The organism is Nostoc sp. UHCC 0870 (assembly GCF_022063185.1).
In the GTDB taxonomy this organism is placed as follows: domain Bacteria; phylum Cyanobacteriota; class Cyanobacteriia; order Cyanobacteriales; family Nostocaceae; genus Trichormus.
On sequence record NZ_CP091913.1, the window covers coordinates 115,343 to 200,000 of the forward strand.

The 84,658-nt window shown below is 42.0% G+C and carries 73 protein-coding genes, 3 tRNA genes, 2 rRNA genes and 4 pseudogenes (2 of these 82 cut by a window edge); 44 read left to right on the forward strand and 38 right to left on the reverse strand.

Translation table 11 applies throughout. The features are described from left to right. Positions 1-81 carry the end of a mannose-1-phosphate guanyltransferase gene (locus tag L6494_RS00475; RefSeq protein ID WP_237990942.1) on the forward strand. 2,448 nt of this gene lie to the left of the window's left edge, so 81 of the gene's 2,529 nt are visible here — the last part of the coding sequence; the start codon falls outside the window, past its left edge; its stop codon occupies positions 79-81. Between the two features lie 343 nt (positions 82-424). On the opposite strand, the gene L6494_RS00480 is transcribed toward L6494_RS00475, so the two are convergent. The 6 genes from L6494_RS00480 to L6494_RS00505 form a co-directional block, all read right to left on the reverse strand. After that, complete coding sequence (locus tag L6494_RS00480) at positions 425-1,510, reverse strand: aromatic ring-hydroxylating dioxygenase subunit alpha (protein ID WP_237990943.1); 1,086 nt, start codon at positions 1,508-1,510, stop codon at positions 425-427. Between the two features lie 339 nt (positions 1,511-1,849). Further along, positions 1,850-2,044 carry a heavy-metal-associated domain-containing protein gene (locus L6494_RS00485; RefSeq protein WP_237990944.1) on the reverse strand — a complete coding sequence of 65 codons (195 nt, stop codon included), beginning with the start codon at positions 2,042-2,044 and terminating at the stop codon, positions 1,850-1,852. A gap of 158 nt (positions 2,045-2,202) precedes the next feature. Continuing rightward, positions 2,203-2,331: a potassium-transporting ATPase subunit C gene (locus tag L6494_RS00490; protein WP_237990945.1), complete on the reverse strand. Its 129-nt coding sequence runs from the start codon at positions 2,329-2,331 to the stop codon at positions 2,203-2,205. Between the two features lie 90 nt (positions 2,332-2,421). Further along, positions 2,422-3,276 carry a hypothetical protein gene (locus L6494_RS00495; protein ID WP_237990946.1) on the reverse strand — a complete coding sequence of 285 codons (855 nt, stop codon included), beginning with the start codon at positions 3,274-3,276 and terminating at the stop codon, positions 2,422-2,424. A gap of 92 nt (positions 3,277-3,368) precedes the next feature. Then, positions 3,369-3,956, reverse strand: coding sequence for a DUF1517 domain-containing protein (locus L6494_RS00500; protein ID WP_237990947.1), 588 nt, complete (start codon positions 3,954-3,956; stop codon positions 3,369-3,371). Positions 3,957-4,043: 87 nt separating this feature from the next. Continuing rightward, positions 4,044-5,603 carry a pentapeptide repeat-containing protein gene (locus tag L6494_RS00505; protein WP_237990948.1) on the reverse strand — a complete coding sequence of 520 codons (1,560 nt, stop codon included), beginning with the start codon at positions 5,601-5,603 and terminating at the stop codon, positions 4,044-4,046. A gap of 147 nt (positions 5,604-5,750) precedes the next feature. Between L6494_RS00505 and L6494_RS00510 the strand changes: the two genes are divergently transcribed. Further along, positions 5,751-6,590 carry a prephenate/arogenate dehydrogenase gene (locus tag L6494_RS00510; RefSeq protein ID WP_237990949.1) on the forward strand — a complete coding sequence of 280 codons (840 nt, stop codon included), beginning with the start codon at positions 5,751-5,753 and terminating at the stop codon, positions 6,588-6,590. A 102-nt stretch (positions 6,591-6,692) separates the two neighbouring features. Here L6494_RS00510 and menD read toward each other — a convergent pair whose 3' ends face one another. Continuing rightward, positions 6,693-8,429 (reverse strand): 2-succinyl-5-enolpyruvyl-6-hydroxy-3-cyclohexene-1-carboxylic-acid synthase, encoded by a 1,737-nt coding sequence (menD, locus tag L6494_RS00515; RefSeq protein ID WP_442946999.1) that lies wholly within the window; start codon positions 8,427-8,429, stop codon positions 6,693-6,695. A gap of 56 nt (positions 8,430-8,485) precedes the next feature. On the opposite strand from menD, the gene folB reads away from it, so the two are divergent. Continuing rightward, positions 8,486-8,845 (forward strand): dihydroneopterin aldolase, encoded by a 360-nt coding sequence (folB, locus tag L6494_RS00520; protein ID WP_237990951.1) that lies wholly within the window; start codon positions 8,486-8,488, stop codon positions 8,843-8,845. A 765-nt stretch (positions 8,846-9,610) separates the two neighbouring features. Continuing rightward, positions 9,611-10,909, forward strand: a complete 1,299-nt coding sequence (locus L6494_RS00525) for a diguanylate cyclase domain-containing protein (protein ID WP_237990952.1) — start codon at positions 9,611-9,613, stop codon at positions 10,907-10,909. Positions 10,910-10,936: 27 nt separating this feature from the next. Here the strand turns inward: L6494_RS00525 and L6494_RS00530 are convergent, their stop codons facing one another. Next, entirely contained in the window at positions 10,937-11,956 is a 1,020-nt protein-coding gene (locus tag L6494_RS00530) for a tRNA-dihydrouridine synthase family protein (protein WP_237990953.1), read from the reverse strand. Positions 11,957-12,057: 101 nt separating this feature from the next. On the opposite strand from L6494_RS00530, the gene L6494_RS00535 reads away from it, so the two are divergent. Beyond that, positions 12,058-12,618 (forward strand): sugar O-acetyltransferase, encoded by a 561-nt coding sequence (locus tag L6494_RS00535; RefSeq protein ID WP_269139287.1) that lies wholly within the window; start codon positions 12,058-12,060, stop codon positions 12,616-12,618. Positions 12,619-12,620: 2 nt separating this feature from the next. Here the strand turns inward: L6494_RS00535 and L6494_RS00540 are convergent, their stop codons facing one another. Next, on the reverse strand, positions 12,621-13,001 hold the full coding sequence (locus L6494_RS00540; RefSeq protein ID WP_237990955.1) for a calcium-binding protein: 381 nt from the start codon (positions 12,999-13,001) through the stop codon (positions 12,621-12,623). A gap of 84 nt (positions 13,002-13,085) precedes the next feature. Next, entirely contained in the window at positions 13,086-13,724 is a 639-nt protein-coding gene (locus L6494_RS00545) for a Uma2 family endonuclease (RefSeq protein ID WP_237990956.1), read from the reverse strand. Between the two features lie 108 nt (positions 13,725-13,832). Here L6494_RS00545 and L6494_RS00550 point away from each other — a divergent pair, with 108 nt between their 5' ends. Both L6494_RS00550 and rbsK read left to right on the forward strand, forming a co-directional pair. Beyond that, positions 13,833-14,021, forward strand: a complete 189-nt coding sequence (locus tag L6494_RS00550) for a ribbon-helix-helix domain-containing protein (RefSeq protein WP_237990957.1) — start codon at positions 13,833-13,835, stop codon at positions 14,019-14,021. Between the two features lie 91 nt (positions 14,022-14,112). Continuing rightward, entirely contained in the window at positions 14,113-15,045 is a 933-nt protein-coding gene (gene rbsK, locus L6494_RS00555) for a ribokinase (protein ID WP_237990958.1), read from the forward strand. Positions 15,046-15,058: 13 nt separating this feature from the next. Here the strand turns inward: rbsK and L6494_RS00560 are convergent, their stop codons facing one another. After that, the gene (locus tag L6494_RS00560; protein WP_237990959.1) at positions 15,059-15,490 is read right to left on the reverse strand and encodes a nucleoside deaminase; all 432 of its coding nucleotides are present in this window, start codon (positions 15,488-15,490) and stop codon (positions 15,059-15,061) included. An 18-nt stretch (positions 15,491-15,508) separates the two neighbouring features. Here L6494_RS00560 and L6494_RS00565 point away from each other — a divergent pair, with 18 nt between their 5' ends. The 4 genes from L6494_RS00565 to L6494_RS00580 all read left to right on the forward strand — a co-directional run bounded on the left by L6494_RS00565 (position 15,509) and on the right by L6494_RS00580 (position 20,331). Beyond that, entirely contained in the window at positions 15,509-16,432 is a 924-nt protein-coding gene (locus L6494_RS00565) for a nucleoside hydrolase (RefSeq protein WP_237990960.1), read from the forward strand. A 128-nt stretch (positions 16,433-16,560) separates the two neighbouring features. Continuing rightward, complete coding sequence (locus L6494_RS00570; protein ID WP_237990961.1) at positions 16,561-18,531, forward strand: right-handed parallel beta-helix repeat-containing protein; 1,971 nt, start codon at positions 16,561-16,563, stop codon at positions 18,529-18,531. A gap of 161 nt (positions 18,532-18,692) precedes the next feature. After that, positions 18,693-19,172, forward strand: a complete 480-nt coding sequence (bcp, locus tag L6494_RS00575) for a thioredoxin-dependent thiol peroxidase (protein ID WP_237990962.1) — start codon at positions 18,693-18,695, stop codon at positions 19,170-19,172. Positions 19,173-19,179: 7 nt separating this feature from the next. Further along, the gene (locus tag L6494_RS00580; RefSeq protein WP_237990963.1) at positions 19,180-20,331 is read left to right on the forward strand and encodes a cysteine desulfurase family protein; all 1,152 of its coding nucleotides are present in this window, start codon (positions 19,180-19,182) and stop codon (positions 20,329-20,331) included. 1 nt (position 20,332) lies between these two features. Here the strand turns inward: L6494_RS00580 and L6494_RS00585 are convergent, their stop codons facing one another. The 3 genes from L6494_RS00585 to lepA form a co-directional block, all read right to left on the reverse strand. After that, positions 20,333-21,337 (reverse strand): cyanophycinase, encoded by a 1,005-nt coding sequence (locus tag L6494_RS00585; protein ID WP_237990964.1) that lies wholly within the window; start codon positions 21,335-21,337, stop codon positions 20,333-20,335. Between the two features lie 143 nt (positions 21,338-21,480). Beyond that, positions 21,481-22,668 carry a glycosyltransferase family 4 protein gene (locus tag L6494_RS00590; protein ID WP_237990965.1) on the reverse strand — a complete coding sequence of 396 codons (1,188 nt, stop codon included), beginning with the start codon at positions 22,666-22,668 and terminating at the stop codon, positions 21,481-21,483. Between the two features lie 311 nt (positions 22,669-22,979). Then, positions 22,980-24,791, reverse strand: a complete 1,812-nt coding sequence (lepA, locus tag L6494_RS00595) for a translation elongation factor 4 (protein WP_237990966.1) — start codon at positions 24,789-24,791, stop codon at positions 22,980-22,982. Between the two features lie 644 nt (positions 24,792-25,435). Here lepA and L6494_RS00600 point away from each other — a divergent pair. Both L6494_RS00600 and L6494_RS00605 read left to right on the forward strand, forming a co-directional pair. Beyond that, positions 25,436-25,672 (forward strand): hypothetical protein, encoded by a 237-nt coding sequence (locus L6494_RS00600; RefSeq protein ID WP_190704826.1) that lies wholly within the window; start codon positions 25,436-25,438, stop codon positions 25,670-25,672. 179 nt (positions 25,673-25,851) lie between these two features. After that, positions 25,852-27,606: an ATP-binding protein gene (locus L6494_RS00605; protein WP_237995729.1), complete on the forward strand. Its 1,755-nt coding sequence runs from the start codon at positions 25,852-25,854 to the stop codon at positions 27,604-27,606. Here the strand turns inward: L6494_RS00605 and L6494_RS00610 are convergent, their stop codons facing one another. After that, a complete protein-coding gene (locus tag L6494_RS00610) occupies positions 27,607-28,887 on the reverse strand; it encodes a DUF389 domain-containing protein (RefSeq protein ID WP_237990967.1) in 1,281 nt (426 codons plus the stop codon). Between the two features lie 218 nt (positions 28,888-29,105). On the opposite strand from L6494_RS00610, the gene L6494_RS00615 reads away from it, so the two are divergent. Together L6494_RS00615 and L6494_RS00620 are read left to right on the forward strand one after the other, a co-directional pair. Further along, positions 29,106-30,137: an AI-2E family transporter gene (locus tag L6494_RS00615; RefSeq protein WP_237990968.1), complete on the forward strand. Its 1,032-nt coding sequence runs from the start codon at positions 29,106-29,108 to the stop codon at positions 30,135-30,137. Between the two features lie 215 nt (positions 30,138-30,352). Beyond that, positions 30,353-30,832: pseudogene (locus tag L6494_RS00620) on the forward strand (sulfurtransferase); the annotation flags it as partial. A gap of 75 nt (positions 30,833-30,907) precedes the next feature. Here L6494_RS00620 and tnpA read toward each other — a convergent pair. Further along, the gene (gene tnpA / locus L6494_RS00625; protein WP_237990638.1) at positions 30,908-31,321 is read right to left on the reverse strand and encodes an IS200/IS605 family transposase; all 414 of its coding nucleotides are present in this window, start codon (positions 31,319-31,321) and stop codon (positions 30,908-30,910) included. Between the two features lie 66 nt (positions 31,322-31,387). Between tnpA and L6494_RS00630 the strand changes: the two genes are divergently transcribed. Then, positions 31,388-32,776, forward strand: coding sequence for an RNA-guided endonuclease InsQ/TnpB family protein (locus L6494_RS00630; protein WP_237990637.1), 1,389 nt, complete (start codon positions 31,388-31,390; stop codon positions 32,774-32,776). Positions 32,777-32,810: 34 nt separating this feature from the next. Continuing rightward, positions 32,811-33,197: pseudogene (locus tag L6494_RS00635) on the forward strand (sulfurtransferase); the annotation flags it as partial. A gap of 91 nt (positions 33,198-33,288) precedes the next feature. Here the strand turns inward: L6494_RS00635 and L6494_RS00640 are convergent. Beyond that, positions 33,289-33,361: transfer RNA gene (locus tag L6494_RS00640), tRNA-His, on the reverse strand. Positions 33,362-33,487: 126 nt separating this feature from the next. Between L6494_RS00640 and L6494_RS00645 the strand changes: the two genes are divergently transcribed. The 5 genes from L6494_RS00645 (at position 33,488) to L6494_RS00665 (ending at position 38,442) form a co-directional block, all read left to right on the forward strand. Beyond that, positions 33,488-33,871, forward strand: a complete 384-nt coding sequence (locus L6494_RS00645) for a DUF4359 domain-containing protein (RefSeq protein ID WP_237990969.1) — start codon at positions 33,488-33,490, stop codon at positions 33,869-33,871. A gap of 221 nt (positions 33,872-34,092) precedes the next feature. Beyond that, positions 34,093-35,439: a serine/threonine-protein kinase gene (locus L6494_RS00650; RefSeq protein WP_237990970.1), complete on the forward strand. Its 1,347-nt coding sequence runs from the start codon at positions 34,093-34,095 to the stop codon at positions 35,437-35,439. 262 nt (positions 35,440-35,701) lie between these two features. Continuing rightward, on the forward strand, positions 35,702-36,487 hold the full coding sequence (locus L6494_RS00655) for a sirohydrochlorin chelatase (protein ID WP_237990971.1): 786 nt from the start codon (positions 35,702-35,704) through the stop codon (positions 36,485-36,487). Between the two features lie 290 nt (positions 36,488-36,777). Continuing rightward, a complete protein-coding gene (gene cobA / locus L6494_RS00660) occupies positions 36,778-37,557 on the forward strand; it encodes a uroporphyrinogen-III C-methyltransferase (RefSeq protein WP_237990972.1) in 780 nt (259 codons plus the stop codon). Between the two features lie 171 nt (positions 37,558-37,728). Continuing rightward, positions 37,729-38,442 carry a hypothetical protein gene (locus L6494_RS00665; RefSeq protein ID WP_237990973.1) on the forward strand — a complete coding sequence of 238 codons (714 nt, stop codon included), beginning with the start codon at positions 37,729-37,731 and terminating at the stop codon, positions 38,440-38,442. A 72-nt stretch (positions 38,443-38,514) separates the two neighbouring features. Here the strand turns inward: L6494_RS00665 and L6494_RS00670 are convergent. Then, positions 38,515-38,788: pseudogene (locus L6494_RS00670) on the reverse strand (helix-turn-helix domain-containing protein); the annotation flags it as partial. A 164-nt stretch (positions 38,789-38,952) separates the two neighbouring features. Beyond that, the gene (locus L6494_RS00675; RefSeq protein ID WP_237990974.1) at positions 38,953-40,059 is read right to left on the reverse strand and encodes a response regulator; all 1,107 of its coding nucleotides are present in this window, start codon (positions 40,057-40,059) and stop codon (positions 38,953-38,955) included. Between the two features lie 953 nt (positions 40,060-41,012). Here L6494_RS00675 and L6494_RS00680 point away from each other — a divergent pair. Beyond that, the gene (locus L6494_RS00680) at positions 41,013-41,951 is read left to right on the forward strand and encodes an RluA family pseudouridine synthase (protein WP_237990975.1); all 939 of its coding nucleotides are present in this window, start codon (positions 41,013-41,015) and stop codon (positions 41,949-41,951) included. A gap of 137 nt (positions 41,952-42,088) precedes the next feature. Continuing rightward, complete coding sequence (locus tag L6494_RS00685) at positions 42,089-42,508, forward strand: helix-turn-helix domain-containing protein (protein ID WP_237990976.1); 420 nt, start codon at positions 42,089-42,091, stop codon at positions 42,506-42,508. A 214-nt stretch (positions 42,509-42,722) separates the two neighbouring features. Here the strand turns inward: L6494_RS00685 and L6494_RS00690 are convergent, their stop codons facing one another. After that, on the reverse strand, positions 42,723-43,475 hold the full coding sequence (locus L6494_RS00690) for a phycobilisome rod-core linker polypeptide (protein ID WP_237990977.1): 753 nt from the start codon (positions 43,473-43,475) through the stop codon (positions 42,723-42,725). Between the two features lie 476 nt (positions 43,476-43,951). Between L6494_RS00690 and L6494_RS00695 the strand changes: the two genes are divergently transcribed. Continuing rightward, the gene (locus L6494_RS00695) at positions 43,952-45,175 is read left to right on the forward strand and encodes a flavin monoamine oxidase family protein (RefSeq protein ID WP_237990978.1); all 1,224 of its coding nucleotides are present in this window, start codon (positions 43,952-43,954) and stop codon (positions 45,173-45,175) included. A 15-nt stretch (positions 45,176-45,190) separates the two neighbouring features. Next, a pseudogene (locus L6494_RS00700) lies at positions 45,191-45,337 on the forward strand (RNA-guided endonuclease TnpB family protein); the annotation flags it as partial. Between the two features lie 45 nt (positions 45,338-45,382). Here the strand turns inward: L6494_RS00700 and L6494_RS00705 are convergent. From L6494_RS00705 to L6494_RS00740, 9 genes are all read right to left on the reverse strand, one after another. Further along, positions 45,383-46,138: a phycobilisome rod-core linker polypeptide gene (locus tag L6494_RS00705; protein ID WP_237990979.1), complete on the reverse strand. Its 756-nt coding sequence runs from the start codon at positions 46,136-46,138 to the stop codon at positions 45,383-45,385. A gap of 602 nt (positions 46,139-46,740) precedes the next feature. After that, positions 46,741-47,106 (reverse strand): CpeR family transcriptional regulator, encoded by a 366-nt coding sequence (locus L6494_RS00710; protein WP_442946975.1) that lies wholly within the window; start codon positions 47,104-47,106, stop codon positions 46,741-46,743. After that, entirely contained in the window at positions 47,084-47,608 is a 525-nt protein-coding gene (locus L6494_RS00715; protein ID WP_237990980.1) for a chromophore lyase CpcT/CpeT, read from the reverse strand. Before L6494_RS00715 ends, L6494_RS00710 begins: the two co-directional genes overlap by 23 nt. After that, the gene (locus tag L6494_RS31065) at positions 47,550-47,708 is read right to left on the reverse strand and encodes a CpcT/CpeT family chromophore lyase (protein WP_442946976.1); all 159 of its coding nucleotides are present in this window, start codon (positions 47,706-47,708) and stop codon (positions 47,550-47,552) included. The genes L6494_RS00715 and L6494_RS31065 overlap by 59 nt, the downstream gene beginning before the upstream one ends. Before the next feature lie 162 nt (positions 47,709-47,870). Further along, entirely contained in the window at positions 47,871-48,401 is a 531-nt protein-coding gene (locus tag L6494_RS00720) for a phycobiliprotein lyase (RefSeq protein ID WP_237990981.1), read from the reverse strand. Between the two features lie 158 nt (positions 48,402-48,559). Further along, positions 48,560-49,318, reverse strand: coding sequence for a phycobilisome rod-core linker polypeptide (locus tag L6494_RS00725; protein WP_237990982.1), 759 nt, complete (start codon positions 49,316-49,318; stop codon positions 48,560-48,562). Positions 49,319-49,483: 165 nt separating this feature from the next. Then, on the reverse strand, positions 49,484-50,233 hold the full coding sequence (locus L6494_RS00730; protein WP_237990983.1) for a phycobilisome rod-core linker polypeptide: 750 nt from the start codon (positions 50,231-50,233) through the stop codon (positions 49,484-49,486). Between the two features lie 40 nt (positions 50,234-50,273). After that, positions 50,274-51,134 (reverse strand): phycobilisome linker polypeptide, encoded by an 861-nt coding sequence (locus L6494_RS00735; RefSeq protein ID WP_237990984.1) that lies wholly within the window; start codon positions 51,132-51,134, stop codon positions 50,274-50,276. Positions 51,135-51,614: 480 nt separating this feature from the next. Further along, a complete protein-coding gene (locus L6494_RS00740; protein WP_237990985.1) occupies positions 51,615-52,118 on the reverse strand; it encodes a DUF2656 domain-containing protein in 504 nt (167 codons plus the stop codon). A 274-nt stretch (positions 52,119-52,392) separates the two neighbouring features. Between L6494_RS00740 and L6494_RS00745 the strand changes: the two genes are divergently transcribed. The 4 genes from L6494_RS00745 (at position 52,393) to L6494_RS00760 (ending at position 58,042) form a co-directional block, all read left to right on the forward strand. Next, complete coding sequence (locus tag L6494_RS00745; protein WP_237990986.1) at positions 52,393-54,567, forward strand: ATP-binding protein; 2,175 nt, start codon at positions 52,393-52,395, stop codon at positions 54,565-54,567. Positions 54,568-54,718: 151 nt separating this feature from the next. Continuing rightward, complete coding sequence (locus tag L6494_RS00750; protein WP_237990987.1) at positions 54,719-55,093, forward strand: response regulator; 375 nt, start codon at positions 54,719-54,721, stop codon at positions 55,091-55,093. Between the two features lie 8 nt (positions 55,094-55,101). Continuing rightward, positions 55,102-57,042, forward strand: a complete 1,941-nt coding sequence (locus L6494_RS00755) for a response regulator (RefSeq protein ID WP_237990988.1) — start codon at positions 55,102-55,104, stop codon at positions 57,040-57,042. 268 nt (positions 57,043-57,310) lie between these two features. Beyond that, on the forward strand, positions 57,311-58,042 hold the full coding sequence (locus tag L6494_RS00760; RefSeq protein ID WP_237990989.1) for a phycocyanobilin:ferredoxin oxidoreductase: 732 nt from the start codon (positions 57,311-57,313) through the stop codon (positions 58,040-58,042). A 97-nt stretch (positions 58,043-58,139) separates the two neighbouring features. On the opposite strand, the gene L6494_RS00765 is transcribed toward L6494_RS00760, so the two are convergent. Continuing rightward, the gene (locus L6494_RS00765) at positions 58,140-58,277 is read right to left on the reverse strand and encodes a hypothetical protein (RefSeq protein WP_237990990.1); all 138 of its coding nucleotides are present in this window, start codon (positions 58,275-58,277) and stop codon (positions 58,140-58,142) included. A 668-nt stretch (positions 58,278-58,945) separates the two neighbouring features. On the opposite strand from L6494_RS00765, the gene L6494_RS00770 reads away from it, so the two are divergent. The 6 genes from L6494_RS00770 (at position 58,946) to L6494_RS00795 (ending at position 64,103) form a co-directional block, all read left to right on the forward strand. Further along, positions 58,946-59,464 carry a phycocyanin subunit beta gene (locus L6494_RS00770; RefSeq protein ID WP_237990991.1) on the forward strand — a complete coding sequence of 173 codons (519 nt, stop codon included), beginning with the start codon at positions 58,946-58,948 and terminating at the stop codon, positions 59,462-59,464. Between the two features lie 73 nt (positions 59,465-59,537). Continuing rightward, positions 59,538-60,026, forward strand: coding sequence for a phycocyanin subunit alpha (gene cpcA, locus L6494_RS00775; protein WP_237990992.1), 489 nt, complete (start codon positions 59,538-59,540; stop codon positions 60,024-60,026). 114 nt (positions 60,027-60,140) lie between these two features. Next, a complete protein-coding gene (locus L6494_RS00780) occupies positions 60,141-60,950 on the forward strand; it encodes a phycobilisome linker polypeptide (protein WP_237990993.1) in 810 nt (269 codons plus the stop codon). A gap of 45 nt (positions 60,951-60,995) precedes the next feature. Further along, the gene (locus L6494_RS00785; protein ID WP_237990994.1) at positions 60,996-61,868 is read left to right on the forward strand and encodes a phycobilisome linker polypeptide; all 873 of its coding nucleotides are present in this window, start codon (positions 60,996-60,998) and stop codon (positions 61,866-61,868) included. Positions 61,869-61,882: 14 nt separating this feature from the next. Next, on the forward strand, positions 61,883-62,140 hold the full coding sequence (locus tag L6494_RS00790) for a phycobilisome linker polypeptide (RefSeq protein ID WP_237990995.1): 258 nt from the start codon (positions 61,883-61,885) through the stop codon (positions 62,138-62,140). 985 nt (positions 62,141-63,125) lie between these two features. Further along, on the forward strand, positions 63,126-64,103 hold the full coding sequence (locus tag L6494_RS00795) for a sucrase ferredoxin (protein WP_237990996.1): 978 nt from the start codon (positions 63,126-63,128) through the stop codon (positions 64,101-64,103). Between the two features lie 138 nt (positions 64,104-64,241). Here the strand turns inward: L6494_RS00795 and trpE are convergent, their stop codons facing one another. From trpE to L6494_RS00810, 3 genes are all read right to left on the reverse strand, one after another. Then, positions 64,242-65,756 carry an anthranilate synthase component I gene (gene trpE / locus L6494_RS00800; RefSeq protein ID WP_237990997.1) on the reverse strand — a complete coding sequence of 505 codons (1,515 nt, stop codon included), beginning with the start codon at positions 65,754-65,756 and terminating at the stop codon, positions 64,242-64,244. A gap of 144 nt (positions 65,757-65,900) precedes the next feature. Beyond that, complete coding sequence (locus L6494_RS00805; RefSeq protein WP_237990998.1) at positions 65,901-66,320, reverse strand: photosystem I reaction center subunit II PsaD; 420 nt, start codon at positions 66,318-66,320, stop codon at positions 65,901-65,903. A gap of 192 nt (positions 66,321-66,512) precedes the next feature. Further along, the gene (locus L6494_RS00810; protein WP_237990999.1) at positions 66,513-68,534 is read right to left on the reverse strand and encodes a DICT sensory domain-containing protein; all 2,022 of its coding nucleotides are present in this window, start codon (positions 68,532-68,534) and stop codon (positions 66,513-66,515) included. Between the two features lie 943 nt (positions 68,535-69,477). Here L6494_RS00810 and L6494_RS00815 point away from each other — a divergent pair. After that, a complete protein-coding gene (locus L6494_RS00815; protein WP_237991000.1) occupies positions 69,478-71,766 on the forward strand; it encodes an amylo-alpha-1,6-glucosidase in 2,289 nt (762 codons plus the stop codon). Positions 71,767-71,928: 162 nt separating this feature from the next. Here L6494_RS00815 and L6494_RS00820 read toward each other — a convergent pair whose 3' ends face one another. Further along, positions 71,929-72,264: a DUF2973 domain-containing protein gene (locus L6494_RS00820; RefSeq protein WP_237991001.1), complete on the reverse strand. Its 336-nt coding sequence runs from the start codon at positions 72,262-72,264 to the stop codon at positions 71,929-71,931. A 250-nt stretch (positions 72,265-72,514) separates the two neighbouring features. Then, complete coding sequence (locus L6494_RS00825) at positions 72,515-72,832, reverse strand: DUF2605 domain-containing protein (protein ID WP_237991002.1); 318 nt, start codon at positions 72,830-72,832, stop codon at positions 72,515-72,517. Positions 72,833-73,303: 471 nt separating this feature from the next. Between L6494_RS00825 and thrS the strand changes: the two genes are divergently transcribed. The 3 genes from thrS to L6494_RS00840 are packed head-to-tail and all read left to right on the forward strand — an operon-like array spanning position 73,304 to position 77,802. Beyond that, positions 73,304-75,148, forward strand: a complete 1,845-nt coding sequence (thrS, locus tag L6494_RS00830) for a threonine--tRNA ligase (RefSeq protein WP_237991003.1) — start codon at positions 73,304-73,306, stop codon at positions 75,146-75,148. 33 nt (positions 75,149-75,181) lie between these two features. After that, positions 75,182-76,813, forward strand: coding sequence for a cation:proton antiporter (locus L6494_RS00835; RefSeq protein ID WP_237991004.1), 1,632 nt, complete (start codon positions 75,182-75,184; stop codon positions 76,811-76,813). A gap of 17 nt (positions 76,814-76,830) precedes the next feature. After that, a complete protein-coding gene (locus L6494_RS00840) occupies positions 76,831-77,802 on the forward strand; it encodes an ROK family protein (RefSeq protein WP_237991005.1) in 972 nt (323 codons plus the stop codon). 5 nt (positions 77,803-77,807) lie between these two features. Here L6494_RS00840 and L6494_RS00845 read toward each other — a convergent pair whose 3' ends face one another. From L6494_RS00845 to glyQ, 3 genes are all read right to left on the reverse strand, one after another. Further along, positions 77,808-80,174 (reverse strand): ComEC/Rec2 family competence protein, encoded by a 2,367-nt coding sequence (locus L6494_RS00845; RefSeq protein ID WP_237991006.1) that lies wholly within the window; start codon positions 80,172-80,174, stop codon positions 77,808-77,810. A 199-nt stretch (positions 80,175-80,373) separates the two neighbouring features. Next, complete coding sequence (locus tag L6494_RS00850) at positions 80,374-80,859, reverse strand: DUF4079 domain-containing protein (protein WP_237991007.1); 486 nt, start codon at positions 80,857-80,859, stop codon at positions 80,374-80,376. 182 nt (positions 80,860-81,041) lie between these two features. Beyond that, entirely contained in the window at positions 81,042-81,929 is an 888-nt protein-coding gene (gene glyQ / locus L6494_RS00855; protein ID WP_237991008.1) for a glycine--tRNA ligase subunit alpha, read from the reverse strand. 316 nt (positions 81,930-82,245) lie between these two features. On the opposite strand from glyQ, the gene L6494_RS00860 reads away from it, so the two are divergent. The 4 genes from L6494_RS00860 to L6494_RS00875 all read left to right on the forward strand — a co-directional run. Next, positions 82,246-83,736: ribosomal RNA gene (locus L6494_RS00860) — 16S ribosomal RNA — on the forward strand. 124 nt (positions 83,737-83,860) lie between these two features. After that, positions 83,861-83,934, forward strand: a tRNA-Ile gene (locus L6494_RS00865). An 80-nt stretch (positions 83,935-84,014) separates the two neighbouring features. After that, positions 84,015-84,087 (forward strand) — tRNA-Ala (locus tag L6494_RS00870). Positions 84,088-84,343: 256 nt separating this feature from the next. Beyond that, positions 84,344-84,658 (forward strand): 23S ribosomal RNA (locus L6494_RS00875); it runs 2,517 nt beyond the window's last position. The 16S and 23S rRNA genes sit together here with 2 tRNA genes alongside, the layout of an rRNA operon.

Sequence of the window (84,658 nt, forward strand, 5' to 3'; positions counted from 1 at the left end):
GATGAAATCGTCAGAGATTACCGTTCCCGCGTGCAAACCTTTGTAGAAAGACAGCAGGAATATCACCCGGCGGAAGTTTGAATATTTCCTAGTCGGGTAATTGCGATCGCCTCTAGCTTGATACGCTGGAAGCGATCGCCTGATCGTCGAAACTAGCACATCCAAAAGCTAAAGAACAATTCCCCACAGAATTAGTGTCAATTTATACTATTTTAATTTTCTTTAGTCGATATACTCATGATTAGGTTCTACCTGGGAAATGTGAAGTGGCTTTGCCACTTCTTTTTATGTGTGCAGTTACTTGAGAAAAAGTGAAAAGTGCTGACTCCAAAAAAACCACTCAGCACTCACTACTCATTACTCACTACTCATTACTCACTACTCAGCACTCAGCACTCAGCACTCAGCACTCACTACTCACCACTCAGTCATTAGTCGTAGCATCCCGCCATTTTTCTTGATTTTCTTTCATCTCCGCTTCAGGCGATCGCGCTAATAACCAAGTTTTCCATCGCAAGGGTTTTTGTCTTTCTACGTGACTAATTAACTGCATAATAGACAAATCAGCTTTGATGGGATTCTTCAAATCAAAGTTAATCGCTTGTAAAATTGCAGCATCATCTTCGATAAAGTGGTGAATAAATATATTAGTCAGCCACAGAATAAAGCGATTTAATAACCAACCCCCAAATCCCTGACGTTTCTTAGTTAAAAATATACTCTGAATCTGAGATTTACCATTATCAAGCATCCGTATTGTAAACATGATATATAAATGCAGTAAATCTGGACCTACAGTTATTGTGAATGTACTGCCATACCAATAGGAAATACTATAAATATTATTTTGATGTAAAGGACGCAGCAATTTAAACAACTTTTTATCTTTATTATTGCGGCTATGCTTAGTAAAAATAATAGCATTTTGACTAATTTCTTGTCTTTCAAAACCAACATCTAACGGTAATTTATGAATAGTAAGAAAGTGTTGAACGTCAATGAAATTAATCATGACTACATGAGGATGACAGTTCATTACTAACCGAGAACCAAGAACACTTTCACACTCATTAAACTCTAATTCTGGCACAAAAGGTATAGGTTGTCTGGGACTTTCGCCAGTCCAAATCCAAATTAATCCATATTTTTCAACGGTAGGCCAAGTTTTTAACTTTAAGGGGAGAGGTTCTTCTAAACAGGGAATTTCTACACATATTCCCTGATTGTTAAACTTCCAGTGGTGAAAAGCACAACGGATATCATTACCTTCTACTTTACCTTCTGCAAGGTCAGCACCCATATGTGGACAGTAGGCATCAACAATCACTGGTTGTCTGTCTTCACCACGATAAATTACTATTTTTCTCCCTAAAATTGTCATAGGTTTTACTTCACCTATAAGCAAGTTTTTAGAAGGTATTACCCAATACCATCCTTCAATGAAGCGTTCGGGATTATTGAAAGTTTTAGGGTTGCGAATTGGTTGAAGAGACTGAGAGTTATCATCCATTTTTAATGTTTCACTGATGAGTGAAGCGGTTGCTCTACCAATAACATGAGGATTTTTTAAAAACAGTTATTTTGAGTACGTTCACAACCCCGCTTTCTTAAAGAAAGTGGGGTTATTGATGATAAATAATTATGGAAATGGTATAAATATTTTCTAATCAAAAAGAATCCTGATTCCTTACAGAAATCGGGATTCTAAAATTTGGCGGAATATCATTTCTGCTTGATTGCTTATGAAACGCGAAGAACCCCACCCCGCCAAAGCTACACTTTGTCTCCCCTCCCCGTTTACGGGGAGGGGTTGGGAGTGGGGTTGACTGTGCGAACAGTGTCGAAAAAATTAGCTGGCGGGGTAGCCAGCAGCCGCTAAAGCATCCTTAATAGCCGTTTCTGATGCTTGTGACTCTACATTAACCAGCTTAGTCTGAGGATCTGCCTGAACGATCGCCTCAGCATCAACGGTTTTAACTGCATTAGTAATCTTGCCTGCACAAACAGAACAAGCCATGTTGGGAACTGTGAGTTGGATTGTCATAGATTTACGGAAATTCATTCAGTAGTTTGAGGTTTAATCAAATCCATGCCCTAGATAGGATTAAAGCTCAAATGGCAACATAGACAGATAGTTGATGCAACAATGATGCAAAAATTTAGTTTAACTCAATTTGCTTTTGCCTTGATTAAGGCTAAGAGTTAACTTGAAATGCCCGTGGTAGCGACTTGTGGCGGGCTGCTGTAGTCAACTATGCTAGGACGACTCCAGAAATAGCGATCGCGCCTAAATACTTGACTAATTAAACCATAACCTACAACTCTAAACATAGAGAAAGTAGGGACGAGAAATAATCCTCATCCCTACTTCCCAGTCTCAGTTACTCGCTTTGACTGCAACTTGATAAAATTTTGAATTGATTAGCGTCTTCTGCCAAAACCAGTTGAACGACGGGCTGGAGAACGACCACTACCAAAACTACTACTGCTAGGACTGCGTTTGGTGGTGCTAGATTGACCAGAGGGTCTTAAGGTGCTGCTACCAAAACCAGAACCAGAGGGGCGGTTTGTGCGTGTTGTAGAACGCACATTGGAATCACCAGATGACCGTCTAATTGTCCCTGTAGTCCTAAAGGCGGTGCGATTTCTCACTGCTGCTGGTGCTGAATTATAGCGAGTGCGGTAACTGTCAACAGCTTGGTCATAAGTTCTACCATAGCCGCCGTAGCCAGTGATTAATCCTCCTGGCTGATATACGGGAGGTACATAATATTGGGGTCTAAATAACAGGCTACCCAGTGCTTGTCCAGCCAACGCACCAGTAAATGGGGCCCAAAAGCCACTTTCTCGACGAACTACAACTGTTTCTTGCTGTCCAGTATTAGGATTGGTTTTTTTCTCGGTGACGTTGTGGACATACTCAATTTTAAAGTCTTCTGTCAAGTATAAAACTGGCTGTCCGTTGTCTACCTTCAGATAGGTTTTCTTTCCTTCTTTAATTTCATCATCAGTTAGCCTGGCCATTTGCAAATTTTCAGTTGCAAAAGTTGGGGGTGTGCTGTTGAGTAAAAATAAAGTGTACTCCCCAGAACCATCATCATAAGTGGCTTGTTGGACTGAGTATTGACCATCACTCAATTTGGTAGGTGCAGAAGTTTGGCTGACATTCCTATTTGTAGAGGTAGTTTGGTTTCCTCCTCCACAAGCGACGGTTGTCAAGCACAAACTCACGGCTAAAAAGAAAACGGTAAATTTGCGTAGTATGGACATGATCATGACATTGTTATCTTATCTTTGAGCTTAACAAGTTATTAGTGGAGTTAGAAGGTGACAGGGGATAGGTGACAGGTGACAGGAGATAGGGATGGTTACAAAGGTATCAACTCTGGATAATATTGCAAGAGCTGATCATTAGTTAGTTCATCGCCTAACCGTGCTGGGGAGAAATGTACTTGGATAGCTTTGAGTTTGCGGTTGTAATGTAAATTGATTAAGGCTTTCAACCCTTCCTTCAATGCTTGAATATTAGCTAAGTCTGTTTCTAAATCCGGTACTTCTCCTTCAAAAGCCACTGTGATCATCACTACAATGTTGCGTGTGGCGGGGATGTATACAGGCTGGTCTGAAGGAGAATTCAACTCTAAATCAGCACCGTATCTTTCCGCAGAATCGCTAAATAAATCATTGACGAAATCACCTGCTTCGCCTTCATTCCAGAAGACATCACCTTCGTTAGACGCAGAAAGCCAGTATTCATCATATCTCACTAGAGTTTCGCACAGGTCTACTAAGCCCTCTCCCATAACTTGCATATCGCCCTCGCTTGCGATCGCATCTCTAGCTATCCTGTTTAATTCTCCCAAAATTGGCGCAACATCCGACCCCGCTAAATGCAGAAATAAGCGACAGACCACATAGCGAGTCCGACCCATCATTTTGTTGAAGATATTCGACATCTATTCTTTCTCCCATAGGAATTGCAAAAAATAAGGGTATAGGGGTAAAGAGATTTCCCTCCCCTGTCCCCTGTCCCCTGTCCCCTCTTATTCGATATAGTGAAAAGTGTTGACAAAATCAATCACTATATTTAAGGCAGGTAGTGTAGGTTTAGCTGAGTTATCTAATGAATCACCTAAAAAGTTAACATGATCACCAGCACTAACAAAGCGTTTACCGAAATTCGGGTTGTGATGTACTATCACAGTCTGACCACGGGAATTAGTTAATATTGTTTGGGTGGCGACTTTAAAGAAATTAATTTTAGCTGCTAACGCCAGATTTTTTTTTCCTTGTCTAATTTTCTGTGCTTGAGCTACAGTTTGTTCTATCAGCGTGATTAATTCCTGCACCCGTTGGAGTGTTTTTAGCTCTAGGGGAGATATATCTTCTTTTACTATTGTTTCTAGCATAGTGTAAATGTTGTGTTGGGTATGGACAGCATCCCTGAAGGGAAGAATCGCCATACAAGCTGTAGGTAATAAAGCTGTGTCGCTATCAACTCGGAAGGTTAGCACTGTACGACGGCGGCTAACTTCGATACTGGGGGGGTGTTGACACAGTTTATATTCTTGAGCGATGTGATAGTAAGCACCAGCTAAAGCAAAGTGGGCTTCTGATTCTAAGGGTGCGTCAATAACAATACAAATAGTTGGGGGTGTTTCGTTGAAAAAATCTCTTGCATCTTCGGTATCGAACCTTTGAATAATGGAGCGATCGCCATCAGGACTTAGATCCACCCATTCACATATTAAACCATCAGTTTTCAAGCCAAACCGGGATGTAGAATAAAGTTTTGCCCCAGTGAGAATGGCACTGCTTAAATCCGCACCGATCCATTCTGCTTTAATTAATTTGGCTTGAGTTAAGTTGGCATGGACTAAACTGGCATTGGTGAAATTAGCATTACTTAAGTCTGCTCCTACTAAACTAGCACCGCTCAATTTTGCACCGCTTAAGTCTGCCCAACTTAGATTAGCACCATTCAAATCTGCCCAACGTAGGTTAGCACCATTCAAATCTGCACCACTGAGATTAGCATGAGCTAAATTTACCTGTTTGAGTTCAGCATCTCGCAAGTTGGCACTACTTAAGTCAGCTCGACTTAAATCAGCACCGTTCAGGTTAGCCATTTCTAAGTTAGCTCCACCTAAGGAACTACCTTTTAACATCGCTCCTGTAAGGTTGGCGTGGCGCAGGTCAGCATGGCGGAGTGTGGCTTCGCGTAAGTCAGCACCGTTGAGGTTAGCTTGAAATAAATCAGCACGGCTCAGTTCAGCGCGAATCAATTCAGCACGTACTAATGAAGCTCCTCGCAATTGAGCGCGGCTGAGATCAGCACGAATTAAATTAGCGACATTTAGACAGGAATGATTGAGGATAGCACTTGTGAGATTTACACCACTAAGTCTAGCTACATTTAATTTGGCATGGCTCAAGTTAGCTTCGCTGAGATTTGCACCACTCAAATTAGTCACACTCAAATTCGCTTGACTAAAATTTGCTCCACTGAGTTTAACTCCACTCAGGTTAGCTTCCGAAAGGTCAACACCACTAAAGTTGATTACTCCGTCCGCGTATTGTTGCAGTAATTCCTCTACATTCATCGATGCTACCCTTAAGTCAATAGTCAATGGTCATTAGTCTAAAAACACAACCACCACACCGTATTTAACTTTGCTTATGGCATCAGTCCTATATATTGTTATCCAGGTGGGCGGAAAATAATAAAAAATTAACTTGCACGATTGAAAATGAAAATTGGGATTTTAGGACTAGGATTGATTGGTGGTTCATTGGGTTATGATTTGCGATCGCAAGGTCATCATGTTTTGGGAGTTACTCGCAAGGAATCTACTTGTCAAACAGCAATAGCTTTAGGTAGCGTCGATGCAGCATCTGTCAACATGAGCCTGTTAGCATCCGCAGAGGTTGTGTTTATTTGTACGCCTATCGGACTTATTGTTCCCCAAGTTGAGCAGTTAATTAAGCATTTATCTCCGACTACGGTGATTACTGATGTCGGTTCAGTCAAAGCACCTATAGTCAAAGCGATTTCGCCTATATGGTCAAATTTTATTGGTGGTCATCCAATGGCGGGAAATACTGATAGTGGTATTGAAGCAGCCCAGAGAAATTTATTTGTTAGTAGACCCTATGTATTAACACCAGAGCCGCACACCCCACCTGATGCTGTGGTAGTTGTGGAAGAAATTGTGCGATCGCTCGGTGCTAATATTTATCATTGTCAACCAGAGCAACACGATCGCGCTGTCAGTTGGATTTCCCATTTACCTGTGATGATTAGTTGTTCTTTGATAGCCAGTTGCATGAGTGAAACTGACCCAGAAGTTTTACAATTAGCTCAAAATCTAGCTAGTTCTGGTTTTCGAGATACTAGCCGTGTCGGTGGCGGTAATCCAGAGTTAGGTGTGATGATGGCGCAATATAATCGCCAAGCTTTGTTGGTTTCATTGCAACAATATCGCCAAAATCTTGATGAATTAATTAATTTAATTGAGCAGGAAAATTGGACAACTGTAGAAGCAAAGTTACATTCAACCCACCAAGCAAGACTTGATTTTGTTGGTTAGGTATAAGAACCCCACCCCCAACCCCTCCCCGCTTGCGAGGAGGGGCTATGATGTACTTCATCTGATTTGGAAATACTATCAAAAGATAATTTTGTTAGTTAATTAAATATTATTTGCGGCAAACTTTACTAAATTATCTTTTCGCCATTGGGCATCTTTTTGACGATTTGTTCGCAACTCCAAAACCCGGATTCCTGTACTTGGCAATGGGTTTAATCTTTGCTGTAACTGCTGCCAAGAAGTAATTAACTCATGCTGTACACTATACGTAGCGCATAATTGAGCAAAATTAATATCTTGGGGAGTGCCAAAATATTCTTCAAATGGTGGGTCGAATTTGGCGATAGGTAACATTTCAAATATGCCGCCGCCATTATTGTTAATTAATATAATTGTCAGGTGTCCTACAAATTTATTTCTAATTAAAAAACCATTAGTGTCATGCAATAAAGCTAAGTCTCCTGTTAGCATCACACTACTTTGATTATGGTGGGCAATTCCTAAAGCGGTGGATAATATACCGTCAATGCCATTTGCGCCTCGGTTAAAATGCGATCGCACTCCTAAATTATTCGGTTTCCAGAAATATTCTACATCCCGCACAGGCATACTGTTGGAGATGAACAATGGTGTCCCTGGTGGTAGGGTTTGAGAAATTAACCAGGCGGCTTTACATTCAACTAATTCTTCCATTTGTGTAAAAGTTGCGTCCACATTCTCCCTAACTTTGGCTTCAGCATCACACCACATCCGCAAATACTCAGAAGAAATTGAGGAAAATTCTTCTACCTTGTCCAAAAGTTGCTCAACTCCCATTCTTAAATGCGTCGTCCTCCCATGCAGGGGGTCGAGGTTTTGGTCACTGGGGTCAATTATCCAGCGTAGGGGTTGGTAGATATCTAACCATGTACGCAGTTCTTTGCTGGTTGGCATATCGCCGATTTGAATTACCATCTCAGGTGCTAGCTGTTCGGCTAGTTGCTGATTGCGTAAAATCAGGTCATAGGTAGAAATGAGATAGGGGTTGAGTTCAGCATAATTCCTGACGGGGGAAAGTCCCTCAGCTAGCACAGGCCATTTGAGGGTTTGGGAAAGTCTAGCGATCGCTCTACAATATTCATGTGGTTGATATGGTTGGGCAACTCCAGCAATAATGATTCCTCGGTCAGATTGGGGATTGGGTATTGGGTATTGGGGATTAGGGATTGGGGTAAGATTTGTAATGCTGGCGAAGAATTTTTCTGGGTGGAAGTTGGCTAATAAATGACTCAAGTCAGCACCATCGGGAATGGGTGCTAGGGGGTCACGGAAGGGAATATTTAAATGTACTACTCCTGGTGTTGGGGTTTTGGTTCTTTGCCAACTATGAATTAGTGTTTGTCGCAGATATGCTAACATTCCCATCTCTGGTACTGGTATGGCTAACTCAGTTTGCCAGTTTGGGTAACTACCATAGAGTTTTACTTGATCTATAGTCTGTCCAGAATGACAGTCTCGCAATTCTGGCGGTCTATCGGTGGTTAATATTAATAATGGGACGCGGCTTTCTTTCGCTTCTATGACGGCTGGGTAAAAGTTCGCCCCCGCAGTCCCAGAGGTGCAAACAATCGCTACAGGACGACCGGTGGCTTTGGCGACTCCCAAGGCGAAAAAGGCGGCGGAACGTTCATCGAGAATGGAAATTGCTTCAATATCAGGTGTTTGTTGGGCAAAGGCGACTGCTAGGGGTGTGGAACGAGAACCAGGACAAATGACTACACAAGTCAATCCCAGCCGCTTGAGTGTTTCGGTGAGGATATAAGCCCAAAGTTGATTAATATTTTTATCGGCGAACCGCATCACATCGGACATAGGTATAATTCGTAATTCGTAATTCGTAATTTAGAGATTTGAAAATGGACTGTATTTATTTAACGGGAATTCGTTGCTATGGCTACACTGGGTATCTACCAGAAGAACAGGTGCTAGGACAATGGTTTGAGGTGGATGTGAGGTTATGGCTGGATTTAGCTCAAGCTGCTGAAAGTGACGCGATCGCTGATACTCTAGATTATCGTGGTGTTATTAGCTTGATTCAACATCTGGTAAAAACTTCTAAGTTTGCTTTAATTGAACGGTTGGCGGGTGCGATCGCTGATTCTATCATTCAAGAGTGCGATCAAATCACACAAGTTCAAGTTATAGTCACCAAGCCGGCTGCGCCTATTCCAGATTTTGGCGGCAAAATTAGCATTGAACTGACTAGGAATAGGTGACAGGTGATAGGTGATAGGTGACAGGTGATAGGTGAGAGGGAGATACCCCGCATTTCTCACAAATAGTAGGGGCGGGTTCACAGATATACTCGAATCATTCACGAAGATTTCGCTCAACCCGCCCCTACGGACTCTGGACTGAGGTTGCAAGAATTGGTGAGAAATCCGGGATACCCCTAATTTAAATTAGGGAATTTTAGCTCTTATTGGATTGGTGATAATTGCGAGATTTGAAAAACCCCGGTTTCTAGGAGAACCCGGGGTTTTTATTTGTTAAGAATATTTTTATTTTTGCATAGTTAATTTTAAATATAGCGTTTCCTAATCACATGAGATATATCATAGCCCCCTCCTCGCTTGCGGGGAGGGGGTTGGGGGTGGGGTTCTTGTACCTCACTAAAGCGAGAACCGCTATATGTTGTGATATATACAATTTTTTAGTATTAATTATTGCTGGTCTTACTAACACCTTGTAATTAAAAATGATTTGTTTATTTAAGTTTAAGGAGAAATCCCTTATTAAATATAAATTTAATTTACACTTGATACTTAAAATCAGAAAACTTTATTTCATAAACCTGATTTAATCACCTCTATAATAGTGAATCTTTTTACGATTTTAAAATAGCTCTTCCAAAATGATTCCATAGTTTAGTCAAGCAATTACACCGATATTTTAGAGATTGACTATCATATAATTATTCACTTTCAGATAGAGTTGACTGAACAACAATATCTGAGCCTTAGCAGATAGGTGATTTTAATATGCACCCCCGCAAAATCCTAGTTGTTGAGGATGAAAGACTCCTAGCATTCAATATTAAACATAGTTTACAAAAGTTAGGACATAATGTTCTAGAGATTACAGATTCGGCTGAAAAGGCAATTAAAAATGTAGCAGATCATCACCCTAATTTAGTATTATTTGATATCTGCTTGTCAAGAGAAATTAATGGTATACAGGTAGTAGATATTATCCAAAATAATTTTCATACACCAGTATTATATATAACCGAGTATTCGCAATATATCCAATTACATAAACATCAATTAAGTCAACCTTTCAGTTATATTTTGAAGCCTATCAGAGAAACAGACTTACATCTTTCTGTGGAAATGGCTGTAGAGAGATATCAAAGCCACAGAAAATTACAAATAGAAAAACAAAAAATGGAGGCAATTATTAACAGCATGGGTTGTGGGGTAGTTGTCACCCTGACTGATGGTTGTATTCAAATGATGAATCCAATAGCAGAAAAACTCACAGGTTGGCAACAAAACGAAGCTGTGGGTAAGGATTTTACGGAAGTTTTGAGTTTAGTTGATCAGGATATGGACGAATTGATAAAGAATTTAGCGAAACAGTCAATCCAAGCTGGTGAAGTGGTGAATTTACCAGAAAACTGTATACTGATTGCTAAAGAAGGTCAGGAAATCCCAGTTGGAGATAATATTGCACCTATCCACGATCGCGATGGTAGTATTACTGGTGCAGTGTTGCTTCTTCAAGACATTACTCAACGCAAGCTCACGGAAATACAACTACTCCGCAATGCTATTTATGATGGACTGACAGCACTACCCAATCGAGTTTTATTTTTAGATCGCCTCAAACAAGCCGTTGAACGTAGCAAACGCCGCAGCGATTATCGTTTTGCAGTGCTGTTTCTAGATTTAGATGGTTTCAAGGGCATTAACGATCGCTTTGGTCACGGTATGGGCGATGATTTTTTAGTAGCGATCGCTAGACGCTTAGAATCCTGTGTTCGCAGTGGGGATACTGTAGGGCGATTTGGTGGCGATGAATTTGCTGTGTTGTTGGAAGATATTAAAGACATCAATGACGCTATCAACGTCGCTAAACGCATTCAAGATACCCTGGGTTTACCGCTTAATCTCAACGGTCATCAAATATATACAACAGCTAGCATTGGTATTACTTTAAATCATGGTGGCACTGAGGAAGCAGAAAGTATACTCAGGGCTGCTGATCATGCCATGTACCGTGCCAAACAGCAAGGAAAAGCTCGTTATGATGTATTTCATGAAGCTGCCAATCGTTAGTAGTGCTATACATATCAATGTGCATAATTATACGCCTGAATAGGGTGATAAGGCTAAATTTTTCGTTCCTTCAGCCAGGAGAAAGCGATCGCAGAGGTTAAACATTTCTAACTCCGTCTGCGTCCGTCGCATCAATCGCAGAAACTGACCTTCAGCATCAACACTCAGAGCAATATAGTTAAGGAACATTTTCAGGTAGCCTACCCGCGATCGCTCTAGCATAGTTGAGGCTGTGGGAGTTTGCCATAAACGATCAATATATTTGCGTACCTCTACTAAAGGGACAGGTGTAATTGGCTCAAAGCGCAAAGCCTGGCGAATTTGATTAAAAAGCCAAGGATTCCCGATCGCCCAACGTCCCACCATCACACCCGCCGCCCCCGTTTGAGCCAGCACTTCCAGGGCAGTTGTCGCCGAGTAAATATTACCATTAGCAAGCACTGGACAATCAACCCGTCTGACTGCTTCCGCAATCAAATCATATTTGACTACCCCGTGGTACATATCTTTCACCGTGCGACCATGCACACTTAGTAAATCAATGCTGTGGCGATTGACTATATCTAATATTTCATAAAAAGTATCTGTATTTTCAAAGCCTACGCGCATCTTGACAGTTAAAGGGCGATCGTTCACTGCTTGCCGTAATTCTCCCAAAATCCGATTCACTTTTTCTGGTGAGAGTAGCAATCCACCCCCAACATTTTTGCGATAGATTCTTGGTGCTGGACAGCCCATGTTTAAGTCAACTCCAGCGATATTATAGCGACAGAGTTCTTTTGCTGTTCTGACTAAATCGGGAATGCTTTCGCCAATCATTTGAGCAAAAACAGGGCGGCCGGTATCGTTTTCGGTGATTGCTGCCAGAATGCTACGATTGAGCCTTGAGGTATCATTCACACGAAAATATTCGGTGAAGAAGTAGTCAGGACTACCGTAGTGGGCAATGATTTTCATAAACCAGAGGTTTGTCACATCCTGCATGGGTGCAAGAGCGGTAAAGGGTAAGTCTTTTTGGAGCAATTGGGGGAGCGATACCTGGGACATAGAGATTACAGCGTTCAAGAAAGCATAATACCAATTCGCAATTCGCAATGGGCTAACGCCCCGCTTCGCTAACGCAATTCGCAATTGCTTAAAAATATATGATCGAAAAAACAGAAAAACAAAAAATGCTAGCAGGCGAACTATATTTAGCAGATGATCCAGAATTAGTTGCTGATCAAAAGCGGGCTAGTCGCCTCCTACAAATGTATAATGCAACCACAGTAGAACAACCACAACAACGCCAGCAAATTTTAAAAGAACTGTTTAGTAAGGTTGGAGAAAAAATCACCATAGTACCGCCATTTCATTGTGACTATGGTAGTCATATTTCCGTAGGCAATGGTGCGTACATGAATTATGGTTGTGTAATTTTAGACTGTAATCAAGTCGAAATTGGTGAAAATGTCTTGTTAGCTCCCTACGTCCAGATTTATGCGGCTTACCATCCCACAGAACCAGAAATTCGGCTGACTGGGAGAGAATTAGCAGCCCCCATTAAAATTGGTGATAATGTTTGGATTGGTGGTGGTGCAATTATTTGCCCAGGAGTCACCATTGGGGACAATACTACAATTGGTGCTGGTAGTGTAGTTGTGAAAGATATACCAGCAAAAGTTGTTGCCGTGGGTAATCCTTGCCGGATAGTGCGGTATTTACCTTAAAATTAAAACTTGTAGCCTCTAGCTAGCCAATACATCCAATCTGCGATCGCTTCTTGAGTGTCATCATCTGCGTCAATTGCTTCTATGTCAGACAGTTTGGCAGAATGTATATCATCCTCCTTACCCCCAATATAAGCAACTTCCACATACATATCTTTTAAACAATCATCCTCTGGGGCCATTCCCAAAACTTCTACTGGCTTCTCCTCAATGGTAGAAGTTTTCCGTGACTTCTTCTTCCACTTACCCATAAAGGGAAACTCCAAAGTATCATCTAGGTAATAATACCAACCCATTGCCCGATCTTCTTTATCCTCCGCATCAACAATAATTTCTTGTTCAATGCGATTTTCCCTGGTTTCGTCGCGTTCTACACTAGCCATAAAAACCCAGCCTGATCATTATACAGTTTGATATATTAATCGTTTTGGCAATGACTGTCGAGAAGCCTTAAGCATCAGTGAAGATCAATTTTGTATTTTCTGGCTTACCCAATTACGGAATGACCTAATCATGGGAATTTCACCCATGTTCAGACTTTCTGCTAAAAATCGAGGAATTTCAGTTGTTAGGGGGAGATTGGCAAAAGTTGGGGAGACATCACAAGGGACATAGACACCACCACGTAACTGATAAATTTGCATTATCGGTTCGTCATACCGCCAAACCTCTGGAACACCCAAAGCCATATAAATAGGTAGTCTTTCAATCGACGCGCTGGTGTAGTCTACCTCGATTACTAAATCTGGAGGGGGATCTTGCATCAAGTCAAGATGCCGTTTTTGCCGCATCACAGGTTCATTTTGCAGATAAAAAGCTGAATCTGGTTCTACCCCCCGCAGTAAATCTGGACGTTTGCAAGTTGTTGAACCAATGCTTTTGATATTGAGGTTGAGTACCTCCGCTAAAACAAAAACTAGATGTTCTAATAATCTATTGTTATGCTCATGGGGCATTAAAGGAGTCATAATTTCCAGCGTTCCCTGATCATAAGCCAGCCGCGCAGCACGATGATCTCCCATTTCTGCCAGTATAGTTTCAAAGGTCTGCCAGCTAATATTGGGCAGCATAACCCGTTGGGAATTGCTGGGTACTGTAGTCACCATAGGACTTAACCTCAGTTTTTCTACCAAGATATCAACAAATTGCCTGGAGGTTAGCAAGACAATCTACAGTTTAGTTTATACTACTTATAGTATGACTAGAGGTAGCATATGGCTAAAATCTCTATCTCATTGCCAGATGAATTATTAACTTACATTGACGGAAAAGTTAAAAATCGCAGTGCTTTGATTGAAACTCTTTTAAAGCAATGGCAGCAGCAAAAAGAAGATGAAGCATTGGCAATTGCTTGTTCTGTAGTCGATGAATTGGCATTAGGGTGGGAAAGCGTAGATACCTGAACTTGTAGAGACGCGATTTATTACCCCTGTCACCTGTCACCTGTCACCTTTCATATACTGAAGCGATCGCCTAAACTCTATACTAATTTTTATGAGTATTATCGTCTTCGGCAGCATCAATATAGACTTAGTAGTAACAGCTCCTCGATTGCCTGTTGCTGGTGAAACATTAACCGGAGAAGAATTTTTTAAAATTCCTGGCGGTAAAGGTGCAAACCAAGCAGTAGCACTGGCGCGGCTGGGAATTCCTACCCACATGGTAGGACGTGTAGGCGCAAACAGTTTTGGTGCAGAACTAGTTCAACATTTGCAAGATACTGGTGTAAAAACTCAAAATATCTTCGCCGATGAAAACGTCAGTTCAGGAGTAGCAATCATCACTGTAGATCATCACGGTGAAAATCACATCATTGTCATTCCTGGTGCTAATGGACACGTCAATCAAGAAGATGTAGGGCGATTATCCCAGCTATTACCAACAGCTAAAGCACTACTTTTACAACTAGAAATTCCGATTACTGCGGTGGTAGCAGCCGCCAAAGCCGCACACAATGCCAATATTCCAGTAATTTTAGATCCTGCCCCAGCACAATCTGATTTACCAGCAGAACTTTATCCCTTGGTAGATATTATTACACCCAATGAAGTAGAAGCCGGACAATTAGTGGGTTTTCCTGTAGATGGTGAGGAAGCAGCCGCCAAAGCTGCCGAGGTGTTATTGCAAAGGGGAGTGAAAAGTGCGATCGTTAAATTAGGCGCGAAAGGTTCTATCTGCGCCACCCCTGAAGAAACTTTTTTTGTTCCAGCATTCCCAGTTGACGCAGTTGATACCGTAGCGGCTGGTGATGCCTTTAATGGCGGTTTAGCCGCCGCACTTTATCACGGACTTTCTTTACGTCAGGCTGTTGTCTGGGGTACAGCAGCAGGTGCTTTAGCCGCTACAACATTAGGCGCACAAACTTCTTTACCTGATAAGTTTACATTTGATGCCTTTTTGAAGGAACGGGGAGTAACTAATAACTGATGATACCTAATGCCTAATTCCCAATATCCTCATTCCATAACTCAGGGTTTTTAGTAATAAAATCACTCATCATCTGTTCGCATTCATTCAGATTTAGATCAATTACTTCTACCCCGTGGGACACCATAAACTCTTTCGCACCGGGAAAAGTTCTGGATTCTCCAGCAATCACTTTTTTTATCCCAAACTGCACGACAGCCCCAGCGCATAAATAACACGGCATTAGGGTTGAATATAATGTTGTACCTCTGTAAGTGCCAATTCTACCGGCATTGCGGAGACAATCGATTTCGGCATGGGTAACAGGATCACCATCTTGCACACGTTTATTGTGTCCCCTACCGAGAATCTTACCGTCTTTGACAAGAACAGAACCAATCGGAATTCCCCCTTCTTGTCTGCCTTGTTTTGCTTCTTGAATCGCAGCTTGCATAAATTCATCCATACTTTCTTGTCTCCTAATATGAACAAACAACTGGTATTAATGGATCATGATGGCGGTGTAGACGATTATCTAGCGACTATGCTGCTGTTGACAATGGATCATATTGAACTTCTAGGCGTTGTAGTCACACCTGCTGATTGTTATGTGCAGCCAGCCGTTAGTGCTACACGTAAAATTATTGATTTGATGGGATTCTCTCACATACCAGTTGCAGAAAGCACAGTTCGCGGAATTAATCCTTTTCCTCGCTTATATCGCCGTGATTCGTTTATTGTTGACCATCTGCCCATTCTCAACCAAAACGAAACTATCAAAACGCCTTTGGTTGCAGAAACAGGTCAAGATTTTATGGTGCAAGTCTTGCGTGAAGCATCAGAACCAGTAACTCTCATGGTGACTGGGCCTCTGACAACGGTAGCTGTAGCTTTAGATCAAGCACCAGATATTGCAGCCAAAATCAAGAAAATTGTCTGGATGGGGGGTGCTTTGAATGTTCCTGGTAATGTCGAAAAAAGCCTAGAATCTGGACAAGATGGTTCTGCTGAATGGAATGTTTATTGGGATGCAATTTCTGCGGCGCGGGTATGGGAAACCCAAATTGAAATTATTATGTGTCCTTTGGATTTAACCAACAATGTGCCGATGACATCAGATTTAGTCCAGAAAATGGGGAGACAACGCCACTACCCTATTTCTGATTTAGCAGGACAATGTTATGCCTTAGTCATACCCCAAGATTATTATTTCTGGGATGTGTTAGCAACCGCTTATTTAGGACACCCAGAATTTTATCAATTGCGTGAGTGGGAAACGGAAATTATTACCACTGGTATTAGTCAGGGGCGTACTAGAGTTGTCCCTGGTGGGCGAAAGATTTTAGCGATGGATGAAGTAGATAAAGATGCTTTTTACGCCTACATTTTGCACCAGTGGGCAAGGTAACTTTTGACCTTTAACTTGACGGATGTACTCACCACTCTCCCCTAAATATTGCTTTTAATACAAACTTTATTTGTGAAGTACCTCAGAAAAGCTAAACTAATCAGATAAAAACGTTACCTGCCGAAGCCATGAGCCTCTGCATAAACCCCCGATGCACCAATCCACAGAATCCTGACAATCTCCTATTTTGTCAAGCTTGTGGTTCAGAGTTACTCTTAGAAGGATGTTATCGAGTAGTAAGTGTTCTAGGCTGGGGTGGCTTTGGTAAAACTTTTGTTGTCCATGACGCACGCACTCAAACAACTAAAGTCCTCAAGATTTTAACTAATCATCATCCAAAAGCGATCGAGTTATTTCAAAGGGAAGCAGAGGTCTTAACTCACCTCAATCATCCTGGTATCCCTAGGGTCGAAGCCAATGGTTACTTTATCTATTTTCCTAGGAATAGCCAAGAGCCATTACACTGCCTAGTAATGGAAAAAATCGAAGGATTAGATTTAGGCGCGTATTTAACCCAAAGAGAATATCGACCCATTGACCAAAAATTAGCCCTTCAATGGCTGAAAGAAGCAGTCATAATTCTTCAGCAAGTTCACCAACAGGGTCTATTTCACCGGGATATTAAACCATCTAACATTATGCTACGGGCAGATGGTCGTTTAGCATTAATTGACTTTGGTACAGCTAGGTCAATTACCCAAACCTACATTGCCAAGCAATCTATTGGACAAGTTACAGGCGTAATTTCCGCAGGTTATACACCATCAGAGCAAATTAATGGTCAGGCTGTGCAACAATCGGATTTTTTTGCTTTAGGTCGGACTTTTGTTTATTTGCTGACTGGAAAAGAACCAACTAACTCACTAATTTATGATGGTTACAGTGATGAATTGCGCTGGCGTGACCACACAAATATATTACCGCAGTTTGCAGATTTACTAGACCAAATGATGGCGCGTTTACCTAATCAACGCCCTCAAAATACTCAGCTAATTTTGCAAAAATTGGCAGAAATTGACAAAGTTTTACACCCACCTGTGATTACTGACCCGCCAAAAATTCCCAGGCGGCGTTTAGTAAAGGTGTTTGGTTTTGGTGGAATCGGATTACTGGGGTCAGCACTTTTATATACAGTTCTTCCTAAAAATAAATCAACTATTACTGTTTCTAAATTAGCAGGTAGTGACTATACAACTATTGCTGAAGCCATTGAAAATGCCCAAGCAAACACACGTATTGTTGTACAGCCTGGGTTATATTTAGAAGGTTTGGTGATTAACAAACCACTAGAAATTATGGGTGAAGGTTCTACCGCAGATATTGTGATTGAAAGTCAAAATTCAGATTGCATTCTGATGAAATCTGACTATGCTAAGGTTAGTGGTTTGACGCTGCGCTGTACGGCTGGTAAGAATAACAAAAAATTCTATGCTGTGGATATTCCTCAAGGACAATTAGTTTTAGAAAATTGCAATATTACCTCTGATTCTTTGGCTTGTGTAGCTATTCATAATCCCACGGCTAACCCTATTATCCGTCAATGCGAAATCCATGACAGTAAAGCTAGTGGTGTATTTGTTTATGATAATGGTCAAGGAACTATAGAAGACTGTTATTTTTTTAATTCTGCTTTATCAGGTGTCACCATCCAAGAAGGTGGAAACCCCACAGTTCAAGGTTGCAGAATCCGCGATGGTGGTATTCTCATCGATAAAAATGGTAAAGGAAATATCAGCAATTGCGAAATTTTCAATACAACATTAGGTGCAGGTATAGAAATACGTAAAAATGGCAATCCTTTAATCGAAAAATCGGAAATTCGGGATGGTAGAGGTGGTGGTATTTTAGTAGATAATAATGGGCTAGGAACGATTAAAGAATGCAATATATTTAATAATACTTTATCTGGTATAGAAATTAGAAATGGTAGCAATGTTGTAATTAGAGATTGCAAAATTAATCGGAATCAAGAATATGCTATATATATCCATAACCAAGCTATAGGTACAGTTGAAAACTCTGATTTAACAGGTAATGTGCGAGGGGTGTTTGAAATTGATGATACTTCTCAAGCACAACGGAGTGATAATCAGGAATAATTTTAATTCGTAATTCTTAGTTATAATTACTATTGCCTTTCTATAGCGGTTCTCGCTTTAGTGAGGTACAAGAACCCCACCCCCAACCCTCTAAGAGCAAGCAATGAGGGGGCTATGATATAGCTCATGTGATTAGGAAAAGCCATAACAGTAGTATTTTTATGAACGATATTCCCCAAATCGGACAACCAGCACCTGATTTTTCTAGCCCAGACCACAATGGCGATATTGTCAGTCTTAATGATTTAAACTCTCAATGGGTTGTGATTTATTTTTACCCTAAAGATGATACTCCTGGATGCACAACAGAAGCAACAGATTTTACAGCATTGCATCAGAAATTTAGTGAATTAGGAGCAAAAATTTTAGGGGTAAGTCCAGATTTAGGTAAAGTCCATTGCAAATTTATTGATAAACATAACTTGTCTATTACATTATTAAGTGACCCAGAACATCAATTGATTGAAGCTTATGGTGCTTGGCGTTTAAAGAAGTTTATGGGCAAAGAATATATGGGTGTAGCACGTTCCACTTTTTTAATTTCACCTGATCAAATTATTGCCTATGCTTGGCCAAATGTTAAGGTCAAAGGTCATGCCCAAACAGTGTTAAATAAATTGCAGGAATTAGCGGCTAATTAAACTAACTATGTATAATCGTCCTATATATCTTGATTGTCATGCTACCACCCCTGTAGATGAACGGGTATTAGCAGCGATGCTACCCTACTTTACAGAAAAATTTGGTAATCCAGCTAGTATTAGTCACATTTACGGCTGGGAAACAGAAGCTGCTGTTAAACAAGCGCGGGAAATATTAGCCGCAGCAATTAACGCTACACCAGAAGAAATTGTGTTTACTAGCGGTGCAACGGAAGCCAATAATTTAGCAATTAAAGGTGTTGCTGAAGCTTATTTTCAAAAAGGTCAACATATTATTACTGTAGTAACTGAACATAATGCAGTGCTTGACCCTTGTGAATATTTAAAAACCCTTGGGTTTGATATTACTATCTTGCCAGTTCAAGCCAATGGATTAATAGATTTAACAGAATTGGAAAAGGCGTTGCGTCCTGAAACAATTTTAGTATCGGTGATGGCGGCTAATAATGAAATTGGGGTGTTGCAACCAATAGCTGAAATTGGGAAAATATGTCACGAACGTCAGATTATTTTCCATACAGATGCAGCCCAAGCTATTGGTAAAATTCCCCTAGATGTGCAAGCAATGCACATAGATTTAATGTCTCTGACAGCCCATAAAGTTTACGGGCCAAAGGGGATTGGTGCATTGTATGTCCGTAGACGCAACCCCAGAGTCCAACTTGCACCCCAGCAGCATGGGGGAGGACATGAACGGGGAATGCGTTCTGGGACTTTGTACACACCGCAAATTGTTGGTTTTGGCAAAGCGGTAGAAATTGCTTTAGCAGAACAAGAGACAGAAAACCAACGCCTCACCCAGTTAAGACAAAGTTTGTGGAATCAGCTTTTGGAGTTGGAAGGGATTTATCTTAACGGACATCCCACCCAGCGATTAGCCGGAAACTTGAATATTAGCATTGAGGGAGTCGATGGTGCTGCACTGTCGTTGGGGTTACAGCCTGTCATGGCCGTATCTTCTGGTTCAGCTTGTACATCTACAAAAACTACACCTTCCCACGTCCTCACCGCCTTGGGACATTCAGAAAAATTAGCTTATGCCTCAGTTCGCTTTGGGATAGGTAGGTTTAATACGCCAACAGAAATTGATATAGTAGCGAAACACGCGATCGCTACCATTCAAAGTTTACGTCATTGACTTAATAAGGATCAGAATCAAACCTACCCCGCTTCACACTCCTGAAATAATAGCCCCTACTGGGCGGGTTATTCAGGTCAAAGGTGTCACCATTAGAAACACGCCAAATTTTGTAGTCGTAATATGTCAATGGTGTTCGGGGTTTGCATATCTCTGGTGGATGATCTCCTAAAACAAAATACGCTGCATTCCTCCCCATTACTTTCGCTTTACCATATTTATCTACAACTACTGATGTCTCCTCACTCACAGCGATACCTAACGCACTACTAGAAACACCGTCTTGAATTTGTCGTGCAATAAACGCCATAATGCGCCCCATGCGTTTACGACTATTGAAGTGAGTATCAATGATAGTTCCCTGCAAATGATGCCATCGGAAAAAGTTGTAGGTAAAGGTAATATTCTCGTAAGGATCTTCTAGGGCATCCTTAGTTTCAATTGGGTCTTCACAAGCACAAGCATCATAGATGAAATCACTTAAAATCATTGACCCGGCACTAGTGCCACCAATCCCACCACCTCTTTGATAAACTGACTGGACAGCAGCTTCTAGTTGGGTATTTTTCCAACTACGGATGTATTGGCATTGATCACCGCCAGCAAAGAAAATTACTCCAGCATTTCTGATTTTTTGGACAATTTCACCTCTGTTTGCGTCTTGTCGATTGCTAACTATCAGCGTGTCCACAGAGTTCACGCCTTTCATTTCAGAAATTAGGCGATTGTAGTCATGACTACCATAGGTGCGGATAACAACAACATTAATTTTCTGGACAGAGTTAGCACCGCCTCTGACTTGGTTAATCATCCACTGGATAGCTGCTTCTACATCAGGCCCACCGCCACCCAAGTTAAATACAGGGCCAGCTAATGGGGGCAGAATCTCAGCAGTATTGCTATCAAAATCGAATCTTAGGTATGCTGTAAGACGGGTTATCACCCTCAACAACATAGTTCCTACGGTTTTCAAGAACCTTGCTATACTTGGGAATGCCCTTGTCATACTAAACCTTCTAGAGCAAACTGCAACTATTGCTTAATTTCGCACTCCCAAGGGCAAAATTCCCACCGTACAAGGCTGGTGTTGTTTTTTAGCTCAAAATAGTCCAAAATAAACATTGATGCTTTGGCTGAGGCTGCGTTTTGTTACCAATCAATTTGCGATCGCTCCTCTACTACTCGGTTATAAACAGCATCAGTTTGTTTAGCTAATTTCGGCCAGCTAAAGCGGCGTTCTAAATCTTCATAAGCATTATCGACTAACCATTGGCTATAACCGGGATTTCGCAACACTTCCAAAATTCCCCAGGCCAGAGAATCGGAATCATTTACCCAGGTAACAACTCCAGTTTTGGTATGTTGTACTACCTCTGGTAAGCCGCCTGTATCTGATACTACTACAGGAACTCGTGAAGCAAAACTTTCTAAAGCGACAATCCCAAAGGGTTCATAAAGGCTGGGAAAAACAGCACAATCAGCTACAGTTTGGAATTTATCTAAATATTCATCGGAAAGAAAACCAGTAAAATAGCATTTGTCCCAAATACCCAAGTCCCAAGCTTGGCGTTTGAGATTGTCGGTGTTACCTCCCCCAACAATCACAAACTTGACATAACCCCCCATTTCCCACAACACCTTGGGGGCTGCATTGATTAAAACTGATACGCCTTTTTCATAGGTCATGCGTCCTACGTAGTAGACAATTTTTTCATGGTCTTCAGCAAATTGACGGCGAAAATCTTGGGCGTGAAAATCTTCGTGATGTTTTTTCTTTTCAGGTCGGATACCGTTATAAATCACATCGATTTTATCCAGAGGACTTTCCAAGGCTCGCGCTACCTCGTGGCGCATATAATCGGTACAGACGATAATTCGCCAAGCATTGAAAGCCAGTAAGTTCTCTTTGCTGTGAATATAGTTTTGAATATCGTTATGAATGCCGTTGTAACGCCCGTACTCAGTGGCGTGAATGGTAGCAATCAGGGGAATTTTAAAGGTATGCTTGAGAGCGATCGCTGCATCCCCAACTAGCCAATCATGGGCATGGATTAAATCAAAGTTACCTTCCTCTAGAATTAACTTCCCACCATGATGTCCCATGCTTTGATTGAGGTTGACCACCCAGTGAAAAAAGTCATTACTATGGGAAACTGGGACTCGATGTACATGAATACCCTCTACCACCTCATACATCGAAGCATGACCAACATCTACTGTAATTAAGTGGATTTCATGGCCTAGTTTGACGAGTTCGGGGTACAACTCAGCCACATGACGCGCAATACCGCCAACTATCCTCGGTGGAAACTCCCAACTTAGTACCAGTATCTTCATGAACTAGACTCCCCAATGCTTTATAAAGATTTAAAAGTATGAGAGTGGTAACTATAGTAAGTAAATTTACTAAAATTTTCTGATTTTTTCTCAGTTATGTGGATAAAGCCGATCAAAAATTATCAATCTTGATGAAACTTCTTAGATTAGCTGATCCGCGCTCAAGTGAAATAAAGTATCTCACCCCTCACTATAGGTAAAAGGAGACAGGGAACAGAATATTTCCTGTTTCCTATCTCCTGTTCTCTATCAGGATTAAACCCCTATCAAAAACCAAACTGTCACCTGTAACCTGTCACCTGTCACCTTCTTCAAGTTTGATCTAAACGCAGCACAGCCATAAAAGCTTCCTGGGGTACATCGACTGTTCCCACAGATTTCATCCGTTTTTTACCTTTAGCCTGTTTCTGGAGGAGTTTTTTCTTCCGGCTAATGTCACCGCCGTAGCATTTGGCGAGTACATCTTTCCGTAAGGCGGGGATGTGTTCACTGGCAATTACTTTACTACCAATGGATGCTTGAATGGGTACTTTGAATTGGTGACGGGGAATTAGTTCTTTAAGTTTTTCCGCCATTGACCGTCCCATGTTATAGGCTTTGTCGCGGTGGACAATCATCGCCAAGGAGTCCACAGGATCACCGTTAATCATGATATCCAACTTCACCAAGGGATTTTCGCGGTAGCCAATCACATGATATTCCATGCTGGCATAACCACGCGATCGCGATTTCATTTGGTCAAAAAAGTCGGTGACGACTTCCGCCAAAGGTAACTCATAAGTCAAGGTGGTGCGTCCTTGGGTGAGGTATTTCATATCTTTGAATACACCCCGCCGATTTTGGGACAACTCCATCAAAGTACCAACGTAGATTTCTGGTGTAATCATTTCTACTTTGACGTAGGGTTCTTCGATGCGTTCGCGATCGTTGGGCGCAGGTAAATGGCTAGGATTATCAATGTACAGTTCTTCACCCTTAATAGTTATCACCTTATAAACCACAGAGGGGGCTGTAATAATTAAATCCAGGTTGTACTCTCGCTCTAGGCGTTCTTGAACGATTTCCATGTGTAGTAAACCCAAGAACCCACACCGGAAACCAAACCCCATCGCGCTGGAGGTTTCTGGTTCGTACTTTAACGCCGCATCGTTTAGCCGCAGCTTTTCTAAAGCCTCCCGCAAGTCTTCAAATTGGTCAGCATCAATGGGGAACATCCCACAAAATACCATTGGGTTAGCTTCTGCGTAACCCGGTAACGCTTCTAGAGCTTTGGCATTAGCTAGGGTAATGGTATCACCCACCCGTGCATCAGCTACAGCTTTAATGGCGGCGGCGAAGTAACCCACTTCTCCGGCGTGGAGTTCATCGACTTGCTTCTGGGTGGGGGAGAGAACACCTAACTCATCGATTTCGTATTCTTTTTCTGAAGCCATGAGATAGACGCGATCGCCTTTTTTCACTCTCCCATCCATCACCCGGAAGTATACTATGACACCCCGATAGGCATCATAGTAGCTATCAAATATTAACGCCCGTAAGCGTTCATTTACGGTATCTGGTGGGGGTGGCACACGTTCTACAATGGTTTCCAGAATTTCATCAATCCCAATTCCCTCTTTCGCTGAGGCTAAAATTGCCCCACTGCAATCTAGACCGATAATTTCCTCAATCTCACCGATTACCCGATCTGGTTCTGCTCCGGGTAAGTCGATTTTATTGAGAACGGGGATAATTTCTAGATTGCTTTCGAGAGCTAAATAGACATTAGCGAGGGTTTGCGCCTCTACACCTTGGGACGCATCTACTACCAACAAAGCCCCCTCACACGCCACCAAACTGCGCGACACCTCATAAGAAAAATCCACATGGCCGGGAGTATCAATTAAGTTCAGCACATAATGCTGACCATCTTTGGCTTGATAGTTCATCCGGGCAGCTTGCAGCTTAATTGTAATGCCGCGCTCCCGTTCCAGATCCATGTTGTCGAGAAACTGTTCCTTCATTTGCCGATTTTCAACTGTGCCAGTGGCTTGCAGAAGGCGATCGGCAAGGGTGGATTTCCCGTGGTCAATGTGGGCAATAATACAGAAATTGCGAATGCGAGCTGCGGGAACGTCAGTCATATACTAATTTTTGCTGAAGCAGCAACCAAGGTTAAAAAGTTATTTACTTCATGTATTTTAATGCTTTCTTTGCCAAGACGCTGCTAGTTATATAGTCAATAGTCCTTGGGTATTGGGCATTGGAATCATAATCTACCTCGTCGCCCCCTAGTAGGTCATCAAATGTGAATTGAGGGATAAGCTTTTTTGTCGTCAGGACTAAAGTCCTTACTACGAACCGTCAAAACTAACTTGATAAACCACGGGAAGTTATTTAATTTTGACTTTTGACTTGATTTTTCCCCAGATCCCATTTTTAAAGATTCCCGACAGACTTTTTAAGAATCTCTATAAAGTCCATTTTTCACTGCTAGTATTCATCAACCTGAAGCGTACAATAAATATATGTAAGTACATAGTGTAGAGATGATGGTCAATTGCTGCCTGTAATTGCCCTGATATTCTAAGTTACTGACAAAACTTCAGCCGATTGTCTGAAAGCCGCTATGAAAATGGCCACTTGCTACCTGATGCTGTTAGTTTGATCAAATTTCGGGGAACTATGTAACTATAAACTTTTAATATTTTGTCAGTAAACAACCCGAACAGTGAATACAACTGCTTTACAAAGCTGGTGAAAAGACCGTTCCTGAGTATATAAACCTATGAATATGAAAGAAAGAGCTACCGATGCGGAGTCTATATCAGCCGATAAGGTAGAAATCGCTGTCCGCCTAGACTCGGATTTACTGGAGCAAATTCAGCATCTCACTGATGATCCGAGCAAGGTGATTGAAGTAGCGATACGCCAATGGTTACGGGGTGAGATTCTCAGAGATGATGAACTAACACGCACCCCCCATCGTATCCCTGTTCCACCCAGGGGAGAATGGAATGATTAACATTTCATAAATAGGCTGTAAAGAATCAAGCCGAAAATTGTAAAGTTGGTCAATCTAGATTCCAGAACAGCTAAAATACGCAATACTCAGTGTGTAAAAGCTGTAAATTTTTATGCCAAGCTTTGCCAAGTTTAAGTAAAACTGTTTTGAGTTGCCATTTATCTATCCAACTCGATGTAATGATTATTACTGCCAACTCCGAATTGCCAAACATATTTCCCCAAAATCTGGAATCTACTAACCCTAAAGCTGATGGCTTACTACCAACCCTCGGTGCTGAGTTGGTATATACGCAGGATAGGACAGGGCGTTATCTGTCTTTTTATTGGCAAAAAACTGATATTTTGGGTTTTAGTCCCGAAAGCATAGTCAATGAATGTCATGGTGAGGAAGTCTTTATCCCCGTAGATCAAGCTGCCTATTTGGAAAGAGTGCATCGTATTTTAACTAGTTTAGTACCCGAAAGGTGTCAATGTTGGTTTAAGTGCGATCGCAATTTATTTGAGTTGGAGTTGGCAATTTGTCCAATGATTCCGCCTCTGGGAACTAATGCGACTACAGTTTTGGTAACGGGTAGGTTATTACAAGTTAAAGTCAATACCCAGGAAGTAAATGTAGCAATTAATTCGTCAGAACAGATAGACATCAACTCGCGATCGCAAAAACATCAAAAACTAGTCAATAAAATTACCAGAAATATCCGTCGGACATTAGATTTAGATGTAATCTGGCAACAAACAGTTGATAGTTTAGGCAAAGCATTGCAGCTAGAACGGTGTATTATCTGCCCTTATCAGCCCTCTAGCTCCAAAGTGCGGGTAATAGCAGAGTATCATCAACCAGAACGCCCTTCTATGCTGGGTTTAGAAATAGATGTTAATACTGAACCAGCCTTTGCTCAAGCCTTGACAACCTTAGAACCTGTGATCATGGAAGTTCCAGGGTATAATCTTTGCCCACAACAAAAAATTTTAGTAGTGGCTACCTGCTATCAAGACCAAGCCAATGCTTTAATTGCCATTAATCTGCCAGATGAATGTTACCCATTAACAGATGGGGAATTAGAACTAGCTACAGAAGTGGCAGATCAGTTAGGAACTGCGATCGCTCATGCTACCTTATACAAAGAACTAGAAGCAGCCAGACAAAAAGCCGAAGAAGCCTCCCGTCTCAAGAGTGAGTTTCTCGCTAACGTCTCCCATGAAATTCGTACCCCTCTCAACGGTATGATTGGTTTCTTAAAGCTGATTTTAGAAGGTATGGCAGACGATGTTGAAGAAAGAAATCAGTTTTTAGATGAAGCGCACCAACTATCTTTACATCTGCTGAATATTATTAACGACATTTTAGATATAGCCAAAATCGAAGCCGGAAAAATGGAGCTAGTTTGCGCTCCTGTTAAGCTAGATGAGCTATTTGCTGATGTTGAAAACTTCATGTGTCCCCAAGCAGCAGTAAAAAACCTCAGCTTCAGGATGCAATTACCTCCCACTTCAGATGACATAATAGTTCAAGGCAATTACCAGAGGTTGTTGCAAGTTATGCTGAATTTAACAGGTAATGCCATCAAATTCACCCACGAAGGCGGTATTACCGTTAGTGCCGATATTGTAGTTCACAAAGGGAAATTTCCAGAACAGCAATTTCCTGGGATGGTGAGAGTTAGGGTAGCAGACACAGGTATTGGTGTTTCCCTAGACCAACAAGACAAACTCTTTCAACTATTCTCACAGGTAGATGGTTCGCGTACTCGCCAATACGGTGGGACAGGTTTGGGACTGGCAATATCTCAGAAGCTAGTAGAGACTATGGGTGGGGAAGTACATTTTTACAGTCTCGGTGAAGGACTTGGTTCTACTGTCACCTTCACAGTTCCTCTATATCAACAACCAGTTATGCTGTCTTCAACTGACAATGAATCAGATTGTATTTGATCAGTTTCCTGGTTGCTCTAGCACAATCACATCTACTAGAGGTGTGAAGTTAAAGTTTTCCTGGCGTAAATGTTGATGAATAGCTTGGGTAAGACGAGAACGAATAGCCGCAGCAGATTCGGTAACTCCTTGTCTACGCTGCACATAGACAACGCAAAGTAATGTATTTTGACTTTCTATATTGGGACGAGTGAAGCGAACATTAGACTCAACTAATTGGGCTAAATTCGTCTGTTTAACTACTTTTTGCAGTTCAGAATTAGCTCTTTGGGCAATGGTGGAGCGTTCTAAACTAGGAGAATTCATAAACTGCCAGGAAAGAAGGATAGAAAGCGCAATGATAGTGATAATTAAGGCAGTAAGAAATATATTTTTGTTGCCGCGTTGGTAGCGGCTTCCTTGAGTAGACAACCCAAACTTTCTAAATAAAAGAGAAGCTGATAAATTAATCCCGCAGAGTTGCAGAAATAACAAAAATATCCCATCAGTCACCATGTCCCAGCGACCAATTGCACTAGCCATACCTACTATTCCTGTTGGTGGGGCGAGGGAAGCAGCAACTAACATACCTGTTGCAGCCCCTGAGACTAAGCTATTTTGCTCTGACTGTACCAAGTTCAAAGCTCCTGCTGCACCAGCTGCTAGTGGTAGAAATACAGCTACTGCTGAAAGCTGACTACGTTCAATCATTAGACTAGTAGCAATTTCCTGTTGCAGAATTAGGCTGAGTAACCAGGTAGTCACAATCGTCACGCTTAAAGCTGAAAAATAACGCACAAGACTACGCCAGAGTAATTGCCAATCACCTCGTGCGGTAGCAATGGCTGTATTCATGGCGGGGCCAGCAAAGGGGGCAATCAGCATGGCTGCTACCAGCAAAAAAACTGTATTCGTATACAAGCCAATCCAAACTACTATCCCAGCTAATACTGCATAACCAAGAAAACCCTGCCAAGAGCCGACACTTTGTAACCCTGCTAGAAAGACTTCTATGGAGCTACGTTCTTCCACATCTTTGACTTGTTCCGGTGCTTCTGATGCAGGTGGACGCAAAGGCATTACTCCAGAGGGAAGAAGAGTAATATGAACGTTAGGGAGTTCTTCCAACTTAGCAAATAGCTGATCTACTCGGCGATTGGAAACATGAACAATCACCACATCGATGGGTTCGTCACCGTTGTTAGCTGCAAATTGTGCGAGGTTCTGCCCTTCCAGAGATTTAGCAATATCGAGAACATCTCCACCAAACCCCTGTGGAACTTGGATGATTAGTTGTCGCATATATCCTCCTGAGTGTAAAGTTCTCACAGTGTCAGTGCGATCGCTCTCTAGCTAGAGAAGTATTTTTTAGTCAACTACTTTGTAATTACTCCTCAAGATAAACACTTTTGTCTTAAAAATCCTTCTTTGAGAAGCTTTGTTGTTAACCAAGGCACACTAATATTTAAATATTCAATTCTGCAAAATTACTTAGCTGATCGCATAATGGGGAGAAAAATGTGCGCTTTGGGCAATGGATTGGTTTATTTATAGTTGCTATATCTTTTTATATTCTTTGGCAAATTCGCCAAATACTTTTGATAGTATTTGCCTCTATAGTTTTAGCAACTATTTTGAATAGGTTTTTGATTTTATTACAGAGATTTCGTATCAAGCGCAGTATTGCTATTCTCATAACTCTTAGTATTTTATTATTAATAATATTCAGCTTCTTTTTTATAATTGTCCCGCAGCTTATCGAGCAATTACAACAACTGGGTACAATCATCCCGATAGCATTAGATCGGCTCAGATTGTGGAATGATTGGTTTTTAAAGGTACTTCCCGATGATGTGTTAGATAATATCCGTAATTTTAGATATCTAACGCAAGATTTCCAAACTTGGTTAAATCGATTATTGAATAATTTTTTATTTTTAGTTACTCGTTCACTTAATATAGCTTTAGGATTACTACTTTTTTTAGCATTAACTATCATGCTAATGGCAGACCCTCAGAAATATCGTAGAGGTTTTATTTTATTATTTCCAGCCTTTTATCGTCAGCGCATGAATGTAATTTTAAATAAATGTGCAGTTTCTTTAAATGGTTGGATTAGAGGCACACTTTTAACTATGTTATTAATTAGCATTTTGAGCTATATTGGACTATCAATTTTGGGTGTGCCATTACCATTAGTTAATGCTATTTTAGCTGGATTTTTAGAGTTTATACCCAATGTTGGACCTACATTAAGTGTGATTCCCCCTGCTTTGTTGGCTGTAGTTGATGCACCGTGGAAAGCAGTTGCAGTAGTAGTTTTATATTTTATAATTCAGCAAGTTGAAAGCCTGATTATATTGCCTTGGGTGATGAAAACTCAGGTATCACTCCTACCAGCAGTTACTTTGCTGTCTGTAGTAATTTTTGGGGCATTTTTTGGCTTTTTGGGTGTCTTTTTAGCTGTGCCTTTAGTGATTGTTTTACAAATTTTGATCCAGGAAATTTTAGTGAAAGATATATTAAATAACTGGAACATTGATAGAGACTAGCACCGCTACGCGGATGTCAAAAGTCAAGTCACTTCTCTACGTTCGCGGAAGCGTGTCGTAGACAGACGCTACGCGTAGCTTGCTTCCACAAAGTGGTACGCTCCAATTCAAAATTCAAAATTAATATCACACTCAATATTGGTAAATTTCATGCCAAAGTGCGAATTAATAAAGCGCGATAATGCCGAATGATACGATAAGAGCAGCATGAAAGCGTGAATACAAAACTCCTCATTTCTCCTCAAGAACTCACCTCTCTGTTAGCAGTAAAATCTCCACGAACTGTCATTATTGATACGCGTACACCAGAAGAGTATGCTATTGCTCATATTCCTCAATCTATAAATATTCGAGATTTTTTTACTTATCTTTTAAAAAATTCCTCCCCCGCAGGATTAAGACAATTACAAGAATATTTTGCGGAAATTATGAGTGAGGTAGGAATATCTGGTGCGGAACGGTTAATTGTGTATGAAGATGCTTTTAATCAAGGTTACGGTCAATCTTGTAGAGCAGCTTTTTTACTAAATTATTTGGGTTGTCCTCATGTATCTGTCTTACATGGAGGTTATAAAGCCTGGCTAGCGGCGGAATTACCTACTACAGATGAAGTCCCTGAAGTTGAAAGCAGCATATTTAGATTGCATCCCCAGGCGGAGATGATGGTGACAACAATCGAGATGTTGGAGGCTATCGTACCTATGCTGAGAACCTCCGGCTTTTAGCCGGGGGATGAAAGCTATTTGCCTGATTTATCAGGCATTTTAGTTTTAATTGCTTTTTTGATTTTCAATATATTTTCTCACAACTTCTGTACTTGCTGCACCAGTTGAAGCAACAAAGTAACTAGGACTCCAGAGGGAAGGAAGTTTTTTTAGGTGCGGGAACTCGCGTCTTAGATGATGAGATGCTCTGCCTTTAATCCATCTTGCCACATCAGCAGGGGATTCATGGGTCGGAACATTTAAAAAACAGTGAACATGGTCAGGCATTATTTCTAAAGCGATAAGTCTCCACTCATGCTCAACTACTAACTCTAATATGATTTCTTGCAAACGCTGTGCGACTTCTTTTATTAGCACCGCTTTTCTCCGTTTTGGAACAAATACAAAATGGTAGTTCAGAGATGAAACTGAGCCACTTGTGCGTCTGTATTCGTGGTCTGATGGTGATAGTTTAGCCACTAAATAAATGTTGTTGACTTATATTCTGACAACAATTATAGTAAAGCATACAGGAGGCTAAAACAAGTGTATAAAACCTGTTCAATTAGAGCTAAATTTAATGACGAAGAAACAGCCTTTTGGTTGAATCAGTGTGAGAATGCTAATAGCTTGATAAATTGTGCATTGTACGAAACCAAGAAAATTCATTACGCTAAGTTACAAGAAAATGGTAATGCTTTTACTACTTATTGGCATGGCGATGAATTACGTAGTGGGTGGAAAATTTATAGATGCAGTACAACTTATCCTGAATTAGATTTGATTCTTAAGCAGAACGTGCATTACAAAGCAATGGCGGCTCAATCTGCACAACAAACGTTAAAGTCGGTTGGCGAGTCAATTACAGCTTATAACGGACTGGTGAAAGCTTACTACAACGGCGAGGTTGATAAACCATCTCTGCCAAAATATCGCAAAAAGGGAGGTTTGGCTGCTGTCACATTTCCGCGTCAAGCTCTGAATTTTAGCGAGGGATATTTTAAGCCTTCAATCAGTAAAGAAAGTAAACCAGAATTACTGACTGAGGTTAGATTATATCTCCCAGAATTTATCGATTCTGACTGGGTTAAAGAAGTAACAGTACGTCCAAATTTCGGGCAATTATGGATTGATTGGGTGATTGACGATGGCAAAGAAGCAATAGCAAAAAATCCCCAATTAGATTACACACAAGCATGGAGTTTTGACCACGGTGGTTCTAATTGGCTAACAGGTGTCTCAACTCGTGGGAAAAGTTTGATTATTGATGGTCGTAAACTCAGATCGTTGAATCAAGGATATTCCCGTTTAGTTGCCAAATACAAGCAAGGGAAATCAGATTTTTACTGGGATTCTAACCTTGATAGAGTACAACGCAAACGGAATAACCAGATGCGAGATGCGATTAACAAAGCAGCCCGATTCATTATCAATCAGTGTCTTAATGACCGAGTGGGTAACATTGTCATTGGTTGGAATGCTGGACAGAAGCAAAATTCCAATATGGGGAAAAGAAATAACCAGAATTTTGTGGTTATTCCCACTAGTCGATTAATTGAGAGGTTAAAACAAATCTGTCCTGAGTACGGTATTACTTTGACAATTACTGAGGAGGCTTACACTTCTAAGGCATCTTTTCTTGATTGCGACTCCCTGCCCAAGCACGGCGAAAAGCCCCAAGGGTGGAAAGCTTCAGGGAAAAGGATAAAACGAGGATTATACAAAAGTCGTGATGGCTTCATTGTCAATGCAGATTGCAATGGAAGTGCCAACATCATGAGAAAAGTAGCCACACAGTTAGGGTTAGACCTAGCCGAGGTGGGTAGGGCATCTTTGACAGTGCCACAGCGAATTGATTTGTTCAAGAGATTAAATAAATCATATCGCAAACGTTGCGTAGTGGGTCTTTTAGACCCCGTAGCAACATCAGTTTAGAATCCTCCGGCTTCTAGCCGGGGGAGATGTCAACAATAATCCAGCAATTATAAAATTAGATGTGCGCGATCGCAATGAATGGCAAGGGTTAAGTTCTTCACCCTATGGTACTGATTTTTGTCCGCGTAAGGGGAGAATCCCTAACGCTGTCTGGCTGGAATGGCATCTTTTGATGACTTCTGCATCGGGAATCCCCATGTTTCGCCCCAAAAGGGAGATTTTAGAAATTTGTCAATCAGTGGGTATTACTTCCGAGTCTGTTGTTTATATATATTGCTTTAAAGGTTCTAGGGCTGCTAATACACTGATTGCTTTGCAAGAAGCTGGAATTAATGCCAAAAATTATTTTGGTTCGTGGAATGAATGGTCTCGTGATTTCTCATTACCGATTGTTGAGGTACTCCCCAGCATGAATGCGTAAGGATTCTCAAAATTAACTTAGTTTATCGGATATATTATTTCTATCAAAAAGTAACAAGGCTCTTTGTAAACTGGCGATTAATTCTTTGAAGGGCGAACGATGGGAATTGAACCCACGAATGGTGGTACCACAAACCACTGCCTTAACCACTTGGCTACGCTCGCCATTGACATTTACGATTATAGCACTGATTTTGTGAATTGATCAAGAAAATTTTCTATAGGAACGGACTTTATTTCTTCCCAGTCTGGAAAATTTAACTGATATCTAGGGAGTTAACGCTAGCAAGTATGAAGTTATTCAATATTTTGGCATACGTCGGTTCTATAGGATTCGCGGCTGTGTTGGGAGTAGTGATGGCAAACACAAATCCTAGCCAGCCTGCCTATGAGGATTATGCTGTGCAGAAACTGACATCGTACTTAAAAAAAGATGTCTGCAATTCAACAACAAAGCTCATAGAAAAGTTAATTAATACTAACTGTGACAAACTAGTTAGTTCTGCTAACCCCCAAATGCGGCAAATCCTCTCAGCCACTACCGAAAGGCAAGATTTAATTTTGTTTAGTGTGTATCGCACAGAATTCAAATTGAATTCCTGGATACCTTCTTACAGATTTGAAACCGTAGGTGCGTTTAACAATTTTTATACTTACACCGCAGAGCAACAGTAGGATGGAAGGGGACAGGTGACAGGTGACAGGTGACAGGACAAAGTAGGACAAGAAGCAAGACGGAATTGGGAATAATGATTAGACATCTTGCATAAATGCTTAAGGTGTCATGTTGAGCGAAGCGAAACATCTCAAAGATTAGACATTTCATTCAGAATGACACATCTCATTTTCGGACTTTTGCAAGAGGTCTATTGATAAGCCCAGGAAAATGTCTTGTGATGAAAATATGTCCTAATATTGGCTGTTTATATCCCCAAAACCCCGATACAGCTACAGTTTGTCTCAAATGTGGTGAACAGCTTTTACTCAATCACCGTTATCATTTATTACGGCAGATTGGTCATGGTGGCTTTGGTATAACATTTTTAGCAGTGGATGAGCATCTTCCTTCTCAACCCAGGTGTGTCATCAAACAATTTAATTTTTCGTCCCAATATGGTCGCAACTGCCATCAAGCGGTTAAGTTATTTCGTCAGGAAGCGGTGCGCCTTGATGAGTTGCAACATCCCCAAATACCAAAACTGCTGGGGTACTTTGAACAGAAAAATCAACTGTATTTAGTGGAATCATGGATTCCCGGACAGACGCTAAAAGAGGAATTGCAAGAAAATGGGGTCTTTAATGAATCCCAGATTGGGCAATTATTGAAAGAATTGTTACCAGTGTTGCAATTTATCCATGACAAGCAAATTATTCATCGGGACATCAAGCCAGCAAATATCATCCGCAGTTCCTCTCAGGGTGAGTTAGTTTTAATTGATTTTGGCATTGCGAAACATCTTACAGCTACAGCTTTACTACAAACAGGTACTACCATAGGCTCTCCAGAATACATTGCGCCTGAACAAACACGGGGGAAAGCACTACCAGCAAGTGATCTTTACAGTTTAGGTGTGACTTGCATTCATTTATTAACGGGGATTTCCCCCTTTGATTTGTTTGATGTGACTAGCGATCGCTGGGTCTGGCGTGATTATCTATTATCAGGGAATACTATCAGTAAACAACTGGGCGCAATTCTTGACCAATTGCTGCAAAATGCCCTCTCCCAACGCTATAAATCGGCGAATGACGTTTTGCAAGCTTTAAACTCTTTTCCTCGGACTGTTCAGCAACAGCCAGCTAATACGCTGTATTCTGAGGTTGGTGTTGATTACCACAGACTGCGCGATTTACTCGCCTTGAAACAATGGCAATTGGCAGACCAAGAAACTTGGGTGGTGATGTGTCAGGCTTTATCAAAGCCAACAGGTAGTTATTTCTTTATGGGTGATATTGCTAAGTTACCCTGTGAGGATTTACAAATAATTGACCAGTTGTGGCTCAAGTACAGTCAAGGACGTTTTGGTTTTAGTGTGCAGAAGCAAATCTACGAAGGCGTTGATTGTGATTATGTCAGGTTTTGTGCGGCGGTTGGTTGGCATTTATATAATTCTCTTTCTCCCCCCAGTTGGCAATTTTTTATTGGGTCATTGCCTGAAGGATATTTACCTTCGCGGGTGTGGGCTGGTGGGACTCAGTGGTGGCGACATATAGACGCGGTGGGGGGAAGATTGGGGGGTTGAGAGGGGAAATTTAAACCAATTCGCAATGGGCTAACGCCCCGCTCCGCTAACGCAATTCGCAATGGGCTAACGCCCCGCTCCGCTAACGCAATTAAGTGTTGTAACGGGGATTTAGACCTCGCCACAACACTTGCGGCTTGATAGAAGCCGGGGACTTAAACCCCTAAATTTTGTTAAACTCTCACTCTCTGCGCCTCTGCGCCTTTGGGTGAGATAAATGTACGATAGTAACAATAGCCACTAAAATCCCTATTTTGAATTTATGCCCTCTGCTTATTTGCTAGTATCTCACGGAAGCCGCGATCGCCGTCCAGAAATTGCTATGCAGCAATTAGCAGTGCTGGTGGCTAATAAGCTGCAAATACCAGAGAAACTGGTGGGTACAGCATCTTTAGAAGTATGTCCAGAACCTTTACATGAGCAAATTAGACGGTTTGCTCAAGGTGCAGTTTTGTTGGGGTGTGGTCGTCTACAAATTATTCCCATATTTTTGCTACCGGGTGTCCATGTGATGACGGATATTCCGACAGAGGTAGCACTTGCAAGACAGGCTGTTGGTGAAGATATCACAATTGACTTACAACCATATTTGGGGAGTCACTCCGGTTTACAGATATTTTTTCAACAACAAATAGCTACTATCAAAGCAGCCGCAGGGATTTTATTATCTCATGGTAGCCGTCGTCCGGGTTCGCAACAGCCTGTAGAAAATATGGCGGCGAATTTGGGAGTAGTCACGGCTTATTGGTCTATATCGCCTAGTTTAGAATCACGGGTAGAAGAGTTAATTGCTTTTGGTCATCGAGAAATTGCAATTTTTCCCTACTTTCTCTTCTCTGGTGGCATAACTGATGCGATCGCTCAAGCGGTTGACGAGTTAAAATTACAATTCCCTGGGGTGAGTTTTTACTTAGCTCAACCTCTAGGCGCAAGTGACGAATTAGCTGATTTGATTGGGGATTTAACGTGTTGCGGAAGTCCCCACCTTCAATGTACTCTAATGGTAGGTATTGTGAGCGGGGGATGTTCGCGGAGCGTCACGAAGTGAGGATTACATCTGGAATTGATTTTTTACGCAGTAAAAACAAATTCTGGATGTATGACGAATCCCCAAAATTTTCTGGTAAGATATACAATGTCTTGACCATCAATGCCGCAAGCGAAAACCAAGCTAATAGGTATATGTTGCAAGAGAAAAATTTGGGTCTTGGGAACCAGGACTTCTGCCCTTGGAGGGAATGTCAGACCAAAAAAACTACGGAGTTTTTGAGGCTATTCCCGATGAATTGGGAAGCTCAGACTTCAGCCTTAGGCAAGTCTGAGTAGTTCACTTCACGCATGAACCGCACAGACAAGGAATTACAAAAGAGTTTGGGTAAAGTTTATCTAGTAGGTGCGGGGCCAGGAGATCCAGGACTCATGACGCTCAAAGGCAAGAGTATCTTGGAATGTGCTGATGTGGTGATCTATGATGCCTTGGTTAGTCCGGCAATTTTAGCCATGATTAACCCCCAAGCAGAGCAAATCAATGCTGGTAAGCGTCGGGGTAGACATTCACTTTTACAGGACGAAACCACCCAAACTCTGATTGAAAAAGCCCAAGACCACGCCATTGTAGTCAGACTCAAAGGCGGCGACCCCTTTATTTTCGGTCGCGGTGGGGAAGAAATGGCTGATTTAGTAGCCGCAGGTATTCCTGTAGAGGTTGTGCCGGGAATTACTTCGGGTATTGCTGCTCCAGCCTATGCAGGTATACCTTTAACCCATAGATTGTATAGTTCTTCTGTGACTTTTGTGACTGGACATGAAGCCGCAGGCAAGTATAAACCGCAGGTAAATTGGCAGGCGATCGCTCGCGGTTCAGAGACAATTGTGATTTACATGGGTATTCACAATTTGCCTTACATTGTGGAAGAGTTAACTAAGGCGGGGTTGAGTTTAGAAACACCAATTGCTTTAGTACGCTGGGGGACACGTCCCGAACAAGAAGAGTTAATTGGCGAGTTGGAGAATATTGTAGAACTAGTAGAAAAAACTGGATTTGAAGCTCCGGCGATCGCAGTTATTGGTTCAGTAGTCAATATGCACAGTATTTTATCTGGTTGTCGCCCTGTTTGATTATTGGTGTGAAGTTTCTCTATTAGCACTTACGCATGAGAACATAGGCGTTTAGGGGTATAGATGTTCAAAACGACCCTTAAACCTTCCCACAAATTAAAGATTCTCTTTACCTAAATTCTGCATATGTTACAAATGTGATTGTTTAAACTGCTTTTTAGGAAAAGTTCCATGTTGAATAGCACAAACCCAGCAGATACTGAATTTGGGCGGCTCTTATGGGAGATAGTCAGAAGACCTAAACTACCACAATGTCCTCTTCCTGGTAGCAAAATATCACCACAAAATAATACTGCTTTAGTATGCCAGTGGCAAACTGTGATCACAAACAAAAATGAAAAGGGAAATCGCAAAGGTCTATCCTTAGAAGATTTTGTAAGGCTAGTAAATGCCTTCTATGGGTATTCTGAAGGTGATGACGATTGCATACTGAATAAATCAGCACTCCATCGTCTCATACAAACCGGAAATCCACGTATTGAGGGCTTTGCAAAGTCTATAAATACAGATGTCTTAAAAATAGTGTCCGAATTTTCAGAACTAACTTATGAAAAACTTGAAATGATAGGTCTTCAGGTTCTGCAAGAAACTCCTAATTTATATCGTCCAGTTCCTAAAAAAGATAAAAAGCTTATGCCAACTGAAGCTGATCAGTCGCAGGCTGTAAAAGGGTTGATTTTGGACTATATCTCCAAAAATGGCTATAAATCTTTAGCCAAAAAAGGTATTAGTGAGGCTGATATTTTAGAAATTCTGTTTGAGTCTGAACCGAAAGTGTCTTTAAATGTACTAGGAGTATTAAAATCTATAAGTGGGACGGAAACTTTTTTGAAATTAACTATGCCTCTTCAAAATGATCAGGACTACGAAGATAGGCAAGGATAATGCAATCCTTTACGTCACCCTGCGTTTAAATAAGCCAAGATTTTATACAAATCGGTATTAAGTATTCTCATATCAGCGTTGAGTCCCGACAGACAATTGAGCCATCATCTCAGCGCGAGACGAAACTTCGAGCTTACGAAACATCCGCTTTAAAGCTTGTTTTACGGAATTTTCAGTAATCCACAGTTCAACCCCAATTTGTGCATTTGTTTGCCCCTGAGCTACTAGTACAGCAATTTGCATCTCACGGGGTGCGGGATGTTAAGCGATTTGTTTTGAAGGGTTGGTGCGGTACTAGGATTGGTGATCGCACCACCCAAGCAGATAGATGCAGACATAGCGCACTCCTAAGAAACACATTCCGTAGAGTTAGAAATAGGGATGAGTTCTAAGCCAAAAGCCTGAGCTTTTTCCTTCAAGTTTTGAAGCATTCGTTTTTGAGACTGTTGTTCTTAGGCATCAATACCAGGGTCAGCGTAGGTATCGCCAGATGTCCAAATACAATAATCATTAAATAATATGTTTAAAAATAACTTTGAGTAAATCCCCTTCCATAATAGGTTTAATTAAGTGACCATTAGCACCGACCATTTTAGCTTTAACTTTATCAATTAGCCCAGCTTTAGCTGTCATCATAATCACAGGTGTCTGCTTGAAATAAGTATGCTTACGCAGTAAAGAACATAATTCATAGCCATCTAAATTAGGTATATCAACATCTAAGAAAATGATGTCTGGCTTTGTATGCAGAATTTCCATTAAAGCTTTTAAAGCATCCGTCACGCCAATAACAGAAAATATTTGTTCATCTAAAAAATTCTTTATACTATTTAATACAATTGGATTGTCATCAATACAAAATATTTTATAGACTTTTCTATCAGCAGCAGTTGATGACATCTGCTGATAGCCATGATTAGTATTTACATAGGGAGAGGTGTAACGTTTAGCCTCTATATTTGGTAATCTTGGCTCAGTTTTTGGTTTGGGATAGGTATGATAATTTTGTCTGCTATTAGCTGTAGACTGCATATTTTCTTTGTAAGCTGATGTTTCGTGATGATCTGCGTCTTTTGTAAATCCTTCGTAAACATTGCCCCGTTGTTGACATTGTTCTACTAATAGACGCAGATTCAAATAACAAAACTTAGGTAAGTCATCTAAAAAACTTTCGGGAATAAACTCGTAACTCCCTTCTTCTAAAACTAAAAATGTCTGTAAAACTTCTAAAGCCAAATGTTCTATTAATATGGCTGCTTGAGAAGGACTGATATATTTCTGATTGACTAACCAACAAATAGCTAGATAATCTGGGTTTGGTATTGATTGATTTTCAATGCCAGTCTCAAATATAGCCTGTAGTTGTTGATTGATTTCTCTAGGTAGGGTTGTAATTTCCTGACTTAAACTCTGCAAATGTCGGTAAAGTGGCTCAAACATTCTTTCTGAGTAGCAAGCGTAAATTACTTTACCCTCCTCGACATATATTGACCAAGCACCCGATGTGCTAAATACTTGCAAACAGCCAGTTACAGTCTTACCAGTGATTTTTTTTAATAGTGAAAGTGGTTGTAGTTTCTGGAAAAATCTGTATCGACTAATAGGCAGTGTTTTCATGGGTGGCACTCAGGGATAAATTTAATATATAAATATGAATGAACAGGAAATTTTTTAGAATTTTCAGCTATCTTGTTATAACTGTGATGGACTACGGTGGGCGGGGATATTACCTAAGTTTATTGGCAGGTAAAATTTGAGTCAGTACATTTATTTGCAGCTCACAAATTCCTAACTTGGATGAGCCACTCAGCACTAACCCTAATAAATGCAATTCACCCTGAAAGCAATTGCACCACTATATTAAACAGCAAAATATTCACTGATTACCAGGAAGAATTTTCCCAAAAGTCAGCAATTTTTTCTGTATCTTTCGTTAATCTAACTAATCTAACAGTACAGCAATTCCTGAAATTAGAGATATTGGCTCAAACCCATCAGTAGCAAAAAGCTCGTTTTCTTTATCAATACGTAAGTATATATGCCCTACAATAGAGACTTGTAAGGATTAATCTCAAAATAGATAGTGGTTTAAAATACTCAGCAAACTTATGACTTGCACAAATTTGATATGCAATTTGCTAGTTTGACTATATATAGGAATCAGTTTTGATTTTTGTTCGGCTAAGTAGAAAGACTTGAAAAAACCAAACTATGTTAAATAATGTAAAAGAATAGGATTGAGTTCTTAGTAATGACTTTAGTCCTTACTACAAACCTTTAATTATTTACGCCGTTCTACTTAGCCATAATTATTTGCGTAGTCTGTGGAGAGCCATTTATGACATACTGAGAACTAGCTCAAAAGATAGAATAAACACAAGTTCAATTGAAATAAGAACATCAACGCGCTGAACAAGCACAAACCCAACTAGAAGCACTCCGTATTTTAGTACAAGCTCAGGGAATTAATCCTGACGAACTTTAAACAATCAAAAGTAAAAAGATAAAAAGCAAAATATTGTTTTTATTTTTGAGTCTTACCTTTTTACTTATCCCAGAATTAAAACTTAATGGTTAACAATTTTTTTTTACAAGTTGAAGAAGATAACGCACGTCTAGATCGTTACCTCGCTGAAGAGTTACCTGATTTATCTCGTTCTCGGATGCAGCAGTTAATTGAACAAGGGAAGGTGCAAATCAATGGTAAAGTCTGCACATCTAAAAAGATAAATGTAAAAGTAGGCGATCGCATCATTCTAGAAATTCCCGAAGCGCAACCATTAGAACTCAAAGCCGAAAATATCCCCCTAGATATTCTCTACGAGGATGAACAGTTACTGATTCTCAACAAACAAGCCGGTTTAGTGGTTCATCCTGCACCTGGTCATCCTGATGGCACACTAGTTAATGCTTTGTTAGCGCATTGTCCCAATTTACCAGGTATTGGGGGTGTGCAACGACCGGGGATTGTCCATCGTTTAGATAAAGATACAACAGGAGCGATCGCGATCGCCAAAACCGACATTGCCTATCAACACCTACAAGCACAACTCCAAGCCAAAACCGCACAGCGAGAATATTTAGGTGTAGTTTATGGTGCGCCAAAAACTACCAGTGGAACGATAAATTTACCCATCGGTCGCCATCGCCAAGACCGCAAGAAAATGGCTGTTGTCCCCGTAGAAGAAGGCGGAAGAATAGCTATCACCCATTGGCAAGTACAAGAGCGTATCAGCAACTACACATTAATTCATTTTCAACTAGAAACCGGACGCACACACCAAATTCGTGTTCACAGTGCCAATATGGGTCATCCTATTGTTGGCGACCCCCTCTATGCTTCCGGTCGTTCTATAGGTGTAAATTTACCAGGTCAAGCACTCCACGCTTGGCGGCTAAAGTTACAGCATCCCATATCTGAGAACTGGATTGAAGTCACAGCACCACCGCCACAAAGCTTTACAACTCTCTTAGATGTTCTCCGTCGCAGAAGTTCTATTTATTCTTAAATTGAAACTCTTGGAATCAGCAACACATTCTTTTCCAGTCCCCAATCCCCAGTCCCCAGTCCCCAGTCCCCTACATTATGCGTAATCGCTTTGAGTCCGCTATATTGTAGATATTTAGATTTTCCTGATACCGAAAAATGCCAGCAAGGTTGCAAATAAAAGCTGAAGATTGCTCCCCTTTAGGACAATTCATTCTTCAATACTTGGAAGAACAGGGTATCAGTATGAACCGTCTGGCGGATATGTCTGGAGTTCCTCAACCTCGATTAAGAGGTGCTTGCTTTAAGGGAACTTGTCCTACACCTGAAACGTTGAGGAAACTAGCTAGAGTGATGGGGAAACATCACCTAGAACTTTATACCTTAGCCTATGAAGCAAGAATTGAGAAACTGCCAGAAGATGCAGATGATACTTCCTTCGATATATTAATTCGGGATCTGTTTGAAACTGCCAGAGAAATGGGATTAACCGTGCCAAAAGTCCGTCCTTCTAAAGCCAAAATCCGCAAAGCTCTTCTAGAACTAGGATTTCGCACTGAAAATGATGAATGCGCCTGACTATAATGAATCTTAAGAATTCCATCAAAAAAAATATTAGAAAGATGAAAAGTGCTGAGTTGAAAGACCACCTGCTTTCTTTAAGGTGATAAACCTTTCACCGCTCAATGAAATACTCAAACTTACTGAGTGCTTTTGCACTCAGCACTCAGAACTCAGAACTCAGCACTCAGAACTCAGCACTCAGAACTCAGCACTCAGCACTCTTTTCAGCTTATTTGCGATAAGGAACTGATTTCTCAATATCAATATTCATGACTGAGAGTTGCTGAGGTGTATTACCTTTTGCATTGATACTCTGAGCCATTTGCAGGAACAGAGCCGGACTACCTGCTTTAGGCTGTCTGTCTGGAGCAGTATAGCTGCGAACAGTGGTTTGCCACAGGATTTGAGGGAAGCCAAACTTACCACGATAGTATTCATCGTAGCGGGGAGATTTGATGTTGAAAGGCCGTTCACCCTCTGTCCGACCAGGAAGTACCCGACGACGTTGGTAAGGTACTATGTCGTATCCAAAAGCTCCTAGATACTCATCAGTATTGAGTAGGTCATCGATAAAGCCTTTGATACCCTTTGTCGCCACCACAATTGACCAAGCAAGCTTTTCTCGGTTATCGTAAACGTCACGACCGAGAACACGCTGTACGGTCTGCTCAACAAAACGATAGTTATTGTTGAGGTCGTAGAAGCTACGTTTGTAGGTATTAGATAGCAACAATCCGCGAATAAAATCACGGACAGTGATCTGACCACTGCGGAGTTGTGACTCTAGGAAACGCTCACGATCAGCAGCAAAGGCATGGAAGAAAATCTGACGATAGGCGGATTCAATCAGAATGTCTAAATCTGTTGCAGAAAGCAGGTTGTCTGTAGAGTAGATCCGGGGTTGCTCATCTCCAGGAACCTCATAACCTGCTACCCTCTGGTTTTGAGAAACGGGTGCATATTCTAAAAGAGGAATTGCCACGACTACAAAATCTCCCTTTCCTTAATGAAATCTTACAAATTTCTCATAATCATAAAGGAGAAGGGGTGTCATTATTCGATTTAGTTTGATAAACATTACATAACTTAATTGAAGTGAATAGGTAAAGCTCAAGAAGATCACCATCAATCACAAGGTTATTAATAAAATTTATTAAGAAATTTTTCTCCCTGTAATTAAACTACTGTGTACATACACGGCTAAAAATACTACCCCCATTGTTGTCAAAGTGACATTTTTACGCTGAACTTGATGAGTGTGATGTAGATCATTCAGTCGAGAAATAAGAATACCCTCATGCTCTTCTATATGCTCTCGGTAAATAAAAATCAGCAACCTTTATCTTTTGTAGGCTCTTATGTTGGCAAAGGTATTGAGACTACTACTTTTTTTACTTTTATCAGAGTCATAAAAAAGCATTAAATTACTGTCCTTCCCCAATCATGAGTTCTGCCTCTATGTTCAACCTAAATCGTCGTCAGTTTTTATTGCGGAGTACTCTCGCCATCGCTGCAACTGTAACCTACGATCAAGTACAAGCCCAAAAACCAACTTCCCCCGGTGCTTTACCCAAAGGATTACCGCATCGAAAGGTACTCATTGTCGGTGCAGGTATTTCCGGTTTAGTGGCAGCCTATGAATTAACAGCAGTTGGTCATGATGTCACCATTTTAGAAGCAAGGAAACGTGTCGGCGGTAGAGTGTTAACCCGGCGAGGGGTCTTCCAAGGAGAGGATTTAGTAGAACTTGGAGCAGCTAGAATCCCACCAAATCATGATTTAACCCTTGGTTATATCAAACATTTTGGTTTAAGACTTTCACAGTTTGCGCCGACAGTTGGGAAATATCTCACAATGAAGGACGAAAAACGTCAATTAGTCGAGGGGAAAGAACTATTTCCAAATCGACCAGAAATGCGTGCGGAAGCAATTCAAAAACTGACGGATGGATTTGATCTACTTCCCCAAGCATTTGCCCAAGCATTGACTGAAAAAATTAAACTTGATGATTCTGTTACTCGTATTGTACAAACATCTAATGGTGTTGAAGTTTGGTGTTTGTCAGGGCAACGATATCTTGGTGATTGTGTATTGTGTTCTGTCCCGTTAACCGTCTTAAATCAGATTACTTTTTCACCTGACCTATCTCCAGCAAAAAAACAGGCGGCGGCAGGAGGATATAACTATCGAGCCGCAACCCGTTGCTTTGTTAAATTCCCTCATCGTTTCTGGGAAAAGGATAACTTAAATGGGTGGGGATTTTTTGACGATGAAGAACTGTGGCATACTACTTGGGATAGACCTGAAAAAACAGGTATTCTTCATGCTTATTTAAAAGGAGAAAAAGCTCTGAAGATCGATGATTTTGAGGGGGAAACTCAGCAGACAAAATTACTCCAGCATTGGGAGAAGATTCTGCCTGGAGTAACTAATTACTCTGTCCAATCGCATTTTCATTCATGGACAAAAGATATCTGGTCAAAAGGAGGCTGGGCCTATCCAACAGATGAACAGGAGAAGGAACTATTTTTAGAATTAGGGAAGTCGCAAGGAAAGATTTATTTCGCTGGAGAGCATACTTCCAAGACTAGAGGCTGGCTTCAAGGAGCATTAGAATCTGGACTTAAGTCCGCTAAAGAAATTCACTTTGCTGGCTCTACCGTTCCCTTGATAAAAAGGTGACATTTCATACAGTGGGATTTGTCAGTCAGAGAGTGGCGTTGTCCTTCCTGCAATAGCATGAACGGAAGAGACGACAACGCCGCACGGAATATTCAAATGCTTGGAGCATCAACTATTGGGTTAGGCAATGTAAGTCGGTGTGAAACTATGATTGCTGTTTGAGTCTTAGAATCCTTGCACTTCTAAGCGGAGTGGATGTCAAAGCATCTAGCCCCAGAATAAGTAGTTGACTTCTGAAAACAGGACGAAGACGATCGCTAGCACTATGAGCAACCCTATCAGACTAAAGCTAGTAGTCCAGTCAGCACGCTTGATGAAGATATAGAGACTAAACCGCTCAAATTCGTCAAACATTCCCGTGGGAATGGGACGGATGGGACGGCTAGGAAGGGGTAACTGGTTGCGGTAATCTTCACCATAACGCGCCATGCGTGCAAAGGGTAGTTCACCTTGAGCGCGTTGAGGTAAGATACGGCGACGTTGATAAGGAACAGTTTCATACCCAAAGTTACTCAGGTATTCTTCTGTATTGATTAAATTATCAATAAAGCCTTGTAGTCCTTTAGTCGCTAGCACAATCGACCAGGAAAGTTTTTCGCGATCGCTATACACATTACGACCCAGAAGCCTCTGGACGCAAATCTCAACAAACCGATAGTTATTGTTACTGTCGTAGGTGAGTCGTCGAAAGGAATCGGATATTACCAATCCTCGAATGAAATCTCTAACCGTGATTTGACCAGCCCGTAACTGAGACTCCAAAAATCGCTGGCGATTGCTGGATAACATTTGTTGCTCGTTAAAAATTTGGCGATAGGCTGCCATGATTAACATATCCATATCCGATGCAGCGAGGAGGTTATCAGTTGTGTAAATTCTGGGCTGCTCATCACCCGGAATCTCAAACCCCTCTACTCGATGATTTTGAGATAAAGGTGCATAATCTAACAGAGGAATTGACATAAAGGTTCTCCCAAGTCAGCTTGTCAATCAAAATTGTTGATCAAATTTTGTGAGAAAACTGCCGTATTTAAGCCAATTATTGTTTTAAGTCATAGTGAGAAGTGTGCAAATTGGCGGAATGCGTAAGCCTGTCCGTAGGCTATGAGTGAATTTTTAAGTCAACAATTTTGCCTTTTCCAAGAGAAGTAATAATTTAAATTTTTGCTACTGGCCATATAGATAGCAATAATGGCACTGAGAACGACCATGATCAAACTCCCTACGATGAGGACAGTTGAGAGCTTTGATCTGAGTAAAAGAACCATTGTTACTAGAATGACAACCAGTAAACTACAGATACCCATCATGAGCCATTTTGCCCATTTCCGACCCTGTAGAACAAAGTACATCACTACAATTGTTACTAAAATACGACCAATAGCCCATCTATCCCGCGCAAGGATCACTAGCGTCGCATCTAGTATACAAAGCACCACAAACATAGCAAGTAATTTGTTTCGAGCTTTTAAGGCAGATTGATCGATTTGGGGCATGGTTTTTGTGAATGAATTACTTTACGAGTGTGATGTGTAAAGCCCCCATTTTGAAAACGGGGGAGGAGGTCAAGCTTGACCATCAAATCTGGTGCGAAAGCCACCGTATTTCAGCCAATATTGTTTTAAATTGTGGCAGGGTGTATGTAAACTAGCTTTTGCCTGATAAAGAATTACTTGACGATGATCACCCATCCAGATTTTGTCAATTTGGTCAACGGAAATAACTGTGCCTCCCAATGCGGTAATGCACTGAGAAAAGCGATCCACCGCGCTATAATCTACGGTTTCAAAAATAAAGAAATTACCTGAACAAATTAAATGCCGGCTGCGAATCCAGCACTGCATTTTTTTCTGCGCTTCTGGTGGCAGCATATTCGCTTTAGTGGATTCCAGTTTAGGCAGGGAAAGATCATAGGATATTTGGGACTTCATCAGCGAAACTCTCCCGTTTTTTAAACCGCAGTGGTCCAAACGTAGATCCCCAAACCTGCTGATGTGTATTTACATCCATGCCTTTGTCGAGGCTCACCCAGGTTGTTTCTGTGATTTCTACATAACTATCTAGATAAGTCTGGCAACCGTTCTTCTCAATTAAACACAGGTTTCCTGGTTCAACAGCACCTTGAAATCTGTCCCCATCTCGTTTAAAAATCATTGAGCAGTTATATCGACGCTCAATACAGTCTGGGGTAATTGTTTTGAGAAGGCTTAACTCACGAGCTGCACCAGCATAGAAAAGTGCATTTTTTAAGCTGTAGTTTTCGATATAAATCTGATCGCCCTGATCGACTAAGCGATGTACTCCCTGTCGATAAGGTCGCCACAAATCATAGTCATAAACTTGTTCTGAATAAAGCCCAATTCCAGAGAAGAAATCAAAGGGTAATGGCCGAAAAAAAAACGTGGATATGGGCGTAATCTTTAGAATTTTCAAATGCCTGTTGATAATTACTAAAATCCCCTGCCATCCAACGAGCTAAGGTAACTAAATTATTCGGTGTAGTTTCGCAGATATGCGCTGGTGAAGAAGTCATAAGTAGATGAGCATAAATAAACAATACAAAATTTGTTATTGATCAATGACTAATGAACAATGGCATGACCAAACTAACGTGGTCAGTTCCTACTTAGACTGCACGCTCTGAAGTTGTATATATATGATTAGAAATCCCTCTGCCTGTATTTTCGGATCTGGTTTAACTCTGAATACCTTGGCGGATTTCCGAGGAAAAGGAGGCGGTGACAACTCCTGTGCCGGCACTGGTTTTGATTAGAGAAACCCGACAACGAACATTAGGGTTAACAAACCAGATTTTCTCTTCGGCGGCGGCGCGATCGTAGGCGGTAATCAGTACGAATGTACCGTCTTCCGTCAAGTAATAGTCACCAGCCGCCGCGATCATTTCGGCATACCCTTGATCACGCAGGAGTTTGCCACGTTGGGGATGAGTTGGATCAGGAACGGGAACTAAGATACAACTGCCTTTGATTTCGTTGTCATCCCAGTCTGATTGACCTTCCCAACTCATCCGAAATGGGGAAACTACTGTATGAGGATCAGTGTTATAGCTTTTACATAGGTCAATCACTGCCGGGTCATCATCTGGGAGAGAGATAATATCAATCTCAGACTGTACGGCTTCAAAATGACTGAACGCTAAATGATGTGCGCTACGCTGCGATCGCCAACGCCCAATAGAATTGGCAACAAACTCCGTAATATCCATTGAATGTTGAGTGTTGAATTTTGAATTTTGAGTGTGAACAATCACAATCAATCAATGATAATAATGGAATATTTTTTACTTGTAAGTCCCTTATTAACTCTTGACTTGTTAGCGATCGCGCTTAGTCTGGGTGCAAAGTGCGATCGCAAAGATTAGCGTTAAGCTATTTCAGTGATACTGATAATTTTGCCGCCAGTCTTCTGGATGTTCTGAATTTTCTGGGACAGCTGGTTGTATCCTACTTGAAAGGTTGCCATGCTTTTCGTCACCCGAAGACCAAAATTAGCTTTGGAAATAGCCACACGGAATCGCTTACCCGTATTACTAGAAGCACCAGAACCGCTAGATGGGGAAACAATCTTGGTCGGTAAGTTACCACCAATGTCACTAATTAATTTTGCTGATTTACCCACATCATTGGCAGCAAACCCGCGCATTAAGGCAAAGGTGCGGTTGAAACCGACATTCTTAACCCCAGTTTGGGTACGATTACCACGGGTAGAGGGTACAATATTCTCACCAAAATTGAGGACATATTCATCACTATCAAGGTATGAATTGATTTCAGCTTCATAGCCTTGTGTGTTGTAAATTTGTACGTGTTCGGCAATTTCAGTCTGATCCTGCGGAGCGCGACCAAGTAGATGCTTAAAATTTAATTCAACAAAGCGGTAGGGAGAGGAAGTTTCAAAAAATAGCGATCGGTATAGATCAGATTGGGCTACAGCTCTAACGAAACCAGTAACAGTGATGTCACCGTTACGTAATTGAGATTCTGCGCTGGTTAGCCGTTGACTGTCAAATACATGAGCATTACCCAGAACCTGCCGATACACTGCTCGGATTATGGTTTGCAAATCATCTTCCGTAGCGTTGGGGCGTAATTCAACGGACTCGGCTTCTATCCAAAGTGCCATATCAATGCCTCCTAAATTTAGGATTGTCGTGTAATTTTTTGAAAAATTGAAAATTAAAAAGGTAAATCATTTTGGGTGGGCATTACCCACCCTGTTAACTCAAAACTCAAAACTCAGAACTCAGCACTCAAAACTCATTACTCATTACTCATTACTCAGCACTCATTATGCAATTTCAGTAATGCTGACGATTTTGCCAGAAGTACGATTAATTCGCTGGATTTGCGGGGTCATTTTACTAGCTGGGACAATGTACTCAGTGGTACTAATGCGCCGAGGGCTATCGAATTTTGAACCCGTCACCACGATTTTGAACCGTTTTTCTGTGCCAGAACCAATGACAGTTGCCGAAGAGGCTTTAATTACATTGGTACTGTTGGTAGCAACTGCATAGACCAATTGGGCAGATTTAACTGAGCTATCAATCTGGGCGGGGCCACGATCAATAGCAAACATCCGGTTGTAGCCGATCTGCTTGGAGTTAGCTTCGCTGCTTCTACCGCGATAGTAGGGTACTACGTTTTCGCCAAAGGCTGTTTGATATTCGCTACTATCGATGTAGGAGTCAATTTCAGCATCGTAGCCCTCGGCTACAGTGCGAACAATATGCTCGGAAACTTCTCTTTGATCCTGGGGTGCGCGACCAAGTAAGTGTAAAAAGTTCAGTTCTACAAATCTGTAAGGAGCGCAGGACTCGAAGTAGCGGCTACGATAAAACTCAGACTTAGCAACGGTGCGGACAAATTCCCGCACAGTGATGGCGCGATCGCACAATTGTGATTCTGCTGTCACCAACCGCTCACTTTCCATGACATGAGGGTTGCCTAAGACTTGTTTGTAAACTGCACGGATGATAGTTTGAACTTCCTCTAAGCTACCATTAGGCCACAGTTCAAGAATTGTCTGGGATGCCATTGGAATCTATCTCCTCAATTTTTGTAAGTTTGCAGCTGATTTATACAGCAGTAATACTGGCAATCACACCGCCCTGCTGGTGAATTCGCTGATACTCTTGAGAGAGCTTATCGTATGACACCAGAAAGACTTGGTTGGCGCGGCGAAACTTGGAAATATTATTGAAGGTTTTAGCGCGATAACCTGTGACTTCAATGCGGTAAACTTTACCACCAGCACTAGCATCAACTCCATGACGAGTACGAGAACCAGTAGGAGGTGTAGAGAATGCTGCCCCATCACTAGCAGGTGAAATCACTGCTGTGGGTGTACCTTGAATCACCAAGGCATTGAGTTTGGGAGTTTTACCAGACAAGTCACCCTTCAGGCTGCTGCTAGAAGCACCCCGCACCAACTGGAAGGTGTGGGTAAACTGCACCATACTAGTGCAGGCTTCTGTTTTGTAGCCACGGATATAGGGAACAATATTCTCCCCAAAGGTATTTTGATACTCATCACTATCCAGATAAGAATCGATATCGGCTTCAAATCCTTGAGTATCAAGAATAGTGCTGTGTGACCGCATTTCTTCCAAATCCAGTGGTGGACGACCCAACAGATGGCGGAAGTTGAGTTCAATTGCCCGGTAACGCGCGCAACTGGTAAAAAAGCGAGAACAATAGAGGTCAGATTTAGCCACTGCTCGGACAAACTCGCGGACGCTCAATGCACCCAACTTAAACTGGGATTCGGGAACAACGAGCCGCTCACTTTCCATTACGTAGGCATTGCCCAACACTTGCCGATACACTGCCAGAATAATTATTTCTGCCTCTTCTTGTGAGCGACCGGATACCCACTCAATGGGAGGGGTTTCATCAAATAGGCTGACTCCCAGGCGTGAAGCTGGTCCAAATGGCATTAATTCTATCTCCTGTTAACGAAAGAGTTTAAGAAAATTGTTTCAAGATGTAAATAAATTTCAGATTGCTCACCCAGGCAAATTAGATTACCGGATTGATTCCTTTGAACCCAAATTGCCAGCTTCCATCAGAATTTACATTCTGATTTCCTAGATGCTCAAGCTTTTTAGGCGTTTTATACGCTTTGTTATGATCAATTTTCTTATGAGCGCGCCACGGTGAGCGTCAAGATTTGTAAATCTTGATAAAATGAAGACAATTTGCACTCATTTTGCACAAACGATTCTGATGTTCCCGCTTATGGAAAGACCTTAAGACTCGCTGGTACTTATACTAAAAAGCAGATCACAGTAGCATTAGCAAGCATTAGGTAGCAAGAATTTCCCGCCAAGCTTACCCTTGGCGAGAGAACGTCAATTAATTGATGAATTACGAATTACGAATTACGTTAGCGTAGCGGGGCGTTAGCCCATTACGAATTATTTCTCTTCCCTGAGTTCAACCTTAAATACACTGTCGGGGGGTTTTTGGGCAATGGTAGCATCCCAAGCGATCGCCTGTAAAAATGCTGCACCAGAGTAAGTCTCTACCACATCTACCCCCCAGTCTCCTGGTTGCAGAGCATCAGGTGAATCACTAGTAGGCGGAGTGGTTTTAATACCACCCAAAACCAGAATTTCTGGGATAGTATCTGCATTTAATTGTTGCGATGGGCTATGCTCCACCGTAGGCGATCGCCGTTTTTCTGCTAAGGCTTGAGCGCACATTTTTCCGACTTGTTGCGGCGAAAATTCATTGGTAGGAAATAAAATTTCCACAGTCCAATGGGGATGATTCACCAGTCTACATTGTAGGTGTTCATAGGCACTTAAGCCCACTTGAAACACTTGTGCAAATTCTTCTCGACTGAGAGCTGGTACGATGTCACCAGAAATATCAAAGTTGTGAGCGAGCAGCATCCGCCCTAAAATTTCAGTATTCAAAATAGCCAAATTTTTTTATATAAGTTTGTAGGTTTTATTCTATATTTATTTGGCGATCGCAAAATCTACTGGAATTGACGAATTGTAGCTTTTATCACTGCGTTGTCGGGAAGTTGTTAGACTGTGCTGGTATGTCCAACTACATCTGTGATGCTGCTACGCTGCTGGTGCAGACTTGTACAAAATGTTAAATTTTCCAACATTAACTTTATAAGATTTGAACTTTCGATAGGTTAAGTAAACAATAGGAATGTACCCCTGTGTATGGATGTAGGTGTCTAAACGTTCTTCTAAGCAGCGATTAAAATCTGACGCTAAAAAATCTAGGTTAAAAACAAAACATCAACGACGAACTCACAAGCGTCTGATTCAAACTTTATTTGAGAACGCCCAAGACGCGATGGGCTACGCGGCGCAAACAGCGATCGCCCTAATTGATGATCAGGGGTGCTTCGTAGAGATGAATATTGCTGCTTGTGATTTACTAGGTTTACCGCGTCGGCAACTCAGAGGGCAACATTTATCTACTTTCATCACTGCGGAATTTACTCTTCAACCTAGTCCTGGGAGTTTTCCACCTGGAGAATCATTAATCGGAGAACTCTTAGTCTCATCTTCCTCCCAGATTCGGCGAGAGGTGGAATATACCTTCACACCAAATATAATTCCCCACTGTCATCTGCTGCTATTACGAGACATTAGTCAGCGTCGGGAATCAATGCAAGCTGAGTTACGACAGCAGCAGCAGCGAGTAGAATTATTTTCGGAAGTCACCCTCAAAATTCGGCAGTCTTTACAACTCAAGGAAATTCTGCATACCACCGTTACGGAAGTGCAACGGATTTTGCAAGCCGATCGCGTGTTAATTTATCATGTATTGCCAGACGGTACAGGCAAAACCATCAGTGAAGCGGTTTTACCCGATTATCCCACGCTGATGGATCTGGAATTTCCCCAAGAAGTCTTTCCAGAGGATTATCAACAACTGTATGCTCACGGAAGGGTAAGAGCGATCGCAGATGTTCATGATCCGGCGGCTGGTTTGGCCGATTGTTTGGTGGAATTTGTCGATCAATTTCAGATCAAAGCCAAACTGATTGTCCCAATTGTGCAAAATCTCAATACCAATTTCCAAAATCAGTTATGGGGATTGTTAATCGCGCATCAATGCAACAGCGATCGCCATTGGGTAGATTTTGAACTGGAATTGATGCAACAACTGGCAGATCAAATCAGTATTGCTTTGTCTCAAGCTCAACTCTTAGAACACTTAGAAGAAGTAGTAGAAGCCCGCACCGCAGAATTGCAGGATGTCAATTATAATTTACAACAAGAAATAAATGTGCGGATGCACGCGGAAGCGACGTTGCGACAGAGAGAGGAGCAATTGCGCTTAATTACCAATGCTCTACCAGTTTTGATTGCATATGTGGATGAGCAGCAAGAATATCGCTTTAATAATCAAGCCTACCATGATTGGCTGGGGCAATCACCGGAGGAAATTTATGGTTGCCATTTGCGTCAGGTTTGGGGAGAAGATTGCTATCAACGGATGCAAGTTTATGTAAAAATTGCTTTAGCCGGGCAAGCAGTCAGCTATGAAAATGATATTGTCTTGAAAGATGGTAGTGGGCGATCAGTTGATGTTACTTACATCCCGCATCTAGATGACCAGAACACAGTCAAGGGATTTTTTGCATTAAGTAACGATATTAGCGATCGCAAAGCCATTGAACGAATGAAAGATGAATTTATTTCTGTGATTAGCCATGAACTGCGGACTCCCCTAACATCGTTGCACAGTGCCTTGAAAATCTTAGCTACAGGGCGGTTGGGTAATCTTTCGGACGAAGGGCAGCAAATGTTGGGAATTGCCGATGATAGTACCGAACGGTTAGTCCGTTTAGTCAATAACGTCCTCGATTTGCAGCGCATTGAGTCTGGAAAAGTGATTATGGAGTGTCAAGCTTGCAATGCCGCCAATTTAATGATTCAGGCAGCAGAAGCAATGCAAGCAATGGCACAACAGCATGAAATAACTCTAGTCAAACAACCACAAGATATCCCAGTTTGGGCAGATGGGGATTACATCTTGCAAGCTTTAACAAATTTACTTAGTAATGCCATCAAGTTTTCATCACCAGGGGGGACTGTTTGGCTGACTGTTGAAGTAGAGAAAGACTCCTCAACTCAAAACCTCCCTATGGAAGTAGTGTTTCGGGTGCGAGACGAAGGACAAGGAATTCCATCTGACCAACTCGAACGGATCTTTGAACGGTTTCAACAAGTAGATTCGTCAGATTCCCGCAAAAAAGGTGGTACTGGTTTAGGGCTGACCATTTGCCGCAAAATTATCGAACAACACAACGGTAGAATTTGGGCTGAGAGTAATCCGGGGTGTGGAAGTACCTTTGCGTTCACATTACCCACTCTTGAGAGTGCTGAGTAGTGAGTAGTGAGTAGTGAGTGAGTAGTGAGTGAGTCTTGAGACCCTCTTAAATTTTGAATTTTGTTAGCGCAGCGTTAGCGAGTCATGCCTACGGCACGCCAAGGGCGAACGAGCGTCATTTTGAATTTTGAATTGGTATGAGGGGTTTTCTATGTATACTAAGCGGATTTTAATCATTGATGACGAAGAAACCATTCAAACCGTTGTGCAATTTGGCATCAAAATGACAGCAGGTTGGGAAGTTTTCACTGCTAGTTCTGGTTTGGAAGGCATCCAGACAGCCCAAATGGAAAAACCTGATGTAATTTTGTTGGATGTAATGATGCCAGATATGGATGGTATTGCTACCTTTAAAGAACTCCAGTCTCATTCTGAGACGGAACAAATTCCGGTCATTCTTTTAACTGCCAAAGCACAAACAGCAGAAAAGCGTCAGTTTAATGATTTGGGCGTGAGTGGTGTCATTACCAAACCCTTTAACTCCCTGGATTTGCCGGAGCAAATTACTAGAATTCTCCATTGGTAGCCGCATCAATGAAAATCTTGCTTGTGGAAGATGATGACGTATTAATTAAAGTCCTGACTAGGAATCTGGCAACCCATCACTATATTATAGATGTCGTTAAAGATGGAGAAATGGGATGGACTTATGGTTCTACGTTTGAGTATGACCTGATCGTTTTAGATATCATGCTGCCAAAGTTGGATGGTATCAGTTTATGCAAGCGTTTTCGATCTGAAGGATACGTCACTCCTATTCTGTTACTCACCGCACAAGATACCATTACCGCCAAAGTGCAGGGATTGGATGCAGGCGCAGATGACTATATGGTGAAACCCTTCGATCCCATAGAACTGATCGCTAGGGTTCGGGCATTGCTGCGACGAGGCAGTGCTAATCCCTTTCCCTTGCTGACTTGGGGTGATTTGTTGCTCAATCCCAGCACTTGTGAAGTCACGTATAATGGTTGTCCCCTGAACCTGACAACGATGGAATATGATTTACTAGAACTAATGCTGCGGGACTGTCAGCACGTATTTAGCACGGAAGAACTTTTAGACAGATTATGGTCTTCAGAAGAATTTCCGTCTCAAGCAACAGTACGTTCCCATATCCGTCGAGTGCGGCACAAGCTTGTGGCTGCTGGTGCGCCCCATGATTTTATCGCCACTATGCACGGACGGGGCTACTACCTAAAAGCACCTAGCACGGAAGAATCGACAGCCTTATCTAAAATACCTCAAGAGAATAATTCTAGGGGTGCTTCTGGAATAGCTAAGTCTAGAGAAACCCGCAGCGATTCCCCCCAACATCTGACTCCACCGGATTCTCAACAACAATACCTGGCCTTTCTCAACGAGACTTGGACAACCACTAAACCGAAAAGCCTTGACCAAATGACAGTTTTGTTACAGGCTGTCAGAGATTTGCAAACCGATCGCCTGCAACCTCAACAACAAGCACAGGCGCAACAAGTAGCTCACAAACTGGCGGGGACTTTGGGAGTCTTTGGGTTATCCAAAACAATGCACATTGCTAGGCAATTGGAGTATTGGTTGGGGGGTAGAGAACCACTGCAACCGAAACACGCGCCATTAATGAAAACTCTAGTGACGGCTCTCCAGCAGGATATTGACCATACTACACTGATCCAAATGTCTCAGATTCCTACTGGGCAGTTACCACTGTTGCTGATTGTAAGTTCGGATACTGAGTTCAACCAGTCTCTAGTAGGTGTTGCGGCTAGTCGGGGAATTCGCCTTGAGATTACTCCAGTATTGGATGTAGCTACAACCTTGATGGCAACTGAGTCTCTCTTGGGTGCTGTAGGTCAAGATCCTGATGTCATCCTGTTGCGATCGCCCTCAATTTCATCCGCATCAGAACCCCAAATCAGTAACTTTTGGCAAACATTGCAGACATTCGCACACCGCTACCCTGACTTACCAATTATTGTCATGGGCGATCGCGATGAATTAAGCGATCGCCTAGAAGCCATGCGACGGGGTGGAAAAGTTTTTTTGGTAACATCCACTTCACCAGAACAAGTGATTGATGCTGTAGTCAATCTACTACGAGATCCAGAGACTCCCAACAAGGTGATGATAATTGATGATGATCAAGACTGGTTAAGCACTCTCCCCACCCTGCTTAAACCTTGGGGATTTAAGGTGACAACCCTTGCTAACCCGCAACAATTTTGGACGGTACTGCAAGCAGTTAGCCCCGATGCCCTAGTATTAGATGTAAATATGCCAAATATTAATGGATTTGAACTCTGCCAGATTCTCCGCAGTGACCCCAATTGGCAGCGTTTGCCAGTATTATTTCTCAGTGTGCTAACAGACCCAGCAAGCCTTAATCAAGCGTTTACAGTCGGTGCAGATGATTATCTATGTAAACCCGTCATGGGAGTTGAACTAGCCAACCGTATTCTAAGGCGGTTACAAAGAGTCAGAGCTTGGGCTAGTTGATTTATTAAAGGTTTGTAGTAAGGACTTCAGTCCTAAAATAAGGACTGAAGTCCTTACTACGAACTCGGTCACAATAACTTTATATTACTTAACCCGAACTCAGGTTACTTAAATTCAAAATTCAAAATTGAATAACTTCTACCCCATCCCACCCTTCTGTCACCTGTCACCTGTCCCCTGTCCCCTTCCAACTGCACACATTTTGCACGAACTATAGGTCAAGGTAAGTATTAATCATATACTCAAATAGAAGCATATGTTGAAGTCTATGGAAGCATCGTTAAGAAGCCGTCAGAATCCCCTAATCCACAGATTGGCGGATGCTATTGAAGAAATTTGGCAAAATCACCTGGATCTATCCCCTTACTCAGTCCCAGAAGGTTTAGGCTACGTTGAGGGACACTTGGAAGGCGAACGGCTGATCATTGAAAATCATTGCTACCAAGCTCCGCAATTTCGCAAACTGCATTTAGAATTGGCTCAGGTTGGCAGTGGATTAGATATTCTGCACTGTGTGATGTTCCCTAATCCTGAATATGCGATTCCTATTTTTGGCACAGATTTAGTTGGTGGGCGAGGCGGCGCAATAAGTGCAGCGATCGCGGATTTGTCTCCTATCAGTAGCGATCGCACTCTACCAGAACGCTACTATCAACAGTTGTCGGTGTTGTCTGATGTGCCGTTTTCTCAACCACGGACTTTACCACCTTGGGGTGATATTTTTTCCGAATTTTGTCTGTTTGTCCGTCCAGAAGGTACTGAAGAAGAAGATATGTTTCTCAACCGGGTGCGGGAATTTTTAACCATCCATTGTCAAATTGCTAGTACAGAGACACCCCTAACATCAAATCTTGACATTTCCAAGGTGCTAGCAGGACAACGAAATTATTGTACAAAGCAGCAACAAAATGATAAGACTCGGCGAGTTCTGGAGAAATCCTTTGGTACAGAGTGGGCGGATCGCTACATGACTACTATGCTTTTTGACTATGTAGCTTGAGATTATCTTCAATGAATTTGTGTCATACCAGGATAGCGATCGCCTACGGGACATCGTAGCTCATCTCAATCCTGGTAATTTTGCTTAGTTAAATTAATTATTCTGCCTGCAAGCGATCGCATAAATAAACTACCCCAAAAAACCTTTTTTTATTAATTTCAGTCTCGAATTCTTGGACTGGGAGAATTTTGCGATCGCTCCAGGTTGTAATAATCTTTTCTCGACGCAAAGACACTTGAGAGACTGACGTTGATCAAGGGAGGTTGAAAAGAGAAGTTTGCTTAAATTATATTAACAAATATTAAGGTAAACTTATATTAACAAAACCTCACTTTTTTCAATAAACTGGTTAATCAGATTTTTTTACACCAAATTGTTGCTAAATATTGCTAAAAGTAACAATAAGTTAAGTCTAAAGACAAAATAAAAATATAATAAATCCTTGCTATAAAAGGCTTTCAGCGTTTACTTAATATTTTTTAACCAATTCTCTGGAGACAAAATCAAAATTGCACAAAATTTGCACAAATGGATTGCTTTAATCAAATTCAGGTTCAAAAAACCAACTGCACTCTCTACCCTTGATGGAGCGGATTCAGTTTCTGAGAAATTGATGATTAGCCATTTCATTATTTGGGCTTGAGAGTATTAGAAAAATGATTGTTGTGGATATCAGTAGTATTGATTTATAGCTGTCCCTTAGTTAATCATAACTAGGTAAAAGTATAGCGGTTAAATTACCGTTATTTTCAAGTGAGTGTAACTCGCTGGATATTTTTTGCCTGTTTACTGATGATAGTGGAACTATCTTTCAATCAATAACTATGCTCATCCAAATCAACACTCAGGCTTTGAACCGAAGTTGAATCCACAGCATAGTAATAATTATTAGGAGATGCTGGAATGCTTGACGCTTTTACTAAAGTAGTTTCCCAGGCTGATACTAGAGGCACATACGTCAGCGATGCAGAGATCGATGCACTGAAGGCGATGGTCGCTGCTGGTACTAAGCGGATGGATGTTGTGAACCGTATTACCGGCAACGCCTCCACAATCGTTGCTAATGCAGCACGGACATTATTTGCTGAACAACCCCAGTTGATTGCACCTGGTGGTAACGCTTACACAAACCGCCGGATGGCTGCTTGTTTGCGCGACATGGAAATCATTTTGCGTTATGTTACCTACGCTGTGTTTGCAGGTGATGCCAGCGTTTTAGACGATCGCTGTTTGAATGGTCTACGTGAAACATATCAAGCACTAGGCGTTCCCGGAGCTTCCGTGGCAACTGGCGTAGACAAAATGAAAGAAGCTGCGATCGCGATCGCTAACGATCCTAACGGTGTTACCCGTGGTGACTGTAGCTCCTTAATGGCTGAATTAGGTAGCTACTTTGATCGCGCTGCTGCCGCAGTGAGCTAGTAAACTGCTCACCACGTCATGATTTCTACTTTCTGCCGCACAACTTTACATATTTGTTGAAAGGATAATCAGCATGAAAACACCTTTAACCGAAGCAGTCGCTACCGCAGATTCTCAAGGTCGGTTTCTCAGTTCCACAGAAATTCAAGTTGCATTTGGTCGCTTCCGTCAAGCTGCTGCTACCCTTGATGCTGCTAAAGCTTTAAGCTCTAAAGCTCAAAGTTTAGCTGATGGCGCAGCCAACGCAGTTTATCAGAAGTTTCCCTACACCACCCAAATGCAGGGTAACAACTTCGCTTCAACTCCCACAGGCAAAGCTAAGTGTGCGCGGGACATTGGTTATTACATTCGCATCATCACCTACTGTCTAATTGCAGGTGGTACAGGCCCTCTAGATGACTACTTGATTGGTGGTTTGACAGAAATCAACCGTACCTTTGATTTGTCTCCTAGCTGGTACGTTGAAGCTCTCAAATACATCAGAGCCAATCATGGTTTGAGTGGTGATCCAGCTGTAGAAGCAAATTCCTACATTGACTATGCAATCAACGCCCTAAGCTAAGGGTTTCCTCCTGCCCAGAACAACTAAAGGCTGTGAATGCTAATTTTCTAGCATGGGCAGTTTTATGGGGTTCTGGGCTTGTTTTTTCCTTGTAGAAATTCAGGAGATTCAGTCATGACTAGTTCTACGGCAGCCAGTCAGCTAGGATTTGAGCCATTTGCTAGCACACCTCCTACAGAGTTGCGAGCAAATGAGGATGTAAAAGCGGTAATTCATGCCGCCTATCGTCAAGTGTTTGGTAATGACCACTTGATGCAAAGCGAACGCCTCACGAGTGCAGAATCGCTATTGCAGCAGGGTAACATTACCGTTCGGGATTTTGTCCGGTTGCTGGCACAATCTGAGCTATATCGGCAAAAGTTCTTTTACTCTACACCTCAAGTCCGATTCATCGAATTAAACTACAAGCACCTGCTCGGTCGTGCAACTTACGATGAAGCAGAGATTGCCTACCACGTCAATCTCTATACGCAGAAAGGATACGAGGCAGAAATCAATTCTTATATTGATTCAGTCGAATATCAAGAAAACTTTGGAGAATTGATCGTTCCCTATTATCGGGGATTTGAAACCCAAACGGGACAAAAAACCGTAGGCTTCAGCCGGATGTTTCAGATATACCGGGGATATGCTAACAGCGATCGCGCCCAAGGTAAAAATAAATCTGCGTGGTTAACTGAGGATCTCGCCCGGAATGTGGCGAGTCCAGTTCAGACCCCTGGTTTTGGCAAGGGACTAACTGGAACTGTCGCAGGCGATCGCGGACAGCTTTATCGAGTCCGAGTTATGCAAGCAGATAGAGGACGCACACCTCAAATCCGGCGTAGTATAAGTGAGTATTTAGTCACCTATGACCAACTCTCACCCACCCTGCAACGGCTAAATCAAAGGGGTAGCCGGGTAGTAAATATTTCTCCTGCTTAAACCAATCTATTTTGCAATATCAAGTCTAAAAGGAGAACTATATCGATGGCAATTACAACTGCCGCATCTCGTTTGGGAACTGCGGCTTTTGACCAAACACGCCCGATTGAACTGCGTCCAAACTGGACATCAGAAGATGCCAAAATTGTGATTCAGGCAGTTTATCGTCAGGTATTAGGCAACGACTACCTGATGCAGTCAGAACGTCTCACCAGCCTGGAATCGTTGCTGACTAACGGTCAAATCAATGTCAGAGATTTTGTCCGAGCAGTTGCTAAATCTGACTTATACAAAACCAAATTTCTTTACCCCCATTTTCAAACACGGGTAATTGAATTGAACTTTAAACATTTGTTGGGACGCGCTCCTTACGATGAATCGGAAGTGATTGAACATCTGGATCGCTACCAAAATCAAGGCTTCGATGCAGACATCGATTCTTATATCGATTCTGTAGAATATGATACCTATTTTGGAGATGCGATCGTTCCTTACTACCGTGACTTCGTGACCACAGGAATTGGTCAGAAAACCGTTGGTTTCACGCGGATGTTCCGCCTTTATCGCGGCTATGCCAATAGCGATCGCTCCCAGCTAGCTGGTACTAATTCTCGTCTAGCATCTGATTTAGCTAAAAATAGTGCTACGGCAATCATCGCTCCTTCTGGTGGTAGTGAAGGTTGGGCGTACCAAGCCTCTAAACAAGGAACTGCACCCAGTCGCACCTTTGGCAGATCCTCTACAGGTTCTACCCCAGGTCTCTACCGCATTGAAGTTACGGGTATTAGTTTGCCAAGATATCCAAAAGTGCGCCGTAGCAATAAAGAGTTCATTGTCCCCTACGAACAGCTATCCAATACCCTTCAGCAAATTAATAAGCTGGGCGGTAAGGTTGCCAGCATTACCCTCGCACAATAGGAGATAGAACCATCATGTTGGTACAGCCACGCATGAGAGTGTCAAGCTCAACCTCAGACAATCGTGTTTTTGTCTATGAAGTAGAAGGATTAAAGCAGAACGACCAAACCGAGAACAATAAGTACCCGGTTCGCAATAGCAGCACTATTCTGATTCAAGTCCCCTACAGCCGCATGAATGATGAGATGCGACGTATTAGCCGCTTAGGTGGCAAGATTGTTGGCATCCGTCCCTTGAGTGAAACTTCAACTGAAGCTGTATCAGAAAGTTGACAGCAATCCTATATAGTCTTTTCGGGCGGAGAAAATTGAATTTTCTCCGCCCGTTTTATTTTCAAGGCAGGTCTTATCGATTTACATACTATTGAGAATTTCTATTAATAGGATTGGTATTATCAATGGGTCATAAATATATTTTTTTATAGAAAAATGCCGGGAAAGCTTGATTTAGCAAGGTATATAGAATTAATCTATCTAGGTTAGTATGATAAATATCAATAAAAACTTGCATTAATATTCAATTTGAGTTACATTTAGATTAATTATCTCAACAAATATCCAACTTACAACAGTTAAAAGGAATAATTAGCAGACAGTCTAACTATTTGCTCAATTTACAGTTGGACAGATTGATTAAGGCAGCCTGTAAGCTACACACTTAAAAGATAAACAAATACTCATGACCTAAGTAATAACTTAGCTGATGAGATACATATCTATAGAAGCAGTATAACACTATACCATCTTCCCAAGGATTTATATTTTTTTCCAAAATTGTTGAGAAATTTTAGCAATAATCTTCAAAATGTAGATTGGTGGGACAACATCTAAAAAATGTTAGTTAGAGGTAGGTAAGAGGAAAATCTAGAATTTTTAGCTAATAACAACTTAATAGGACTATCTTGAGGATGATTTAATGAAAAAAAATGTTAATTTTTTATAAATATCAGTTATATATCTATATTTCTTTAAAAAATTTGAATACCGCATTATTTAGATATAAATACACAGTTAATTAGAATTTGAGGTAATAATTCAGTTAAAAACTTCCTGAATCTTATGTAATAGATAAGGTTAAACAATTTTCTAGTTCTATTCTAGAATCTTTCTTAATAAGCAAGACGTTTTTAAGAAAGAATGTTATAAAGTGGCTACCTGGGGTTAAACAATCAATGCAAAACAGGGAGAAATTGTAGTTTTAACTACAATTAATTGTATCAAAACATTGTCTATAAATATCGTCATTTAGTAGAAATTAATGGATAGTTTATTTTGTTCTGATTCCACACGCCAACTAGGAGAAGAAGTTATCGGTAGTGCTACTGACTACCAAACCTATATTCTTGTTGAATGTCCTTTACCGTGGGTATCCAATGCTTTTAATTCTAAATGGGTCCCCAATAATTTACAGGTTTTGGTAGAAGAGGTTAAGCAAGCTAAATTACCGATCAAATTTCTCTTAATTGCTAATGATTTAACCCATAAAGTAGAACATACAACTCTTTTAATTTATGAAAAACAAACAGGATTGAGCTTTGGATATATTAAGCATGAATTTAGACTGCCACATATTGAGCAAGTAGCATTATTTGTCAAAAAATGGTTATGGGGAAAAACACCTATTTATGAAATAGAACCTAGTGTTAGTCGAGATATACTAATATGTACCCACGGCAGTCATGACAAATGCTGTGCCAGATATGGTAATCCTTTTTATTTCTATGCTACAGATACTATTGCTAACTTGAACTTAGAAAACGTGCGGGTTTGGAGATCCAGTCATTTTGGTGGACATCGATTTGCACCCACTGCTATAGACTTACCACAAGGTAGGTATTATGGGCGTTTAGATGAGGATTCATTCCAGGCAATTTTAACACGCACTGGCGATGTTCAAAGGTTAAAGGAAGTGTATAGGGGGTGGGGAATCTTGCACCCTGCACTGCAAGTTTTAGAAAGAGATTTAATGTTGAATCAAGGATGGAATTGGTTTAACTATAAAGTTGAAGGTAAGATTTTAGAGCAAAGTTTGGACAACAATACAATTTTAGGTGAACTAACTTTTGCAACTCAAAGTGACTCTCTTTACACTTACCAAGCTAAATTGATTAAGGATAATAATAAGACGGTCAAAGTTAAAGGGTCTTGTAATGCTACCCAAAGTTCAGTATTTGTAAAATATGCTGTAGCTGATCTCTGCTTGGTGAGTGAGAATGTGCTTACCTTTAGTAAATAAATTTCACGCTCATAAGAGGTTTTCATCTACCAAATAACAATTGATAACTCAAAAATAAATTGCGTCTCTACATGAAGGCTTTAGCGATTAATCTTTTCCTTTTCCACCTGAAGCAAAAAATTAAGTCTAATCGCAACTTCACCGCAAACAACGAATTGCTACGAGTAGACCTCTAGCTTTATTTAACGTCTCCTCATATTCCTTTTCTGGTTCAGAATCAGCCACCAAACCTGCGCCAGCTTGTACGGTTACGGTATTATCTCTAACTACCATAGTGCGAATTGCGATCGCAGTATTTAATTGCCCCTCAAAATCGTAATAACCATACACTCCAGAATACACACCCCGGCGACTCGGTTCTAATTCATTGATAATTTCCATCGCCCGAATTTTCGGTGCGCCACTAACTGTCCCAGCCGGGAAGCAAGCTTTTAATAAATCCCAGGCGGTTTTATGGGGTGCTAATTTACCTACCACATTACTCACAATGTGCATCACATGAGAATAACGCTCAACTACCATTAATTCATCAACTTTGACGCTACCACTTTCACAAACCCGCCCCAAATCATTCCGTCCTAAATCGACTAGCATGACGTGTTCAGCGATTTCTTTAGGGTCTTGCAATAAGTCTGTAGCAAAGGCTAAATCTTCCTGAGTTGTTTTACCCCGTGGACGTGTCCCTGCAATGGGACGCACAGTGGCTATTACCTCACCCTCTGCATCCCGTTCGGCTTTCACCATAACTTCGGGACTAGAACCAATAATTTGCCAGTCTTGGAAGTGAAAATACGCCATATAAGGCGAAGGATTAATTTGTCGCAGGGAACGATAGAGAGAGAAGGGGTCGCCTGTGTATTGTGTAGAAAGACGTTGAGAAATGACGACTTGAAAGATATCACCAGCTTTGATGTAATCTTTGGCCTTTTGAACACTGGTGCAAAATTCTGGACGGGTAAAATTGCTGCTATATTCTGGTGCTTCCCCGACTTTAGCCTGGTTGGGGGGTGTCCATTCCAGGATGGTTTTTTGTGGCGATAAGGGCAAAGATAACTTGCTTACCATCTGGGTAACGCGATCGCACGCTTGTTGATATGCTGATTTTATATCTACTGCTGGGTCACGTAAATCAGCATAGGCGATCGCCCAAATTTTCCGCTTTACTTGGTCAAATATCAATAGGTGGTCTACCTGCATCCACAACCCATCAGGTATGTTGCGCTCATCTTGGGGATGCACTGGTACACGCGGCTCAATCCAACGAATTAACTCATACCCCCAAAAGCCAAATAATCCCCCAATTCCTGGCGGTAATTCGGGTAGCTTGACTGGTTGAAAAGGTGCAAGACAGTTGGCTAAAGCTGTAAACGGGTCACCTGCAAACACCACCTGAGAACCATCGCGGTGTGTCTGGGTGGTAGTGTCGCCCCTGGCTTCTAAAATCCACAGTGGATCACAACCAACTAAACTATAACGCCCGATTTTTTCTCCACCTTCCACCGACTCCAGCAAAAAGCTGTAGGGCTGTCCTGCACAAAACTTGTACCAAGCGGAAACAGGTGTATCTAGGTCTGCTACCCATTCTTGATACACGGGGATGAAATTACCTTGTGCAGCTAGCTGAGAAAATTCAGAAAAATCGGGAAAAATCATAGGCGGATTGGGGATTGGGGACTGGCGACTGGCGACTGGGGATTGGGGACTTGGCTAGTGCTGAGTCTTGAGTCCTGAGTTAAGAATTTCACTCAACACTCATTACTCATTACTCAGCACTAATTTGTCCCCAGTACCTATTCCCTACGCATCATGGGTAGCTTTACCAGAAAACTTGAGTTGTGCAGGGCTGGGATTTTCCCCAATGCTGCGGGGAACGTGACGTACTTTCTCACGACCAGGGTTCACTTTTTCTGGGAATACGCCATCGGCTGGGTGAATGAAAGTGGTTTCGCCATTAGGCAGAATCCGATAAATTTTGTAGTTGGTGATTTTGAATTTACGGAGTTGACCGCCTAAAGCGATACCATATTCTTTCCGAGCTATGTACAGCAAGTTTTGACCTTCGTGCATAGTAGCCGCACCACCGGTGGGAAGTTCAAAAACTTGAGCCTTGGGGCTAGTCCAGGTGATAGCATATTTTTCTTCTACTTCAGCTTTGGTGAGCAAGCCGCCAGTGCTGCCAGCAAAGAGTGGAGTTTTGCCAGAAAGTGTTTCTGCCATAAGGGATTCTCTCAACGTTTTTAGGGCATCGTAACACCGTCATCACCATCATATTGCGATCGCGTCACAGTCTGTAACAGTCTTTGGTGAGTTGGTGAGTGCTGAGTGCTGAGTGCTGAGTAATGAGTAATGAGTAATGAGTAATGAGTAGTGAATAAAAAATCCCAGTCCCCAGTCCCCAGTCCCCAATCCCTATTTTCTATTCCCCAATTTCTTGACTTTTGGCCTCTTTTCCTCTTGGCTACCTTGAACAATGGGGATAGTGAAATGAAACTGACTACCTTGGTCTTTACCGCTTGACTCTGCCCAAATTTTCCCACCCCAACCGTTGACGATTTGGCGGCAAATAGCTAAACCTAGCCCTGTACCACCTGCTGTGCGCCGTAATGCTCCTTCTTCTTGGTAGAAACGGTCAAACACGATTTCTAGCCGATTGGGTTCAATCCCTCGCCCTGTGTCAATCACGGTGACTTCTACTACCATGCGATCGCTGTTGTAGTCGGCACTGATATTTATTTGACCTTGGGAGGGGGTAAATTTACAGGAGTTATCCACTAGTTTGGCTAAAACTTCGACTAACCAATCACCGTCAGCCCTGACTAGAGGCAAATTTTCGGCAATGTGCGCTGTGATTTGGGGTGGTTTTTCGACTGTAGGACGTGTGCGAATGCGGCTAAGTGCTAAATCTACACATTCTTGTAAGCTTAGGGATTCTGGATGCCATTCCACACGACCACTTTCTAGGTTAGAAAGGGTTAAGAAATCTTGCACTAGTTTTCGCATCCGTTCTGAGTCAGCTAAAGCTGTATTTAGCATGACTTGCTGCAATTCCAAGGGCATATCAGGCTCAGTGGCAAGACTTTCGAGGCACACTTGAATGGTAGATAAAGGGGTACGGAGTTCGTGACCGGTGATGGCTATCAGATTACTGCGGGTGCGATCTAAGGCTTCTAGCTGTTTATTGAGTTCTTCTAAGTTGGCGTAGGCTTCAGCTTGAATTAAAGCAGATCCAATGTGGGTAGCGATCGCCTCTACTAAATCCAGTTCTCCTTGTTGCCATTGGTGCGGCGGTAGAGAGCAATAATGTAGTTCTACAATCCCTAATAGTCGCCCTTGAAATAATACTGGTTCGATCAACCACGAACGCACGGCAAATTTTTTGACTATTAAGGATAGTGTGACTGAATTAGTGACACGAGAATCATTCAAGCTATCCGTAACACAGACACCTTCACCATGATCTACCACTTCTTGGAATAGGGGATTGCTATTTAACTCCCAACTTTGCCCAGCAATAGAAACTACCCCAGGGATTAAAAACTCATGTTCGATAGTTGCTTGGGTATCCGCAGCTTGAGCGCGGTAAATTAAACAACGACTTGCTCCTAAGTGCTGCCCTAATTCTTGAGCAGCGATTTGTAGTACCTGATGGGGGTCTAGCGATCGCCGAATTGCTGTACTAATTGAGTTAACTAAGCGTTCTTTCCTGGCTTGGGCAGCGATGGAACGGTAAGCTTTATGCAATTTATACTGACTAGCTTGCAGGTAGGTAACTAAGCGTTGGACAAAGGGGTCTGTGTCGATGTCACAAGCATATTCACTAATAACACTGGAGACGTAAGCTTTGCTATCTCCAATCCCAAATCTTTGCCGTGCTTTCTCAACTTTGCTCACCAAGTCTGGTCTATACACCACAATCCTGTCTAATAACAACTGGGCTGCTTTGATACTGACTCCTCGTTCTGAAGTCCAAATTCCTTCAAATCGCCGCCCTGTATCCGTATCCAAACTAGGAAGCCAATCAGGTACTTGTTGATTTTTAGCGATCGACCCCAGGCTTTCACGGCAAACTAAGCAAGTAGCATAATTATCAGCAATTACGACCAAATGCCACTCTTGACTTAAAGGGTCGTCTGGCTGAAAGGCTACCTTTTCATAATATTCTGAGCTATTAGTAAAATCAGTCTCTGGTGCAGACAATACGTATATTTGATTACTTCGCTGCGATAAACGTTTATAGCGATGAGCTTCTTGGCGATAGAATCTCTCTCTCTGAAAGCTAGCAATTATTAGAGGCTGGTCTAAAGTCGCAGCCAACACCTGATCTTCCATTGCGTGGGAGAGGGCCGTTAATGAAGCTTTAAAGTATAGCTGGGGCCGCAGGTAAGGTAGGGACTCTAACAGATCACTCAGCACGGAAGTCGAAATGCTCATGAATATCTTTTAAAAAGCCCAATTTGAACAACATCCACGTCACAGCTGCATTTTACAAGTTACAACTGATTCTCAAATTAAGTACACAGGTGCAAAATGTAAATAATTTTGAACAGCAATTGTTCTCAAGGCACTGGCAGTAATTTACTCCCACCTTTCAGACGTACTTGTAGCTTTCTCTACAGACTGAAAACCCTAAAATTGAAAATAAACCAACAACGGCAATATATCTTGTCGTTACAGCCTTGATTTGTCTTAGGGATAGACACATCAAAGCTATTTTGGTCTTCACCCAAGTTTTCTTGATCCATTTGCTGGCATCGTGATGTTTAAAAAAAAGAGGCTACTAAGCCCAATATACATTCTCGAACAGCTCTCCTATCATGTTATTGGGAAGTTTATTAATTAAAAGTTGTCCATATAGACAAAATCTTACGAGATGTGAAGCTTAAATCCCCCGTGATGTATCCGGGGATATGAAACGAAGAATGTGTGTGTTTACTGTATTTGCCTCCTACAGCCCTGCACCTGTACCTGTACTCCCCACTCTTCGTTTTCAAGACAGGCGAAAATTAGCACAAATTTGTCAGTAGAGAAGAATTTTTTCTTCTGTGTAATCCTTTATAAATTAGGCTCTTGGGTAAGTTCTGCCTAAATTTGGATATTGTTGTATCTTGGTTAAGTATTAACACCAATTCCGAATACTGTTAGCTGTCTCGGCAAAAACGAACTAAAAATTACTATTTTTCAGCCTTGACTTCAGATTTAAACAATATACATTGATAAAGATTTGTTATTTATGTAGGACTAACTGGTCATTAGTCAAAAGTCAATACCACCACGCTCTTTAACTATGGATACTAGACCATTGACTACAGCACTCTTTGCCTGTTGACGCTGATACGATCGCCAAAATTTAGCCCTGTACACGGAATTTTGACTAATGACACCGGATACCCTGACAACCCCGGACAAAGTTTTATTGGATGGAAAAACCTTTATCCCCGCCGAACAATTACCTATCCCAGAGTGGCCTTGTGTGGTAAGTGAAAGACCACAGCCAACTCTGACTGTTAAGGATGATGATCTATTTTTGGTGACGGACACAATGGGGAACATTTCTGGCTGTTCCCTCAATGATGGCGGTAATCCCAGCATGGGGCTATTTTGTGCCGACACGCGTTTTTTGAGTCGTCTGGAGTTACAAATTGATGGGCGATCGCCTGTACTCCTCAGTGGTACGGCAGAAAAGGGGTTTGCGCTCTCGATTTTGTGTACTAACCCCAAAATCGATGAACGCATGACAGCTGATACTATCGGTATTCGCCGGGAAATGGTACTTAATGGTGCTTTATTTGAAGAAATTGAAGTAGCCAATTACAGCACTACCACTGTCAGCTTTGAACTAAGTATTAGCTTTGATGCCGATTTTGTCGATTTATTTGAAGTCCGGGGTTATGAGAGAAAAAACCGGGGGAAACTCTTACGCCTTGTAGAACCTGTATCAGAAGACTTAGCCGCTTTTCACCCTGATAGCCCTACCCAAACTCAGCCCTCAGCAGCAAAAGAAAATGTCTTATCCTTGGCTTATCAAGGTCTAGATGGTTTGGTGATGGAATCCCGCATTCAATTTCAACATCGCCAACCAGACTATTTCAAGGGATACACTGCGGTTTGGCGATTAGAAATGGCTTCTCACTCTACCCAAAAGCTAGGCTATCGGGTGAATCTTCTGACTAACAACACTTCTACTTCTACGGTGAGTGCAGCTGTGACTTTAGGACAGGCTAAAGCAGCTGAGATGATGGAAGAACAGCACTGGGTACAACAAATTACCAATATTCGCGCCGATAAAAGCTTTTTGAATCGGTTGATTGAACGCGCTGAACAGGATATGTATTTGCTGCGCCAGTCTTTTGGTGAAAATAAGACTGTATCGGCTGGTGTACCTTGGTTTTCTACACTCTTTGGGCGAGATTCCCTAATTACAGCTTCCCAAACCCTGATGCTGAATCCTCAAATTGGCAAGGAAACCTTGATGTTACTGGCAGCTTACCAAGGTAAGGTTGAGGACGATTGGCGCGAGGAAGAACCAGGTAAAATTCTCCATGAGTTGCGCTTGGGGGAAATGGCAAGATGTCAAGAAATTCCCCACACCCCCTATTACGGTACAGTAGACGCTACTCCCCTATGGTTGATGCTGTACGCTGAATACTACGCTTGGACTCACGATCAAGAAACCTTAGAAAAGCTTTGGCCCAATGCTTTAGCCGCTATGGATTGGATTGATCGTAATCTTCAACCAACTGGCTATCTGACTTACCACCGTAAATCTAAACGGGGACTAACTAACCAAGGTTGGAAAGACTCTGGTGACTGTATTGTAGACCGTAAGGGAGACCTAGCCCACGGATCTATTGCCTTGAGTGAGGTACAAGCTTACGTTTATGCTGCCAAAACCCGTCTAGCAGATATTGCTAGGACGAAGAAACGACTTGACTTAGCAGAACGCTGGCAGGAAGATGCTAAAAATCTCAAGGTGCGTTTTAATCAAGATTTTTGGATGGAAGACCAAGATTTCTGTGCTTTGGCTTTGGATGGTGATGGTAAGCACGTAGATAGTATTACTTCTAATCCTGGTCATTGCCTGCATTTGGGGATATTTACACCAGAAAAAGCTTACAGTGTGGCGGAAAGATTACGCGCACCCGATATGTTTAATGGCTGGGGTATCCGTACTTTGAGTAGTTTGTCCCCAGCTTATAACCCAATGGGTTATCACATTGGCTCGATTTGGCCTCATGATAATGCTTTGATTGCGATGGGATTGCGATCGCTTGGTTTAATTGATCAAGCTTTAGAATTGTTCCAAGCTTTGTTTGATATGACAGGTCAACAGCCTTACCAACGTCCCCCAGAACTTTTCTGTGGTTACGAACGTAATGGCGATCGCACGCCTGTGCAGTATCCTGTTGCTTGTACTCCCCAAGCTTGGGCTACTGGTAGCATTTTCCAGCTACTACAAATGATTGTCAATTTAGTTCCTGATGCACCGAATAACTGCTTACGAATTATTGACCCCGCTTTGCCAGAGTCAATCAGTCGCCTGTCACTGCATAATCTGCAAGTCGGTACTACTATTCTAGATTTAGAATTTGAGCGTTCTGGTAGCACTACAGCCTGTCGTGTTGCTCGAAAACGCGGTAATCTCCGTGTAGTAATTGAAGCGTAAAAAGTAGGTAGAGAGGAGTGATTTTACTTGTCACTACTCTCTACCTACTAAGATTTGACCTATATATTTACTGTTAGCATTGCTTAGTGGCGTTAGAAGACAAATTGTAGTGTTTCTACCGCTTCCGTTTCACAGGATTTGATGCTACCTATTACTATATATTTACGCTTCTTCTGATTTCTCTATTTTATGTCCTGGAGAAGATTCATAAAGTGCATCTAGTTGTTGACGTGCATCTTCAACGTTGATTGAACGCATTACCAACAAAGGCTCTTTAATCATTTTGCCTGTACTATCTAATAACTCTGGATGTGGTGCGAAGTTGCTGTTAGCTCCTAAATAACCAAAGCCGCCTTGATTCCCCGCTTGCGAGTTTCTCGCTGGATAATTCCGCAGCCCATCGCGATCAAAACTAAACATGATTAAATTCCGAATTAAGTTAGCAACAGCTATCACAGCCAGAATTGTAAAAGCAAGAATGTAGAGTAGGTGTAACATCTTTTTTCCTCCAGGGCAGCAGATTTTAAAACTTTTTAAAACTTTATTTCTTAACTGTTTATCTCGCCGATATTCTCATGATTAGCGATGATAAACATCTGACACACTTTCTGTGCATCCATCTATAAATTGGTTAATTTGTCAACAGTTATTTGATTTATCGTAGCATAAGATACATTAATTGTTAATAAAAACAATCTTAAGGATTTTGGGCAATTGCTACGAGTTGTATATCTTCATAGATATATTTTTATGTTGCTTGCTCAGAATGAAAGCGTCGCACTACATTCCAATACTCAGTGACCAATTTATGCCAAGGGGCTAATGTTGCCATATCAATGCCGACTTGTCCTTCTGTTGCTTGAAACAGCATCTTGGCTGAATTTAGTTCTGCTTGGGCTTGCTGAATACGCGATCGCAAATCAGTTTGCTCTTGTTCACTCATAAATGAGAGCCTTTCTTTTTCCAGAAAGTTTTGCGATCGCTCAAACCAATACTGAAAATCGTCTAACAAAGGTTCTAATACAGTCTTGAGTATATGGGAATCGGGTAACTCTGAGTTTCGCATAAAATGAGAGAAATACTTCTAATTTCTTTACTAATATTAACGTCTTTTACAATTCTTAACATTACTATAAGCTATTCCTTCAGAAAGATTTCTGAAAAATCAGTAGTGTGCATTATAAATAGGACTTACGTAGTGATACGAAGAATCAAGGGTTTGGGCGAGGGTATAGGGGTATAGGGGTGTGGGGGTGTAGGTGTTCAAAACCCTTACACCCCTACACCCTCATACCCTTACACCCCTTCTTCACAAATAACCTCTGTGCGTAAGTCCTGATAAAATGTAGTATTCCATCTCCATAAGTCAATACGGTTCAGTGAAGAGAATAGTAGTTAGGGAGTTTCTCACCCCAGAGTAGGCAATGAGCTACGGTAGGCGGAACACCATCGTAGTAGAGTGATAACCCTGTGTTATATTTGGGTAGATTTTTCACAAATGTAATTGATAAATTACATTTGAAAATACTTATTGCCAATGGTTCAGCAGCCAATGTCGCCTAATCAAGCCCCCAACGCATCAGCACAACCTGAGAAAATGTATTTACCGCGTACCAGCGAATCAGAAAAGTTAAAGAAGATTCGCCATACCGCTTCCCATGTGATGGCAATGGCAGTGCAGAAGCTGTTTCCCAAGGCACAAGTGACAATCGGCCCCTGGATTGAAAATGGCTTTTATTACGACTTTGATAGTCCAGAAGCATTTAGCGATAAGGATCTCAAAGCCATCCAAAAAGAGATGGTGAAGATTATCAACCGTAAACTGCCAGTAGTTCGGGAAGAAGTCAGCCGCCAGGAAGCAGAACGCAGAATTCAGGAAATCAAAGAACCCTACAAGTTAGAAATCCTGGGAGATATTAAAGAAGAACCAATCACAATTTACCACCTGGGGAATGAGTGGTGGGATTTGTGCGCGGGACCTCATATAGAAAATACTAGTGAACTCAACCCCAAAGCCATAGAATTAGAAAGCGTTGCCGGTGCTTATTGGCGTGGAGATGAAACCAAAGCCCAGCTGCAACGTATTTATGCCACTGCTTGGGAAACCCCTGAACAATTAGCTGAATATAAGCGACGCAAGGCAGAAGCTTTACGACGTGACCACCGCAAACTCGGTAAAGAACTAGGATTATTTATATTTTCTGAACAAGTAGGGCCGGGTTTACCCTTGTGGACACCCAAAGGCACTTTGTTACGCAGCATTTTAGAAGACTTTCTCAAACAAGAGCAACTAAAACGCGGTTACTTACCTGTAGTCACCCCCCACATTGCCAGAGTGGATTTATTTAAAACCTCTGGACACTGGCAGAAGTATAAAGAAGATATGTTCCCCTTGATGGCGGAAGATGAAGCGGCGGCGGCGGAAGAGCAAGGCTTTGTTCTCAAGCCAATGAACTGTCCTTTTCATATCCAAATATATAAAAGTGAGTTGCGTTCCTACCGGGAATTACCAATGCGTTTGGCAGAATTCGGCACTGTGTACCGCTATGAACAGTCAGGGGAATTAGGCGGTTTAACCAGAGTGCGCGGTTTTACAGTGGATGATTCGCACCTGTTTGTTACCCCAGAACAGTTAGACGATGAATTCCTGAATGTAGTTGATTTGATTTTGTCAGTCTTCAATAGTCTGCAACTAAAAAACTTTAAAGCTAGATTGAGTTTCCGAGATCCAGCTAGTGATAAGTACATCGGTTCTGATGATGTGTGGAACAAAGCTGAAGGTGCAATTCGCCGTGCTGTGCAACAGTTGGGGATGGAACACTTTGAAGGTATTGGGGAAGCGGCGTTTTATGGCCCCAAATTAGACTTTATTTTCAGCGATGCTTTAGAAAGAGAGTGGCAGTTGGGAACTGTACAGGTAGATTACAACTTACCAGAACGGTTTGATTTAGAATATGTCGCGGAAGATGGGACACGCAAACGTCCAGTGATGATTCATCGTGCGCCTTTTGGTTCTCTGGAACGGCTGATTGGTATTTTGATTGAAGAGTATGCGGGGGATTTCCCCTTGTGGTTAGCACCAGTACAAGCTAGATTGCTGCCTGTTGGTGAAGCACAGTTAGACTTTACCAAAGATGTGGCAACTAAGATGCGGGCTTTGGGTATTCGTGCGGAAGTTGATACTAGCGGCGATCGCTTGGGTAAGTTAATCCGCAACGCTGAAAAGGATAAAATACCTGTAATGGCTGTCATAGGTGCAAAGGAAGTGGAAACCAACGCCTTAAGCATCCGTACCCGTGCTTCTGGGGAATTGGGAGCTATTCCTGTAGATGAAGTGGTGGATAAAATGAAAGAAGCGATCGCTAATTTTGAAAACTTCTAGCAATTAGTCGCCTAGTTAAAATACTAACTCCTGATGCTAGAAAGTTTTATCTTCATCTTGCTTATTGGCTTTTTTGTCGGACAGATTGCCCGACGTTTAAAAGCCCCTGCATTAGTAGGCATGGTTTTGGTGGGAATTATACTGGGGCCTCAAGTTGCTGACCTAATTAGCCCCGATGTACTGGCAGCGTCTGCTCCTTTGCGAACGATCGCTGTCATGGTAATTTTGATGAAGGCAGGCTTAGGTTTAGACCGGGAAAAACTAGGACAACAAGGAACAGTAGCACTGCGATTAGGGTTTCTGCCTGCGGCGTGTGAAGCCCTATGTATTGCCTTAGCTGCCATCTGGATTTTCAAGTTCGACTTTGCCACTGGGCTATTGCTGGGTTGTATCATTGGAGCAGAATCACCGGCGGTGATTGTACCGGGAATGTTACGACTGAAAAGTTTAGGTTGGGGAGTTGATAAGGGAATACCCGATGCCATTCTCACTGGCAGTGCGCTGTCAGATGTTTTACTACTACTATTGTTTAGTCTATTACTTAACTTTTTAGTACAAGGCGCAACTTCTACAGTCACCTTGCCTTTAGGTTTAAGTCTGAGTGCAGTTCAAATCCTGCCTCTACAAATAATTTGCCAAATTGTTTTGGGAATCGTGTTGGGTTTAGTGACAGCCAGGCTTTTAGTGTTGTTGCTGGTGAAACAGAAATGGACTCAAAATGCGGTGCAGGATAGTCTAGTTGCAGCGAGTTTAGCGTTGTTTCTGGTAGTTATGGCAGAGAAATTTCCCTTCTTCTCTGGCTATCTGGCAGTAATGGCAACAGGATTTTTCTTGATTGAGTTGGATGCTCCTTTAGCACGACGGTTGCGTTCTGGCTTTGATAGCCTGTGGACTATAGCAGAAATTGTTTTGTTTGTGTTGTTAGGGGCAAGTATTCAATTACAAGTTTTAGAAAAAAATCTACTGCCAGGATTGGTAATTCTGGCAATTGGGACGTTGATTGGCCGCGCTTTGGGATGGTATTTATCTACATTAGGGAGTAGCTGGAATTGGCGGGAGCGAATGTTTTTGCTCCCAGGGAATTCTGCTAAAGCTACCGTTCAAGCAGCAATTGGGGCGATTCCCTTAGCACAGGGAGTTCAGGGTGGAGAGACAATTTTAGCGATCGCTGCTTTATCTATTCTAGTCACAGCCCCCTTGGGAGCTTGGGCTATTCCCACCTTCGCACCAAAATTGCTAGAGCGGGGGGAGGTTGATCCAACAAAAGTAGCGATCGCCCGTCAGATTGTCATACTAGCTGCTGTTGATACCTCCCCTATAGCTAGTCAGGTATTGACTAAAGCCGCCGAACTTGCCCGTCGTAGTGATGCTGAAGTGATTGTATTGCATATCATTTGCACCGATGATCCTCCAAAAATAGAGCATCTGCAAGAAAAAACTCAACGACTTTTAGCAGACATCCGCCATAAGTTCATTGCTATTACAGGCTCAATTCCAGAGGAAATTATCCGTGTTGCTCAGGAATATCGAGTTGCTGATATTGTCATTGGCAAGCGAGGACATCAGCCTTGGGATAAAGTTCTTGTGGGTTCTGTCTCCCAAGCAGTCTTGGAATCTAGCCTAATTCCTGTCATTTTAGTTGAAGATGATCGTATTGGTAACTAACCAGATAACAATCGACTATGAGAGTAACTTTATCCCTGGATTTTGGTGGTACAAAACTAGCAGCAGCTGTAGTGAATACTGGTTCTAGGGAATGGTTGCGTTATGAACGCCGTTTGTCTCCAGCTAATGCAGATGCTAAAACAGATTTAGACATCATGCGATCGCTCATTCACTCTCTGCTACAAGATATAACACCTTCAGCGATCGGTGTTAGCTTTGGCGGGCCGGTGGATGCAACAACAGGAACAGTCAGACTATCTCATCACGTCCCAGGCTGGGAAAATATTCCCCTCAAAGATTTACTGGAAAAAGAGTTTGGTGTACCTACCAGTGTAGATAACGATGCCAATGTTGCCGCTTTGGGTGAATGTCGTTTTGGTGCTGGTCAAGGATACGATAGCCTGTTTTACGTTACTATTAGCACTGGTGTAGGTGGTGGTTGGATACTCAACGGTAAACCGTGGCGGGGTGCTGCGGGTATGGCTGGTGAAATTGGTCACATGATTGTAGATCCATCTGGCCCTATATGTTTGTGTGGTAAGCGTGGCTGTGTAGAACGTTTAGCGTCAGGGCCTTACATGGCACAAAATGCTAGAGAGATTTTAGCCAGTCCACAGGAATCCCCAAGCGGGGAGATACTCAAGAATTTAGTAGACAATAACTTAAATTTACTGACAGGTCAGCTAATTAGTGAAGCCGCCGCCAAAGGAGATAATGTAGCTACAGCAGTTTTGCAAAAGTCTGCTTGGGCGTTGGGCGTAGGACTTGGCTATGTGGCTAATTTAATTAATCCACAGATGTTTATTTTAGGTGGCAGTGTCACCAAAGCAGGCGAAATCTGGTGGAATGTAGTACAAAAAGTAGCCAAAGAGACAGCTTTACCAGAAGTAATGTTTGAAATTGTACCCGCAGCATTAGGAGATGATGCACCATTATGGGGTGCTGTAGCGTTAGCTGAAGACAATGTAACAAAAAATCTCAGACGGTGAATTAGTCATATAGCAGAAGATTTATTCTCTTCTACCTGAATAAATGACTCAAATTCCCCCTGGGGTGTCCATTGAATAGCACCATCTTGTGCTGTCAAAAAGATTTTAGTTGAAGTTTTATTAAGTTCGGCTAAGGTTTTAGAGTCAACATCGCCAGCAGATGCGATCGCTACTTGTGGCTTTAATGCTGTAACTAAATCTTGTAAAGACTCAGACCTACACCACAATACTTGAGGATTAGGCCAACCGCCAGCTTTCATTATTCTTTGCACTTCTTGAGATTTAACATCCCCTACTAATAACCAACTTTGCCCTAGAATTTGCAATTGTAAAATAGGTTGTTCGTTGATTAATTGTGCAATTATCGAACCAGTATTGATAGTTTGACCAATAGGTAAAATTTGATGAATTCCCTTTTGCTTTTGTAATTCTTGTTGAATTACTTGATTAGTAATGGTTTTTTCTTTGTTGATGGCATAGGCATAGAAATTTTTAATTGGCAATTGTTGTAAGACTTCTAACCAAGCATCATTATCATTACCTTGGAAATCCGTTGCGATCGCCCAATCTATCCGATTCACGCCTTGTTGTTTTAAAAATGGTATAATGGTGAATCTTCCTGTACCCTCATCACCACTATTAATTACGGTAACTTTACCTTTATCTTGAATTACTAAAACTGGTTCTGCCTTAGCTTCTAGCAAAGTGATTCTCATTAACGTACTGGTTGAATGCCACGCCGGAACAATGACTAAACCAAAAGCGATTAAGCTGGCAAACCACCACCGTTGCTGCCACCAACGCACCAACCACACCAACAATATCACTATATATATAATCAATAACTGCCAAATCGATATACTACCCACAGCCAAGGAATTTCCTGGTAATTGGCTGAATACTTTCACTAATTCAATCAGCCACAGAGTAGGGTAATGCAATAAGCTAGCCAAAACACTACCAGCTTCTGGAAACATTAAACCTGCGATCGCGCTAATAATCCCACCAATACTAAGAATCGAAATTAACGGTGTTGTAATAATATTGAGCAGCAAACTGTAAGCAGGGACAACTCCAAACACAAACAGTTGCACAGGTAAAGTCCAAATAGTAGCAGCCAGAGGTACAGCAATTAAAGCAGCGATCGCCGATGGTAGCCAATCTAGACGACTAATAATAGCAGGTACTGTGACAACCAATCCCAAGGTTGCCAAAAAACTCAACTGAAAACCTAAATCCCAAATCCATAGGGGATTAAATATCAATAAAAGAGTTGCTGCTAATAACAGTGAACCTAACTGCTTTACCTTCCTATTTAATGCCAAACCCACCAACGCCGCAAAACCCATAATCACGGCTCGTAGTACCGACGGTTGCACACCTGTTAAACACAGGAAAGTGATTAACGCCAGTGAACTCAGGGTGACTTGGGTGGCTTTTTTTGCCCGCTTTGTTAACTGTAATATGACACTCAAAATTAAAGAAGTTTGAAACCCTGAAGCCGCCAAAGCATGAGCTAGTCCAGCTTGGACAAATAAATCGCGGATATCATAAGGCAAATCAACGGCTTTACTACCTAAAACCATTGCACTTACAAGTGGCCCTTCTGGAACATCTAACCACCGAACTTGCGATCGCACAATCCTATCTCGAATTTGCCACCATCCCCATTGCCGATCTTCATCTAGAATATTAATCTGTCGCCCCATTAAACCCGCAAATGTTCCTTCCTGCTTCAGAAACTTCTGAAAATCAAAAGCACCTGGATTAGATGCAGCTTTAGGCTTGTACAAAACCCCAGTCACTTCAATTTGTTGCCCAGAATGTAACCCTGTCACCTGAAGTAAAGGTACTGTGACATACAACTTACCTGTTGCCCCTTTTTGAGTATTTTCCTCGCCTTTTTCCTTTTTAACGGGATTTTTGACTTGATCTACTTGAGAAACATCTAGCGAAAATTGCCCCCGTTGACTCCGGGTAACACGAGGACTACTACTGATTTCACCACGAACAATTACCAGTTGTTCTTGATTATTGCTATTCATTGGTGGGACGAATTGACTAATGTCATTTGCATCTGGTGCTGGCACTCGCCATTGCAGATAAAAACTTGCCAATAATCCCACCAAACCAGCTATTAACCATACTCGCGGTTGAATATTACTTTTCCATATATTAGGTGTTACTTTGACTCTACTTTGAGAAATTTCTGATGTCTGCGAAACTATTGGTGGTTTGGTGTAACCCTTTCTAGACAAAACTGCACTTAATATCCCTAAAGGCAAAATCCATACTCCACCCCCAGGAACTACTGTGAATAATAATCCCAGAATATAGGCAAGACAAATAATTACACCACTAGTCTGAATCATAAAACTTCTTGTCCCAGCACCCGATAAACAGAATTTACAGCCAACTTAAAAATAGCTAGTTTGATTTGTCTGGAAGACCTTTCATACTTTTGGTGAAGTATAGTTCATTCCGTTTCTACAAACAAAGCCCGCTTGTGCGGGCTTGATCAAAATACTTAAAAATATGACTGCATTTTATTTTACAGTCGCACTCATAAAATCAAAGAGAGATACCTAAGTTAAACCCTAGAACAGCATGGAGCAGTAAAACACCGAGTGCCACACTACCCAAATAGGCATGAACAGCGCGCAAAACCTTTTTATTGCCTAAAAATCCACTTAAAGAAATTACACCGTTAATTAGTAAAAGTAATAGTATCAGCGAACCAGTCCAAAAGTGAGAACTTTCAAACAGTGGTTTATGCTGCATAACTAAAGACAAAACCCCGCCAATATAACCACCTGCCAGGAATAAAAACAACCACGGTGCTAATTGACGGTGGGAAATCCGACTTTTCAGCGCAGCATCTTTATCCTTATCCTCCAGCACCTTACCTCTCCAACCCGCCACTCCCACAAAACTACCTACAACAAAAATCACGATCGCCATCATCAACGGATGTCCCCAATGTACAATCGGTTCGGGTACTCCTAGAGAACGAAACCCAGCTGCGATCGGTTCTAGAACTTCACTCCAATTCACCATCTGTCACGCACCATTTTTGTAGATAAATTTCTTAACCCTCTTTGTTTTAAAGAGGGTTAAGAAATTTTACCAAGTTTTAAGAAATATTAAGCAGGAGTATATCAAGGATTAACTGAGGATTTTTAGAGATGACGATTTATCGCCATCTCTAACCGTCAAAATGGGTTGGATTTGACAGACTACTAGTTCTGAGCAACAAGGGCATTTTTTAGCAAAGGGAAGCCCAACTTTTCCCTTTGCTCGACATATAAATGAGCTACCTTCCGTGCCAAGTGGCGAATTCTAGCAATATACCGTGTTCTCTCCGTTACCGATATCACTCCTCTAGCATCCAGCAAGTTGAAAGTGTGCGAACACTTCATCACGTAATCCAAACTAGGTAACACCAATCCTTTTTCCGTTAACTGGGTAGCTTCCTGCTCATACAAATTAAACAAAGTCAGCAGCAACTCAGGATTAGACGCTTCAAAGTTATAGGTACACTGCTCAATTTCTCCTTGAAGGTGAACATCACCATAACTAATGTTGTCAGTCCAATGAATTTTAGTAATCGCCTCCACTTCCTGGAGATACATAGCCAATCGCTCTAAACCATATGTAATCTCAATTGACACGGGACGGCAATCAATACCCCCACACTGCTGGAAGTAGGTAAATTGAGTAATTTCCATTCCATCTAGCCAGACTTCCCAACCAGTACCCCAAGCACCCACCGTTGCATCTTCCCAGTTATCTTCCACAAACCGAATATCGTGGTCTTCTGGTCGAATTCCTAACGCCCGCAAAGAATCAAGATAAATCTCCTGAATATTATCTGGTGAGGGTTTAATCAAAACTTGGTACTGATAATAATGCTGGAAACGATTCGGGTTCTCTCCATAGCGTCCATCTGTAGGACGGCGACAAGGTTCAACATAAGCAACAGACCAAGGCTCTGGCCCTAAAGCCCGTAAGAAGGTATGAGGATTTTTAGTACCTGCGCCCTTCTCCATATCGTAAGGCTGGGCAATCAAACAACCATGGGCAGCCCAAAACTGATGCAAAGTAGCTATTACCGACTGAAAATTCACACTCTTTTCTCCTTGAGTCAGGACAGTGGATACAAAATTGTTGCCTAGAAAGCCCTACTGTAGCGAGTTTAGAGGAGACAGAAAAGAGTGAGCAAACTTTTTTTCAAAAAAGAGTTGACACTGAAAGAGAAGTTAGATATATTGGATAAGTGCCTGAAGGGAAGAGCGCGACGAAGCGCAGTCCGGGGGGCAACCGAACCTTGAAAAAATTATAGTTTGAAAGCCTAAAAAAAGCAACTACCCTGCGTCAAGAAAATAAAGACACCAGGCTGAGGTGGTAAAAGAGCAGCCAAAAGAGCTAAAAGAAAGACTCAACAAAATGGAGAGTTTGATCCTGGCTCAGGATGAACGCTGGCGGTATGCTTAACACATGCAAGTCGAACGGGAATCTTAGGATTCTAGTGGCGGACGGGTGAGTAACGCGTGAGAATCTGCATTCAGGTCGGGGACAACCACTGGAAACGGTGGCTAATACCGGATGTGCCGGAAGGTGAAAGGCTTGCCGCCTGAGAAAGAGCTCGCGTCTGATTAGCTAGTTGGGGGTGTAAGAGACCACCAAGGCGACGATCAGTAGCTGGTCTGAGAGGATGATCAGCCACACTGGGACTGAGACACGGCCCAGACTCCTACGGGAGGCAGCAGTGGGGAATTTTCCGCAATGGGCGAAAGCCTGACGGAGCAATACCGCGTGAGGGAGGAAGGCTCTTGGGTTGTAAACCTCTTTTCTCAGGGAAGAAAAAAATGACGGTACCTGAGGAATAAGCATCGGCTAACTCCGTGCCAGCAGCCGCGGTAATACGGAGGATGCAAGCGTTATCCGGAATGATTGGGCGTAAAGGGTCCGCAGGTGGCACTGTAAGTCTGCTGTCAAAGAGCAAGGCTCAACCTTGTAAAGGCAGTGGAAACTACAGAGCTAGAGTACGTTCGGGGCAGAAGGAATTCCTGGTGTAGCGGTGAAATGCGTAGAGATCAGGAAGAACACCGGTGGCGAAAGCGTTCTGCTAGGCCTGTACTGACACTGAGGGACGAAAGCTAGGGGAGCGAATGGGATTAGATACCCCAGTAGTCCTAGCCGTAAACGATGGATACTAGGCGTGGCTTGTATCGACCCGAGCCGTGCCGGAGCTAACGCGTTAAGTATCCCGCCTGGGGAGTACGCACGCAAGTGTGAAACTCAAAGGAATTGACGGGGGCCCGCACAAGCGGTGGAGTATGTGGTTTAATTCGATGCAACGCGAAGAACCTTACCAAGACTTGACATGTCGCGAATTTCCTTGAAAGGGGAGAGTGCCTTAGGGAGCGCGAACACAGGTGGTGCATGGCTGTCGTCAGCTCGTGTCGTGAGATGTTGGGTTAAGTCCCGCAACGAGCGCAACCCTCGTTTTTAGTTGCCAGCATTAAGTTGGGCACTCTAGAGAGACTGCCGGTGACAAACCGGAGGAAGGTGGGGATGACGTCAAGTCAGCATGCCCCTTACGTCTTGGGCTACACACGTACTACAATGCTACGAACAAAGGGCAGCTACACAGCGATGTGATGCAAATCTCAGAAATCGTAGCTCAGTTCAGATCGAAGGCTGCAACTCGCCTTCGTGAAGGAGGAATCGCTAGTAATTGCAGGTCAGCATACTGCAGTGAATTCGTTCCCGGGCCTTGTACACACCGCCCGTCACACCATGGAAGCTGGTCACGCCCGAAGTCATTACCTCAACTTTTAGGAGAGGGGGATGCCTAAGGTAGGACTGGTGACTGGGGTGAAGTCGTAACAAGGTAGCCGTACCGGAAGGTGTGGCTGGATCACCTCCTTTATAGGGAGACCTAAACCACTCAAGTAACGAAAACAGCGAAAGTTGTGAATAGAGACTGAGAAGGTCTAACCTAGGTCGGTCGCAGAAGTTGAAAAGGCTTTCAAACTAATAATTAGGTTCTTTTGGGCTATTAGCTCAGGTGGTTAGAGCGCACCCCTGATAAGGGTGAGGTCCCTGGTTCGAGTCCAGGATGGCCCACCTGAAAGTAATTAGTAATTGCTAATTCGTAATTCGTAATTAAATACGAATAAAGAATTGCGAATTACGAATTATGATTTGGGGGTTTAGCTCAGTTGGTAGAGCGCCTGCTTTGCAAGCAGGATGTCAGCGGTTCGAGTCCGCTAACCTCCACCTGAAAAAAAAGAAACCGGAAAATTCAGCAACTAACAGTAAAGATATATAAAAGTATGTATCGATAAAGAGTTAGACTGCTGGGTGAAAACCAGCCAGAACCTTGAAAACTGCATAGATAAAGCGAGAAATTAGCAAACACCGAAGAGAGAAAGTGATGAGTGCTGAGAGATGAGTGCTGAGTAAAATCAGTGTGAAGAAATCAGAAATCAGAGCCGGAAGCAAAGTGTTTGCCGGATGAAAACCAATTGTTTGTGGTCAAGCTAATAAGGGCTCATGGTGGATACCTAGGCACACAGAGGCGAAGAAGGACGTGGTTACCGACGAAATACTCCGGGGAGTTGGAAGCAAACGAAGAGCCGGAGATGTCCGAATGGGGCAACCCTAAATACTACCTGTTGAATATATAGACAGGAAAGAGCCAACCCAGCGAACTGAAACATCTTAGTAGCTGGAGGAAGAGAAATCAAAAGAGATTCCCTAAGTAGTGGTGAGCGAAAGGGGAAGAGCCTAAACCAATTGGTTTACCGATTGGGGTAGTGGGACAGCGATAACGAATCTTGGAGACTAG

Bases quoted from the DNA above. Each gene is read 5' to 3' on its own strand.
- L6494_RS00730 (WP_237990983.1), bottom strand. From the start codon at position 50,233: ATGGCATCCCAGACAATTCTTGAACTGTGGCCTAATGGTAGCTTAGAG.
- L6494_RS00780 (WP_237990993.1), top strand. From the start codon at position 60,141: ATGACTAGTTCTACGGCAGCCAGTCAGCTAGGATTTGAGCCATTTGCT.
- L6494_RS00840 (WP_237991005.1), top strand. From the start codon at position 76,831: ATGAGAGTAACTTTATCCCTGGATTTTGGTGGTACAAAACTAGCAGCA.
- L6494_RS00760 (WP_237990989.1), top strand. From the start codon at position 57,311: ATGGAAGCATCGTTAAGAAGCCGTCAGAATCCCCTAATCCACAGATTG.
- L6494_RS00605 (WP_237995729.1), top strand. From the start codon at position 25,852: ATGATTATTACTGCCAACTCCGAATTGCCAAACATATTTCCCCAAAAT.
- L6494_RS00785 (WP_237990994.1), top strand. From the start codon at position 60,996: ATGGCAATTACAACTGCCGCATCTCGTTTGGGAACTGCGGCTTTTGAC.
- menD (WP_442946999.1), bottom strand. From the start codon at position 8,429: ATGCGGTTCGCCGATAAAAATATTAATCAACTTTGGGCTTATATCCTC.
- folB (WP_237990951.1), top strand. From the start codon at position 8,486: ATGGACTGTATTTATTTAACGGGAATTCGTTGCTATGGCTACACTGGG.
- L6494_RS00755 (WP_237990988.1), top strand. From the start codon at position 55,102: ATGAAAATCTTGCTTGTGGAAGATGATGACGTATTAATTAAAGTCCTG.
- L6494_RS00560 (WP_237990959.1), bottom strand. From the start codon at position 15,490: ATGGATGAATTTATGCAAGCTGCGATTCAAGAAGCAAAACAAGGCAGA.
- L6494_RS00505 (WP_237990948.1), bottom strand. From the start codon at position 5,603: ATGAATGTAGAGGAATTACTGCAACAATACGCGGACGGAGTAATCAAC.
- L6494_RS00645 (WP_237990969.1), top strand. From the start codon at position 33,488: ATGAAGTTATTCAATATTTTGGCATACGTCGGTTCTATAGGATTCGCG.
- L6494_RS00550 (WP_237990957.1), top strand. From the start codon at position 13,833: ATGGCTAAAATCTCTATCTCATTGCCAGATGAATTATTAACTTACATT.
- cpcA (WP_237990992.1), top strand. From the start codon at position 59,538: ATGAAAACACCTTTAACCGAAGCAGTCGCTACCGCAGATTCTCAAGGT.
- L6494_RS00655 (WP_237990971.1), top strand. From the start codon at position 35,702: ATGCCCTCTGCTTATTTGCTAGTATCTCACGGAAGCCGCGATCGCCGT.
- L6494_RS00495 (WP_237990946.1), bottom strand. From the start codon at position 3,276: ATGATCATGTCCATACTACGCAAATTTACCGTTTTCTTTTTAGCCGTG.
- L6494_RS00665 (WP_237990973.1), top strand. From the start codon at position 37,729: ATGTTGAATAGCACAAACCCAGCAGATACTGAATTTGGGCGGCTCTTA.
- L6494_RS00790 (WP_237990995.1), top strand. From the start codon at position 61,883: ATGTTGGTACAGCCACGCATGAGAGTGTCAAGCTCAACCTCAGACAAT.
- L6494_RS00845 (WP_237991006.1), bottom strand. From the start codon at position 80,174: ATGATTCAGACTAGTGGTGTAATTATTTGTCTTGCCTATATTCTGGGA.
- L6494_RS00710 (WP_442946975.1), bottom strand. From the start codon at position 47,106: ATGAAGTCCCAAATATCCTATGATCTTTCCCTGCCTAAACTGGAATCC.
- L6494_RS00510 (WP_237990949.1), top strand. From the start codon at position 5,751: ATGAAAATTGGGATTTTAGGACTAGGATTGATTGGTGGTTCATTGGGT.
- L6494_RS00540 (WP_237990955.1), bottom strand. From the start codon at position 13,001: ATGGCTAGTGTAGAACGCGACGAAACCAGGGAAAATCGCATTGAACAA.
- L6494_RS00735 (WP_237990984.1), bottom strand. From the start codon at position 51,134: ATGCCATTTGGACCAGCTTCACGCCTGGGAGTCAGCCTATTTGATGAA.
- L6494_RS00490 (WP_237990945.1), bottom strand. From the start codon at position 2,331: ATGTTTAGAGTTGTAGGTTATGGTTTAATTAGTCAAGTATTTAGGCGC.
- L6494_RS00675 (WP_237990974.1), bottom strand. From the start codon at position 40,059: ATGAAAACACTGCCTATTAGTCGATACAGATTTTTCCAGAAACTACAA.
- L6494_RS00815 (WP_237991000.1), top strand. From the start codon at position 69,478: ATGACACCGGATACCCTGACAACCCCGGACAAAGTTTTATTGGATGGA.
- L6494_RS00480 (WP_237990943.1), bottom strand. From the start codon at position 1,510: ATGGATGATAACTCTCAGTCTCTTCAACCAATTCGCAACCCTAAAACT.
- L6494_RS00850 (WP_237991007.1), bottom strand. From the start codon at position 80,859: ATGGTGAATTGGAGTGAAGTTCTAGAACCGATCGCAGCTGGGTTTCGT.
- cobA (WP_237990972.1), top strand. From the start codon at position 36,778: ATGAACCGCACAGACAAGGAATTACAAAAGAGTTTGGGTAAAGTTTAT.
- L6494_RS00685 (WP_237990976.1), top strand. From the start codon at position 42,089: ATGCCAGCAAGGTTGCAAATAAAAGCTGAAGATTGCTCCCCTTTAGGA.
- L6494_RS00610 (WP_237990967.1), bottom strand. From the start codon at position 28,887: ATGCGACAACTAATCATCCAAGTTCCACAGGGGTTTGGTGGAGATGTT.
- L6494_RS00820 (WP_237991001.1), bottom strand. From the start codon at position 72,264: ATGTTACACCTACTCTACATTCTTGCTTTTACAATTCTGGCTGTGATA.
- L6494_RS00805 (WP_237990998.1), bottom strand. From the start codon at position 66,320: ATGGCAGAAACACTTTCTGGCAAAACTCCACTCTTTGCTGGCAGCACT.
- L6494_RS00570 (WP_237990961.1), top strand. From the start codon at position 16,561: ATGAGCCTCTGCATAAACCCCCGATGCACCAATCCACAGAATCCTGAC.
- bcp (WP_237990962.1), top strand. From the start codon at position 18,693: ATGAACGATATTCCCCAAATCGGACAACCAGCACCTGATTTTTCTAGC.
- L6494_RS00545 (WP_237990956.1), bottom strand. From the start codon at position 13,724: ATGGTGACTACAGTACCCAGCAATTCCCAACGGGTTATGCTGCCCAAT.
- L6494_RS00600 (WP_190704826.1), top strand. From the start codon at position 25,436: ATGAATATGAAAGAAAGAGCTACCGATGCGGAGTCTATATCAGCCGAT.
- L6494_RS00725 (WP_237990982.1), bottom strand. From the start codon at position 49,318: ATGGCACTTTGGATAGAAGCCGAGTCCGTTGAATTACGCCCCAACGCT.
- L6494_RS00525 (WP_237990952.1), top strand. From the start codon at position 9,611: ATGCACCCCCGCAAAATCCTAGTTGTTGAGGATGAAAGACTCCTAGCA.
- L6494_RS00680 (WP_237990975.1), top strand. From the start codon at position 41,013: ATGGTTAACAATTTTTTTTTACAAGTTGAAGAAGATAACGCACGTCTA.
- L6494_RS00565 (WP_237990960.1), top strand. From the start codon at position 15,509: ATGAACAAACAACTGGTATTAATGGATCATGATGGCGGTGTAGACGAT.
- L6494_RS00590 (WP_237990965.1), bottom strand. From the start codon at position 22,668: ATGAAGATACTGGTACTAAGTTGGGAGTTTCCACCGAGGATAGTTGGC.
- L6494_RS00650 (WP_237990970.1), top strand. From the start codon at position 34,093: ATGAAAATATGTCCTAATATTGGCTGTTTATATCCCCAAAACCCCGAT.
- L6494_RS00485 (WP_237990944.1), bottom strand. From the start codon at position 2,044: ATGACAATCCAACTCACAGTTCCCAACATGGCTTGTTCTGTTTGTGCA.
- L6494_RS00770 (WP_237990991.1), top strand. From the start codon at position 58,946: ATGCTTGACGCTTTTACTAAAGTAGTTTCCCAGGCTGATACTAGAGGC.
- L6494_RS00720 (WP_237990981.1), bottom strand. From the start codon at position 48,401: ATGGATATTACGGAGTTTGTTGCCAATTCTATTGGGCGTTGGCGATCG.
- rbsK (WP_237990958.1), top strand. From the start codon at position 14,113: ATGAGTATTATCGTCTTCGGCAGCATCAATATAGACTTAGTAGTAACA.
- L6494_RS00750 (WP_237990987.1), top strand. From the start codon at position 54,719: ATGTATACTAAGCGGATTTTAATCATTGATGACGAAGAAACCATTCAA.
- L6494_RS00695 (WP_237990978.1), top strand. From the start codon at position 43,952: ATGTTCAACCTAAATCGTCGTCAGTTTTTATTGCGGAGTACTCTCGCC.
- L6494_RS31065 (WP_442946976.1), bottom strand. From the start codon at position 47,708: ATGACTTCTTCACCAGCGCATATCTGCGAAACTACACCGAATAATTTA.
- L6494_RS00530 (WP_237990953.1), bottom strand. From the start codon at position 11,956: ATGTCCCAGGTATCGCTCCCCCAATTGCTCCAAAAAGACTTACCCTTT.
- lepA (WP_237990966.1), bottom strand. From the start codon at position 24,791: ATGACTGACGTTCCCGCAGCTCGCATTCGCAATTTCTGTATTATTGCC.
- L6494_RS00580 (WP_237990963.1), top strand. From the start codon at position 19,180: ATGTATAATCGTCCTATATATCTTGATTGTCATGCTACCACCCCTGTA.
- L6494_RS00705 (WP_237990979.1), bottom strand. From the start codon at position 46,138: ATGTCAATTCCTCTGTTAGATTATGCACCTTTATCTCAAAATCATCGA.
- L6494_RS00825 (WP_237991002.1), bottom strand. From the start codon at position 72,832: ATGCGAAACTCAGAGTTACCCGATTCCCATATACTCAAGACTGTATTA.
- trpE (WP_237990997.1), bottom strand. From the start codon at position 65,756: ATGATTTTTCCCGATTTTTCTGAATTTTCTCAGCTAGCTGCACAAGGT.
- L6494_RS00585 (WP_237990964.1), bottom strand. From the start codon at position 21,337: ATGACAAGGGCATTCCCAAGTATAGCAAGGTTCTTGAAAACCGTAGGA.
- thrS (WP_237991003.1), top strand. From the start codon at position 73,304: ATGGTTCAGCAGCCAATGTCGCCTAATCAAGCCCCCAACGCATCAGCA.
- L6494_RS00795 (WP_237990996.1), top strand. From the start codon at position 63,126: ATGGATAGTTTATTTTGTTCTGATTCCACACGCCAACTAGGAGAAGAA.
- L6494_RS00500 (WP_237990947.1), bottom strand. From the start codon at position 3,956: ATGTCGAATATCTTCAACAAAATGATGGGTCGGACTCGCTATGTGGTC.
- L6494_RS00810 (WP_237990999.1), bottom strand. From the start codon at position 68,534: ATGAGCATTTCGACTTCCGTGCTGAGTGATCTGTTAGAGTCCCTACCT.
- L6494_RS00835 (WP_237991004.1), top strand. From the start codon at position 75,182: ATGCTAGAAAGTTTTATCTTCATCTTGCTTATTGGCTTTTTTGTCGGA.